Source organism: Pelagicoccus mobilis, from assembly GCF_016595505.1.
In the GTDB taxonomy this organism is placed as follows: domain Bacteria; phylum Verrucomicrobiota; class Verrucomicrobiia; order Opitutales; family Opitutaceae; genus Pelagicoccus; species Pelagicoccus mobilis.
Map to the genome: position 1 here is coordinate 1 of NZ_JAENIL010000001.1, position 115,343 is coordinate 115,343.

At 54.1% G+C, this 115,343-nt stretch carries 70 protein-coding genes (1 of these 70 running past the window's edge); 30 read left to right on the plus strand and 40 right to left on the minus strand.

The annotated features are described in order from the left end of the window. Nucleotides 1-291 precede the first annotated feature (291 nt). The 5 genes from JIN87_RS00005 to JIN87_RS00025 all read right to left on the minus strand — a co-directional run bounded on the left by JIN87_RS00005 (nucleotide 292) and on the right by JIN87_RS00025 (nucleotide 9,786). Entirely contained in the window at nucleotides 292-3,558 is a 3,267-nt protein-coding gene (locus JIN87_RS00005) for a TonB-dependent receptor plug domain-containing protein (RefSeq protein WP_200353439.1), read from the minus strand. 367 nt (nucleotides 3,559-3,925) lie between these two features. Continuing rightward, nucleotides 3,926-5,341: a Gfo/Idh/MocA family protein gene (locus JIN87_RS00010; protein ID WP_200353440.1), complete on the minus strand. Its 1,416-nt coding sequence runs from the start codon at nucleotides 5,339-5,341 to the stop codon at nucleotides 3,926-3,928. Between the two features lie 255 nt (nucleotides 5,342-5,596). Continuing rightward, nucleotides 5,597-6,229, minus strand: coding sequence for a response regulator transcription factor (locus JIN87_RS00015; protein ID WP_200353441.1), 633 nt, complete (start codon nucleotides 6,227-6,229; stop codon nucleotides 5,597-5,599). A gap of 1 nt (nucleotide 6,230) precedes the next feature. Beyond that, nucleotides 6,231-8,210, minus strand: a complete 1,980-nt coding sequence (locus JIN87_RS00020; protein WP_200353442.1) for a sensor histidine kinase — start codon at nucleotides 8,208-8,210, stop codon at nucleotides 6,231-6,233. 427 nt (nucleotides 8,211-8,637) lie between these two features. Continuing rightward, nucleotides 8,638-9,786 (minus strand): hypothetical protein, encoded by a 1,149-nt coding sequence (locus JIN87_RS00025; RefSeq protein WP_200353443.1) that lies wholly within the window; start codon nucleotides 9,784-9,786, stop codon nucleotides 8,638-8,640. A gap of 215 nt (nucleotides 9,787-10,001) precedes the next feature. Between JIN87_RS00025 and JIN87_RS00030 the strand changes: the two genes are divergently transcribed. Genes JIN87_RS00030 through JIN87_RS00055 form a run of 6 tightly spaced genes read left to right on the plus strand, consistent with a single transcriptional unit; the run spans nucleotide 10,002 to nucleotide 18,801 of the window. Continuing rightward, nucleotides 10,002-10,553, plus strand: a complete 552-nt coding sequence (locus JIN87_RS00030; RefSeq protein ID WP_200353444.1) for a sigma-70 family RNA polymerase sigma factor — start codon at nucleotides 10,002-10,004, stop codon at nucleotides 10,551-10,553. Then, complete coding sequence (locus JIN87_RS00035; protein ID WP_200353445.1) at nucleotides 10,543-11,997, plus strand: FecR domain-containing protein; 1,455 nt, start codon at nucleotides 10,543-10,545, stop codon at nucleotides 11,995-11,997. The genes JIN87_RS00030 and JIN87_RS00035 overlap by 11 nt, the downstream gene beginning before the upstream one ends. Nucleotides 11,998-12,016: 19 nt before the next feature. Then, nucleotides 12,017-13,186: a twin-arginine translocation signal domain-containing protein gene (locus JIN87_RS00040; protein WP_200353446.1), complete on the plus strand. Its 1,170-nt coding sequence runs from the start codon at nucleotides 12,017-12,019 to the stop codon at nucleotides 13,184-13,186. A gap of 25 nt (nucleotides 13,187-13,211) precedes the next feature. Then, nucleotides 13,212-16,199, plus strand: a complete 2,988-nt coding sequence (locus JIN87_RS00045; protein WP_200353447.1) for an endo-1,4-beta-xylanase — start codon at nucleotides 13,212-13,214, stop codon at nucleotides 16,197-16,199. A 1-nt stretch (nucleotide 16,200) separates the two neighbouring features. Then, nucleotides 16,201-17,367: a hypothetical protein gene (locus JIN87_RS00050; RefSeq protein WP_200353448.1), complete on the plus strand. Its 1,167-nt coding sequence runs from the start codon at nucleotides 16,201-16,203 to the stop codon at nucleotides 17,365-17,367. Nucleotides 17,368-17,418: 51 nt separating this feature from the next. Then, nucleotides 17,419-18,801, plus strand: coding sequence for a hypothetical protein (locus JIN87_RS00055; RefSeq protein ID WP_200353449.1), 1,383 nt, complete (start codon nucleotides 17,419-17,421; stop codon nucleotides 18,799-18,801). Nucleotides 18,802-18,898: 97 nt separating this feature from the next. Here the strand turns inward: JIN87_RS00055 and JIN87_RS00060 are convergent, their stop codons facing one another. The 7 genes from JIN87_RS00060 to JIN87_RS28065 all read right to left on the minus strand — a co-directional run bounded on the left by JIN87_RS00060 (nucleotide 18,899) and on the right by JIN87_RS28065 (nucleotide 25,248). Continuing rightward, nucleotides 18,899-19,777 (minus strand): sugar phosphate isomerase/epimerase family protein, encoded by an 879-nt coding sequence (locus tag JIN87_RS00060; RefSeq protein ID WP_200353450.1) that lies wholly within the window; start codon nucleotides 19,775-19,777, stop codon nucleotides 18,899-18,901. Between the two features lie 203 nt (nucleotides 19,778-19,980). Beyond that, a complete protein-coding gene (locus tag JIN87_RS00065) occupies nucleotides 19,981-21,543 on the minus strand; it encodes a sigma-54-dependent transcriptional regulator (RefSeq protein ID WP_200353451.1) in 1,563 nt (520 codons plus the stop codon). Between the two features lie 76 nt (nucleotides 21,544-21,619). Further along, a complete protein-coding gene (locus JIN87_RS00070; protein ID WP_200353452.1) occupies nucleotides 21,620-22,120 on the minus strand; it encodes a M50 family metallopeptidase in 501 nt (166 codons plus the stop codon). An 18-nt stretch (nucleotides 22,121-22,138) separates the two neighbouring features. After that, the gene (locus tag JIN87_RS00075; RefSeq protein WP_200353453.1) at nucleotides 22,139-22,912 is read right to left on the minus strand and encodes an alpha/beta fold hydrolase; all 774 of its coding nucleotides are present in this window, start codon (nucleotides 22,910-22,912) and stop codon (nucleotides 22,139-22,141) included. A 53-nt stretch (nucleotides 22,913-22,965) separates the two neighbouring features. Next, entirely contained in the window at nucleotides 22,966-24,351 is a 1,386-nt protein-coding gene (locus tag JIN87_RS00080; RefSeq protein ID WP_200353454.1) for a hypothetical protein, read from the minus strand. 115 nt (nucleotides 24,352-24,466) lie between these two features. After that, nucleotides 24,467-24,745 carry a type II toxin-antitoxin system RelE/ParE family toxin gene (locus tag JIN87_RS00085; RefSeq protein WP_200353455.1) on the minus strand — a complete coding sequence of 93 codons (279 nt, stop codon included), beginning with the start codon at nucleotides 24,743-24,745 and terminating at the stop codon, nucleotides 24,467-24,469. Then, on the minus strand, nucleotides 24,745-25,248 hold the full coding sequence (locus tag JIN87_RS28065; protein ID WP_234033156.1) for a HigA family addiction module antitoxin: 504 nt from the start codon (nucleotides 25,246-25,248) through the stop codon (nucleotides 24,745-24,747). The genes JIN87_RS00085 and JIN87_RS28065 overlap by 1 nt, the downstream gene beginning before the upstream one ends. Here JIN87_RS28065 and mutS point away from each other — a divergent pair. The 3 genes from mutS (at nucleotide 25,220) to JIN87_RS00105 (ending at nucleotide 31,430) form a co-directional block, all read left to right on the plus strand. Beyond that, nucleotides 25,220-27,799 carry a DNA mismatch repair protein MutS gene (gene mutS / locus JIN87_RS00095; RefSeq protein ID WP_200353456.1) on the plus strand — a complete coding sequence of 860 codons (2,580 nt, stop codon included), beginning with the start codon at nucleotides 25,220-25,222 and terminating at the stop codon, nucleotides 27,797-27,799. The two genes, JIN87_RS28065 and mutS, sit on opposite strands and share 29 nt — an antisense overlap. A gap of 127 nt (nucleotides 27,800-27,926) precedes the next feature. Beyond that, complete coding sequence (locus tag JIN87_RS00100; protein WP_200353457.1) at nucleotides 27,927-29,072, plus strand: glycoside hydrolase family 26 protein; 1,146 nt, start codon at nucleotides 27,927-27,929, stop codon at nucleotides 29,070-29,072. A gap of 426 nt (nucleotides 29,073-29,498) precedes the next feature. Further along, complete coding sequence (locus tag JIN87_RS00105) at nucleotides 29,499-31,430, plus strand: methyl-accepting chemotaxis protein (RefSeq protein WP_200353458.1); 1,932 nt, start codon at nucleotides 29,499-29,501, stop codon at nucleotides 31,428-31,430. 1 nt (nucleotide 31,431) lies between these two features. On the opposite strand, the gene JIN87_RS00110 is transcribed toward JIN87_RS00105, so the two are convergent. The 10 genes from JIN87_RS00110 to JIN87_RS00155 all read right to left on the minus strand — a co-directional run bounded on the left by JIN87_RS00110 (nucleotide 31,432) and on the right by JIN87_RS00155 (nucleotide 42,464). Beyond that, on the minus strand, nucleotides 31,432-32,388 hold the full coding sequence (locus JIN87_RS00110) for a type II secretion system F family protein (protein WP_200353459.1): 957 nt from the start codon (nucleotides 32,386-32,388) through the stop codon (nucleotides 31,432-31,434). 8 nt (nucleotides 32,389-32,396) lie between these two features. Then, on the minus strand, nucleotides 32,397-33,209 hold the full coding sequence (locus JIN87_RS00115; protein ID WP_200353460.1) for an NAD(+)/NADH kinase: 813 nt from the start codon (nucleotides 33,207-33,209) through the stop codon (nucleotides 32,397-32,399). 75 nt (nucleotides 33,210-33,284) lie between these two features. Next, entirely contained in the window at nucleotides 33,285-34,052 is a 768-nt protein-coding gene (locus tag JIN87_RS00120) for a TlyA family RNA methyltransferase (protein WP_200353461.1), read from the minus strand. Beyond that, complete coding sequence (gene ribF, locus JIN87_RS00125) at nucleotides 34,042-34,989, minus strand: riboflavin biosynthesis protein RibF (protein WP_200353462.1); 948 nt, start codon at nucleotides 34,987-34,989, stop codon at nucleotides 34,042-34,044. The genes JIN87_RS00120 and ribF overlap by 11 nt, the downstream gene beginning before the upstream one ends. Before the next feature lie 15 nt (nucleotides 34,990-35,004). Further along, complete coding sequence (truB, locus tag JIN87_RS00130; RefSeq protein WP_200353463.1) at nucleotides 35,005-35,727, minus strand: tRNA pseudouridine(55) synthase TruB; 723 nt, start codon at nucleotides 35,725-35,727, stop codon at nucleotides 35,005-35,007. Between the two features lie 19 nt (nucleotides 35,728-35,746). Further along, entirely contained in the window at nucleotides 35,747-36,733 is a 987-nt protein-coding gene (locus JIN87_RS00135) for a DHH family phosphoesterase (protein ID WP_200353464.1), read from the minus strand. Then, nucleotides 36,730-37,119: a 30S ribosome-binding factor RbfA gene (gene rbfA, locus JIN87_RS00140; protein WP_200353465.1), complete on the minus strand. Its 390-nt coding sequence runs from the start codon at nucleotides 37,117-37,119 to the stop codon at nucleotides 36,730-36,732. The genes JIN87_RS00135 and rbfA overlap by 4 nt, the downstream gene beginning before the upstream one ends. Nucleotides 37,120-37,217: 98 nt before the next feature. Further along, nucleotides 37,218-39,773 (minus strand): translation initiation factor IF-2, encoded by a 2,556-nt coding sequence (gene infB, locus JIN87_RS00145; RefSeq protein WP_200353466.1) that lies wholly within the window; start codon nucleotides 39,771-39,773, stop codon nucleotides 37,218-37,220. 72 nt (nucleotides 39,774-39,845) lie between these two features. Beyond that, nucleotides 39,846-41,105, minus strand: a complete 1,260-nt coding sequence (gene nusA, locus JIN87_RS00150; RefSeq protein ID WP_200353467.1) for a transcription termination factor NusA — start codon at nucleotides 41,103-41,105, stop codon at nucleotides 39,846-39,848. Between the two features lie 105 nt (nucleotides 41,106-41,210). After that, nucleotides 41,211-42,464 (minus strand): DUF2851 family protein, encoded by a 1,254-nt coding sequence (locus JIN87_RS00155; RefSeq protein ID WP_200353468.1) that lies wholly within the window; start codon nucleotides 42,462-42,464, stop codon nucleotides 41,211-41,213. 132 nt (nucleotides 42,465-42,596) lie between these two features. On the opposite strand from JIN87_RS00155, the gene JIN87_RS00160 reads away from it, so the two are divergent. Further along, complete coding sequence (locus JIN87_RS00160; RefSeq protein ID WP_200353469.1) at nucleotides 42,597-42,860, plus strand: hypothetical protein; 264 nt, start codon at nucleotides 42,597-42,599, stop codon at nucleotides 42,858-42,860. A gap of 3 nt (nucleotides 42,861-42,863) precedes the next feature. Here JIN87_RS00160 and JIN87_RS00165 read toward each other — a convergent pair whose 3' ends face one another. Then, the gene (locus JIN87_RS00165; protein WP_200353470.1) at nucleotides 42,864-43,577 is read right to left on the minus strand and encodes a helix-turn-helix domain-containing protein; all 714 of its coding nucleotides are present in this window, start codon (nucleotides 43,575-43,577) and stop codon (nucleotides 42,864-42,866) included. Between the two features lie 51 nt (nucleotides 43,578-43,628). On the opposite strand from JIN87_RS00165, the gene JIN87_RS00170 reads away from it, so the two are divergent. Together JIN87_RS00170 and JIN87_RS00175 are read left to right on the plus strand one after the other, a co-directional pair. After that, on the plus strand, nucleotides 43,629-44,279 hold the full coding sequence (locus tag JIN87_RS00170) for a bifunctional 4-hydroxy-2-oxoglutarate aldolase/2-dehydro-3-deoxy-phosphogluconate aldolase (RefSeq protein ID WP_200353471.1): 651 nt from the start codon (nucleotides 43,629-43,631) through the stop codon (nucleotides 44,277-44,279). Between the two features lie 5 nt (nucleotides 44,280-44,284). After that, complete coding sequence (locus JIN87_RS00175; RefSeq protein ID WP_200353472.1) at nucleotides 44,285-45,376, plus strand: sugar kinase; 1,092 nt, start codon at nucleotides 44,285-44,287, stop codon at nucleotides 45,374-45,376. Between the two features lie 309 nt (nucleotides 45,377-45,685). Here the strand turns inward: JIN87_RS00175 and JIN87_RS00180 are convergent, their stop codons facing one another. The 4 genes from JIN87_RS00180 to JIN87_RS00195 all read right to left on the minus strand — a co-directional run bounded on the left by JIN87_RS00180 (nucleotide 45,686) and on the right by JIN87_RS00195 (nucleotide 51,638). Next, complete coding sequence (locus JIN87_RS00180) at nucleotides 45,686-47,188, minus strand: DUF4955 domain-containing protein (protein ID WP_200353473.1); 1,503 nt, start codon at nucleotides 47,186-47,188, stop codon at nucleotides 45,686-45,688. Continuing rightward, entirely contained in the window at nucleotides 47,185-48,990 is a 1,806-nt protein-coding gene (locus JIN87_RS00185) for a sodium:solute symporter family transporter (RefSeq protein ID WP_200353474.1), read from the minus strand. Before JIN87_RS00185 ends, JIN87_RS00180 begins: the two co-directional genes overlap by 4 nt. Before the next feature lie 28 nt (nucleotides 48,991-49,018). Then, nucleotides 49,019-50,521 carry a sulfatase-like hydrolase/transferase gene (locus tag JIN87_RS00190; protein WP_200353475.1) on the minus strand — a complete coding sequence of 501 codons (1,503 nt, stop codon included), beginning with the start codon at nucleotides 50,519-50,521 and terminating at the stop codon, nucleotides 49,019-49,021. A gap of 61 nt (nucleotides 50,522-50,582) precedes the next feature. After that, nucleotides 50,583-51,638, minus strand: coding sequence for an NAD(P)-dependent oxidoreductase (locus JIN87_RS00195; RefSeq protein ID WP_200353476.1), 1,056 nt, complete (start codon nucleotides 51,636-51,638; stop codon nucleotides 50,583-50,585). Nucleotides 51,639-51,860: 222 nt separating this feature from the next. Between JIN87_RS00195 and JIN87_RS00200 the strand changes: the two genes are divergently transcribed. Continuing rightward, the gene (locus tag JIN87_RS00200; protein ID WP_200353477.1) at nucleotides 51,861-53,336 is read left to right on the plus strand and encodes a sulfatase; all 1,476 of its coding nucleotides are present in this window, start codon (nucleotides 51,861-51,863) and stop codon (nucleotides 53,334-53,336) included. 159 nt (nucleotides 53,337-53,495) lie between these two features. Here JIN87_RS00200 and JIN87_RS00205 read toward each other — a convergent pair whose 3' ends face one another. The 4 genes from JIN87_RS00205 to JIN87_RS00220 all read right to left on the minus strand — a co-directional run bounded on the left by JIN87_RS00205 (nucleotide 53,496) and on the right by JIN87_RS00220 (nucleotide 60,166). Continuing rightward, complete coding sequence (locus JIN87_RS00205) at nucleotides 53,496-55,085, minus strand: sulfatase (protein WP_200353478.1); 1,590 nt, start codon at nucleotides 55,083-55,085, stop codon at nucleotides 53,496-53,498. A 259-nt stretch (nucleotides 55,086-55,344) separates the two neighbouring features. Next, a complete protein-coding gene (galB, locus tag JIN87_RS00210; protein WP_200353479.1) occupies nucleotides 55,345-57,828 on the minus strand; it encodes a beta-galactosidase GalB in 2,484 nt (827 codons plus the stop codon). 147 nt (nucleotides 57,829-57,975) lie between these two features. Then, entirely contained in the window at nucleotides 57,976-59,025 is a 1,050-nt protein-coding gene (locus JIN87_RS00215; protein WP_200353480.1) for an aldose epimerase family protein, read from the minus strand. Between the two features lie 67 nt (nucleotides 59,026-59,092). After that, the gene (locus JIN87_RS00220) at nucleotides 59,093-60,166 is read right to left on the minus strand and encodes an L-rhamnose/proton symporter RhaT (RefSeq protein WP_200353481.1); all 1,074 of its coding nucleotides are present in this window, start codon (nucleotides 60,164-60,166) and stop codon (nucleotides 59,093-59,095) included. A gap of 308 nt (nucleotides 60,167-60,474) precedes the next feature. On the opposite strand from JIN87_RS00220, the gene JIN87_RS00225 reads away from it, so the two are divergent. Next, nucleotides 60,475-62,382, plus strand: coding sequence for an alpha/beta hydrolase family protein (locus tag JIN87_RS00225; protein WP_200353482.1), 1,908 nt, complete (start codon nucleotides 60,475-60,477; stop codon nucleotides 62,380-62,382). A 30-nt stretch (nucleotides 62,383-62,412) separates the two neighbouring features. Then, nucleotides 62,413-64,134 carry a sulfatase-like hydrolase/transferase gene (locus JIN87_RS00230; protein WP_325176355.1) on the plus strand — a complete coding sequence of 574 codons (1,722 nt, stop codon included), beginning with the start codon at nucleotides 62,413-62,415 and terminating at the stop codon, nucleotides 64,132-64,134. A 54-nt stretch (nucleotides 64,135-64,188) separates the two neighbouring features. On the opposite strand, the gene JIN87_RS00235 is transcribed toward JIN87_RS00230, so the two are convergent. Beyond that, nucleotides 64,189-65,031 carry a helix-turn-helix domain-containing protein gene (locus JIN87_RS00235; protein ID WP_200353483.1) on the minus strand — a complete coding sequence of 281 codons (843 nt, stop codon included), beginning with the start codon at nucleotides 65,029-65,031 and terminating at the stop codon, nucleotides 64,189-64,191. Between the two features lie 177 nt (nucleotides 65,032-65,208). Here JIN87_RS00235 and JIN87_RS00240 point away from each other — a divergent pair, with 177 nt between their 5' ends. The 4 genes from JIN87_RS00240 to JIN87_RS00255 all read left to right on the plus strand — a co-directional run bounded on the left by JIN87_RS00240 (nucleotide 65,209) and on the right by JIN87_RS00255 (nucleotide 68,827). Beyond that, nucleotides 65,209-65,523 (plus strand): 2Fe-2S iron-sulfur cluster-binding protein, encoded by a 315-nt coding sequence (locus JIN87_RS00240; RefSeq protein WP_200353484.1) that lies wholly within the window; start codon nucleotides 65,209-65,211, stop codon nucleotides 65,521-65,523. Nucleotides 65,524-65,592: 69 nt separating this feature from the next. Continuing rightward, a complete protein-coding gene (locus JIN87_RS00245; RefSeq protein ID WP_200353485.1) occupies nucleotides 65,593-66,744 on the plus strand; it encodes a cytochrome P450 in 1,152 nt (383 codons plus the stop codon). Nucleotides 66,745-66,865: 121 nt separating this feature from the next. Further along, nucleotides 66,866-67,978: a Zn-dependent alcohol dehydrogenase gene (locus JIN87_RS00250; protein WP_200353486.1), complete on the plus strand. Its 1,113-nt coding sequence runs from the start codon at nucleotides 66,866-66,868 to the stop codon at nucleotides 67,976-67,978. Between the two features lie 45 nt (nucleotides 67,979-68,023). Next, a complete protein-coding gene (locus JIN87_RS00255; protein WP_200353487.1) occupies nucleotides 68,024-68,827 on the plus strand; it encodes an alpha/beta hydrolase in 804 nt (267 codons plus the stop codon). Nucleotides 68,828-68,954: 127 nt separating this feature from the next. On the opposite strand, the gene JIN87_RS00260 is transcribed toward JIN87_RS00255, so the two are convergent. From JIN87_RS00260 to JIN87_RS00270, 3 genes are all read right to left on the minus strand, one after another. After that, entirely contained in the window at nucleotides 68,955-71,804 is a 2,850-nt protein-coding gene (locus tag JIN87_RS00260; protein ID WP_267909317.1) for a CHASE domain-containing protein, read from the minus strand. A 110-nt stretch (nucleotides 71,805-71,914) separates the two neighbouring features. After that, a complete protein-coding gene (locus tag JIN87_RS00265) occupies nucleotides 71,915-75,682 on the minus strand; it encodes a two-component regulator propeller domain-containing protein (protein ID WP_200353489.1) in 3,768 nt (1,255 codons plus the stop codon). 128 nt (nucleotides 75,683-75,810) lie between these two features. Further along, entirely contained in the window at nucleotides 75,811-77,919 is a 2,109-nt protein-coding gene (locus JIN87_RS00270; protein ID WP_200353490.1) for a hypothetical protein, read from the minus strand. A gap of 213 nt (nucleotides 77,920-78,132) precedes the next feature. Between JIN87_RS00270 and JIN87_RS00275 the strand changes: the two genes are divergently transcribed. Then, nucleotides 78,133-82,074, plus strand: a complete 3,942-nt coding sequence (locus tag JIN87_RS00275) for an ATP-binding protein (RefSeq protein WP_200353491.1) — start codon at nucleotides 78,133-78,135, stop codon at nucleotides 82,072-82,074. A 258-nt stretch (nucleotides 82,075-82,332) separates the two neighbouring features. Further along, nucleotides 82,333-83,598, plus strand: a complete 1,266-nt coding sequence (locus JIN87_RS00280) for a glycoside hydrolase family 2 protein (RefSeq protein WP_200353492.1) — start codon at nucleotides 82,333-82,335, stop codon at nucleotides 83,596-83,598. A gap of 450 nt (nucleotides 83,599-84,048) precedes the next feature. Here JIN87_RS00280 and JIN87_RS00285 read toward each other — a convergent pair whose 3' ends face one another. Then, the gene (locus JIN87_RS00285) at nucleotides 84,049-87,525 is read right to left on the minus strand and encodes a TonB-dependent receptor plug domain-containing protein (RefSeq protein ID WP_200353493.1); all 3,477 of its coding nucleotides are present in this window, start codon (nucleotides 87,523-87,525) and stop codon (nucleotides 84,049-84,051) included. Between the two features lie 502 nt (nucleotides 87,526-88,027). Next, nucleotides 88,028-89,053, minus strand: coding sequence for a LacI family DNA-binding transcriptional regulator (locus JIN87_RS00290; protein WP_200353494.1), 1,026 nt, complete (start codon nucleotides 89,051-89,053; stop codon nucleotides 88,028-88,030). 355 nt (nucleotides 89,054-89,408) lie between these two features. Between JIN87_RS00290 and JIN87_RS00295 the strand changes: the two genes are divergently transcribed. From JIN87_RS00295 to JIN87_RS28675, 4 genes are all read left to right on the plus strand, one after another. Continuing rightward, nucleotides 89,409-91,091 carry a sulfatase-like hydrolase/transferase gene (locus tag JIN87_RS00295; protein ID WP_200353495.1) on the plus strand — a complete coding sequence of 561 codons (1,683 nt, stop codon included), beginning with the start codon at nucleotides 89,409-89,411 and terminating at the stop codon, nucleotides 91,089-91,091. Between the two features lie 100 nt (nucleotides 91,092-91,191). Continuing rightward, complete coding sequence (locus tag JIN87_RS00300) at nucleotides 91,192-93,183, plus strand: sodium:solute symporter family protein (protein ID WP_200353496.1); 1,992 nt, start codon at nucleotides 91,192-91,194, stop codon at nucleotides 93,181-93,183. Nucleotides 93,184-93,203: 20 nt separating this feature from the next. Further along, the gene (locus JIN87_RS00305) at nucleotides 93,204-93,965 is read left to right on the plus strand and encodes a hypothetical protein (protein WP_200353497.1); all 762 of its coding nucleotides are present in this window, start codon (nucleotides 93,204-93,206) and stop codon (nucleotides 93,963-93,965) included. A 54-nt stretch (nucleotides 93,966-94,019) separates the two neighbouring features. Further along, a complete protein-coding gene (locus JIN87_RS28675) occupies nucleotides 94,020-96,254 on the plus strand; it encodes a tetratricopeptide repeat protein (protein ID WP_200353498.1) in 2,235 nt (744 codons plus the stop codon). Here JIN87_RS28675 and JIN87_RS00315 read toward each other — a convergent pair. The 3 genes from JIN87_RS00315 to JIN87_RS00325 all read right to left on the minus strand — a co-directional run bounded on the left by JIN87_RS00315 (nucleotide 96,251) and on the right by JIN87_RS00325 (nucleotide 105,357). Further along, nucleotides 96,251-97,042, minus strand: coding sequence for a 3-keto-disaccharide hydrolase (locus JIN87_RS00315; RefSeq protein ID WP_200353499.1), 792 nt, complete (start codon nucleotides 97,040-97,042; stop codon nucleotides 96,251-96,253). The two genes, JIN87_RS28675 and JIN87_RS00315, sit on opposite strands and share 4 nt — an antisense overlap. Nucleotides 97,043-97,207: 165 nt before the next feature. Beyond that, on the minus strand, nucleotides 97,208-101,173 hold the full coding sequence (locus JIN87_RS00320; protein ID WP_200353500.1) for a hybrid sensor histidine kinase/response regulator transcription factor: 3,966 nt from the start codon (nucleotides 101,171-101,173) through the stop codon (nucleotides 97,208-97,210). Between the two features lie 770 nt (nucleotides 101,174-101,943). Next, complete coding sequence (locus JIN87_RS00325; RefSeq protein WP_200353501.1) at nucleotides 101,944-105,357, minus strand: TonB-dependent receptor plug domain-containing protein; 3,414 nt, start codon at nucleotides 105,355-105,357, stop codon at nucleotides 101,944-101,946. Nucleotides 105,358-105,619: 262 nt separating this feature from the next. Here JIN87_RS00325 and JIN87_RS00330 point away from each other — a divergent pair, with 262 nt between their 5' ends. The 5 genes from JIN87_RS00330 to JIN87_RS00350 form a co-directional block, all read left to right on the plus strand. Further along, complete coding sequence (locus JIN87_RS00330) at nucleotides 105,620-109,540, plus strand: hybrid sensor histidine kinase/response regulator transcription factor (RefSeq protein WP_200353502.1); 3,921 nt, start codon at nucleotides 105,620-105,622, stop codon at nucleotides 109,538-109,540. A gap of 272 nt (nucleotides 109,541-109,812) precedes the next feature. Next, a complete protein-coding gene (gene galB, locus JIN87_RS00335; RefSeq protein WP_200353503.1) occupies nucleotides 109,813-112,311 on the plus strand; it encodes a beta-galactosidase GalB in 2,499 nt (832 codons plus the stop codon). Nucleotides 112,312-112,364: 53 nt separating this feature from the next. Next, nucleotides 112,365-113,258 (plus strand): AraC family transcriptional regulator, encoded by an 894-nt coding sequence (locus JIN87_RS00340; protein ID WP_200353504.1) that lies wholly within the window; start codon nucleotides 112,365-112,367, stop codon nucleotides 113,256-113,258. Between the two features lie 72 nt (nucleotides 113,259-113,330). Beyond that, nucleotides 113,331-114,491 carry a mandelate racemase/muconate lactonizing enzyme family protein gene (locus JIN87_RS00345; protein ID WP_200353505.1) on the plus strand — a complete coding sequence of 387 codons (1,161 nt, stop codon included), beginning with the start codon at nucleotides 113,331-113,333 and terminating at the stop codon, nucleotides 114,489-114,491. A gap of 193 nt (nucleotides 114,492-114,684) precedes the next feature. Continuing rightward, nucleotides 114,685-115,343: the 5' portion of a glycoside hydrolase family protein gene (locus JIN87_RS00350; RefSeq protein ID WP_234033160.1), read on the plus strand. 460 nt of this gene lie beyond the right edge of the window; only the first 659 of its 1,119 coding nucleotides appear in the window; the start codon lies at nucleotides 114,685-114,687; its stop codon lies beyond the right edge, outside the window.

Here is a 115,343-nt window from a genome sequence, read left to right on the forward strand (position 1 = left end):
AACATTTACACGCACCTCAAAGGCAACCCAATCCCTGTTTTCCCTATTCAGCAAGAGGGTTCAGATGGATATTGAGCCAAAAGCATGCACATTTCCGCCAAACCGTGTCCGTCATTTGACCGACGAAGTAAGCAACTATTCTTGTAGGGCTTCCGCTCGCGGAACGCCGCATTGCAGAATCCTCGGCTCGCGGCATGTCGCGAGCGACAGCCCTACACGCTCCCATTCTCTAACCTCGGACACAAAAACGGGCCCGCCTGTAGCGAGCCCGTTTGTCAGATAAAACAAGAACTAAAATTTAAACGTATTGGTCACTGCAATACGACGTGGGGATCGCAATGTATACTGGCGAACCGAGCCGTCGTAGTAGGAGGAACGAGCGAGCGGATCGTCGTCGTCCAAGAGATTGTAGATGTTCATTTGAATTCTCCAATCCATGTCACGCCCCGCGAAGCTGAACTTCTTGCGATAATTCATCCAAGCATCGATATCAACCAAGTCGTCTCCGTAGATCGGCTTCGTCACATCAGCAGTTAGGAAGACCTCTGGATCTACGATCTCCGCCAACTCTGGCTCGGACTCGGCCACCTCCAGCATAAGCGGATTGAGCTTACCCTCGTAACCGATAGCAGCCTTGGAACGATAGCGAACACCTGTACCAATTCCGAAGCCCTTCATCTTGCCGTCAGAGAAACGATAGTTGGCTATGAAGTTTGCCCGGTATTTGCGAGCACGAGCAGAGGTAGATCCCTCTTCCTGCTTAGCGAACTCCAAGCGAGAAAGCCCCGTATCCTTGATATACATGTTGTATCCAATCGAATTGGAGTGAGCGAGCTTCTCACCACGCGTCATGTCGTCAAAAAGCGCGTTGCCGTACTTGTCTTGAGACGGATCTGCGGGATCTGGGATGAACTTAGCAGAACCAGGATTGTTGGTCAGGGTCTCGTATTTTTCCCAAATCGGGAAGCGCTCGTTCACGTACGCCTGCAAGTTCGGCAAGGTCCGAGTATTGACCGATTCGTTCTTCGCGAAGGTCAGACGGAGATCCAAGTTGGAAATCGGCTTTGCGATCAGCTCCAACTCCATACCTTTCGATTCAAAGTCACGAATCGAACGCAGGTTGTCACCAATCTCAGGACGGAATACATCATCCACCGATAGTCCACGTTCGGCTGCCCATTCTTGACGCTCCGGGATAATCGCTGACCATTCCTCGATGTCGCGTTCCGTGTTGTTCACCAAACGCCATTTCATGATCTCGTAGGTCCAGTCGAGCTCGAGCGCACCGGTCGCAGTCTGATTGAACCAACTGGCACGGGCGAAGAATTTGCCATCCATAAGGTCGAGCATGAAACCGATGTCTTCACCTACGCCATCCGCGGGTGGGACCGGATTGTTGAAGTAGTCATGCAAGTTGCTTTGCGGCTGGAAGCTATCGGACTTGTTGTAGAAAATCCGCAACCAGTCGTTCGCCTTGTACACCGCACCTGTCGTTTGAGTTGTGCCATCAGCAACTGGATACGTCAGTTCATCGGGAACTTCAGGATAGCTGGTATCGAAAGGCAGCTCTCCAGACTTCTTACGGATATTCTGATACGTCTCTTCTTTGTCCTCTCTGAAACCGAAGGTCGTGATCAAGCGATTGTTCAGCCAGCGGCTTTGGAAAACAGCCATCTTACCTTCTAGCTTACGAAGAGTGGCAGTCCCCTCGCCTCGAGTGCCTACGGTAGTCGCCCATGTAGAAGCGTCCTCGGTAGTGAAACCGACAGGATAGGCCGAGCGTGTTGCTCCGTTTGTACCCACTACCGGAGGGTCTATGTAGTAACGTTGCAGCACATCGCTGTCATTGTGATCCGGGGCGCGAACATAAAAATCAGGTTCGTTGTAGTGACGGGTCTTATTGTAGAGGACCTCCTTGTCATCGGTTTGATAGAGCAATGCAAGGGCATGCTTACCGAAATGCGGGTTCCGCTCCGTGAAGTCCATTTCGTAAGACGCAGTGAATCGGAACGTATCGAAAGTCTGTTCCTGAGTGTAGCCAATTCCCCGCCCTTCGACATAGAAGTATCCAGCGTTTGGATTCGGTACCATGGCTGGGTTCCCGTCGCCATTAGTGATCAGAGTACCATTGTTCCGATTTGGTTCAGCAATGGACCCTTCGGCAGCTAGAGGGTGTACGATCGTAGGCAAGTAGTAGTTAACGTCCGCTCTCAACTCGTTCGCGCCACGAATCGGGTCGAACGAATGCTGCTTCCAGACTTCCTGGTTGTATGCCAATTCGAAGTAGAGATTCTCGTTCACTTTCTGCTCGAGGAAGACGCTGTGCGTATCGGAGCTCAAGTCGGCGAAGTTCGCCAGGCCTGAAATGCTGTAGTCACGCGGCAAAAGGCTATCTGTCGCCAAAGGATCCCTACGGTCTTCACTATTCGAGCGTCCAGTACTCAAAGCGGTACCGCGCCAACGCATAGCTTGGATACCGTTCTGGGCATACAGATCGCGCTCGATAGGGTCCTCAATCGCATTCCAAGCACTTGGGTCAATCTCGTCGCCACTGTTGATCTGCAGACGGAAGTAGGATCCCGCTCCACGATTGATGCCCATCGCGTACAAGGCATCGTTATCAACTACCGTGTTACCCTTTGAGTTAATCATAGTCGGGGCATCCTGCCATGTCGCACCATTGTCGTAGGTCAAACGGTCGTTTATGTGGTCGTACAACGGGCGCCCGTTATCTAGCCAAGTCTGCACACTCTGATTTGGCATCTGGGAGCGACCTTTGCGGCGCAGATTCTCCATGCTCTCGTAGGAGTATCGAAGCGTAGTCTTCTCAAACGGACGAGCCGTGAAGGTACCATAGAAGCGAGTCTCCTCATCCACATCAGGCTGCTTCCACGACTTCTTGGCCTGGTCCATCGCAGCGATTCGAATGGCAAACTTCTCTTCAGCGAGAACCTTGTTGTAGTCGAAGGTCACTCGGTGCCCATCTTCGGTATCGAATCGAAATCCAACTTCGCCGAAGTCCCGGGCAAAAGAACCACGTTTAGTCGAAGAATTAACGATACCAGCCGGACTCCCCAATCCATAAAGGATCGCGTTTGGTCCGTACGCCATGGTGAAACGCTCGATATTGTAGGAATCACCACGAACATTGGTGTCGAAAAAACCGCGTGAATAAGTACTGGAAGAGATCCCGCGTACCCGATTCGAGTTCGTAGTCGTAATACTGATACCTTCCGTATCATCAGATGCAAACTCGTCTTCGTTTTCCGTATTTGTCGAATACAGGAAAGCATCCGTAATATCGGTCGCACCAATATCTTCTAGAAGATCCTTGGTCATTACAGAAATCGAGGCGCCGACATCCGTCAGGCTCGACTTCAAGCGGGTTCCCGAGAGTGTATTCTGGGCACGATAACCCTGATCTTCCTCGGCGTTAACCGTAAACGGAGACAACTCGAAGAATTCATCTTCTTCTGCCCCGGACTGGGCGAAGGTCGGAACGGCTAGGGCAGAAGCGGTTCCAATGAGGCCTAGGCCTCGTAGGATTGAGGTATTCATTTCTACTATTCTGTTTGCACTGATTTCGATTGGCTCCCCCACCTGAAACGGCTCTCGAAGCGCCCAAATCACCGACAAGTATGCACAGGTTCAACGACACGTAGACTCAGCATTCGAGACACGCTTATCGTTGGGACACACAAACAACTGAGCCGGAAAAGGGTACTCTGGGGATATGAGCCAAGAGTAATAGAAAACCGTAAAAGAAACGAAACCCTAGCTCAGTTGAACAGTTCGACATCCGCAAACAGGTATCCCTATCACGATTGTAGTGCCGAAGAACCTACGCCCTCACGCTCGACACAAAAAAGCCCGCCCCAGAAAAGCTGGAGCGAGCTCTCATAAACCCAATTTTGAATAAATTCGATTAGTAGCGGGCGAACTTGGACTTCTTCTTCCAGAGATTCTGACCGTAGTCCCAGCCTTCGCGTACGTTGTCTGGACGTACATACTTGTTGAGCTCAGGGCGGTTGGTGATCCCCTTCTTCGGATCCCACTCTATTCGTCCACCAAAACGAGCTGCGAGAACACCGATCAGCATCATCTCCGTGTAAGGAGCAGAGAAGTCGAAGTTCGCGCCTGGTTCGGGACCTTCACCCTTGATCGCCTTGATCCACTCAACAAACGGACCTCCCTTGATACGTTCGTATTTCTCTGCTGGATACCCGTTCTTTTTAAACTCCTTCATATCCTCCTTGTTGCCGAGGCGAGGATTGTTCGAGCGACCATCCGTGTAGCCCAAGGCCTTGTCACCGAAGTAGAGCGTACCACGATTCGGCAGCTTGCCCCACGTCCAACCTTCTGGAGTTTTTGGCGCGTAGGACGAATCACCATTGTGCCAATAGAAAGTACAAGGAGCCTTGCTGCCGCGTTTCTTGAACTCCCAGCGAACACGGTTGCCATCTGGCACCACCCAATCATTGCCGCCCTCCTTCTCTTCAAGCTCAACCACAACTGGCTCGAACAGATCTAGAATCCAAACCGGAGCATCCGAAATGTGCGGCATCCAGTCACCGAAGAGTCCATTGCCAAAAGCGTTAAAGCCGCGCCAGCTCAGCGGATGATAAAGCTCGTGGAAAGGAGTCTCGCCAGCGTTAGGTCCAAGCCAAAGGTCCCAATTCAAACTGCTTGGAGGCAGGCTCTTCTTTGGCGGAAATGCCGATGGCTTGTGGAAGTACCAGTGCTTTCCATCAAACTGTCTCCACTTAGGCCCCTCTATCCAAGAGTGAGCTTCGCGAATCTGGCCAAATACATCCGCTTCGTACCACTCCTTCATTTGGCGAATGCCATCGAAGGTGTGTCCTTGAACCGCCATTTGAGTCGTTACCTTGTACTTCTTCTTCGCCTTCTGAAGAGTACGCGCCTGCCAGATATTGTGCGTAAGCGGTTTCTGGGTACAAACGTGCATTCCCATTTCCATGGCATGCATCGTTGCGGAGAAGTGTGTATGATCCGGCGTATTGATACAGACCGCATCGATTTCCTTGCCCATCTTGTCGAGCATCACACGGAAATCGGCAAAGGTCTTCGCCTTAAGAACTTCAGGATGATCCTCCTTCTTCTGGTGGAACATAGCCGAGTCAACATCAGCGAGAGCGACGATATTCTCTCCCTTACAACCGCCGTATGCCATTCCCGCAATGTTACCGGCGCCGATCATCGCGATATTGAGACGGCTATTGGCAGGAATCCCTGCCTTGCCAATCGCGAAGCGAGCTGGAGTAAAGGCAGCCGTTGCGAGAGCCGCTGTTTTGACGAAGTTCCTTCGATTGAGTTCTGGCATAACTAAAAATTGGGGTTAAAAATCGTGACGAGGTCCCTAGATACCAGGCATACCCTGGCTGCCGATGACTTTTGAACAGGGGTGGCAGCCAGAGCTATAGCTTAGGTATTCGATTAGGAATTCGAACGGTTCATAGCTTAACAATTTGAACCTTCGACGTCTACTAGCCGATTAGCTAGTTTTTGAGGTGGGAAGCGGCCTTGTGCCGCGATTAGTCCCCCAAAAATCGCGGCACAAGGCCGCTTTACAATCGATTCAAATCAGATCGCTGCGCAGCGCCTTAGCCACCGCGCCGCTTTGCGTCTGCACGTCGAGCTTCTGGTAGATCTTGCCCAAGTGAAATTTCACGGTCGCCACGCTGATGTGCATTTTTGATCCAATCTCTTTGGAGGAGAGGCCTTCGGCCAAATGGCTCAAAACCTCGATCTCTCGATCCGATAAATTGTACTCTACCTTCGCTGGTTTCTTCAGCTCTCCCAGCACGTGTTTCGCCACCCCCGCCCCGAGTGCCGCACCGCCCTGCATCACTTGCTCGAGAGCGTTTACGATTTCTTCGACGCTGGCAGTCTTGAGAAAATACCCCATAGCCCCCGCTTCTATCGCTTTGAGCACCTTTTCTTTTCGCTCTTCCACGGTCAAAACCACAGCCGCAACATCGGGGGCTATGTCCTTCAACCGACGAATGCCTTCCACCCCATCCATCTTCGGTAACCCGAGATCCATCAAGGCAACATCCGGGCGCTCACCCGCCTCAATTGCTTCGAGAAATTTCACACAAGATGGAAACGTTCGACTACAGGTCACTCGCTCCTCGCGCTGCAGAGACTTCTGCAAATTTCTCCGGTAACCGGAATCATCCTCAACGATCCAGATATTTATCGGTGTCATATTAGTTCGAGCTCTTGTATCCAGTTTTTGCACTCCGTGTCAAAGCGGCGATCGGCAATCGCAGACAGATCCGCGTCCCAACTCCCGGCTCACTCTGTAGGTCGAGTTTGCCTCCAAGTTCCGACGCCCGCTCTTGCATACTATCTATCCCCCACCCCTCACTGAGGCCCGCAAAGTCAAACCCAACTCCATCATCTTCCAGCTTCAAAACAAATGCGCTCTCTTCCATTGATACTGCAAGCAACACCTTTTTCGCACAAGAGTGCCGAGCGCAATTATGCACAGCTTCCTTAAAGATCATCATCAACTGCCGCCTCACAGGGAGCGGAATTACAGAATCCGGACCATCATATTCGTTTTCGAATGCGAGCTCCGCTCCGGCCAAGACTCGATGGGCACGTTTACGGAAGTTTTCGATGAGCTCCGATACATGTACATCCCGACGAGCCGTGACCCAAATAACATCGGTTAGCGATACAGACGCTTCCCTCGCAAACAAAACCAAATCATCGAGGTCCCCGAGAGCGGACGCATCCGGAATATCCTTCTGCAGGCGTTCGGCGACAAGTCGAACGCTGCCAAGATTACTGCCAACTTCATCATGCAAGTCCTTAGCGATCTGCTGACGCAAAGCCAGCAACCGTCGTTTTTGTATCAACACAGACAATACAACGGTGAACAGAAAAATCAATCCGCCACCCCAAAGGGCAACGGTCAAGCTCAGCTCCACCAAGTGGCTTTTGCGTGCCTTCAACTCAGATTGTGATGCAAGATTCGCATCCAGCTGAGCGACTAAGTCACGTCGGTCCGACAACCCGTCTAGCCAAGGCAACAAAGGCAACACCTCGTTTCCTCCCGACAAACCGTCAGTCAATCGCTGGAGAGCTTCCGACTCCGACTCGTGCAACGAGGGAGACGAAACCTTAGCGCCCAAGGACATCGATTCCCTCGCCTCAGTGAGTTCTATCTCCCCGAGTCCGAAGGTCGCGATTCCCTGGTATTCCGGAAAATCCTCGAAGGTTAACCTAAGCCAGCGCCCTTCACGCCCTCCGAGAATCTGGCGCATGATGTTGTTTCCACGATTTCCCAGAGGGAAAGCTAGGCCATCGATCAACTGGACGGGCGCGTCCTCTCCGACATCTCGAAACAGATCCACCGTCACTTTACCCGGATAACCGTATCCAGGAACGAATACACCCTCTGGAGGTTGAGCAGGATAGATTGTCAGTTCACCATTTCTTTTGTTTTCCCCAAGGTCCATCTCGATCACCACCGGATGCGGATAGCTTCCCTCGAAACGGTGCACAAAATCCAACTCCGGTCGTCGCCCTTCTTCACTCGGTTGTACCGGCAAACCCATACTCGTCTTCTGGTCATAGAGGTACTCCGTGCTCCAAAATGGATGCGCCTCGAAACTTCCACTCGCCTTCACCCTTCTCACTCGAGTCAGGTAAAAGCTCGGACGTAAGGCGACCTCATCCAGAGCGAAAAACTCCTTCCCCGATTCCACCTTCCCACGAAACACCTCAATCACGATTTGCTCATACGCATTGGGCTCAACCAGCAATCGCACCGGCAAACGCCCTGGATCCGGAAAGTCTCGATCACGCCAATCCACCAGGATGGTATCAACATCTTCGCCCGAGTGCCCAATCAAACGAAAGCGGACCGGAAAGCCATAGCCTGGAATTTCCGGACTTCTACGGTCAGCAGCGGGAATCAGATAAACCTCCTCTAGATATCCACCATGCGGAACATCAATGGTAACCGTCCACCTAGGTTCCTCAGGGACTGAATCGATGGCGGGCAAATAGTTACTATGGTACCCATAAGCATCCAGCTGCAGTGTATCCTCCAAGTGTGGCAAGTGATCCAGCTCGTCTTGGATATCCGCAGCTTCGCGTTCCAACTCAGCCAAGGATTCTGAGATTTTCCAAATAGGGACAGCGTCCTCCTCGCCCCAAAGTGTGGTTGAGTTCAAGAGCAGGCAAAGCAATCCAGCCAACAGTCTATTACACTGTCTCCTTCTAACTGCTCTGTAGGGGTCCCGATTCATCTACCAGATACTCAACAGATTTCTCACGGAAACTCACGTGGAAAACTTACTCATACCCCTACGAACCCCAAGAGGCCCTAGCTACCTTACGGTGGCCAGAGCTCAAACTAGGTTTCGACTAGGACTTAGAACAGCAACTACCCTATCACTTGAGACTCACAAAATCTACTAGCCGATCTGCTAGTTTTTTCGAAATCTCTAAAAAGAGAGACTAGGAGCCACACCTCTTCCCCATGTATTCGCCGATCCAGTACCCATAGCTCGAGTGGTGAGCGAGCGAGCGTTCTCGCGCGCTAGTCAAAGAAGTCCCGTTTCAAGGCTCTGCGATACGCAGAGTGTCCTGATGCGTTGGCTATTCTCCTCGGTAGGCTAGATCCAAGGCCTTCCTGTTGGCGGCAGTGACACCATCAAGAATGGGATACGGACTTTCGTTCATCTTGAGGACCCCTTGTTTGAGCATCTCTCCACCTGGCGTTATCTCATCCTGATACTGGCATTTGTTGTACCCGATAAGATACGGTAGTGAAAGAGCCGCAGTCACGTATCGTTCGTAGTACTCCATGTAGGACACTGGATCTTGCGTAGCCTGCCCCATCGTCACTGGATACTCTTGCGTGGCAAAGGAACTCACGTGATCAGCGATATAGATGGGCTTCCCGTACTTTTTGTAAACCTTGTCGAAGAAATCGTAGTTAAACTCACGACTCGTCGGCTGAATCGCTATGGCATCAATATACGGTAATGCCTCCTTCACTACATGTTCCGGCATATCGATCTCGTGGTAGCGATCTCCCATGATGATGTGATTCGGGTCGTATTTCCGAATCGTCGCATAAGCCTTTGAATACAGTTGCTTGGCGATCACAGCCAAGAACTGGTTTTCGTCCGATTTTGGATTCCGCTTTTTCCAGTCGCGCCAAACCTTTCCGCCAGCCGACGCTTTGGGAAGCGACTTATAGAAGCTAATCCAATCTTCACCGTTTCGACTGCGCTCCCAATTTGGGATATCGGTCCAGAAGTATCCGATTAAATACTCGTTGTCCTTCTGAGGTTCGACGATGCGACGTATATTCCGGTCTAGTTCCTCCAAAAAACTCGAATCAAAGACATCCCGGTAGCCGTAAGCCTTGTTCGGCATCCACTGGCAGATCGGCACCAAATTGATCCCCTTGGTGTACGGATACCTTTCCCACATCCAGCGTGGCCCTTGATAGCAGCCCGCATTGAATCCCCATGTCTTAATATTCTGGACCGCCCCATCGTAATCCTTGGAAGTCATTTTGTGGAAGTGATTAATTCCGAGAGCTCGATACCCATGACCTTGAGGAGTTACTAAGAAGTAGCGGTCGCCCATTTTATCTATGTGAAAGAAACCAGTCTCCTTCCCCTCCAGTGTCTTGATTCCACCGAAAGAGTCGTACTCAGCAGCATTTGAGAGTGTGGAGAAGATAAGCAGCACCATCAGGTGCAACCTGGCGAAAGAGCTAAGCCGGAACTTCATATTCAAGTTTAGAGGGGTATCTGATTGAGGAACTGAAAAAGTAGCTATTCGGCTACTCTCTTTGAGCTAATAGCCTCAACTGTACGCATCTAACAGGATTATTCGAGAAATCGGAATCCCAGAGAAAGACAGTACGCCTGATCCGACGCTTAAGTGAGCACTAACGAAAACTATTTTCGTTAGATTTCTTGGATGAATTCTATTACCTCCTTGGTATGCCCCTTCCCGAACACGAAAACCAACCGACCGATGCTGGCGACTTGGCGATGGAAATCACTTCCATCCAGCCTCGGTTGTACGGCTTCATCCTAAAGAGGATCGCCGACAGGGAGCTGACTCTAGAGGTGTTGCAGCGAACGAATCTAGTCCTCTGCCGCAAAGCCAACGAATTTCAGAAAGGCTCCAGTTTCACCGCCTGGGCATTCACAGTCGCAAAATTCCAGATCATGGCTTGGCGAAAGGATCAGGGGCGGAACCGTCTGGTGTTCACCGAAGACGTGCATGAGCTGCTCGACCGAACCACAGCGAGTGAAATTGAATCTGTCGACAGGCGGATCCCCATCCTGAAGAGCTGCATAAACAAACTACGGGACGAGGATCGAGAGCTCATCCAGCAACGCTATCGGGATGGCGAGAGCGTCGAAACGCTCGCTCAACGTCTTAAAAAATCGATAGACGCTATGGGAATGCGTCTCCTGCGAATCCGCAAACGACTCCGGGACTGCGTGCAAATCAACCTCAAACAGGAGGCCCGACATGAGCACTGAAAACGCTTCAATCAAAGAGGTTGAACGTCTAGTTTCGCAAATGCTCGACCGCCAGCTGTCGGAGGAGCAGGCAACACGCCTAAACGCTTTGCTGCGCGACTCAGAGGACGCCCGCCAATGCTATCTGGAGCTCCTCGATAATCACGAGGCTCTCTGCACCATTTACCCTGGCGAGGTCTTCGAAACAGGCCTAGATATCGACGAGCCAATCGACGATTCAAGCAATGAGGTCCCAGCAGCCTCAAAGTTCCCGTGGCTCCCATGGATCTCGGCAGCAGCGGCTATCCTCACTCTCATACTCGTTGTATCACTCAATTTCACCAACAACGCTGAGAAATCACTAGCGAACACTGGTACCCTATCTGCGGATACGGTAGCTCGACTGATAGCGGCGGTTGATGCCGACTGGAAAGACGCGAACCACGAGCCCGGCTCCTCGCTTTCGACTGGCGAATACTCACTCACTCAAGGGACTGCAGAACTCGAGTTTCATGACGGAGCTCGTGTGAGCCTCCGCGGTCCGGCTTCATTCGAATTGAGGAGCGAGGGCCATCTGCATGTCTATTCAGGCAAGCTTGTCGCCCGTATTCCCGAGGATGCACTAGGTTTTGCTGTGACAACACCGCAAAGCGAAGTCGTGGATCTTGGAACCGAGTTCGGATTGGATGTAGTTGAAAACGGACGTACAGATGTCCACGTCATCGACGGCTTGGTCGAGGTTTACGAACGAGTCAGCTCTCGATCTGCAGCCGGCAGCACGGATGGGGTTCAAATCGGCGAAGGCGAAGCTCGACGTTTCGAGTCCGAGGGAGGATTCCGTTGGGTGGATATCCCCTTCTTTTCCCGTCAGCAAATCTTGGAGGATCGTCACTACGGCGAACTTGGGCTAAGTCTCCTGAGAGGAAATGTCCGCCTGAACGATCATGTTGGGAAACGGCACCTTAAAACGACAACTGCAAATCAGTCCTATATCGAGGTCATTCCAGAAAAGGCAGCCACAGAGCTCGAAGCGGATACAGATGTGACCATCGCCAAGCCCGGCTTCTATAAACGCTTTGGTCCCTCTGGAGGAACCATTCCAGCTGGAACCAAAGTGGACAGTTTTTTGCTTCATTTCCGTTCGGTGGATGGTGAGCCTGTTCGCGGCGTCATCAAATTCGATCGCCCGATTCTGGGCCTGATCTGCGAGCAAAACGAACTGATGGTAACGGACGGACTTACAGGTCTCGAAGATGTGGTGTTTCCAAACCAAGCAGGTGGTTTCCGGGGACTCGAACCTCACTCTCGCCAGCAGATAGGAAAGGGATCCAACATCAAGAATGCAGGAATGTCTCCTGACGAAGTCACGCTTTCTCAAGATCTGACTACCATCAGAATGAGCGTAAACGTGGTTCCCGATCAAGGCGTCGACCAGATGAGAGTCCTCGTCCAAAGCAAAGACTAAACGCAACTCCCCTACCACATTGCCCCAGGAAAGCCGAAGACAGTTCATAAAAGGCAGCCTAGCTCTGAGCGCAGGCTTCGCCCTCTCCCCCATATCCCATCTCACCGCATCCGAAATGGCTCCGACAACGCAAACCAACTCCAGAGGCTTTTTCACCCTTGGAAAAAGGAAAGACCGCTGGTTCCTAATCACTCCCGGCGGCGAGCCTTTTTTCAGCACGGGACTCAACCACATTGATCCCGCGAGTCTTCGATATCCAGAAAACATTTGCATCTGGCGAGACACTTACGGAGGTAGCACACTCCGCTGGATCAAAGAATCCGTCGCTCCGAATCTCAAGGAATGGGGATTCAACACGGTCGGCTGGGTCCAAGAAGTATCCGTTCGCCAATGGCGCCACTCCCGAGCCTTCACTGTCGACGAGTATCGAGCCCTCGACATGCCCTACTGCCATTCGCTTCCCTTCACCGAATCTCATCAGTGGGAGAAACACACCGTGCACTACGACTTCCGCAGCAAAGACTGGCAGGACTGGTGCGAGTATGTGGCTCGTGACCAGTGTGCGGAGCTCGCCGACGATCCCAACCTAATCGGATACTTCTACAGCGACTGCCCGACCTGGGTACACAATCTCCCCGAAAACGAATGGCGCGGCCCGATCTTCGATCCAGAGATGCTCAAAACAGAGGCCGGAAAGAAGGAGCTCACTGAGATCGCCACCGCCTACTACAAAACGATCCACGACACGATTCGTCGCTACGACAAGCATCACCTTCTCTTGGGAGATCGTTACGAAAACTACCAGCCAATCTCCATGGAAGTAGTGAACGCAGCGCTCCCCTACGTCGACGTGCTTTCCTTTCAGGATTTCAACAATCCAATCAAGAACCTAGATGACTGGCACAAGAAAACCGGGAAACCCGTACTCCTCGCCGACTCTGCTAAGATCAAGTGGCACACGGAACCGGGAGAATTTACTCCCAACGACGGTACTTGGTATGCGGATACGCTTGAAGCACTTTTTCAAAACCCAGGCTGCATCGGCTTTCACCTCTGCGGTGCCTACCAAAGGAACAAAGCCCGCCGCTACGGCCTACTCGACGAACTCGAAAATCCCGACACTGAGCAAGTCGATCCCATGAAAGCTGCCAATCTCAAGATCGCTCAGCAGATCGAGAGTCAGTTCTAAAATCCCCCAAACAACAGACCACTAAATGTTCACCCTCCTCGTTTCAATCTTTGGAGGGACCGGCCCCCGTCGGTCCGCAACCTTGGCCACATCCTTGCTCGCTGTAGGATTCTTGCTATGTGCCACGCTTCTAAACGCTTCCCACACCCTCGACCAATACGGCGGCTGGAAAGCCAAACCCTTCGAAGCTACTGGCTTTTTCCAAACCCATCACGACGGAGAACGCTGGTGGCTCGTCACTCCTGAGGGTAATGCTTTCCTCTCCCTCGGCCTCAATCACTACCATCCCAACTGGTGGACACGTGAGGAAAACAAAGAGCATTGGAACAGCGTCTTCGGAGCACAATCGGAATGGGACGAGGACTGGAAGGAAGGCTTCAAAAACGAAGCCCAGACCGATTGTGAGCGTCTTGGAATCAACACCCTCGGCTACCACTGCGAAACGCCTATTTTGCAAGACGCTCCGTACGGCCCCTTCATGCCCTACATCCGGCAATACCGACCGATCGAGTTCTCGCTCCATCTGCGTGTGGGAGCGGAAGGCTATCCAGATTTTTTCAGTCCTGAGTTTGCCGACCATTGCGACAGTGTCGCCCAACAGCAAGTCGCCCCTCACGCCAACGATCCCTGGATACTCGGCTGGGCAATGGCGGACGTACCGACTATGCTCGACTCCGAATCCGCCTGGTCCGGTGTCCCTACATGGCCACGCGTTCTGAGAAATCTCGGAAACGCCGCACCCGGCAAACTCGCCTATGTCGATACCATGAAGGAACGCTATACCGGTATCGATACCTTCAATACGACTTACAGCACAACCTTCGCGAACTGGGAAGAACTCGAAACCGCGGTCAATTGGCGCCCCAATACAGATACCAACAACCGCGCCGAGGTCGCCGACAACAACGCTTTCCTCCGTAAATGCGTTGACGAGTATTACCGCCAAGCCAAGGAAGCGCTTCGCCGGTACGACACCAAGCACCTTTTCCTAGGTGACAAACTAAACGGCAACGGCGATGCCGTGGACGTCCTAGCCGATGTAATCGCCAAGCATGTAGATGTACTCCTGGTTCAATACTATGCGCTATGGGACGTGCAAGAGGCAGCCTACGACCGCTGGGCGGCGTTAACAGGGGGCCTCCCGCTTATCAACGGCGACTCAACTTATCGCGCGATCACTCCTGAAATGCCAAATCCTGGCATCACCATTGTCCCTGACCAGGAAGCCCGAGCCTTCCGCATGCTCGAGTTTGGCGAAGGAGCCTTCGCTCGCCCGGATTTCGTTGGTTGGCATATATGCACCATATTAGATCAGTGGCAATCGACGCCCGGTTACGAGAGTGTTCAAAAAGGCGGTTTGAAAACACCAACGGGAGACTTCTACCCAGAACCGGAAAACGCCATCACCTTCCTTTCTTCTCGCCTCTACGACATCGGCACCGGTCAGGTCGACTCTGCTGCACTGAAGCTATTTTCTGGATACAAAGAAGACACCATCCCGACCAACTTCACCTCTTGCTGCAATCCGATCCAATTGGCTGCATCAAATGAACACTCTGGTATCGATCTGCTTCTTGAACGCCGTTCTGACTACGATCTACAAGGCCTAGACTACCACTACCAACTCTCCTCTGACCTTGAGCAATGGCAAAACCTTGAGGTTGTGAACGAACACGTTGTTAGCGTTTCGCAAAGCAACAACATACAAATGGACATGGTCCGAACCGCGATCAGCAGCTCACAATTGGCAGGAGCCTCCAGTCTATTCGCTCGCCTAGGTGTCACCCAAGAAGCCCCCGAAGCTTGGCGGGTAAGAGCGAACCAACGCATCGATCAGATTCGCAAAAGCAATTTCAACATAACTGTCACCGACAAAGACGGAGCCCCGATCAAAGGCGCAAAAGTCCATGTAAAACTAGACCGACACAAATTCCTCTGGGGTGCGGTGATCAACGAGCTTTGGCCAGTGTCTCCCCACTTGGATACATACAAGGAAATCTTCCTGCGCTATTTCAACGCGTCCGGATTTCGCCTCGCCCTCAAACCCAAATGGGTCGGCCTCACCAACGAAAACAGAGCCGAGCAAATGTGGCCCTGGTTCATGGAGAACGATATTTACATGCGGGGACACCTCCTAGTCTGGGACGATCCCAAATGGTGGCCCCAAGACATGGTAGACGTGTACAACGATGATTCCCTTACCGACAAAGCCAAAGGCGATAAACTACTGGAAATGGCCGAGCGACACATCCACTACGCAATTCCGAAGTGGGATGTAGAATGCTGGGACGTAATGAACGAGCCACAAACCAACTTCGCCATCCACAATCTTGTCGAAGGACACAGCTTCACGCACTGGTTCAAACTCGCTGACGAGGTTCGCAAGCAGCATGGTCTCGAGGATGTGAAACTCTACATCAACGAGTTTCAGGTTCTGTCCGCCATTCTTCCCTACGCCCTGAATAGACCCGCGATTTACCGGGAGATCATCGATCAGATGTTAGCCGAAGGGGCACCTATCGAAGGCATCGGCTTCCAAGCCCGCATCCACTCAGGAATCCTGTCACCAGAAACTGTATACCAACGCCTGCGGGCCTTCGAGCGCTACAATCTCCCTCTACACATCACAGAGTTCGAAATCCGAAACAAGCCCGCCAAAACCTACACCGACGAAGAAAAGGTGAAAATGGTCAACGAAATGATGACCATCTACTTCAGTCACCCATCCGTCGAGGGTATGTGGCATTGGACCTTCTGTGACCTGCCAAATGGCAACGAGCCCTTCGCCCTCTTCAAATACGACGGCACCCCCTTCCCTTGCGGAGAGGAGTGGATGCGTACCATGGACGAAGAGTTCAATACCGACCTAATCGCCATCACCCAAGCCGACGGCACCACCCTCGCTCGCGGCTTCAAAGGCGACTACACGATTACCGCAAGTTACGGTTCAGACACGAGAGTCGTCTCGGCGACTCTCGACGACGACGAAAACGTAGTCATCAAATTCGAGTAATATGGCAAACGCATCCAGAAGAGATTTCATCAAGTGCGGGCTCTTGGCCGGAGCTGGTTTCTGTCTCGTGCCTCGCCTCACATACGGAGCGAGCAAACTCGAGAAGACCACTCAAACCGCCCCCGAGGGATACTTCACCCTTGGCAAGGTCAAGGGTCGTCACCTGCTCCTCACTCCCGACAGGGATCCATTCTTTTCGCTAGGAATCAACCACATCGACCCGGCAAGTCTTCGGTACCCGGAAAACCTAGACATTTGGAAAAGGAAGTATGGCGGCAGCACCATCCGTTGGATACAGGAATCCGTCGCACCGAACCTACAGTCGTGGGGCTTCAACACAGTCGGTTGGGTGCAAGAAGTCACGGTCAAACAATGGCAGCACTCCCGTCCCTTCACCGTAGACGAGTACCGGGCACTCAACATGCCCTACTGTCACTTACTGCCCTTCATCGAATCCCACCAATGGGAGAAGCACACCGTACACTTTGACTTCCGCAGCAAGGACTGGCAGGAATGGTGCGATTACGTGGCACGCTCGCACTGCGCTGCTCTTGCGGAGGAACCGAACCTGATCGGTTACTTTTACAGCGACTGCCCCGTTTGGGTACACGAGCGACCGCAAAACAAATGGCGCGGTCCAATCTTTGATTCCGAACGGTTGAAGTCTGAAGCGGGCAAAAAAGAACTCAAGGAGCTCGCCACCCTTTACTACAAAACCACCCACGACGCCATCCGGCGCTACGACAAGCATCACCTCATCCTCGGCGACCGCTACGAAGCCAATGCTCCGCTTCCCATGGAGGTCGTAAACGCCGCACTCCCCTACGTCGACGTCCTCTCCTTCCAAGATTTCAACGATCCTGTAAAGCACCTAGCAGAGTGGCACAAAAAGACGGGTAAACCTGTCCTCCTCGCCGATGCAGCAGGCGTCCGCGTCAAGAGCGACGGTTTCTACAAACCTAACAACGGCTCCTGGTATTCAGAAACCTTACACGCTCTTAGGAAAAATCCAGGCTGTGTTGGCTTCCACCTCTGCGGGGCTTACCAACGCAACAAAGCCCGCCGCCGTGGCCTCCTCGACGAACTCGAAAATCCAGACCAAGAACACGTCGAGCAAATGACCGCCGCCAACCAAGCAATAACCAACTGGATCAAAACCCAATTCTAAGACCAACAAAATCCATCGGTGTCTATCAGTGGTTAAAAAAACACATTTCGCATGAGACGACTAACAACTCTACTCACATTAATTCTCCTTTCGATATCCCCCTCCACACTACTCCGTAGTTCTTCCCCACCCGAGCTCGATCAATACGGCGGTCTAAAGTCCAAGCACTTCGACATCGAAAGCAATGGCTTCTTCCGCACTCATTACCAGGACGGTCAATGGTGGCTCGTAACTCCCGACAACAACGCCTTCCTCTCATTCGGGCTGAACCACTTCCACTCCAATCTATGGGTACAGGACTACAACAAGACTCACTGGGAAAATAAATTCGGCGGCACCGCGTGGTCTCCAAACTGGAAGGAATCCTTCCACGATCACGCCCGCCAACTCGTCACGGATTGCGGAGCGAACACCATGGGTTACCACAACGAGGAGGCCATTCTCTTATCGCGAAAACCACTTCTCCCTTACTTCAAACAGTACATCCCAGTAAAGATCTCGATGCACATGAAGAAGAAGGACTACGTCGATGTCTTCGCTCCATCCTTCAAAGAGATGTGTAACGCAGCTGCTCAAGAACAAGTCGCCCCTTATGTGAATGACAAGATGATCATCGGCTTCGCTATGGCCGACATCCCTGTCCTAACCGAAGGCTGGGCCAAAGCGGTCCAAAGACAAAAAATCCCAACCTGGGCCATGGTCCTCCGAAACCTTCCTGCCAAGGCACCGGGCAAGCAAGCTTACATGAAAGTCATCAAAGATCGGTATTCATCAATCAATGACTTCAATCAAACCTACGCTACAGAGTTCCCTTCATGGGCTGCCTTAGAAAAAGCAGAAAACTGGCGCGACTTCACTGATTTCAGTAACGAGACTGAAATCGCCGACAACAACTCGTTCAACGAGCTCTGCATGCGGAAATACTACGAGACCGCTTCCACTGCCTTCAGAGCAGTGAACAAGAACCACCTCTTTCTCGGCGACAAGCTAAACGCAAACATGCGGGTAATGCCCGAACTCGATCTTACCATCGACGTAGCGAAGGACTATGTAGACGTGATCCTTTTCCAATTCTACGGGGACGGGGCCTACCAAGACCGTATCCAAAACCGCATCGCCGAGGTCGCTCAAAAACCGATCATCAACGGTGACGGCGGATTCGGTGCTTTCGGCGACCCTAAGATGCCCAACCCGCAAACGCCAAAAGCCAAAGACCAAACACAGCGAGCAGAGTGGTTTTACAAATACGCGAAAACATCCTTCGCCCACCCAAACTTCGTCGGTTACCACGTCTGCGGCGTCATCGACTCCTGGAAAACCGCCCCCCACGGCACGCAAAAACCCGGAATCATAGACCCACTCGGAGAACGTCACGACGCAGTGATCGATATGTTCTCAAAAATAGCGGACGACCTATACTCTTTCCGCGACTGAGGTTCTCTCTCCTATCGCCGTATTGGACGGTCCAATCTCTCGCGAGATTGGCTACTGAAACGGCAATGCCAGAGCATTGCCCTCCTGTACGTCAACTCTACAACGACCCCAGATACTGGATACTCTGCTGGACGCTCTTGATTGGATCTGGTGATTGATCCTGCTCTACGTGACAGTGGGACACTCCTGCCTTTTCAGCCACTTTGATGATCGGCTCGATGTCGATCATTCCATTTCCGAGCTCCTTGAAAGCATCCTTCGGCAGCTGCCCGAACTCCGGCAGGGTCGTACCTTTTTTCAAATCCTTCAAATGAAGCTGAGAAACTCGGCCCTTTAGCTTTTTGATCAGCTTGACCGGATCCACTCCACCGACGACTACCCAAAAAACATCAATCTCGAACATCATGTCCGAATCGAACTCTTCTACGAAAACGTCATAGCCAGACTTGCCACCTTCCTTCGGCTCAAACTCGAACGCATGGTTGTGATACGCAAGCTGCACTCCCGCCTTCTTAGCCTCAACGGAGGCCTTATTGCAGTTTTCCGCGAGACGCTTGTAGTCGTCGAGCGTCTCCCGATTGTGGCCGTGAACGTAAGGAACAACCAAATGCGTCAGCCCTGCTTCATTCGCCTGATCCAGAATCTGCGCGAAAGGAGCGACTCCCTCTTTCTTCGGATCCGTCACCGACTCCCACGCAAAGTGCGAAGAGTTGACCGCAAGACCGTTGTCCTTGGCCACCTTGATCATCTCCTCCGCATCGGGAAAACCATAACACTCCACTTGCTTGTAGCCAGCTTCAGCCACGCTCTTCAGCGTTCCCGCCAAATCCGCCTTCAGTTGGTTGCGGAGGGTGTACAGCTGGATGCCGATATCGTTGCGGTAGCGGTTGTTCTTGCTCAAAGCCAACGCCTGAAAAGCAGCGGAAGAAGCAAGAGTGGATGCGAGAGCGGTTCGTAAAAATTGACGACGTTTCATATTAGGTATTGGGGTGATACGACAAGAATGCTCGCCGCCCCGTCTCTTGTACAGCCCCTTCTCCATTTCGACGATCGAGCCCATTTGCAGCTTTCGATCCAGACCTTTGGACGTGTCCTCCCACGACCTCCCTGGTCGCAGGAACACCATTTAAAAATGCAGGCCAAAATAGTGGAGGGCCCATTCAAGAGCCCTTCCTAGATTTACCCAGCCGAGTACTCGTCCAAGCGCTTCTTCAGCGTGTTTCGAGTAATACCCAAAATCTCCGCCGCTCGAGCTTGGTTACCCCCAGTCTCCGCTATCGCGCGCTCGATCATCTGGCGCTCGATCAAAGTCAAAATCCGCATCTCCTGACGCTCCCTCAACTCGTGGTAAAGCTTATCGTAAATCGCAGGAAGCGATATCGGCATCGGCTCGACAGCTCCCACAGTCGGCTCGATGGCCGCTGGGACCGCCGCTTCCACCTTGGGCTCCTCAACAACAGGAATCGCTTCCGGAACCGTCACGGGAGATTCACTTGCCTCCTCCACAGGAGCGGGCGTCGGACTCGAAACCGGGGGAGTTCCCTCTTCAAGTTCACCTCGAATCGTATCAGGCAGATCCTTCAGCAATATCGCGTCCCCTTGCGCAACCACCGCGCTACGGTAAACCACGTTGCCAAGCTCACGGACATTGCCCGGCCAAGCGTAAGCCACGATTGTCTTGAGAGCATCCGCCGAGACACGCGTCACACGCGCCTTTTTCTCCTTCACCAGATTCTGGAGCATAAAGTCCACGATATCAGGAATGTCCTCCTTACGCTCCTTCAATGCCGGCACCCGAATCCGAAATACGTTCAGTCGGTAGTAGAGGTCCTCGCGAAACTCCTTCTCCTCCACCATCGTTTCGAGATCCTTGTTGGTCGCCGCGATGACGCGCACGTCCACCTTGATGGTTTCCGTACTGCCGACACGCTGGATCTCCCCCTCTTGCAACACGCGCAAAATCTTGGTCTGCGTCGCCAAAGCCATGTCGCCGATCTCGTCGAGGAAGATCGTACCCCGGTCGCATTGCTCGAAACGTCCGATCCTCTGCGTCGTCGCGCCGGTGAAACTGCCTTTCTCGTGACCGAAGAGCTCGCTCTCGATCAGATTGTCCGGAATCGCCGCGCAATTCACCGCCACAAACGGTCCGCCGGAACGAAGGCTGTGCTGGTAGATGCACTTGGCGATCAACTCCTTGCCCGTACCGCTTTCACCCGTCACAAGCACCGTAGCGTCGCTTGCCGCCACTTGCCCGATCACCTTGAAAACTTCCTGCATCGCCGGAGAGTTCCCCACGATCCCTTCCTTGTAGTCCTCGTAGTTGACCTTCTTCTCGTACTGCTTGGCCGACTTCATGTCCTGCGACGAGCTGATCGCCTTGTCCGCGATCTCGATCACCTTGTCGACGTCGAAAGGCTTCATGATGTAGTCGTAAGCCCCAAACTTCATCGCCTCGATCGCCGTCTGAGCAGTGCCAAAGGCAGTCATCAAAACGATCTGTAAACTGGAATTCGCCGAACGCATGTGCTGCAGAGCCTCGATACCCGAGATCCCACCCATGCGCACGTCGCACATGATCAGGTCCGGCTTCAGCCCGGCCTTTACTTTCTCGATTCCCTCCTCGCCACTAGCGGCAGTCTCGATGTGGTAGCCGCGGCTTCCTAGAACGCGGCTAAGGGAGTAGCGAATCTCTTCGTCGTCATCGACTATTAAAATGGTGCTCATGTTTGTTTCAGCGGACATGCAGTCAGGGTTTTCTGGGAAAGGCACAAATCAGTGCAACCCATTAACGCTTTATCAGCAAATTCCATTCCCACCGCTAATCATGCTTAGAAGTAAGCAATCGCCAAAGATCCAGCCCGTCGCTCAGCCAAACCTCCCCTTCAGGGCCATCCGGGCGATACTCGATCGGCCAAACCGCCACGATCAAAATCCGAAAATTCGCCACCAGCAAGCCCAACCAAACGATCCAAACCCAATCTCCCACCACCGAGTTCACCAACAACCAAGCGAAAAGCAAAACAGCAAGCGAGCTCGCCAACGGTCCCCCAATCGCCACCACTGCCTGCACTCCGCGGGATTCGCTCTCACGGTCGTAGCGCGTCGCCCCGTACCGCAAGCCTCGCGAGCGTCCCACCAGCTCCAGCCTCCCCAGTCGAAGCTCCTTCCTCGCCCCAGCCGATCCCACTTCCAGCGCCACCTTCTGCCGAGTCGTTAGCAACGCCATCACGGAGTGACCAAGCTCATGTAGAAACACACCGCTAACGATCCCGCCTAAATAGCAGGCGATCAGGCAAACCAGCTTTCCGACCAAGAGCATTTCCCCAAAAAAGCCTATTTAGCCGACGAACTCAGCCAAAATCTCCACAAAACGCTCGCGGCACTCGAAATGCGGATTGTGCCCGCTCTCCGGGATCACCTCCAACGCGCTCGCCGGAAAATACTCCCGCAACTCCGGCACCTTATCCTTGATGAAGTAGCGGCTCTTCCCGCCCATGATAAACAGAGCATCCCCATCGTAGCGATCTCCCGGTTTCAACGGATTCGCTTCGATGTCACGTTGGCCGCCCACGATCGCGTCCAAATTCACCAGCCAGCGAAACTGCCCCGTCTCCCGATCCTTCTCCAGGTTGGTCAGAAGGAACTTACGCATCTTCCAGTTCGGAACGTGCGGGATCATATCCGTCTCCGCGTCAGTCCGAGACTCCAGCCCCTCCAGATCGACCGCACGCATCCCTTCGAAATCGTCGTCGTGATTATTCGGATACCGGTGAGGGTGAATATCCACCACCACCAGCTTGCGAATCGCCTTCGGGTACTCGCAGGCGATCTTCATCGCCAGCTTCCCTCCCATCGAGTGGCCGATCAACACCGGACGACCGTCCAGATTCTCGTCCATAAACTCAAGGATGTCCTCCATCATCGCGTCGTAAGTATGCGGTTCAGCCGCAGGCGAATCCCCGTGATTCCGCAAGTCCAAGCAAAACACGTGATGCTTCTTGGCTAAATCCTTAGCCGCCGCCTGCCAATTGCGCGAAGATCCCAACAAACCATGCATAATCACAATCTGCGGATTCCCGACCTCGCCATACTCTCTGAAAAACAACTCCATAAACCGCCCTCATAAACGAGAGCAGCTCAGCGATTCACAACCCAAAAAGAAAGTCACCCTTCCGGCGATGGAAGATTCTCCAGCAACTCCTGCCGGAACTCGTCACTCAGCTTATCCGAATTAGCGACGTAGTCCTCGATCGCCACAATGAGACTATCGGTTTGCTCGCCCAGATCCCGCACCCGCACGTATTCGCTCAAATTGATCAAAGCGATTTCGATGGACTTCGGGGTCTCCAATGAATCCGCATGGCTGAGGATACGCTCCGCGGAAGCTCCATATTTGATCGCTGGATTAAACAATCCCCAAATAGCGTAGTCCTTGGTTCTCCCCGCCGGCATCGACAAGAAATACTCCTCAGCCGCATCCAGATCCGATATGGCCCATTGCCTCATCGCATCCTGTGTATGCCAAGCGCGTGCGGACGCGTTTTCGAACCCGGCTACACTCTCGAGAGCCAACGCTGGATCCACTCGAGCGAGAGGACTTATCAGATTTTTCAATACAGCTTCATCCCCTTCCAAACTCGATATCAACTCCACGATACCCGGCAGCTCGTCCGCAGTCGAGTTACCCACCCACTCTTCCGCAACCGTAGATAAGGCGCTGCTGACGAGAGCTTCGTCTCCGCTTCGCAAGACATAATCGAACGCTCCCCTCCCATCCACCGAGGCCCACCCACTCAAAATCCCCAACATCGCCTTCTTCGCCAATGAAGCGTCACCCAAACGATCTAGAGCTCTGATCGGCGACTCCGAATCGTATCGCCCCCAATCACGAAACAACGACTCCACCATAAACTCTGTTCCATTCACTTCGCTGGAAACCAACACCTCCAAAACGCGGTTCCTGACTTCATCCGTCTTAAAACTCGAAACCACCCGACCAAACAACTCTTGCCTATTCAATTGGCTCTCCACCCCCAAGAGCAGTTCAGTCGCTAAACGAGGATCCGTATCCGCAATACTTTTCGCGACTTTCGCAAGCTGCGGCACCAACATCTTCCCGCCGTTGGACACCGCCATCATCGCCTCCCAAGCCGCATCGGGATCCGTCTCCGCCCAAGCCGCCGCCGCGCTCCCCATAAAGCTCAGCCGATCCCGCCCCTGTAATCCCAACGCAAACTCAAAGGCGGGTTCCCCTTCCTCAGCGGCCCACTCCGCGAACAACTCCTCAAGCTCCACCACTTTTCCTGGCCCATTCCGCAAAGCACTCAAAACGCGGTAACGCCCCTCGAAATCCACCTCGCTCCCCGAAGCACTTGAGGATACAAACTTCGAGCGAGGCGCATCTTCCGATCCGACCTGCGTCGCAGTCCTCGAAGTTTCGTTTGCTCCCTCCGCCTCCAAGCCCAAGCTTGACTCACGAAACACGGTGAAAAACAGAACAAGCGCAAGCAAGGAGCCAGTACCAAGGGTAAGCAAGAGAGGGATTTTCATGAGGGGCAACAGAGAGTTAAGGCCAAGGTAACAGAGCCCTAGGTCCCCGCTTTAACACTCGAGGTTCCCCAAAACTATTCTAAAGATCTCCTCCTCCCCCTAGCCTTCTAGGACCTCAATGATAGTCCACTATCTCAACCCCGGCAGGACCTTGGCTTGTCCAGACGAAACAAATACGGAACTGCCGGTTTATCCGGATGGAATGCTGCCCTTTGCGGTCGCCGACAAGGGCTTCCAGCTGATTACCGGGCGGGACTCGCAAATCATCCAAAGACTCAGCCGCATTGAGCTGAATAAGCCGTCGCAATGCGACTCGGGCGATCGACGCAAACCGTCGCGAGCGCTCCGTTTCCCAAAGCCTTTGCGTTTCCTTATCCGAAAAGGAACGGATCATTAGCGGCCATAGCCTGAAGGATCTTCAGCGACCGATCCGATTGGGCGTATGTGAGCCGTGAGTTTCTTCTCACTTCGCAAGGCCTCGCGGATATCACACTCGGTCTGGATATTGAGCCAAAAACGAGGCGACTGCCGAAAATATGCGCCCAAACGCACTGACATCTGAGCCGTGATCGATCGACGCCCGTGTACGATCTCATTGATCGCCCGCGGCGAAACACCAAGCGCTCTTCCCAAGGCATTTTGCGAAATCTTAAGCGGATCGAGATAGTCCTCTTTCAAAATCTCTCCCGGACAAATGGTACCCATTCCATAACGCATAACGTTATAGTACTCACCGTCAACTCCACTCTTCTCCCCCTCGCAATGCAATCTATCAACTTCGCCCTTTACCTCTTCCCTCCTCTTCCCAAATTTCCCTGCTCCCTCCACCATCAAGAACAAAGCACCCAAGACCCAGCACCCAGAAGAAATGGCTCGCGAAAAGAAGATCACCCCCATGATGCAGCAGTACTACGAGGTTCGCAAGACCCTCCCTGCCAACACCTTGCTGCTCTTTCGTCTAGGTGACTTCTATGAAATGTTTCACGAGGATGCCGAAGTGGGAGCCCAAGTTCTCGGCATCACGCTCACCAAACGCAGCGACTATAAGATGGCGGGCATCCCCTTCCATGCCGCCGAGCAATACATCGGCAAAGTCCTCAAAGTAGGCATGAAGGTCGCCATCTGCGAGCAAGTCGAAACGCCTCAGGCCGGCAAGCTCGTCAAACGCGCCCTCACCCGAATCCTGACTCCCGGCACCACCATCGAGGATAATCAACTCGACTCCCAGCGAAACCACTACCTAGCTGCCATCGAGTACGACAAAGCCGGATTCTCGCTCGCCTGGATCGACCTTTCAACCGGCGAATTCCGTATCGCCCACGATTCGAAGCCAGACGACCTCCTCCCTGTCCTGGTCTCAATCGACCCAGCAGAATTGCTTCTCATCGAAGGCACGCAGGAAAATTGGCAAAAGCACTCTCATAACAACCCAGTATTTGAGGAGCTGATACACTTCGCCAACTCAAGATCCACAAGCGAGCAACCTGCCTTCCAGTTCGATTGCGACTCCGGATCTCAAGCAGTCATGGAGATCCTCGGCGTGATCAATCTCGAGGGCTTTGGCATCGACAAGACACACGACGCCCTAGGCTGCGCAGGAGCTCTTCTCCACTACGCCCGAGAAACACTCCGCTCCGAACCAAAGAATCTGTCATCAATCAGCGAATACAGCTCCAAAGCCTCGCTGCTCATCGACCCTGCAACCCTACGCAACCTTGAGATTTTCAAGTCGACCCGCGGGCTACGCGAAGGCTCCCTCATCGAAGCCATCAATGGCTGCAAGACCGCCGCAGGCGCCCGACTTCTCGAGCAATGGCTCATCGCACCCGAACGTGACATACCAGAGCTCAACCGACGCCTCGATTCCGTAGAACAATTCTTCGGCAATCCGATGGCCGCCACCGAGCTGCAGAGCACCCTCAAATCAGTACGCGACATCCAACGCATCCTCTCCCGCATGCAAAACCGCTTGCGAAACCCACGAGAGCTAGGCGGCGTTCGCGATACCCTCGCCCAGATCCCCGAACTTAAAGCCAGCATCCAAGAAGTAGCCTCCGCAGATCCAGCGGACACCAACCCGCTCGACGGGCTCACCAATCGCCTCCACGAACTCCCAGCTCTTACCGAGCTTCTCGACCGCGCCCTCAAAGAGGAGCTTCCATCCAAGCTCGACGACGGTGGCTACATCGCCACCGGATACGACCCCGAGCTTGATCGTATGCTCTCGCTCACCACCGACAACAAAGTCTGGTTGGCCGACCTCGAGTCCGGCGAACGCGAGCGAACAGGAATCAAAAACCTAAAGGTCAAGTACAACGGAGCATTCGGCTACTTCATCGAAGTCACCAAATCGAACCTCTCTCTCGTACCCGAAAATTACATACGCAAGCAAACGACCGTAAACGCTGAACGCTTCATCACCGAGGACCTCAAGGTCAAGGAGAAGGAAATCTTCCATGCCGAGGAAAACTCGAAGCGTCGCGAAGAAGAGCTCTTCCTCGGCCTCATCGAGGCAGTCCTCGAAGAGTCCGCTGCACTTAAGGAAACCGCCGCCGCTCTCGCCGAGCTCGACGTCTTTTGCGGTTGGTCGGAAATCGCTCGCCGCTGGGACTACAGCAAACCGGAACTCAACGATACAGACCTTCTCGACATCGATCAAGGGCGCCACCCGGTCGTGGAGCAAATGCTCCGCAAAGACAGCCAAGGTCTCGCCGGCAGCCACGCGTTCGTGCCTAACGGAATCAACATCAGCGCATCCAACAACCAAATACACCTGATAACCGGGCCTAACATGGCTGGTAAGTCGACCTTCATCCGCCAGGTCGCCCTCATCACTCTCATGGCTCAAGTCGGCTGCTGGGTGCCGGCAGCATCCGCAAAGATAGGAGTCGTCGATCGCATCTTCTCCCGTGTCGGAGCTAGCGACGACCTCGCCCGAGGTAACTCGACCTTCATGGTGGAGATGAACGAGACCGCCAACATCCTCAACAACGCCACCGAGAGCAGCCTAATCATCCTCGACGAAATCGGCCGTGGCACCTCCACCTACGACGGTCTCTCCATCGCTTGGTCCGTCATCGAGCACTTGCACCGCGACACCGAAGCTGGCCCCAAAACCCTCTTCGCCACCCACTACCAAGAGCTGACTCAACTCGACAAACACCTAAACCGCCTCGAAAACTACAGCGTCGCAGTAAAGGAATGGAACGACGACATCGTGTTCGTCCGCCAAGTCGTCAAAGGAGCTGCCGACCGCAGCTACGGGATTCAAGTCGCCCGCTTAGCCGGCCTCCCTACCCCTGTCATCGACCGCGCGAAAGAAATCCTAGAGAAGCTCGAGTCGGACGACTCCACAGTCACCGTTTCCAGCCCCACGCCCACACCCGTCGCGAAGCCCCGGAAGAAAATCAAAGTCGCTAAAGACGAGAATCAGCTCGGACTCTTCTGAACGCCAAGCCTCAGGCGCCCCACGCGGGAGTCGCAACCACCGTAAACCAGACTCCAATAGATTCCGCTGAATCACCTACCAATTTCACATCAATTGGCCTATTTTCAGTGCCTCACCCCCACAGTGCATGTCAGTATCTCGAGCCTTCGCTTTTCTCACTCTCATTCTTCCAGTTGTCACCGCGACTGCGGAAAACTCACGCCCGCAGCCAATCGATTCAGGAGCAACCGAAGAAACCCAAAATCTGCTAGCCCATCTCCACCACATTGGCTGGCACACAGACTCCTTCATGTTCGGCCAAGAATTTCCGCTCAGCTACCAGAGGGAGATGAAAGGAATAAACGATCCAGCCACTTCTGATCTGAAAGAAGTCGTCGGCGACCACCCAGGCGTACACGGATCCGACTTCCATTTCATGATCGACAAGGATCCCCATGAAATCGTCGCTCACAAGGTCGCCGCCCTCACCGCTTACGAGTCAGGCTCTATGGTCACCTTCGATTTCCACTGGGTCGGGAAATACGGCGGGACCCACTCCTGGCACAAGGAAGACGCCAAAATCCTCTACAACGTCGTTAACGACAACGACAAGAGAGGCGACGTCACATGGTTCTACCAATCCCTCGACGAAGTGATTCGCATCGTCAACGAAGACCTGCAATTCCCCATCGTCTTCCGCCCCTTCCATGAGATGAACGGCAATTGGTTCTGGTGGGGCAGCAAGCTCAAAGGCGGCCCCGAAACCTACAAACAAGCTTACCGCATCCTCGTCGATTACATCAAAGAGCGAAGCGACTACTTCCTTTTCTGCTGGTCTCCAGACAAAGACCTCACCCTGGAATATTATCCAGGAAGCGAATACGTCGACATCATCGGCTTCGACGGCTACGGCCAAGGCAATCCGAAAGTCCACTGGTTCACCGTCAACGATATGATCGAGCAACTGGAAGCCGTCGTCGATTTCGCCGCCAAAGAAGACAAGGTCGCCGCCTTCACTGAAACTGGATACGACACCAAAAACAACGTCGACTACCACACCACTCGTCCCGACTGGTGGACTCAAAGCGTACTCGATCCCATTCTCGCAAGCGAGAAGGCAAGCCGTATCGCCTGGGTGCTTACATGGATAAACTCAGATTGGTCCGGCCCTTACACGCCGTACTCAGGATCTCCCGAGCCTTCCAAGGAAGCCTTCCAAAAATTCCACGCCCACGAAGCGACCCTTTTTCAAGAAGAGGTATCCTCTCGATCCATCTACGCCCCCTTGCGGTAGCAACGAAGCTCCCTGTTCAAAACAACGGGAGTTATTCTCTCTTCAGAAGGAGTCAGTTTCGGTCCAGCCACCTAGTCCGAAACTGCAAAGAAAAGGTCATACACTACGTATTCCCTCAGCAATCGCCATCTCCCGAGGCTAATGGCCGTCTCAAAAATCTGGTTTTACAGAATTTTGGCGAGAAACACCCAGAAAAACTCTCCTTACGTAAAATTAGGGTCTTTTTCACCCCTAAAACACCCCAATCCGTCTCCCATTTAGTCCTACAGTTCACTAGGCACCCCAAACGAAGCATTAGTGTTTTTATGCTTTTACCACGAAATAAGTAATGCAACTCCCCTCGCTACCTAATCCATAGAATTCAGCGCTCAAGGGGCAAGTAACACTACCGATAGCTAGAGCGAATAACGTAACCAACTATTCCCCGTGAACGCCTTACTCAATCGCCTTAGCTTTTCCAAACGAATCATCATCCTGATGATGATCCCACTTTGCGGTCTATCGATCTTCAGCATCGTCACTATCCTGGACCATATCCAAGCCACCAAACAGACTCAGCGAGAAATCGACTCGGTCACCGAGCTTACGGAACTGGGAACTGTAATCGCCGAAGCAATACACGAATGGCAAAAAGAGCGCGGTCGCTCAGCTGGCTATCTCGGCTCGGCAGGCAAAAAGTTCTCGAGCGAGATCAGAAGCCAACATCGCTCCAGCGACCAAACCATGGCAACCCTGCGTCAAGCGATCCAAGCAAACGACTACTCCCTTCAACCTCCAGAATTTCACGCGGCCTTGGACAAGAGCGTCTCACTGATGGAAAAAGTGCCAGGCCTCAGAAACGAAGTGCTTGCTCTAAAAATTAAAGGCGGCGACGCAGTCGGCCAATATACAAAGATGATCACCAGCTTCCTGAGCGTGATCGACACATCCGCCAAACTCACTCAGGAGTCCGATATTTCCCTGCTACTCGTTTCCTACAGCAACTTCCTCCGAGCCAAAGAAAACATGGGCATCGAGCGAGCGGTTTTGAGCAACGCCTTCGGAGCAGACGCCTTCAAAGCTGACTTCTACAAGCGCTATTGCACCGTGCTCGCCAATCAGGCCGCCTACCTTTCCAGCTTCCAAGCGTTCGCCCTCCCCGAACATATCCAATTCTACAAACGGACCGTACGCGGCCCCTCCGTCGACAAAGTGTCGGAGTGGGAAGCCCTTGCATTCGCCAAAGCGGATACAGGCGGATTCGGAGTCCGCCCTGAAGACTGGTTCACCGAAATCACCGCCAAGATCGACCTCATGAAGACAGTAGAGGATCACATCGCGAACTCGGTCCGGCAAAGCTCCGAGCAAATTGCCTCCGCCAATAGCTCGAAGTTCTACACCCTCGTCTCCACAGCAGCAGCTCTCATAACGCTCACCCTTGGACTCTCCTATTGGGTCGCCACCTTCACATCTCGCTCGCTTCGAGAAACCGTCTCTCGCCTTCATCAAGGAGTCGACGAAGTGGCAGCCGCTTCCGGACAAGTATCGCAAGCCTCCATCGCCATGGCCAATGCGGCCAACGAGCAATCCACAAGCCTCAACCACACCAGCGGCATTCTCAGCAACATCACCGACATTACCCGCAGCAACGGCGAACTGGCTGGCAACGCAAACGCTATCACCGCCGAAGCCCGCAAGATGGTCGACAACAGCCTAGAGGAAATGCGAACCCTCCAAAACGCGATGGATGAAATCCGCACTTCCAGCGACGAGATTTCAGCGATTATCAAGACCATCGACGAGATCGCCTTCCAAACAAACATCCTAGCCCTAAACGCCGCCGTCGAAGCCGCTCGCGCCGGACAAGCAGGCACCGGATTCGCTGTAGTTGCCGACGAAGTACGAAACCTCGCACAACGCTCTGCTCAAGCAGCCAACGATACCACCCAAAAGATCGAGGACTCCATCAAGCGAGCCCACAACGGGACCAGCATTTCCAGCAGCGTCGGATCCGTACTTGAGAACATCGTAGGCAAGGTACGTGAGGTCGATGACGTCGTAACTAAAATCGACGAAGCCTCCCAAAACCAACTCGCCGCAATCCTCGAAGTCCAATCCGCCGTACGCTCGCAAGAGGAAGTCGTTATGGGCGCCTCTACTTCTACCGAAGAAACAGCTTCCGCAGCAGAAGAGCTTCACAGCCAAGCTGGCAATATGCAGGCCTCGATTCGAGACCTCGCCCTGCAAGCAGGTATCGCCTACAGAGACGAAAACCTGATCTCAGCCACTCCAGCCCAAACTCAACCGGCCAGCCACTCGGCACAAAACGAATTCACTCCTTCCCGAGCAAAAAAAGAAGAGGAACTTCTCTGGAACTAGATTAAGCGCCTATTTCCATTAGCTGCTCATAATAGTCGCTTACAAGAACCACGATCTTGTAGGCGATGTATCCAAATATCCCGATCAAAACGATCTTTGGATAGAGCACTGAAGCGAGCAGCAGACGATTGCTAGCATCCTTCCGATAGCGACTCCCGGCAGCCTCCAAATTCTGGTCAAGCTTGCCGCTCTCCTCGCCGGAACGATACATCTCGCGAAACCCAGAAGGCACTCCCCTTAACTTAGAATCCATCGCTTCGCTCGCCTTTCGGCCTTGTGCAACCATTTCCAGCACTTGATCGCAAAGGCGATTATGCTTCGGACTCCCTGAGGCCATTGCAGCCGTACGCCAAGCGTCCTCCACTCCCAAGCCAGCAGAGAGGCAGCTGCCAAGAACATCGCACAAGACCCCAGACTCCCAATACATACGATACGAGGCAATCACCGGCACCCGCCTCGCGATCGACAAACAGACGCTCGGCAAATACACCGCTAAGCTCCACACAAAAAAAACGAACATCCATAGCGGTACAATCACCATACCCGCGGACACCAGAAAAGCTGTCACGTCGCCACTTACTAAATACGTTATGGAAAAGACAAGAGCAGCAAAATGCAGCAACAAGATCGGGTACGCCAAAGCGAGCGTGATCCGTCTTTTCACCTTCTGAGCTTCGCGACGTGACTCCGCTATCTTTCGCATCGCCTGCGGGATACGAGCCGAACGCTCCGAGGCAGCCAGAATAGCATGCTCAGCCTGCGAGAGCGAAAATACCGGATCCATAAATACCGTGGCCCAACTAGCTCCTTCGCGAAAAGAACCAATTAGGCCCTCGCTCCTATCGTTCGGCAAGGGTTTCGCCAATGCCACCGCGTTGCTAGCCTCCATCCCGGAGTCAACCCCATCAGCAACTTGCTCAAGCCAATCCGCCAGCTGCTTATCCGACAATCTAGCCATTGAAAAAGCTAAGCTTCGCCCGCGTATCCACCACTCCACTTCAGTTTATGGCGGACAACATTGAAGTGCGAATAATCGAGTTTCTGAGCAATCTGTAGTCGACTCTCTGAGACATGAATCCCCAAGGAACTTCCTTCGAGAATATTCAAGTTTCTCTGCCCATCGAGAGCGACAAGCAAACGCTGGCCTGGCTTGGCATTCTCGATCCGCAATTTAACCTTAGTCGGGAAAATAATGGAGCGATTGCTCAAGGTATGCGGGCAAATCGGAGTCAACGAAATCGATTCAGAATCCGGATGCATCATTGGACCGCCAGCCGACAAGTTGTACGCCGTCGAACCAGTGGGCGTACTAAAGATCAAACCATCACACACGTAGGTCGTGACAAACTCGTCATCCGCGAAAACATTGATATGGATGATCTGGCTCGAATCCGCCGCCTTCACCACCACATCATTCAAGGCTAGATCGATATGGTTTTCGTGAGCAGTGCACTCAAGCAAGGCTCTCCCCTGCACCTTAAACTCTCCTGCCAAGATCGAAGGAAACAAAGCCTCGACCTCTTCGGACGTGTAGGTCGTCAAAAAGCCAAGCGTCCCTCGGTTCACTCCGATCACCGGGATCTGCGCCGATGTCGCTTCTGCCGCCGCGCTCAGGAACGTTCCATCGCCGCCAACGACACAACAAGCATCCATGTTAGAGAAGCTCCCAGCAGGGACCGGAAAACCGGTGATCGCCTTCGTATCCACGCCCTTCTCACGGGCAATTTCGCCAAGTCTCTCAACCAGCTCTACCGAACCAGATTTGGTCCCGTTTATCACAAAGGCTAATCTCTTGATCGCATTCATCAGGCAAGTTCACAGACATAAAACTGACAAACCACTGATTTTCAATCACTAAAGACGACTGTCACCGGATCGTTTTACCAATCCCAATAGAAACTCCACGTTTCCATCGCCTCCCTTTATGGGCGATACCATCTCGCCAATATATCGAGCCCCCGGCAACTCTTCCAAAGCAAACTGCTTAACACCTTCCATTGCCTTCGATCTCGCCTTTTCGTCACGGATGACGCCCTTGAACTTGTCAGCGATCTCTTTCCCCACTTCAAACTGAGGCTTTACGAGAGCAACCAAAACGCCTTCCTCTTTCAAAAAAGGCCACACGCAGGGCAAAACCGTCTTCAGCGAAATAAAAGACAGATCCATCACCATCCGGTCGTATTCAGAATACGGAAGAAGATCAGCGCTCAGGTAGCGGGCGTTCGTCTTTTCCAGATTCGTCACGCGCTCATCGTTTCGCAACTTCATGTGTAGTTGCCCATAGCCTACATCCACACAAGTTGCTCCCGCCGCCCCGTGCTGCAAAGCACAGTCCGTGAATCCTCCAGTGCAAGCTCCTACATCGAGAACCTGCGTACCTTCAAAGCCGAGCTCAAAGTTCTCGATCCAGCCGAGAAGCTTCTCCCCTCCACGACCCACAAATCTCTGACCAGCTTCGACCTCGAGTTCGATATCCTCCTCGTACTTCGTACCGCCCTTGGTTAGTCGCTCTGTCCCGCGGCGAACCTTCCCCGTCATGATCAAGGCCTTCGCCTCGCTGCGGGAACTCGCATACCCACGTTCGAGCACGATCTCATCCAGTCTCTTCTTTTTACCTGCCATCGAAAAAGGCTCTCGCTTGATCAACGTCCTTAGCAATCTGGCGCTTCAGTTCGTCGATCCCATTAAACTTCTCCTCCTGGCGAAGAAAGCTGTGCCACACGACCTGCAAACGATGCCCGTAGTCAAACGGACACTCATCCAAAAGAAACGCCTCAAGCAGGGGTTTATCCGTCTGCTCAACAGTCGGTCGTATTCCGAAATTGGCGACAGCTCGGTACTGATGGTCCAACGACACGTCTGAAACACTCACCGCGTAAACGCCGTAAGCAGGCCTCAAATCCCCCTCAAACGGAAGGTTCAGAGTAGGAGCATCAATCGTACGCCCCATACGCTTCCCCTGAGTCACAGTACCAATGCTATAATAGTCATAGCCTAAGAGTTCATTTGCCTCCCCGATTTGTCCGAGTGTCAGTAAATTGCGTATCCGCGTGCTGCTTACGCGTTCGGCTCCGGAATCGAGACAAGGGACCGACTCTACGCCAACCCCTAGCAGATCTCCCTGCAGTTCAAGTTCGCCCATGTCACCAGTCCGACCTCGCCCGAATTGCCAATTCTCACCGGCATGCACCGATTGGATGGCAGGCAATTCGCTCTTGAGGTGAGCTAGGAACTCGGATGCTTCGATAGCGGCAAACTCACGCGTGAAAGGCTCTTCCACAATAAAGTCCAAGCCAAGCTTCGCGAGCTCAAGCCGCTTCAGCTCCGGACTCAGAATCATGCGAGCAGGGTCAGCCGGACGAAACAGGCGACTGGGGTGAGGCCAGAAGGTCAAGGTACCGCAAACGCCTCCACTTTCGCGGGCAGCCTCTTTTGCAGATTCAATCACCCGCTGATGCCCGCGGTGCAAACCGTCGAACATCCCTATCGCCAGATGCACGGGACAATCGGCAGCATAATCTACCGTTCGCAAACACTCGAATTGCTTTGTCCCGCTCATGTTAGCCTCTCTTCCTTAGAAAAAGTTGTCTGGAGTCGCCTCGTGCGCAGGGATCAGCTTCTTCTCGATCTCCGAGATTTCCATCTCCTTGAAGGCATCCAGCTCGACCGCCTGAGCCGTGCTGAAATCATCAGAAGCGTCACGGCGCAAAGCCGTGAGGTGCGCTCCGCATTCAAGCTTCTCTCCGAGATCGTTCGCCAAAGTTCGGACGTAAGTGCCCTTCGAGCAATCCAGAGTGAAATCAATCTCCGGCAAATCAAAACGCGTGATCTCAAATTTGGATACGCGAATAAAGCGCGGCTCTCTCTCTACTTCCTGTCCTTTGCGGGCCAGTTTGTAGAGGCGTTGTCCCTTGATTTTCACCGCCGAAAACATCGGAGGCGTTTGGTACTGGTCGCCAACAAAGTCACTCATCGCGAACTGAGCCTGCAGCTGACTCAACTCAGGGACCGGACGCGTTACCGTGATCTCACCATCGGCATCTTGCGTATTGGTCGATTCACCCAACTTGATCGTGCCTGAATAGGTCTTGTCCAAACTCGTCAGGTACTGGGAAAGCTTGGTTGCCTTTCCGACAAGAATGATGAGCAAACCGGTCGCCATCGGGTCGAGTGTCCCCGCATGCCCGACGCGCTTCATACGCAATTTTCGACGAACTTGATCCACCACATCGTGGGAAGTCATCCCACTGGGCTTGTCGATAAGCAAAACGCCTTCAAGATCTCTTTTCTGTTCCATTTTCTAAAACTTAAATACCTTACACCTCACCGAGCCGTCGCTCAACGGCAGCAAGCACTTTCGGCTCAATTTCGCTCAAAGACTCGCCCGAACTAAACGCGGCCGCACAGGCATGACCACCCCCGCCAAACTCTCGAGCCAGCGTATCGACACGGTAATCAGCATGCTCAGCCCGAAAACTCCCTTTCACCGTGGACTCTCTTTGCTCCAAATAAACGCCGATCTTCACACCCCGAATCGAGCGTGTATAGTCCACAAACCCTTCCGTGTGTTCGTAAGTTGCTCCCGTATCCAAAAAGTCCTGATACATCACTTTGCCCACACCCAACTGCCCATCGCACTTAGTTTGGAGCGTCGCTAGAAAACGCTGCAACAATTCCAGACGACACAGAGGCTCGTTCTCGTAGAGAGCTTGGGCCGTCGTCACAGGGCGAGCCCCACAATCAACAAGGCGACCGCTAAGTTCGAATACACGACGCGACGTAGCAGCATACGAGTACCGCCCTGTATCAGTCATAATACCTGTCAAAAGGCATTGTGCCGTCAGCGGATCGACATCCCAACCAAAATCAAACGCAAGGCCAGCGATCATTTCACAGGTCGCAGCCGCTTTCGAATCTACCAAATTGAAGTGAGCGTACTTCGTATTCGAAATGTGGTGATCGATATTTCCGAGAAAATTGTGATTCGCGATCGCCTTGCTAGACTTCGGCCCTACTCGCCCTTCGTCCGCGCAATCCACGAACAACAACGAACTCTCGTCGAGATTTTGCCTCAGGTTCAAAACGGGCGTTTCTTGGATTAGAAACGAAAGAGCGTCGGGCACCGGGTCCGCATTGAGCGCAACAGCATCGACACCTTCCGCTCTCAACAAACGGGTCAGCGCCAACTGCGAGCCGATACAATCGCCATCCGGGCGAGCGTGCCCAAGCACCAGAACTCGATCATTCGCGATGCTGGCGAAGAGTTCGCTAAATCCTTCAGCCAACTGCGGAAAGTAGCTCATGATTCTTCTTGTTCTTCCGCGCTCTGCAGATCGGTGAGCTCCTCATCTGGAATCTCGAGCTCGTCGATCAAGTCATGCACCTTGTTCGCCGCCTGGTTCTTTTCGTCGAACGCAAAAGTCAGATCCGGCAAGTACTTTAAGATGATCCGCTTCCCCAGCTCCCTTCTGAACATAGACTTGTTCTTCTGGAAAAACTGCTGAGCCATGCGGCGGCTATAGTCCTTTGTTTCAATAACTGAATACAAGACAAGAGCGTTCTTGTTGTCCGGAGACACGTCCACCTCCGTGATCGTGATCATCACAGCGTTCGTACGAAAACGCGTGTGCAAGATATCGCTTATCTCGCGCTTAACCAGCTCGCCAACTCTAACTTTTCGATTGCTCATAGGGCTAAAGAAGTAGGAGCGACCTCGGTGGCGAATCTGCTTTCTAGAAAAGAGTCATCGCGACCAAGGTCGCTCCTACGAAAGAAACTGTTTAAATCCTACAGGCTTGGACGGATCTCGTGTACTTCGTAGATTTCGATCGTATCGCCTGGCTTGTAGTCGTTGAACTTCTCGATCTGGATACCACACTCGGTACCAGCGCGAACCTCCTTCACGTCGTCCTTCACGCGGCGGAGCGTCTGTACCTTGCTGTCGTGCATAACCTTGTTGCGGCGCATGACACGCGCATTCGCGCCATGTGAAACGCGACCTTCGGTAACCAAACAGCCAGCAACAAAGCCCTTCGCGATCGGGAATACCGCACGAACCTCGGCCGCGCCGATCTTGTTTTCGCGATACTCTGGATCGAGCATTTCGATCATGTCATCACGGACGCGGTCAACGAGCTCGTAGATGATCTGGTAAGAGGAAATCTTAACCGCCTTGTTCTTGGCGACCGCCGCTACACCGTTGTCGGAACGAACGTTGAAACCAATCACTTCAGCTTCACCAGCATGCGCCTTTTCAACATCGCTCTTGCTGATAACGCCAACGCCCTTGCCAATGATTTCAAGAGCAACCTTTTCGCTCGTGATCGATGTGAGAGCTTCGCAGATCGCTTCGAGCGAACCGAACGCATCAGCCTTCACAATAAGGCGAAGCGTCTTTTTCTGAGTTTTAGCGATCGCAGCGAAGAGCTTTTCCTGCGGAGACATTCCTGCAGTAGCTTCGTCTTCCATCGCCGCCATTTCGGCCTTCATCTGGTGCTCGTTGTCAGCTGCTAGGCTCTTAGCAGTCTTCTCGTTCTTAACCGTCTCGTAAACCGCACCACAATCCGGAGTGGTCGACCAGCCGATAACACGAACAGGGGTCGCAGGCGGAGCCTTCTTCAATTGCTTGCCGTTTTCGTCGAGCATCGCCTTCACCTTGGTGGAAGCTGGACCGCAAACAAGCGCGTCACCCACCTTCAGCGTACCGGACTGTACGATTACGGTCGCGGTCGGACCACGGCCGACTTCAACAGAAGCTTCGATGACAACACCTGAAGACTTCTTCTTGGGATTCGCTTGAAGCTCGAGAACTTCGGCCTGGAGAAGAACCATGTCGAGCAGGTCTTCGATGCCAGTTCCCTTCAATGCGGAAACTTCGACACAGATCGTTTGACCACCCCAATCTTCGGAGGCGATACCACGCTCCTGCATCTGCTGCTTCACCTTGTCGACATTCGCTCCCTTGGTATCGATCTTGTTGATCGCTACGATCGGCTGAACACCTGACTTCTGGATGAACTTGAGAGCTTCGTCCGTCTGTGGCTTGAAACCGTCGTCCGCCGCAACCACCAGGATCGCGATATCAGTGACGTCCGCGCCACGAGCACGCATAGAGTTGAAGGCTTCGTGACCAGGCGTGTCGAGGAAAGTGATCTTGTGATCGTTATGCTCGATCTGGTAGGCGCCAATGTGCTGCGTGATGCCGCCCGCTTCGCCCTTGGTGACGTTCGCCTTGCGGATGTAGTCGAGCAAAGAGGTCTTACCATGGTCAACGTGGCCCATGATACAGACGCACGGAGGACGGTGCTCAAGATCGCCTGTTTCATCGATCTCTTCCTTCTTCTGCTGCTTCTTCTTGGCCTTGTTGCCTTCACCGCGATGGCGGATTTCGAGAAGGAATCCATGCTTAGCCGCAAGCTCGCTGGCCACATTCTCTTCCAAGCTTTGGTTGATGGAAGCGAAGATACCCATCTCCATCAACTCGGAGATCAACTTAAATGGCTTCACGCCAAGCTCGTTGGCGAAATCGCGCACCACGATTGGTGGCTTCAGGGAAATCTGCTTTATCTCGTCAGGATCGCCGCTCGCTGGAGCTGCCTTGGCTGCCGCCGGGGGAGCGACGCTACCAGGACCCGCCGGAGGCGGCGGTGGCGCTTTCGGAGCCCCCATCGCTGGAGGCGCTGGTGGAGCTGGTGGACCAGCGGGGGCCGGTGCGGCCGGTGCCTTGGCTACTGGCTTCGGCGCGACCGGTGGCGGCGCTGCCGGGGCTGGTGCTGCAGGTGCAGGAGCACCTGCAGCGGCACGAACGCCAGGATTCACGGAAGGAGGAGCAGCGGGCGCGGGCGCCGCAGGTGTCGGTTTTGCAGCCGGAGGAGCGACCTTTGCTGGTCCTGAAGGAGGAGCGACCGGAGGCGGAGCCATCGGCTTGGGAGCCGCTGGAGCTGGCGGAGCGACAGGTGCAGGAGCAGCCGGGGCCGGAGGTGGCGGAGGTGCTACGACCTTCGCCGCGGCAGCCGCCTTTCGGGCCTCTTCCTCTGCCTTCTTCGCGTCTTCCTTTTCCTGAGCGATCTGCTCTGGGCTCTTCACGAACTTAGACAAGTCTGGAGCTGTCGGAGGCGCCGGAGGCGCTTTCTCTTCAGCTTCTGGCTCTGCTGCGGCAGCCTCTTCTTCGCTTTCGCTGGCTGCGTTTTTCTGGGCGAATTCCTCACGGAGGGATTCGGCGGAAATGTTGTCGACGGTGCTGGACGCGCTTTTGACCTCGAAGCCGCGCTCACGCAACAACTCGATCAATGCGGCATTCTCCATACCGATTTCTTTAGACAACTGATAGATTCTAACGCTCATGCAGGAAAGTGGGTGTCGCTATATAAATAAAGGAGGGGATGATTTAGTACTCAGGTGTGGTTGTTGCCTGTATTAAGATGAGATGCCCTGCGACTGAAGGAACTGGTTCACCTTAGCGAGGATGTCAGCCGCCTCTTCAGCGGAGAATCCCATTTCAGCCAGATCGTCAACCTCGACATCGAGGAAGAGCTCTGGGCTGATCAAACCGTTGTTAACCAAACGCTCGGCAGTAGCAGCATCGATGCCTTCGATCTGGTTGAGGCCTTGAGCCGCTTCCGCTTGCTTGGTCTCCATGCTCACTTCTCTTACCTCTTCCTTCATGATGTCGATCTTCCAACCAACAAGCTTAGAGGTGAGACGAGCATTTTGCCCCTTGCGGCCGATCGCTACTGCGAGATCGTCTTCAGAGACTTCGATAGAGATTCGGCGGTTACGCTCGTCGACGATCACGTTACGCGGGATCGCTGGCTTGAGAGCTTCGAGCGCCATTTCCTTCGGGTCTTCGAAGTAGCGGATAATATCGATCTTCTCGCCACCGAGCTCGCGAACGATGCTCTTGACGCGGGCTCCACGAGCTCCGACGCAAGCGCCAACTGGGTCGACCTTCGGGTCTGTGGAAGTAACCGCGATCTTCGTGCGGTAACCTGGCTCGCGAGAGAAGGCTTCTATCTTCACCGTGCCATCCGCGATTTCAGTCACTTCCAGATCGAACAAACGAAGAACGAACTTCGCGTTGGAACGTGTAAGAATAAGCTCCGGACCACGGTTGGTCGCTTCGATTTTCAAAAGAAAACAGCGGATACGTTCACCAGGCGAATAGTCTTCGCCAGGGACTTGGTCACGCGAAGGCATCATGGCTTCCGCTTTGCCGAGATCGATGATCAGATCGCCACGCTCGCGACGTCTTACGATTCCGGATACAATATCGCCTACCTGATCCTTAAAGTCGTCGTAGATACGCTCCTTCTCGAACTGGCGGAGACGTTGCATGATCGCTTGGCGAGCTGTCTGCGCCGCGATACGCCCGAGATAGGCAGGATCGATCTCCTTTTCGTAGATGTCCCCGATGTTGAGTTCGGTGTCTACCTGGCGCGCTTTCTCGAGAGAGATTTCAGTTTTCGGATCACTTACAGAATCAACCACGTCGAGCAACGCCCAAGCGTTCATCTTTCCATTACGCGGATCGATGGTGATCTTCAGTTCCTGCCCCGCGTTTACGCCCTTGGCCGCGGCGTTCTTAATAGCCGTAATAATGGCGGAAATCATGTCTTCACGACCGATTCCCTTCTCTTTTTCCATGTACTCCAGGACTGAAAGAATTTCGCTGCTCATCTTAGTTGTTAGTGCCTATTTGAAAAAAAAAGCGGGTCACTGACCCACTTTCAAAAAATAATTGAAATTGTGAAGCGGGAACTAAATTTCCCGCGATTGAGAAAGTCAAGCGTGTGCTTGGACGCTCTCAACCCCTTGCGTTTCCTTATTAGATACGCTTTTGGCACCGAGCACTCCCTGCAGCCAACCGTTGCTCATAAGGACCTTCCTAGGCTCGAGCACCTGCAACAACTTCAGGGCCTCCACACAGGAATCCGGCCGATCTCCAGCCGGCCAATGAAACCAGAGAGCAAAGCAATCAACTCCAAGCCTTGCCGACACCAAGGGAAACAACGCATCGCAAATGAGCGTATCCAGTCGCGTACCCCCCAACTTGCCGCCTAAGACCAACGCAACCATCGACTTGCGTAACTTCTGAATCCCCAGATCCATACGAGCCTCGCTCGTCCCCCACTCCTCTTCTTTCAGCTTATGCCCTACTTCCTCGATAGCCTGCCCAAACAAAGCGAGATTCTCAGGCCAAGCTGGCACCACCGACACCAAATCCATATATTGCTGAAGACGCGTTCGCGGATGGTTCGCCGGGCGGCATCCATTCAGACGCCACCGATTGCCGGCCACTCCCATCAACAGGTCTACAGGCAGCTTCCCCCCGACGAAGGCGTCCATCCCGAACCGCTCCGCAATCATCAGCATCGGCACCCGGTTTCGGGCAAATCCCAACACTTCCAACGTACTCTGATGGCAAGCCCCCTCCCAACCGAGTCGCTCAAGCCTCAGCTTCGCGAAATGCCGCTTCATTCCCCACCGCCGTTCAGCCAAGTCCCTCAATCGTTTCTTTCGGTCGCTTAGATCGTGCTGCAACAACGATTCTACCTCCGGCCTCAAATCGACGCCAGTCGACGCCACCAAGGAATCGTCCCCCGCGTACTCCTCAAGCGAGTACCAAAGCAACGGCAAAAGACTCACCCGCGGCAACACGGTCCCACAACTCGTCCGGCACTCCGGAGCGCCCTCGCCAGGATCGTAATAGAGCACGTGCAACACTACGTTATCGTAGGCAGGATTTTCCTCGTGCCCATGCGCCTTCCAATCCGCTTGAGAGAAATGCACCTCCACGTCTCCACGCACGTCCAAACCGTCGACCCTCAACAAAGCTCCGCGAAAGTCGGGTCCCTCCAGCCGATTCCAGGTCCCAGGAAAAACGACCTGCACGCGACGCCCCTGCTCATCCCGCAATCGCCCCTCATCGAAGGCCTGTTCCAACCAAATCTTCTGCAAGACCAGTTCGCTGACATGGTAAGGACCATAAGGCCCGTGGAATTCCTCCACAGATTCGGGGCGGGTGTACGGGGACATACTAGAGGGGTAACAAAGGGTTGGACCACCAAACCAACAGAGAAACACGACACGACCAAGCGTTTTCTCAAAACTCAGTAGAGGCACGCAAACAGTTGACGCTCCGGCACAATTACATGCATACCCGTCCCCATGCCCTCAAAGCACGACTCAGATTGGGAACTCGTTGAGGAAATCCCTGGCGAGAAGAAGCCAAACGCCAAAAAAGGCGGCTTCATGTCCCTCCTAAAAAACAAGACACTCTGGATCGGCCTCATCGCCGGCGCCGCCCTTGTCATCGCGGTTCCCGTGCTTCGAGTCATGCTACAAAACGCCCTGAGAGCGTGGTGGATCTGGGTAGGCCTCGCCCTCTATTTCATCTGGGCCCGCCTAAAAAAAGCCGGAGCAACAAAGTAGCCTCTACTCAAAATAGGGAAACGGCCCAATCTTACGACTCTCCTCTCGAAGCAACTCGATCCCTCGCTCCAGCGAATCTTCCGAAAAACGAAAATCCGGCCACGTGATCGCAAACAACGGGGTCAAAGGCGACGGCTCGCCCAGCCAGGTTCCCCAAGCCACAATTGCCTCCTCCGACTCAGCGAGGTTCATGGCGCACTTCTGCGCCCTGATCACCTCCAGCTCCTCTAGGTAGCCCTCACCGACTCCCTCTGGAATCAGATCCGGCCGCACCGTAAGCACCATTTTTCCCATCGCCATCTTCTCGATCGCAAACTGGCGTCCCACCGGCGGCGTTACCCGCACGCGGCAATCCGGCTCCTCGCAATGAATATGGCGAATTCCGCGCCCTGACAGACGTCCCATGGTAGTCATTTCGCCTAGCTCTTCAGTGATCCGACGCATCATCGGAGCATAGCGATCCTTCAATCTCTGGTCCGGATCCTCCTTCCGCCATTCGTGGAACATATCGGTGGCGAAGTAACGTCGGGAGTCGTCCCGAGCAACCAGACCATAGTGGATCAGACTATCAAGCAACCGCAGCAAACTCGTGCGCGGCAATGACATGTCAGCCACCAACTCCTGAATCCCCACCCCATCCGGCTTGGATGAGATGAGCGTTAAGAGGTCGAGAGCCTTGAAAAGAGATGTAGCGAGCTGACGGGTTTCTTTTGACACGACCCCACTAGATGCGCATACCTGTCCACATTTCAATCACATTTGTCTACTATGCTGTCACAATCAATCGAAGAACAAGTCCGCAAAAGCGGCATCATCGCAGTAACAACCATTGAGGACGCCAAAAACGCCGTCCCCACTGCTCAAGCTCTCGTGCGCGGAGGCGTCACCTCCATCGAGCTCACACTCCGCACTCCAGCAGCGCTCGACGCGATCCGCGCGATCCGCGCCGAAGTCCCGGAAGTTCTCCTCGGAGCCGGCACCATCCTAACGCCAAAGCAAGTCGATGACGCCATGGAAGCGGGAGTCGCATTTGGCGTAGCGCCAGGCTTAAACCCTAAGGTTATCGAATACGCTGACAAAGTCGGTCTTCCCTTCGCTCCAGGCGTCATGACCCCAAGCGACATCGAGTGCGCCCTCGACCACGGCTGTAAAACCATGAAGCTCTTCCCAGCCGAGTCTATCGGCGGCATGAAGACGCTCAGCACCATGGCAGCTCCCTACAAGCACCTCGGCCTCGGCTTCATTCCCCTGGGCGGCCTAAACGAAGGCAACATGGCCTCATACCTTTCCTCACCTCTCATCGCAGCGATCGGCGGATCCTGGCTCGCAAAGCCAGACAAGATCGCTGCCCAAGACTGGGACGCCATCGAAGCTGCAGCCCGCAGCGCCGTTTCAATCGCAACTGAAGCAAAAAGCTAATTACAATGAGCACTATCGTAACTTTTGGTGAAGTGATGGGCCGCGTTTGCCCTCCAGGCTTCAAACGTTTCCGCCAGGCAATGCCGGGCGACCTCAACCTCACCTTCGCAGGCGCCGAAGCCAACGTCGCATCCTCAATCTCCATGCTCGGAGCCGAAGCGCGCTTCGTTACAGCCCTTCCTGTCAACGACATCACGACTGCCTGCAAAGGCACCCTCGAAGGGCTCGGGGTCGACACCAGCTACATCGTTGACAGCGACGAAGGACGCCTCGGTCTCTACTTCGTGGAAGCAGGAGCAAACCAACGCCCAAGCCGCGTCATCTACGATCGCGACCACTCTGCGGTCAGCATGACCGGACCAGACGCTTACGACTGGGACGGCATCCTCGACGGAGCAAAGTGGTTCCACACCACCGGCATCACTCCATCCCTTTCCGCGCAATCGGCCGAAACAACAATCGAAGCCGTCAAGCGAGCCAAGGCCGCTGGCCTACAAGTCTCCTGCGACCTCAACTTCCGCAACAAACTCTGGAAGTGGAAACCAGGCAGCTCGGCTAAGGAACTCGCCCAAGAAACCATGCGTCAGGTTCTCCCGTACGTCGACGTCGTCATCGGCAACGAAGAGGACGCGGCAGACGTACTCGGTATCCATGCTGAAAATACGGACATTCACGGTGGCAAGATCGACGCAGCCAAGTACACCGACGTGGCACGCAAGATCACCGAACAATTCCCGAACGTATCCAAAGTAGCCATAACTCTTCGCGAAAGCATCTCCGCCAGCCACAACAACTGGGGCGCAATGCTTTACATCAAGTCTGAAGACAAGGCTTACTTCGCTCCACTCGACGGACAAGAGTACTCACCCTACGAAATCCGCAACATCGTCGACCGCGTCGGCGGTGGAGACTCCTTCGGAGCCGGCCTCATCTTCGCATTGAATACACCAGAGCTCAGCGGAGCCCAGGACGCGATCGCCTTCGCAGTCGCCTCCTCTTGCCTCGCTCACTCCATCTACGGAGACTTCAATTTCACCACCCGCTCCGAAGTAGAAGCCCTTCTCAAGCAAGGCGGTTCCGGACGCGTGGTACGCTAAGCGCCAAATTTGTGATCTAAACCATCTATGACGTCGTCGCCCCTCGCGCAAGCGGGGGGCTTTTTCGTATACGACGAACGATATCTGAATCGTCGGATCAACGCCCCGACCTACAATGAGCTCAACTGTAGGTCGCCTCGCTGAGCATTGGCGTCAACTTAAGCGCTAAACGCTGTGCGCAGGAGGGCAATGCTCCGTCATTGCCGCGGAACCTACGGGGGAATAAACGATGTGGCAACGACAGAGCGTTGCCCTCCAGATGATGCTATTTTTGTCAAGTTGACGCCAATGCGCGCTGAGGCGACATTCTCAAGAATCCTTCCTCAGCTTAGCCAAGCGACGCTCCAATTGATACTTGTACAGCGACCCCTCCTCTACCGGAGCGCCATGCTCCACGACAACAGACTGCCCTTCCCTAAAAGAAATCTCGGTGCCATGCATCCCAACGATCGTCGGCTGCAACACCCTCCAGTAAAGCTCATCCAAAGGCTCAAACTGGAAGTCCTCCAAATCGGGATTGGTTTTCATAAAATTCCAAAGCACCAGTCCCTCCACATGCGTGGGCAAATTAAACGCAGCGCCCCCGCCATGCCCTTTCATAAATCCCCCTACGCACGAGTCGATCAACGTATAGCGTGGCTGCGAAGAGTGCGACTCGAAGCACGTATCCGATCCCCAATAACAATCAACAATCACATTACCGATCGCAGGCTTCGAAACGCCAAGACTGTGCCAATGGGCAGCCTCATCCACGACACCAGCCATCAAGCAGAACGAGCTACCATGAAAGCAAATCGCATTGTGCCCCTTCGTGCCAGTGAGCTTTGAGTCTACCACAGTCACGTGAGCCGAATTGTTAATCGAGGCGACACGATTCAAGTCGACAAACTCGCAATCCCGTATCCAGGAGTTCACCACGCCTACCATTTTCAACATGGAATACCCCCCGTCGTCCATCCATGAGCGGTGATGCACAAAACGATCCTTCCACTGCCCCTCAAAGCGAATCCCTTCAAAACCGACTTCCTCGATCGTCGACAAGGTCTCGACCTTCCAGTCGTAACTCGAATCGATCGGCTTCATAACAGGAACCTCAAGCACGAGACGATTGCCCTCCACTGCCCTCACTTGATGGCGCTCCTCAACATGGACACCTTTTTCGATTATTGCCGTCCAGCGCGGATCGATCTTCACAAATCCCTCCAGCTCCGACTCGACCAAACTCGCCGAGTTATCAAGCAACGACAAAGTCACCCAATCGCCCGCCTTAATCCCCTTCGAGCTTTCAACCAATACAGAGGCCCCTCCTTGCTCCACGTCTTGCACGATCGCCGTAGAACGCTCCTTCACCTTGGGAGCAGAGACATTGATAACATAGGGCGACATCCACAGCTTGCCTGGCGGAGGCGGAGCAAGCGCCTCCATCGCCGCCAACACCGTCCCACCGTCGCCACTACCACTTCCCCTCCAGACGATCCCACTGGCCGACACCCGAATCTGCTCCGTATCCGATTTGTCATTCAAAATGAATCGCCCCTTCGGAAACAGCACAACGCCACCTCCCGCCTTCTCTGCAGCGTCGACCGCCCTCTGGATCCAACTCCTATCGCAAACGCCGTCGTCTGCAATCGCGCCAAAATCGGTGACTCTAAAAACGGGCCCGCTAACCCGAGGAAGTTCCCTTTCGGACCTGTGGTAACCCGCATAAGAAAAGTCAGGCAACCCAAGCTCTCGCTCTAGCTGTTCGATCTCCTTCGCTAACGCCTGCAAAGAAAGACCCAGAATTATCGCGGATCCAATTAATCGTCTCATTTCGATACCGTTTCTACCAATTCCTCTTTACACTCTAAATGCTGCCTCTTGTGCCGCTTAGCTAGGCTCAGCATAACAAAACCAATCCCAACAATAAAACCTCCCACCGAGAGAATCCCAATTCGCCCTCCAATGGGATTGTCCAGAAAAAGCAACAAAAGTATCATCATTCCCAATACCATGGAAAACATCCCTATTTGCTTCAGCTGAAACCAGTCACTATTGTGGCCAACTTCCGTTTCGTAATCAATCGGCCTCTCAAGATTCTTATAAAACCGCTCCACTCGCTCCCTTTCCTCTTGCGAAACCATCCTGTAAAACAATGTGGAGAGCAAAAAGACCGATGTGCTCGATATCACGATCGCAAGCGACTTTTCCTGGTACGACCAGCCGAGATCAAGAACAAGGTCGAGAAACGACGGCAAGAACCCTGCCACCATCGAAGCAAGAGCCGCCCATGCCGGCACTTTCCGCACAACCAGAAACAGCACGAGCGGGATAAACTGCGGCAGCATCAGCATATTCCCAATACTGAGCATCAGATCAAACAGAGTCACCCCACGCATCTCCGAATAAAAGAGAGCGACCGCCATGATCAAACAGCCGAGGCCTACCGTCGCCACTTTCCCAGCGAAAACCTCTTTTCCCGCAGGGATCGCCTTCAGTCTCAAAGTTCGCAGCAAAGCCGGCAAAAGATCGCGTACAATCAAAGCTGAATTCCGATTCAAGCCGGTATCCAAAGAACTGATAGCAGCCGCCAGCATCGAAACGATCATCAGGCTGAACGCCCCCTTCGGAAGCAAATGCTGGCACGCCACCGCGAATGAATACTCCGGCGCCTTCGCCGGATCCGGATGCATAGCCATTACCTCCTCAAACAAAAAGAGGCGGCTAAAGATCGGCGGGATGAAGAAGACCAGACAGCCGACAATCATCAAGCCCGCAGCCAGCCAGGACGCCTTCGCCGCTTCCTTCCCATCCTTGGCCGAAAAGTAGCGCACCCCCTGAAACAAGCTAATCATATTGAAAAACTGCACCAAAAAAGTCACAACCAACCAAGAGAGCCCATAAGGAGCCTTCCAAAAACTCTCGCCCTCAGCAAGAGGCGTCACAAACGACAGCTCATCCGCCCCCTCGTTCGCCGCGATCGCGCTGAAAAACTCTCCCACTCCTCCAGCGTAGTTGAAACACAATACAGTGATCAGGACTGTCACCGACACCATGATCATCCCCTGCACGAAATCGTTGGCCATCACCGCCCAGTTTCCACCAATCGTACAGTAGCCGATCACAACAATCCCGACCGCGATGATCACAAACGTCTGCGACACGCCTGGCAGCAACAGCGTGAAAAAGACGGACAAGCCGTAGAGCACCGCTCCTGTCCAAACCAAACCGTTCACTACCATCAAAGTCGCCAGAACGATTTCCGACTTTTTCCCGAAGCGAGCCCGAATCGCTTCCGCCACGGTTACCACCCGCATCTGCCGATACCACGCGGCTACGAACAATCCGCACAGCACAAAGCCAGCGACATTAGCAGCGTAGATCGCCAGCGGACTCCAGCCCGACTTAAAGATTCCGGAAGCGTTGCCCACAAAGGTGTAGGTACTGATCCCGCTCATGAACATGCTCAAGCCCACCAGCCACCAACTCGCTTGCCCCCCAGCCTTGAAGTAGTCCTCGCTGTTGCGAACCAGGCGCCCAAACACGACGCCCACCACAATTAGAAAAACGAAATAAACGCCAATTACGATAAACTCGGTAGCGTTGCTTGATATCGACTCAGATAAATTGGTCACTCTCTATTCCCTTTTAAGCCATTCCACGTCACCCAGGAATCGTATCCAGATAGTCCCTCTTCGCTCGTTGGCTGAAAAACGTATCACCATACTCCTTCATCCAACGCTTTACCTCCGCGCCAAACTCCCGAGAACGAGACACCTTAGCAGCCCCCAAATTCTCCATCTGAAACGGATCGTTTCTCAAATCGAAGAGATAGTCGACATTCCGGCCTCGGCCATCACGGTAAAAATAGCAACCTTCGTCCTTCGTCCGAAGACCGCGGGCGTTCCAATAGTTGTAGTACCAAGCGAACTCCGGACGAACCGCGCCCGGCTTGTCCTCAAGAGCAGCGCTGTAGTCTCGCCCTTCCACCGTATCCGGAATCTTCTTATCGAGCCCCATCAATCCAAGCAAAGTCGGCATGATGTCTGGCGTCCCCAACAATAGCTCCTCATGGCGCGCCTCGAGATGATTCTTCCACGAAATCAAAAACGGCACACCAAAAGCTTCCTCCCAAACGTAGGGCTTACCCATCTCGCCATGACTTCCCATCATCTCGCCATGATCGGAAGTGAACACGATAATCGTATCCTCCTCCAAGCCAGCCTCCTCGATCGCATGAAGGATACGCCCAAACTGATCGTCCACACCCGTTACAGCCCCGAAGTAGCCCTGCACGTGCTCCAGAGCCTCCGCCCCCCGGTTCTCCTTTGAGACATTCGGCCGATTCAACAGCTCCCCCGGAGTCGCATCCTTATAAAGCTCCTTGTAGTTCTGCGGCACGCTGTCGTACGGATTGTGCGGCGGATTCCAGGAGACGAACAAAGCGAACGGCTTGTCCGCATCGCGCTCGCCATTGCGATTGCTGATGTAATCCGCCGCCACGTTCGTTTCGTAAATCGCCGACCAGATCGGCCCCGGGAAATGACGTTCCTCAGGCCCCGCATCATCCACCCAGTATCCAAAATGGAAATGGTCGGACTCCCAAGGAATTCGCTTCCCGTACTCATCTTGCAGCTGGTTGCACCAGGAGTGCCAAAAATCGATATTATGCCGACGCTCCTTCGCCACCCAAGGAGACGCATAGCCCTCCCCTGGCTCCCCCCGCTCCAAATGCCACTTGCCGATGTACCCCACGTGATACCCATTGTTGTGCAATACATCGGTAAAACACTCAGTCTCCGGATTCAGAAAAACATCCGGCCGATCTCCACGACAGTTCGAGTAAAAACCAGTCGTGATCGGATACTGCCCCGTCAGCAACGAAGCCCGGTGCGGACTACAGACAGGATAGGTGCTGCATGCGTTATCCAAAATAACACTACGCTTTGCAAACTTGTCCAAGTTAGGCGTCAGCACGGGATCCTGCTTCATAAAGCCCATCGCGTGCCGACGCATCTGGTCCGGAAAAACATAGACTAGATTCGGCTGCTTCTGCCGTTTGGACCTAGATTCCTCCGACTTCGCGCCGTGAGCTAAGCCAGTGGCAAGTCCCGCAGCGGAAAGTACGCTAGTTGTCTTAAGAAAATCTCTACGATTCTGATTCATTTTTTGGGGGCATTCCGAGCAATCGCTCGATCGGGATAAAGCGGTGGGAAACAGATAAAGTCTAAGCAATCAAATCAAACTGCTCCAGCGATTCGAGGTTATCGAGGGGATCCCCCTTCAACCACTTTCGAGACGACTCGATCGCCTCGTCGATCAACATATGAACCTCCCGTCCCACACAACCTGCAATGTGCGAACTCAGGAGTATATTTGACTGCGAGTACAATTTCGAATCAACCTCCGGCGGCTCCGGATCCGTGACATCCAACAACGCCACCAAATCTGCACGACGCTGCATCACTTCCAACAACTCGCTCTCCTGGATCTGAGCCCCACGCCCTGTATTCATAAATGTAGCGCCTTGTTTCATTCTCGAAAACAACTGTCCGTTCAACACCCCCTTCAAGTGAGGCAAGTTAGGTAGATGATTAGAGACGACATCGCACTCTTCAAAAAGCGTCTCCAAATTCACCTTACGAACCCCCAGCTTTTCGCTCTCCTCATCGGAAAGAAAAGGATCCATTACCGAGATCTCGAAATCGCGTTCCCCCAGATGCCCAATCAGAAAACGGCTTATCTTGCCACAGCCAATCAAGCCGATCCGGGAACCACAGTGCCCCGGAAAATCATGCAGCTTCTCTTTGAGTTCAACTCCAGCCTGATAGCTGTTATAGCCAGCCACATTCTGAAAGTAGCGCTTCGTCGCCAGTAGAATCTGCCCCAAGCAAAAATCTGCCACAATCCGAGCATTGGTCGCCTTCGAAGAGCTGATCGTCACCCCCGCTTCCAAAAACGGCAATCCGAAGTGCTTGATGGATCCGGCCCCAAAAAAGATGTGCTTCAACCTCGTGAACTTCGCGACTTGCCGACTATCCAAAACAGGAACGCCCCAAGTAGCAAACAGCACTTCAAACTCCCCTACGTCAATCAGGTCGCTTACCACGTCCTCTTCTGTAATACACTTTGGATACAAATCGAAAAGTTCCGAAATACGACGTCGCGCCGCCTCGCTGTACATAGCCCTTACGAACTTGTTCCCTCTCGTGCCGAGAATAGCCGCTCTCGGCTTTCTCGAGCCGTTCGCGTCAAAACCTTGGTTCAATCCATCCTTAACCATACCTGAAAACTAGAAATTCAAAACCGGGCGCACCCCTCGTAGCAAAAAATACTCCTCTCGCCCCGTTTTCGCAAGAGGCGCCTCTAACTGGACGCAGACTCCTTAAATCCCCCTCCCTACCCAAACCCATCCACGTCGAACAGTTCAATCGCCCCCTCCTCCTTGAACGTCTAAACACCCCTTTTCCTTGGCGCCGCCAGGCAACTCAACTAGCCCCCTCCCATGAACCTTTTTAAGGCTACCCCCCTCACGCTACTACTCACCCTAATCGCCGCCTTTCCGACCACTTCCATTGAAGCTGACGAGAAGCCGCTTAACATCATCCTCTTCCTCGTCGACGACTGGGGCTGGACCGACGGAGGCGTTTTCGGCAGCGACCTCTACCAAACGCCCAACATGGACAAACTCGCCCGCGAAGGTACGCTATTTAGCCAAGCCTACGCAGCCTGCACTGTCTGTTCACCAACCCGCTCAGCCGTCCTCACTGGCCTGTATCCAGCTCGCACCTACTTGACTGACTGGATCGGTGGCCACGCCCCGAACTACAGCAACTTGCCCCTGCAGGAACCGGAATGGACCAAAAAACTCGAGTTCAAGCACACCACCATCGCCGAGGTTCTCAAGCAAAACGGCTATCGCACCGCCAGTATCGGCAAGTGGCACCTCACGCCCAAAGGCAAACCAGGCAGCCCCGAAGTCGCTGCATATTGGCCCGAACACCACGGGTTCGACAAAAATATCGGCGGCAACCAGTTCGGCAGCCCCGGCAGCTACTTCGCTCCTTACGGCAAAGGCGACGGCATCCGGCTAAACATGCCCGAGTCCAAGAAAGGGGACTACATCACAGACCGCCTCGTCGACGAAGCCGTCGAGCTTATCGAAAATTGGAAGGACGATCCATTCTTCTTCTACTTCCCCCTCTACAACGTACACCTGCCCCTCCAAGCCAAGGACGAATACATCGCCCTCTACCAAGACAAGGTCAAACCAGGCATGCGGCACACCAACGCCAAATACGCCGCCATGGTACACGCCGTCGACGTGGCCATCGGCCGCGTTTCCGACGCTCTTGAAGCGGCGGGACTCTCGGAAAACACCATGATCATTCTAACCGGCGACAACGGCGGACTCATTCGCGGTGGACTCACCAGCAACGCTCCCCTTCGCGAAGGCAAAGGCTCCGTATACGAAGGCGGCGTGCGCGTCCCCTGCGTCGTGAAACTCCCCGGAGGAGCTCAAGGAGCCCGCAACGAGACGCCAATCATCTCAAACGACTTCTTCCCCACCATCCTCTCCGCCGCAGGCATCCAGAACATAGTCAACGATACTGACGGCCAGGACCTCACCCCCATACTATCCGGCGCCAGCGAAACCATCGCCGACCGTGACCTATTCTGGCACTACCCTCACTACCACACCCAAGGCTCCACCCCCTACAGCGCCATCCGCTCGGGAGACTACCGCCTCATCGAGTACCACCGCGACGGAAACGTTGAGCTCTACAATCTCGCCAACGACATCGGCGAATGCAACGACCTCTCCCGCCACCAGCCTCACATCGTCAACAAGCTGAAGCAAAAACTGCATGCCTGGCGCGACTCAGTTTCCGCCCAAATGCCAACCCCACACCCGGACTACGATCCCACGAAGCCAACCCTTAACCCCAGCCAAACAAAGAAGCTGAAAAGCAAAAAATAGGAGGGCAATGCTCCATCATTGCCTAGCCCCCCTCAAAAAAAGCAAGAAACAGGAGGGCAATGTGTCTTCGCTTCGCTCGAGTGTCGTCACATTCGTTCCTCGGTACCGTCATTGCCTAGCCCCCCCGGAATGGCTGCGACAAAACGCAGCCCTCCTTCCTCACTCCTCCGCAGCCGAACTGCCCCACCAATCGGCGTTCGGCTTGAAGTCCTTGTCCAAGAAACCGCGATGCTGCTTTTCCAGCTTCGCCTTGAACTCGCCTTCCAGATACGCCGCCCGCTCGTCACGAGTCACTTGCGAGAAATTCGGATCGACGCTAGGCATCCTCGCTCCAGTGCTCGCCAGCCACGTGTCGAGCTTCGCTCGCATCGACTTCACACGCTCCGGTTGACTCGCCGCCAGGTCGTTGGTTTCGCCAATGTCCTTGTCGATCTGATAAAGCTCGTCCCGGCCATCCTCGTGATAGTGAATCAGCTTCCAACCATTCTGGGTGATCACGGAAGACGGCTCTCCTCCTTGGTTCCCATAGTGCGGGTAATGCCAAAAAAGCGGGCGATCCTCCAAAGCGCCTCCCGTCAAGGCAGCCGTAAAATCGACTCCATCCACATCCTGCTCCTTCGGGACATCGATTCCTGCCAGACTCAACAAAGTGGGATACCAATCCGCCCCAGTCACAGGAACCGCGCTCACCGTGCCCTCATTCGCAACTCCTGGAGCCTTGATGTAAAACGGCACTCTCAAGCCCCCCTCCCACTGGCGGCCCTTTCCTCCGCGAAACGGCAAATTGCTCGTCGCATAAGCATCGCCTGACGAGACGCCGCCATGATCCGAGGTAAAACACACGATCGTATTCTCCGCCAAGCCAAGCTCATCGAGCTTATCGAGCACAATCCCCACCGCATCGTCCATCAACTCCATCATGCCCGCATAGATTGGACAATCCTGCACTTGCCGCACCGGCAAGTTGCGGTCCCAAACGAACCGGCTCTCCGCCAAGCCCATCTCCTCCGCCTTGTCACGATACTTTCTCCACAGCTTCTCCGATGTCTGAATCGGCCCGTGCACCGCATAAAAAGAGAGGTACGCAAAAAAAGGCTCATCCTGATTCTCCTCGATAAATTGAGCCGTCTCCTGCCCCAATCGAATCGAAAGCGACTCCCCGTCCGGACCTGACTCAAGCTTCGGATTTTCCCAAGGAGCAAAGTATCCACCGCGCGGGCTGCCGGACCAAAAGCCGCCTTTGTTCACATCAAACCCATTGCTCTCCGGACTCGCGATATCCTCTTTTCCCAAATGCCACTTTCCCGCGAACAAAGTCCGGTAGCCAGCCGCCTTGAAGACTTCGCCCAAAGTGATCTCCGAATCCCGCAAGCCCATTTCGTACTCCGGAGGAAGCACCCTCGTATACCGGTTGTTATTCTTCACCCGATCCTGCGTCGCCGCCCAAGCCTCGCCAGAGGGATCTCCTATCCAAGAGGTAATCCCGTGCTTGGTAGGATAAGTCCCCGTCAGGATACTCGCCCGTGACGGGCTGCAAACCTGACACGTAGCGTATCCACGGTTAAACTTCACCCCCTCGTAGGCGATCCGATCGATGTTTGGGCTCTCATGGTAAGTCGAGCCCTCGTTGCTCAGATCCATCACTCCAAGGTCGTCGGCGATGATAAAAACGACATTCGGTCGTTTGGTTTCAGCGGACACAAATCCGCTCAGGAGAAACAAGAAAAAGACAGGGATACATTTCTTCATAATCAGGGGGTACTCGTTTTAAAGGTGGTCCGGCCGCTCCACGGGCGGTCAATCCTCGAACTGATGACCACTCGCGGAACGAATGATCCACCTTCTCTTATGAAACTAAAAAGACATATGTCACCCTGAACACAAAAAAACGTCTGTTGAATCGTTCAATCCAACAGACGCTCAATGAATTGGTAGGGCGGTCTGGCCCAGACCGCCGCAACATCAAGCAGACAAAGATCGGCGGTCTCGGCGAGACCGCCCTACCTCGCTAATTTTCGAGACTGATCGAGATCCGAGACGAATCGAGCCCCTCGCCACTGGCAGTGATATCGATCAAACCACTCGCCCCCGGCTTGCCACGAACAACAAGCAGAGCCTTGCCGCTAAACGCTTTGCGCTTCGGCAAGCGGAACGACTCGAGCGAAGCCGGATTTCCGTTACCCACCGCTGCAAGCACGCCCCCACCTTGGATGTCGAAATGGATCTCGTTGTCAGCCGTCGGACAGGCGATGCCGTTTTCATCAACCACCTGAACAGTGATGAAAGAGAGATCCTTACCGTCCGCGGCGATCACGCTTCGATCCGCAGTCAAGCGAACACCGGCAGGCTTCCCAGCAGTCCGTACCGTCTTTCTGGATACCTCTTGCCCTGCCTTGTAGCCAACAATTGTCAACTCTCCCGGCTCATACGGAACCTCCCAGCTCAACCGATACTTCGAGTCAAGGTGGTCTGAGTCATAGCGCTTGAACTTCACGATAATACGAGTCGTGTCCACTCCCTTCACCTTTCTACCAAGCGAGCGACCATTGAGGAAGAGCTCCGCTTCATCACAGTTAGTGTATCCATACACAGGGATCGTCTCTCCTTCCATGCCCTCCCAATTCCAGTGAGGCAAGACATGCACCATCGGTTTGTCCGACCATTGGCTCTGGTAGAGGAAGAATCGATCCTTCGGAAAGCCACAGAGGTCGACCGCCCCAAAGAAACTGCTGTGCACCGGCCAGTCTCCATTCCAGTGCCCATTCGTGCTGTTGTCGCGACCACCATAAGGGGTTGGCTCGCCAAGGTAATCAAAACCAGTCCAGATAAACTCCCCCATGATCCGAGGATTCTGCTCCTGAAAGTGGAACTCTATGTCCGGAGGATAAGCCCAAACCGGTCCTATCAAGTCATAGCTCGTCACCTGCAACGATTCATGCTTTTCGTACTTTTCGATCGGCAAATGATAGACACCGCGGCTGCTCACGCAGGATGAAGTCTCTGAACCGTAGACAATGCGGTCCGGGTATTTTTCCAAAACCTCGGCATACATAGATGGCTTGTAGTTGATCCCCACGAGATCCAGCTCTTCAGCGAAGCCGTTGTCATGAGGCTGCGGGTAGTGATTGAGTCCTGCAGTCACAGGACGCGTATCATCCTCCTCCTTACAGATATCGACCAAGCGACGAGCAAGAGCGGCTCCTTCCCCATTCGTGTTTCGCTGCTCGAGAATCTCGTTTCCGATACTCCACATCACAATCGAAGGGTGATTACGGTCACGCTTGATCATGTCCCGCAGATCCGGCTCATGCCACTCATCCCAAAACTTGTTGTATCCATTTTCCACTTTCGCGATCTTCCACACGTCAAAAGACTCGTCCTGAACCAGCAAGCCCATCTTGTCGCAAAGCTCAAGCAACTCGATAGAAGGCGGGTTATGGCTGGTGCGGATCGCATTCACTCCCATATCCTTCATGATCTGCAACTGACGTTCCTTCGCACGGTAATTCACTGCGGCTCCCAGAGGCCCTTGGTCGTGGTGAAGACAGACTCCCTTGAATTTCGTCTGTTTCCCGTTGAGCAAGAATCCCTGCTCAGCCGTATACTCGATCGTTCGCACGCCAAACATCGTTTCGTAGAAATCGATCGTCTGCCCCTTGGCATTCCTCACTCGGCTAATCGCTCGGTAGCGATGCGGATCTTCCGTGTCCCAACGCCGCGGATTGCGGATCTTGGCCAATTGAGTGAGCGTCTTTTCATCCTCCGAAGTCGCAAAGTCGCTCGAAACAGAAGCCACTCGGCGACCATCCGCATCAAAGATCTCAGTCTCTAGACTTCCCTTGAACGTTCCCCTTCCCGCATGAGCGATGCGCGTGTCAATCTCAACCGTCGCTTCGTGATCGCTCACTTCAGGCGTCTTGATAAACGTCCCCCAATGAGCCACCCGTGTCGGCTCAGTCACCTGTAGCCAGACATTTCGGTAGAGACCCGCCCCCGAATACCAGCGAGTCGCGAGATCCTCCAGCACCAGACGCACCGCCACCACATTCTCCTTGTCGCCATAAATCAGATACTTGGAGATATCGTATTGAAAACCAATATAGCCATACGGCCGCTTTCCGACCAACTTACCATTCACATAAACTTCCGAACCGTACATCGCTCCGTCGAACTCGATGCTCACGACCTTCCCCTTCGCCGACTTAGGCATCTGGAAGCTTTTACGATACCAGCCTTCGCCAACCACGGGAAGCCCGCCCGTTCGAGCGTTATACTTGAAGTCATAAGGCCCCTCGATCGCCCAGTCGTGAGGCAGACGCAGTTCCCGCCAATCGCGATCGTCGAAGGAAGCCCCCGACGCCTGCTGATCACCCTTGGCGAAACGCCAGGAGTCGTTAAATGACACACGCTCGCGAGCCGAAGCGGCCAATACCGCGCCCAAGGCTAGAAAAGCGACGACTGTCGTCTTAAGAAAAGTTCCGATGTTGTTCATAGCAATTTTGAAGGCCGCAATCATACAGCGGGGGACAATGGACTTCCCTGCCGTGACGATGGATTCCCTGAACCCCCGCCCACAAAAAAACCGGAATTTCCACGAAGGAAATTCCGGTTAAACGATCAAACAAAGTGATTCTTCGTCCTACCAGCTGAACTTGTAGACGGTCGTATCGTCGTAGGTTTCACCCGGTTTCAGAATGCTATTTGGCGCGCCCTCGATATTCGGGCCATTCGGATACTTCGAGGTCTCCACGCAAAACGCCCGGAACTGCCCAAACTGCGCCCCGCTTTCACGACGAAGCTCGTCGGACGTGTAACGCCCCGTATAGAAAAGCGTGCCGGGCTCGGAAGAGAAGACCTCAAGAGTACGTCCACTCGTCGGCTCCGTCACAGTAGCCACCTTGGCAAGCTCGCCAACAGGCTTCTTAAAGACATAGTAGTGCTCGAAGCCCATCTCCAGCTCTTCGAAGGCATCGCCTACGCGCTTCGGCTCATTGAAGTCCGTCACCGTTCCCGCCACTTGCGCTTCCTCTCCGAGAGGAACTCCCGTGTCGTCACAAACCAAATACTTGTCGCTATCAAGCTGCAGAGTGTGATCGAGAACCTTGTCGCTGAAACCATTGAGGTTGAAGTAGGTATGGTTCGTCAAGGAAACAGGAGACGCCTTATCAGTCGTCGCGCTATAGTGGATACGCAACTCGTTCTCCGCATTAAGACGATACTCGACCTCGACTTTCAAGTTCCCAGGAAATCCTTCGTCCCCATCCGGACTATCGAGAGAAAGAGTCAAAACGGCCGCGTCCGCTTCCTCTACAGCGCAGACAACGTCCCACAAGCACTTGTCGAAGCCCTTAACGCCACCATGGATGTGATTCGCTCCATCGTTGGTAGCGAGCTGGTAATCCTGACCGTCAACCGTCACCTTGCCGTCTTTGACTCGTGCCGCGTAGCGTCCCACAAGACAACCGAAGTAAGGAGAATTCGCCTTGTAGGCGTCGGCGAAATAACCATCCAGAGTATCAAATCCACATGCGATATCGGAGCTTCCCCCCTTCGCATCGGGCACTACGATAGAGGTTACCGTGCCTCCATAAGTCGTGATCTTTACCACAACGCCATTGCCGTTTTCGAGCGTGAATAGATCAACCGGCTTTCCTTCAAATTCTCCGAAGTCGGACTTAGATATTTTCATGATAGGTATATAACTAGGGGTGAAAAAAATGGGTGGTTCAAAGAGCCACCCTGCGTGTAATCAGAAACTACTTTGAAAGTGTGGCGGCTTCATTCGCGGCGACTTCCGCATCCACCGGAGTGGAAGAAGCGAGCTTGTTGCCGAAAGCGATGATCAGGATACCAATCGTCATGAATGCCATGCCTCGGTAGAGGAAGCCCTTCGCCTTGCTAGAAGCGGCCTTCCATTCGCCAGTTGCGATACCGCTGACGATCGCAGTCAAAACACAAGACGTGTTGAAAATAGCGTATCCAACTGTGTTGCCCACTCCACCGAGCCTGAACGCCGCGTATGCAAAAACCGCGGACGCCGCATAGTGGAAAATTGCCATGATCAGAATCAGCACGAAATTCTTCGCGAGAGCAGACGTGCCAAACGAGGCCCAGCTCTTTTTGGCAGTGAGCTGCCAGCCAAAGTAACCGGCCATGATTACGCCACCACTGAGAAAAATCGGAAGCATCACCGCGAGCGCCGTGACCCACTCTGGATTGCCCTGAGAAATGCTCGCCTCGTGTAGTGCTGGACGCCCTACCGCATTCGCGAAACTGAACCCCGTCGCCAACAAACCACCGACGACCGCGATCGTGATACCAGCAGACATCGACTTAGCGCCCTCTTCACTCTTTTCGGACTCAGCTTCACGAGTGATACCCGCCTTGCCGTTAGAAAAGATTCCGGCCAATACAAAAAGAAGCCCAACTGCGATCGTCGCCAGCACCTTGCTCTCCGGCAAACCGTCCACGAAAAACGGCAAAAGCGACCCAACGAGAATCACGGTGCCGATGAATATCGAAAAGCCAAGCGATACGCCAATGTGATGGATCGCCTTGCCCCACATCATAACGCCAATCCCCCAGAGTACGCTGGAGATGACCATCTTTGGCAAAATCCCCTGCACTGCCTCGTCGGAGAATACCGCTCCCGGATTCGCCATAAGCGCAAGCGTAGCCACTATCGGTACCGCAAACATCGTCAGCATGAAAAACATGCCCCACGTGTTCTCTTCCTTGAAGTCCTTGGTGAACTTTCCAGGTACCGCATAAAGTCCGAGCATAAGGCCCGCGAAAATGGCAAAGAGAATGCCGGTGCTTAAATCACTCATGTGTAGATTGGGGTCGAATAGTGTAGATTAAGTAGAGGGGATCGGAAGCTGGCTGGGAACCCAGACTCCCGCAGCAAACGCTGCTATTGTTGCACGTTGCATACAATATCCATTTTCGTAAAGGCTTTTCCCTCCTGAGCCCACTTAAACGATTCACCTAGGACGGGCGCTGGGCCCGAGCCTCCAGAAATTTGACTTTACCGAGCATGTTTTGCATGCAATATACATTTCACCCGCAAATGGACTGAGCCCGAAACCAAGCTTTCGGCAGTAAAAGCCCCCCAGAAAACAAAGCACCCGATATCCGAATGATGAAGAGTCTCTTCACGCTTTTTGCCCTCCTCGCAGCGACGATCCCAGCCAGCCTAATCACAGCCTCGCCCAAGGAACTGCTAGAGGTCGACCGCTACACGGACCTGAAAGTTTCTCCCGACGGAAAACGCCTCGCCGGCAAGTTTCAACGCGACGACGGCCGAATCAAACTCGTAGTCCGCGACCTCGAAAAGCATCGCAGCATCTTCGTCGGCCCTGCCAATCCGGCCCAGGGCGAATGGGGCGAGAAAAGCGTCAGCGACTTCGAGTGGATCAACAACGACTACATCGCCCTCACCGCGAGCTGGGACGATGGAATCGTAGGCCTGCATCTAGCCAAAGTCCCCGGACTGAAAAACCAGGACGTCATCCAAAACATCGAGTTCCAAAGCGCCAACTCCCTCGTCGATCCCATCCCCGGCTCTACTCAATACATCGTTTCACGCTCACCCGCGGACCAGAAATTCGCAGAATGCAGCGTCGTCAAACTCGATGCCGCGGACCGCAAGTTCAAAGAGATCCTATATAGCTCGTCCTCCAAGGCCTTCGAAGCCATAACCGATCGCGACCACACGCTACGCCTCGTCAAAAAACAGGAAAGCCCAGACAGCGAAGCTGCATGGTACGCCCTCCCCCCCGGCGGCGACGCCTGGAAAAAACTAAAGCTGAATCAATGGCTTCCCGTGTTCGGTTTCGACACCGACCCAGACCGAATCCTAGTCGGCGGATCCTTCGGCAATCTCCCCGCAGGCATCTACTACTACAGCCTCTCCCAGGACAAAGTCGTCCGTAAGCTCATCAACCATGAGGAACTCCCCCTCAACCGCTTCGCCGAGCCCATCTTCGATCCCGCGAACGGACACCTCCTCGGCGTCCACATAAACAAGCAAAAGCCTGTCACTCAGTGGATCGACCCCTCGCTCAAGAATATTCAGGCCAACATCGATCGCGCCTCCCCCGACTCCATGAACCGAATCATCAGTTGGGATATGGCCCGCAAGCGCGTACTGGTCCGCAAAAGCTACGCCAGCCAGCCAAGCGTCACCTACGCGTTCGACTTCAACAAGGGCAAGATGGACCTCGTCTGTCGCAACGGCGGCAATCTCAAGAGCAAGGACCTCGCCACCACTCAGCACATCTCAATCACGAACCGGGACGGACTCAGCCTAGACGGCTTCCTTACCAAGTCCCCAAAGGCTAAAAAGAACTCCCCTATTCTCGTGATCGTCCGCAACGATCCCTTCGCCACCCTAGACACCATCGGTTGGAAAAACGAAGACCAGTTTTACGCTAAGGAAGGCTTCGCCGTCCTGCGACTCAACTTCAGCGGTTCCGGCGGACTCAACGGTCCACTCTCACTCAACTGGAACAATGAAAACGCCCCGATCAAACCCATTCAAGACCTCGAGGACGCCCTCAAATGGGCAAAGACCTCCGGTCACGGCGATCCCTCCAAAGCAGCAATCATTGGCTACGGAGCCGGCGGTTGGATCGCCGCCTATTCCACCATCGCCTCCCCCCATCTCTTCGATTGCGCAGTCAGCACCGGCGGAATCTACGATCTCGTCGAGTACCAAAACAAGGATACTTCCAGCCCCATATCCTCAGTCGCCCCCATCATCTTCGCAGAGTGTGGCTACAAGCTCAGCCACGAAGCCCTAAACCGCCTCTCCCCAATGCAAAACGCTTCCAAGATCACCTCCTCCCTCATGCTTTCGTACGGGCAGTGGGACCAGGATGGATACAAGGAGCACGTCAAAGCGTTCGCCAAGACGGCCAGCGACGCCGGCGTGAGCGTAGCCCCGCTCTACAAAGGAGGATGGTGGGGAACCAACATCACCAACAATTCAGACGTCTACGACTTCAACAAGAGGATAGCCGCCTTCCTAAAGAAAAATCTCTAGACAAGATAGAGACTTAATTTCCCAGTAAAAGTGAGCTTCCGCAAAGCAACCAAACTCCGTCAGGCAATTCAGCTGCTCGCCGGAATCTCCCTCCTATCCTCGATGTTCGCCGAGGCCAACCCGTCACGGCCAAACATCCTCATCATCATGTCAGATGATTCCGGATACGCGGACCTTGGCTGCTACGGTGGCGAAATCGACACGCCAAATATCGACTCGCTCGCCAGCTCCGGACTACGTCTCACAAACTTCTATACCAACGGCCGCTGCTCCCCGACTCGCGCCTCCCTCCTAAGCGGCCTCTACGGCGCTCGTGTCGGATTTGGAGGCGGCTCGCTTGGCGATTGGTGGCGCCAGTACGACAGCCCCGCCCATCGCGGACGCCTCCCTTACGACACTCCCCTCCTGCCAGAACTGCTCAATACAGCCGGATACCAAACAATGATGTCCGGCAAATGGCATCTCGGCGGCAGCCTAATAAAGCTACAACCCGAGCTCGCCACAGAATGGAAAACGCACCACCCCGGCTGGACGTTCGATGACGCTGAAGTCGAAGCCGAATTCAACGCCCTCCCTCCTCAACGTGGATTCGATCAATTCTTCGGCATGCACGGAGCTCAAGGCGACTTCTTCATAACGCCAAACGACCCGCACGAATACTACGAAGGCAACCAACTCGCCCAGCTCCCATTTAATCGAACGTATTCGATGCACTGCTACTACCCGCACGAAAACCACTACGCCTACACGCCCAACCACGGAAAAACCTCCCAAGCCTTCTACGACACAGATGGCATCACGGACAGAGCCATCGAGATGCTCAACTCCGCAAGCGACAACCAAAGCAACCCCTTCTTCGCCTACGTCGCCTACCGAGCGCCGCACACCCCTCTACAAGCCCCCGAGGAACTCGTGCAAAAGTACCTCCCTCGCTACCAAGACCTCGACCAGTTCCAAACCGATCGATACAATAACCTCGTAGACAAAAACCTAATACAAGACAAAGGGTACCAGAAAACGAATCTCGCCTCCTACCAAACACCCGAACAAGTCGAAGCCTTCAAACTTCGCATGGCGGTTCACGCCGCCATGATGGAAAAAGTCAATCAAAACGTAGGTCGTATCCTCGACGCCCTCGACCAGAAAGGACTCCGCGAAAACACCCTTATCCTCTATTTCTCAGACAACGGAGCAGCCTCCCATGTCGGAGCCATGATGAACAAACCCTACAATGGCAGCAAAGCCCTCGTCTGGGAAGGCGGCACCAAAACACACTTCATCGCGAATTGGCCTGGTCACGTTCCCGAAAACGAAACATCGCACTCCATGGTGTGGGTCGGCGACCTCCTCCCAACCCTGCTCAACCTCGCCGGAGTCGGCTACCCACAAACTTTCCGAGGCAAAGCGACTCAAAAGCTGGACGGCCGAGACGTATCCAAAGTCCTAGACGGAGAAGAGATCCCTCCACCAGAAACTCTATTCTTCAACGACAAGGGCCAGCAAAGCGTCATCTACCAAGGCCGCTGGAAACTGCTCATCGAACCCGGCTGGTATCTACAAACCTCAGCCAAGGAAGGCATCGCCTACGAGCTCTACGATCTTCACGCAGACCCGACCGAGACGAACAACCTCGCCAAACAAAAACCAGAGCTCGTACAAACGCTCGCCCGAATGTGCGAAAACTGGATACAGGAGACCGGCATCGTCGACTACGCCAAAATCGTCGAAGTCATGCCCAACGACCCCTTCTAAAACGGCAAACCTGTCCACTACCCATACCATCGTACCCAAAACCTGATACCCAAACTACAACCCCTTGCGATACGCGCTTGGGGTTTTCTTATACGCATTCTGGAAGTGCCGGTTGAAGTTCGCCAGATTGTTGAAGCCACAATGAAAGGCGATATCCACCACCGTCCTCTCCGTTTCCAACAGCAAACGCGCCGCACGCCCGATTCTCAACTGGATCAAGTAGTCCTGAAAACTCATCCCTAAGTGTTGCTGAAAAAAGCGGCTCATCGATTGCGGATGCAGCGCCGCAGCCTGGGCCGCTTCCTTGAGCGTCACCGTCTCCTGCCAATTCTGCTCCAAGTAGTTCAAAACACGCTGCAAGCGATCGATCTTCTTCAGCTTCACCGGTTCCGCGTAAACCACGCTCGCGATCTGACGCGGGGACTCCTCCTGGCTCAGAATCCGCAGCAACTCAAGCAACGCGATAATCGTACTCGGCCCTTCCTCCGCTTTGAACACACGCTGCATCTGCTGCAACGCAGCCTTCCTCACTTCATCAGAAAACCCCACTCCGCGGGCCGCCAAATCCAACAAATGCCGCACCCGCCCAAATTCCGCCAAATCCAGCACCCCAGGAGCCAGGATCTCCTGCCTGAACTGAATCACCCGAGAACGCGCCCGGCCGCTCTTCCAGTTGCAATACTGGTGCGGGACATTCCCGCCGATCAAGATCAGATCCCCAGGCTCAAACGCCTCCAACGCGTCCCCAACCAAACGCTGCCCCTCACTCTCCGCGATCCACGTGATTTCAACCTCCGGATGATAATGATAGTGCGTGTCGAACTGCGGCAGATCGAACTCAATCCGAGCAAACGAGTTGCCGCTGTGCGGCTGAATGTTTTCGCGCGATAGCTTCATAGCGTTTTCACACAGTAAGCCTCACCTCTAATTTCGTTTTTGTGAAGATAATACTACATATAGTGAAGCCCCTATTAGTAGCCACCCAAATGCTCCGCTATAGTTCCGCTTATGCCCAAACCCGTTCCGAGACCTACACGGAGCGGCAAACACTCACTCTAATTCAATAAAGACAACATGGCTAAAGTAACATTCATCACCGAAGACGGAAACTCCCACCTCATCGAAGACGCCGAGGGCTCTCTCATGGACATCGCCGTGGACAACGGCATCGAAGGCATCGAAGGCGACTGCGGCGGAGTCGGCTCCTGCGCGACCTGCCACGTGCGAGTGAAGCAAGAATGGATGGAAAAGGTCGGCAAGGCCGAAGAGCTCGAGCAAGACATCCTCGAGTTCGAAGATGGAACCTGCTCCCGCAGCCGACTGTGCTGCCAAATCGATGTAGACGAAGATCTCGACGGCCTAGTTGTAGAAGTCGCCAAACTCGGTTAATCTTCCCAAGACAACGGCCGGCAGCTCCGGCAGCACCCAGCACCTAAAACCCAGCACCCAGATTTCACCATGTCCAAGTGCCCCTATCACGACCCCTTCAAGGAAGCCCGCGAAAAAGGTCCCGTACTCGAGACCGAGTTCGACGGCGATCCCGTCGCCATGCTCGTCGACTTCAAAGCTGTGCGCAAAGCCTGTCGCGACCCGAAGACCTTCAGCTCCGACGCCCCCTTCCGCATCCCCATCCCCCGCGAAGAGGATGTACGCACCGTTCGCCAATACCCGTTCGAGGTAGACCCACCCGAGCACGCAGACTATCGCGCCATCGTCGAACCGCTCTTCCGTCGACCGACTACTCCCGAGTACATCGAAAAGATGGAAGACCTCGTCGACGAGCTCGTGCGCGACGCGGCCGGCCGCGACTCCATCGAAATCGTGCGCGAGTTCGCCATTCCGCTACAATCCAAAGGTCTCACCCTTCTCCTCAACATGCCAATGTCCGAAGCGGACATCTGGATCAAATGGGGCACGCACGTATTCCGTGACGAAAGTGGCGTATCCAAAGGGCACGAAATGGAGGCCTACACCAATTCCCTCTTCGACAAGGCAGAAGCAAATCCTGGCGAAGACTTCTTCTCACATCTCACCAAAGCAGAATACCGAGGCCGCAAGCTTACCCGTGAGGAGATGCAAGGCTACGCCAACATCGCCTTCGCCGGCGGACGCGACACTGTCATCAACGCCATCTCCATGGTCGTAGCCTACGTCGCCGAACACCCCGAAGCACTCGACGCCATGCGAGAGAACCCCAAGCTCATCATCTCCGGAACCGAAGAGCTCATGCGCTACGCCTCGCCCGTCACCCACCTAGGCCGTCACTGTCCCGTGGATACAGACGTTCATGGCACCAAGGTAAAGGCCGACCACCTGATCTCGCTCAATTGGGCCGCTGCCAACTTCGATCCAAAGATCTTCAAAGATCCGGAAGAAGTAAAACTCGACCGCAAACCCAATCCGCACGTCGCTTTCGGAAACGGTATCCACAATTGCCTCGGAGCCGCTCACGCCCGACTCACCATTCGCACGCTCCTCAAAAAGCTCTGCGAACTCACCTCCTCCATCGAGCTCGTCGATTTCCATCGCAAAAAGGAAGTGGAAGCCCACTACACCCGAGAAAACGCCTTCCACACCCTCAACGTGAAAATGGCCCCCGCCACCCCGTAGCGCGGTGCTTCAGCCCGCGTCATTCAGATCGCGGCCATCTCACACACACCGTAGGGCTTTCGCAAGCGACAGCCCTACTTTTCATTTTCAAGCCACACCCAAAAACCTGACACCTCTCAAAATGCCTTCCATCCAAGCAAAAGCCGCCATCGCCGACGCCAACGGTTCCTTCACCATAGAAACCGTAGAAGTCCACGAACCAGGTCCCGGCGAAGTCCGAGTCGCGATCAAAGCCTCCGGACTCTGCCACACCGACCACGACTCACTCAATTGGGGCTACAAATTCGTCCTCGGCCACGAGGGAGCCGGTATCGTCGAATCAGTCGGCGAAGGCGTCACCCACGTTAAAGCGGGCGACAAGGTCCTGCTCAACTGGGCTATCCCCTGCCACGAGTGCCACCAATGCCAGACCGGTCATCACAACATCTGTGAAGTCAACAACCAGGTTACCGCCAAAGACCCGCACGAAGGGGCTGCCCGCTTCGGCTCCACCACTTGGAATGGCGAAGGCATTCATCGCTCCTTCAATCTCGGCACCCTCAGCAACTACACGGTCGTCAAAAAAGAGGCCGTCGTCCCGATGACCGTAGAGATGCCCTTCACATCCGCCTGCATCGTCGGTTGCGGCGTCATGACTGGATACGGTTCAGTCGTCAACACGGCGAAACTTACCGCCGGCAGCAGCGCAGTCGTCCTCGGAACTGGAGGTGTAGGCCTAAACTCAATACAAGGCGCTCGCATTTCAGGCGCAGCAAAGATCATCGCCATCGACGTCAACCCAGAGCGTCTCGAAATGGCCAAGCAATTCGGAGCCACCCACACCATCCTCGCCTCGCGCGAAGACGTCGGTCTCGAAGAAGCGGCCAAGGAAGTCGAAAAGATCTGTGGTGGCCGTCGCGCCGACTACGCATTCGAGTGCACCGGCATCCCCGCCCTCGGAGCCGCGCCGCTCGCCATGGTTCGAAGCGCCGGAACGGCAGTTCAAGTATCCGGCATCGAGCAAGTCATCGAAATCGACATGAACCTCTTCGAGTGGGATAAGATCTACATCAACCCACTCTACGGCGGAGCAAACCCCGAGCTCGACTTCCCTAAAATGCTGGAACTCTATGAACGCGGTCTCCTCAAGCTCGACGAGCTGATCACCCGAACCTATCCGCTCGAAGAGCTGCAAAAAGGATTGGACGACATGATGGCCGGCCGAAACGCCAAGGGCGCAATCGTATTCGAATAACACCGACATTCCGTGGGAAGCGACCGTGTGTCGCGATAGAACCTGATGACCTCCTACTTCCGCACCACCGAAACCGGAGACTTCCCCTGCCCAAACGGCACGCTCCGCTTCCACACCGTAAAAAGCCCTGCCCTCAGAGCTCGGGCCGACGCCTCCCTCTACATCCCTAAACAAGCGGAGGGCAAAACAAACGTACCCGTCGTCACCCTGCTCCATGGCGTCTACGGAAGCCACTGGGTTTGGGCTTCCATGGGCAAAGCCCACATTGGCCTCCAGACGATGATCGATGCAGGCGAAATACCTCCTATGATTCTTGCCATGCCCTCGGACGGACTCTGGGGTTGCGGCAGCGGCTACTTCGAACACGGAGGCAAAGACTTCGAGAAGTGGATCACCGAAGACATCCGGCACCTCGTCTCAGAAAGCACCGGAAACTCCATCGAAGCGCCCCACTTTATTGCCGGACTCTCCATGGGCGGCTTTGGGGCAATGCGACTCGGAGCTCGCAACCCTGACCGGTATCTCGCCTTTTCCGGGCACTCCTCGGTCACCCGGCTCGAGGAACTCCCCAAACACTTCGTCGAAGAACCGCTCGAAGCCTACGGCCAATCTCCGAACACAGACATCAGTATCCAGAATTCCATTCTCGAGAACAAAGCAACGCTTCGCCCCTTCCGCTTCGACTGCGGAGTCGACGACGAACTGATCGAATACAACCGCACTCTCGCCGCAGCCCTAAAGGCCGAAAACATTGACTTTAGCTACGAAGAGTTCCCCGGCGGTCACGAATGGCCTTACTGGGAAGAGCACGTGCGCAAAACCTACGCCTTCTTCGCAAGCGTGCTCTAAGAGACTGTCCAATAATTGTGGGAGCGTGCTCGTCACGCGATTGCTGGCTATCTGACCCGATCGAATCGCGTGACAAACACGCTCCCACTTATTTCAATTCGGGAATTCTCACCTTATTGGACAGCCTCTAAGTCGCCGAAATACCAAACTTCTTCCACTTCGAAAGCACCGCTCGCAACGCATCAGGCTGCAAAGGCTTTGCGAGATAGTCAGACATTCCAACCTCCTCGCATCGTTTCCGAGCTGAAGCCATGGCGTCAGCTGTCAGAGCTACGATCGGAATGTCTCGATTCGAAACGCCCGCTTCCCCTTCTCTAATCTTTGAAGTCGCTTCATAGCCGCTCATCGTAGGCATCATACAGTCCATCAAAACAAGATCGTACTGCTTCTCAGCGAGTGCCTTGAGAGCTTGGGCACCATCAGAAACCGCATCTACCCGAGCTCTGAACATCGACTCGAGCATCATCGTCGTCACGTCGCGATTGGTCTCAATATCTTCCGCCAAGAGGATCTGCAAGTTTAGCGGTTCAGACGATTCCGCAGCCCTACGGTCATCACGCCCGACGGTTCGTTTCCCCATGACAAACGCATTTGGCTGAGGAATCGTAACCACGAACCGAGAGCCAGAATCCAACTGGCTATCGACAGTGATCGTTCCTCCCATTTCCTCAATTAGCTTCTTGGAAATCGTCAGCCCTAAGCCGGAGCCTCCATACTTACGCGTAATACTGGAGTCAGCCTGTTCAAAAGATTCAAACAAGCCCTCAAGCTGATCCTGACCAATCCCGATTCCCGTATCCCGTATTTCAATTACAACTACACGAGACTCGTCTGCCTTACAAACAGAAGTGGCATCCACTTCGATCGCGCCCCGATTCGTAAACTTCACCGCATTCGCAATGATATTCGATAGCACCTGGCGCAATCGATACGGATCGCCCAAGCACTCAAGCTCCGCCTCTTCTCGGATATGATACTGAAACTCCACGCCCTTGCTTCGTGCGTTCGGCAAGTGCAACTGGCACACTTCTAAAACGAGCTCAGGCAAACTAAACCGGATCTCCTCCAAGCTCAATTTTCCCGCCTCTATCTTTGACAGATCGAGAATCTCGTCGATCAGATGAAGCAAGTTGTCCGCACTGCGACGCCCCATCGAGACCAGACTATGCCTGTCCACATCTTCAACTTGCTCAAGCAGATTAAGCGCTCCCATGATCCCATTCATCGGAGTTCGAATTTCGTGGCTCATCGTCGCCAAGAAACGACTCTTCGCGATATTGCTCGCTTCCGCAGCAAGCGCCAGACGCTCCGCCTCCTTCGTCTTGGCCGCCAGCTCCGCGGTACGCAAATCAACCGTACGCTGAACGATAGCGGATTGTCCGCTTAGGGAGAAGAACAGCACGCCCAGCAAGGCCATGATGATGCAAGCCCCCGTCAAAACAGTCCAAATACGAACGCTCATGTTCTGACGCTTCAAGGCCCCGCTCTCTCGCACAACCAGCTCCCATCGACTGCCCCCAATCGAAACAGGCAACGCCTTCTCAAGCGACACATCAGAGCGGACATTCTCAGGGGCATCGCCCCTCTCCCTCCCTCTCGAATCGAAAAGGAACTCTTTTTCCCCACTAGCATCCACAGCACGCAGCTCCAAGTCCATGGAACGCTCCTCCGCCTCCTCAAGAGCGGCCCCCAAAAACTCGTCCAACCGAAAGATTCCTGAAACGTATCCAACAAGTTCAGACGCGTATCCCCCAAAATTCTCCCCTTCAGCACGCAGAAAAACCGGATGGTAGAGCAACATCCCGTTTGAAGCCTTCGACTGAACCAAGCGAACACGCCCAATCGCCATAGCCATCCCTAAACCTTCCGCTTCCCGCAGAACCTCCCGCCGTGAGGCATTCGAATAAATGTCGAAGCCAACAGGAGCATTCCCGCCGGAAGCGCTCACAGCATAGGTAACCGGAAAATACTTCTCCCTATTCCCAGCAGGGACCAACTCGCCCGATTTCGCACGGTCCTTCACGCCAAAATCAACGACTCCTTCCTCACGAACCGACCGCTCAAAAGTCTCCCTATCCCTACCTCTCACCAGCGGGTTCCAAGACAACGCCCGCACCCCCGTCTGCCACTGCAGCTGCGCTCCGGCAAAGCGCTCGAAACTCTCTTTCGTTAAGTCTTCCCCGGAATTGATAAACGAATCGATCGCCGTCAGCACGCCCACATGCGACTGCGCCGCACGCTCCACTTGAAAGCCAACCGCGCGAGCGTTGTTGCTGAACTCCAGCTCCAACCGTTCGTTTTCGCTCTTCTTCAAATAGCTAAGCCCCACTACCAGCAAGGCGAACATCGCCATCTGGGCGAGCGTCAGAGCCGTCTTTCGCCCAAATCGAACCACCTCCTTCGGCGAAAGCAACAAAAGGCCGATCGGGGCAAAAATCGCGACACCCAATGAATCCCCCACCCACCAGGTAAACCAGTTCTGTGCCCAGCTCGATCCCTCCAGCATTCCCGCCACAGCCAAGGCGCTGCTTCCTATCAAGGAATTGACAAGGCACCCCACCGGTCCCCCAAGCAAGAGCACAATCAAAATACTCCGAATCCCCTCCAACGCATTAGGAAAGCCAACCTGACGTCTGATCAGCCAAGCTCCCGCAAAGGCCTGAAGCGCAGCTCCACTCGCAATCGATCCCGCCAACACCACCGGCAACAAGACGTCCTCCGGAATCCCACCCTTCAAAGAACTATAGAGGTTGATCGCCAGAGAACCCAGGAAGACGCCCCCCAGATAGCGACTCCCATGCATCAAAATCACCGCCAGAGCAACCCCCGCCGACGGCCAGATCGGGGAAGCGAAACCGGGAGGAATCGCCATAAACAACGATAGCCATCCCACGATCGCGTAAACAAACGCTACGCCAAGACTTCGAAGAAAGAGGCCCTTCTTAACTGTAGAAAATAGATTAATAGCGAAACACAAATATACGGAGTGGCTCTGTCAATCGGACGACCACAAAGTGCCCTTCTTCAGAGAAGCTTAACCAACATTTGATAAATTCGCCTTCAAACCGGCCACTATTCCAAGCTTTCTCACACCCCGCTTCGGATCTCTTCAAAAAGCTTAGCCGGGTCGATCGGCTTAGCAACGTAGCCATCAAAGCCCTTAGACATCACCCTCTGCCGATCTTCCCTTTGGGCGAAAGCCGTCAAAGCAACAATCCGAGTCATCGGACGCATCCGCTTAATCGCTTCGCAAGCGTCAAAGCCATTCATCTTAGGCATCTTCAAGTCCATCAATATCAGGAGATCCTCAGGACATTCAGAGTCCTGAACAAACTCCACCGCCTCCAAGCCATTCTCCACGTGGTAAACCTTCGCCCCCGCCCGCTCGAGAATAGCCTCCGTAATCAAAAAATTAGTACGCTCATCCTCCACAACCAACACAGGCAGCTGATCCAGATCTATATCTCGAGCCATTGGCGTCGACTCCACTCTCTCGACCTCCCTCTTGCTTTTAGGTAATCGAAACCTAAATACAGACCCAACCCCAATCTCGGATTCCGCCCAAATCTCTCCCTCCAACAACTCCACCAACTCACTGCAAATCGCCAAGCCAAGCCCGGTGCCTCGGAACAAGGTCTCCGCGTCCTCTTCCACTTTGTAGAAGCGACCGAAAATATTATCCAGGTCCTTGCGAGCGATCCCCACTCCCGTATCCCGCACGTAGAACAAGACCGTATCCCCTTTGTCCTCAAAGCCAAAGCTGATCCCCCCTTGCAGAGTGAACTTGCAGGCGTTCCCGATCAAATTATCAAGAATCTGGCGAAAACGCGATGGGTCGGACTCGATCCAGAACGACTCCAATTCGCTTCCCTTCTCGAAAACGATGTCGAGCCCCTTCTCGTCCCTCAGACGATAAAAGCTCTCCACTCCCCTCAGGCACTCCACCAAATCGAAAGGCTCCTTGTGAATGACAACCTGTTCCGAATCGATCATGGAGAGATCCAAGATGTCATCGATAAGCACCAAAAGGCTTTGGCAATTCTCGTTGATGATTCGAATGTACGACTCGCTCTCCCCCTCCGGCTTGAACTCCTCCTTCAGCAAGCCCGAGAACCCGATAATCGCATTCATCGGCGTTCTCACTTCATGACTTAGGTTCGCCAAAAAAGAGGACTTCAGACGATCCGAGTCCTCCGCCTTCCGCTTCGCCGCTTCAAGCTCAAGCGTGCGCTCCGCCACCATATCTTCCAGTCCTAGCTTGTGCTGCTCCAGCTCCCGGTTGCTGTACTCGAGAGCTTCTTGCTTCTCCGCCAACAACTCGTTCGCCGATCGAAGCTCAAAGGTCCTCGCCTGCACCTCCTCGCTCAACTGCAACTCCCGCTTCCTAGAAGTATTAGACCGTATCCGAAATGCTCCGACAACGCTCAAAACCACCACCAACAACAAACTCCCACGCAACCAAACAGTCTCCCACCAAGGAGGAGACACGATAATCGCAAGACTCCTCGCCACTGGCGACCAGACTCCATCGTTGTTCGATCCGACAACCTCGAAGACATATCTGCCAGGATCTATACTCGTGTAATAGGCTGAGCTGACTTTCCCCGCATCAATCCAATCACTATCGTAACCAACCATCCGATACTTATAGTGATTCGACTCCGAATTCAGATAGCTCAAGCTAGAGAAGTGGATACGGATATCCGCCGCGTCATAATCCAAGCTCAAAACCCCATCACTATAACGGTTCTTCTCGATACTCACATAGGTCGACGCTCTATCCGGTAAGGTTTCCAGCTGACTCAATTCGCTGATCACGGCAGTCGGCACCTGGTCGTTAAACAGGATGTCCTCCGGCCGAAAGCCGAGAAAACCGGTCGAGGTTCCGAAATAGATCCCCCCCTCATTGTCCCCCACCGCGGACCTTCGCTTAAACTCCTTACCCGCAATTCCGTGCCCGTCCACAATACTCCGAAACGTCCCCCTCTCTGGAGCGTTCTCTTCCCTGATAAACTTGCTCAAACCGACGCTACACGCAATCCACAGGTTCCCCTCACCATCCTCCACGATACTCCGCACGCTATCGGTCACCAAGCCATCTTCAGACGTGTAATTAACAAACGTACCGCTCTCCCCGTCCAGCAACTCCAATCCGCCATCCGTGGCAACCCAAAGCAGGCCAAAACTATCCTCATAGATACCAAGCACATTCGTGCCATTGTTTCCGTTCGGGCGCTCCCTATCATGCGGAAACTCCACCGCTTTTTCAGTTTCTGGATCAAATCTCAATATCGCTCCATAGGTCGACACATAGAGCGAACCGTCACTCGCCTCCATGATGTCATTGATGGACGAATACTCCACTTCGGCCGATAACCCCATCTCCTCGCGCGTGTAGTTGTGGAACAAACCGGATTCACGATCCAGACGACTGAGCCCGCCATCGACGCTCCCGACCCATATCACACCTTCTCGATCCTCCTCGACCGCAAAGACAAACGGAGACCTCAAACTCCCCTCTCCTTCGTGAGGCAAATATCGAACGAACTCACCGCTATCGGGATCAAGCCGCACCAAGCCACCTCGCCACGTCCCCAGCCAAAGAAGGCCGGACGAGTCCAACTCTAAAGCGAGCACAGCATCCGCCCCCAGATATACCTCAGAGTCATCAGCGTCGTAGTAATGCTGATACGTCCCATCCCTCTTGTTCCTCCGGCTCAACCCACCTTCCGTGCCAACCCATAGCGATTCTCCGTCATCCAAGAGCTCGTTCACCAGAGGACTCTCTAGCGTTCCGTTCCCGAAAACTCTAAAAGGCATGGAACGTTTACTGGTATAGCTGACCCCGTTACCAAACGAGCCGATCCAAATATCTCCGCTCCGGTCCTGGAAGATATTGAAAAGAGAGTTATCCCCAATGCTGCTCGGATTGGCCCGATCACTAAAGAAACGCGGACCATCCACCTCCTCGCCCAAACGATAGCCTTCCAGATCGACGATCCTTAGCCCTCCCGCCGCAGCATGACCGACCCAAAGCAAGTCGTCACCGTCGACTGTCACATCAACCACGTCTCCGCCACCAACGCGATTCACGCTCAAGCGCTCAAGCGGCTGAGTCCCATCTATCACCTTTAAGCCGCCGGTCGCCGACCCAAGCCAGATCCTCCCCCAGCGATCCTCGTCGATAGAGAGAATGTCAGCTCGCCCCAACGCGCCCGGCTGCACCGGAGCCCTAAAAGTTCGAAACGAATCCTCGTCCTCCAGATACAAGGAAATCCCATTCTTCGTCCCGACCCACAACCGCTTTTTGGAGTCAATGAAAGAGACGTTCACATAATCGCTCGGCAAGCTCCCCTCATCCTCCTTCTTGTTATGATAGCGGGTCCATTGCCCGTCTTCCTCCAGTCGATACAAGCCCGTCCGGGTCGACACCCAAACCCGCTCCTTCAAGTCGCTCAGCACATGGAAAACAGGAACCTCTTTTCCAAAATGGAAATGCTCGATCCGATCCGTCTGATCGCTGTAGATGAACAACCCGATATCTGTGGCGACCCAAAGCTCGTGCTCCGACTTCCTAGCCACGTAGTTGACCGTAGTCGCGACCGATCTCCCGCTCCCTTCGACTGTTACATGAAACGCCTTAATCCTGTGTCCATCGTAACGGTTCAGCCCATTGCTAGTGCCGATCCACATGAAGCCTTCGTCATCCTGGTAGAAACAACGGACCCAATTGTTGGACAAGCCATCCGTAGCGTTAATCCGTTTGAAATCCAAATGCTCCGGCACCGCCGCCCACACGCCCGCCTGCAAGCACGCAACGACGAAGATAACGAGTGACTTAGAAACGATTGGCACAGTAAGCAGCTCTCCTAGATGCAGATTAGATCAGGCGCCAAACGAGTCAAACGAGCCACCCCGATATAGGGATACCACCGATCCCCAATTCGGGAGATCACGAATCAAATAAAACTCCCTCCTCCCAATTAAGGACTATCGGAACGAACCAGCTCCAGCATCGCCCAAGCCTCGATCTCCGCCACCTGCAAAACGAGATCACCGCCTTCCGTCATTTCCACAACAAGCTCCTCCGAATCCTCTCCCGGACGATGCAAGAGCACCTTCGAAATCGCCTCCGAAAACAGCCCGCCCCCAATTTCGACACGGACATTCTCATGGGACTCCACGCGGTTCTCCGCTGGTTCGAAAACCCGGTTCACCAGATGCACCACAAAAGGAGCCCCCGCCTCGTCAGAAACTCGCGGCAAGGCAGAAATCCAATCGTTAGCAGCAGCCCCGCCAACAAACACATCGACCTTGCTAGAAAGCTTCGAAACCAATTCGTCCCGGTCGCCAAAACGAACCATCTCCGGCCCGTTTTCCGCAAGCCAATGCTCTTGTCCATCGGTCAAATAACTCGCGTCACCATCCACAAACACAACTTCCAACCTCTCGAGCGTCTCAAGCGAAGGCGCTAGGTCGCTGTCACGATCACCAAAAACGATCATCTCGAAGGGAATGTTCTCCTCCACCAAAAACTCCATGCTAGCGTGAGCAGTATTCGTTCCATCGATACCCCAAGCGTCCATCGAAGCGAGCATAGGAAAAACATACCCAACCCGAGCATGCGGACGATATCCATCAAACAAGCGAGCATGGTCGCCAACAAACCGATACAAGTCGCTGTACAACTCCGAATCAGCATTCCAAACGCCCATCTCGCCACCTACCCATACCACCTTCGGAATCGTGAAGACCGCTCCCATCGCATGGGCTTGGGCGATCCAAAGCCTCGCTTGCCGCGTACGATTCTCATCCACCAAGCGAGCCCACTCGCCTGGATAGGGAAAGAAAATCAGATTCATCCCGATCGCCTCCGCAGCCCGATAGTGCAAAATCGGCCGCAACGGAGCTCCGTCCACCACGCTGCTCGCCTGCTGGAACAACTCCCCCGCAAGATAGGTCATCCGCTCGGAAAACAAAAAACCACGCGGCTCCATAAGCGAAGTCGTCGACCCGATCGGGATTCCAGGACTCTTCCCCTCTACATAATCGAAAACCTCATCCATCACCTCGTTTACCACCTTCCGGTTGAAGTAAACAAAATCCTCATACAAAGGGATGTTTCCCGTGATGCGACGCATCCGAGATTCATAGGTCGTTCTCGACATCCCTCTTGCCTTCAGAAACTCGCCGTAATCGAAGCTATCGATGTCAACGATACCCATCTCCGCCAATTCGCTGTCCCAATATCGCTCCTTCATGTATTCACGAAACCCCGACATCGCGTAAGGCGAAAAATCCCCGCCAAACATATGCACGGAACGCGTTCCAGAGGTCTGTGAATCAAACATCACATGCGTCACCGGCCCCTCAAAGAGCTTGTCTACCTGAAACTTCATGAAATCCAGAAAACGCGGACTGTGGTGACTCACCCAATAATTCCGAAGCCCCTTGTACTCCAGGTCCCCCATAAACTCGTACCGCACAAACTCCCCGTCCAAATCCCGCACCCAGTGATCCTCCGGCTCCGCCTCGAAATCAATGAACCAAGCCCACCCCCAATCGAACTCGCCCCTCCCGATAAAATCCAATCCTAAAGCGCGAAGCCCGTCCACCTTCTCCACCCACTCATCCATGTTCTCCTGAACATGCAGCTCCCGACTTGGCATATGCCCCCAAAACACGCCCGTAGCCCCAAAAGCCTCCACGTTTTGCTCGTTCGCATCCGGGACCTGCGTGAACAAAACCGACGATTTCTTGATCGGCCGACTCAGAAAATACCACCCCTCATCCGTACGGAGACGGTAAAACGTCCCTTCCCCGAGTCCCTCCAATGACAACTTCCCCGCCGCATCCGTTTGACGCGTGATCTCCAGCAACAAATCCCAATCCCCCAAATCTTGCGAAGACTCTAGATAGACCACCGTCTCCCAGTTCGACACATCCCATTGCAATTCAAGGCCTTCCTCGCTCTCGACTACCTCGAATCGAGGCGTTTCAGAAGACACTCCCCACGAGACTCCCCAAAAAAGAAACAAACAAAACCGCAAGCAGACACGCTGAAAACGACGAAACAGAACAAGACAATTCATAGGGCGAAGCAAACGGGGAGATAAAGGCGAGCATGCCTTTTTGCATACAATACACCATTTCGTCGCGTATTACTTCAACCAAAAACCGAGCGCCGTCCAACCAGCCCTGCTCCTAACTCAAAGAAAAAGCGCTGGATTCGCGCGCCTTTTGAAATCTTGAAACAACACGAAATCATCATTGAGCCAAGCGCAGTCCCCCTTACCCTTCTTCCAATGCCCCGATCCACCTTCTTGGCGCTGTTTCGATACAGCGTTACTCTTCTCACTACCCTCTTCCTCCTCGGCACCCCAAACGAGGCAAACGAGCCCTACACGCCCGAAACTCCGCTCGCCTTCGCGGACAGCTGGCGCTGGCACGAGCTCGAACCTCTCAACGAATACCAGCTCATGTATGGAGCTGAAACGCTCGAAGGCGACCTATGCTTTACCAGCACGAATGGCCTAGTCTTTTACGATGGCTACGATTGCACGCTCGCCCCCTATCCCTCTAAAGGCGAAGACTTCAGACCCTACCAAATTTTCTCCTCTCAAAACGGCCGCCTCTATCTCTACACATCCATCGGCCTCTACTCGTTCAAAGATGGAGATTGGATTCTCGAGAAAGCCTTCGAAGACAGCCCTTCCGGGATAAATCCCGTTATGGTCCGCAGCGCCCTTGGAGTCGAAGTGCTCTCTCTCCCCGACGGATTTTACAGGATTGTAGGACGCGACATAATCCTCATCCCAGAAATACAAGAGGCGGCGACCGAAATCACCTTCGACTCCCTCAACCGACTCTGGCTAAAGGTCCCCTACGAGAACAAATTCGTCCGCTATCAGTTCGATGCAAACAGCGTAAGCCGCCCCATCGAAAAGAAGAACACATTCATCTACACACACGAGGATGCCTTCCCCCACATAATCGGTTCCCCACTCGTAGATTCTCCGGTAGCGCTCAGCTGGAAGCACTCAGTAGACGCCTACCAATTCAATAACGAACTCGAAAAATGGAGCCCCGAGAACTTCAAGGATATCCCCGGAAACAAGCAACACACCACCGGGTTTCATATAAATTCGTCAGAAGTCGCCCTCCTCTCCAAGACCGGACTCGTCGTTATGAGAGGCAACGAATTCACCTCGATCGAGTATCCAGAATTCAATGTCCCCACCAACCTTCCATTCACTCTGGTTAGGCGTAACGGGAATATTGTGCTAGGTGGATACGGAGAAAAGATCTACGAGATAGAGTACGCCAACGCTGGATACGACTCCTACCAGGGGCTCCACTTCCAATGCGAAGACGCTGACGGAGCACTCTGGTTCGTATCGGTAGGAGGAGAAATCGTACAAAACAATCCACTAGAAGACCTTTGGACCAAACACACCCACAACGTCATCGACACCCCTCTCACAATCTTCAAATCCACCGATGGAACCATATGGGCGGCGGGGTCCCATCGAGGGATCGCAGCCGTTTGCTATTACGATGGAGAAAACTGGATTCGCAACCAGCACCCAGAACTGAGAAGCTTCATCAGCCACCTCTCCTGTATTCAAACAGCCTACGGTGATATTCTCTTTGGCTCCGGAGACGACGAAGCCTATGCAGATCCCAAAGGCCTCGTCCTGTATCGTAAAACTGGCGACATTTATGACTCTTCTATAATCTCGCCACCGACCGTCCCCTCTCGCCCTGTCGGCTTAGCCGAGATCGAACCCAATCGTTTCTGGGCCGGAGGCGTCGGATTAACCGAATTCCGACTCGACGAAAACTCGACCTCCAGCAGCGTTTCCCCATTTGGAAACGAGCTCTGGATAGACCACCTAACAAGCGACGGAAACGGAGGGCTCTGGCTCGCGATATGGGACCGAGGCTTTTTTCACTACGATGGTACGAACTTCAAAAACATCGAAGCCCCCTCAAGCATCTCGAGCAATCAGGTGATCTATGCTCACGCCGATCGCCTCAACTCAGGTAACGTATGGGTCGCGACCAACAAAGGAATTTCACATTTCAACGGTGAACACTGGTTCCCCGACGCTCTCCCCAAGGAGATTCGCTTTAGCCGTGAAGGCGGCACTATTCGCCAATCAAACGACGGAGCCCTCTGGATAAACATCGCCAGACGCGATTGGTATTTCCGCCGCACGCTCAAGTTTAACCTTACCAAAAAGATGCATGAGGGATTTCGGACCATCCGATACCTTCCAGATACGGAAGCTCCCATTGCCAGGATCCATCCGCAAGAAACCCAATCAACCTCCCCTGCGAACATCTTCATGCAATGGAGCGGAAGCGACAAATGGTCGAAAACTCGCTCTGAAGACCTAATGTATTCATTCCGTACCGACGGCGGCAAATGGTCTCCCTTCGGCACCTCCACCAACACCGTCGTCCTCGACGTTCCCGCGGGATCCCACACGTTCGAAGTTCGCAGTATGGATACTGACGGCAACATCAGCCACACGCCAGCCATCGCCACGTTTTCCGTAGTCCCACCGACCTGGCAAAGCCCTTGGTTTATCGCGATGATGATCGCTATCATAGTAACAATCATCCTGCTAATCGCTCTACTCGTCCGTCAACGTATCCAGCATATTATACAGATGGATGAGTTTAAGCTGCAATTCTTCACCAACATCTCCCATGAGCTTCGCACTCCACTCACCGTCATCCTCGGCCCGCTTGAAAGTCAACTTGCCAAACTTCCGAGACACTGGGACAAACGCCCGCTGGAACTGGCCTACCGGAACGCAAAAAAGACGCTCAATCTCATAAATCAGATTCTGGACTTCCGGCACGCAGAGACATCGACCCTCGAACTCTATCCGTCCCATTCGGATATCATCTACATAGCGAACGAGACGATCAACCTGATCCGGCCTCTGGCAGACGCGCAATCGCAAACCCTCGAGTTCGAGCATTCCGCCCAAGAACACTACACCTGGATCGATTCAGAGAAGTTCGAACGCGTCCTCAACAACCTAATCAGCAACGCCATAAAATACACTCCAGAAGCGGGGCGTATCCACATATCCCTTTCAATCACCGAGAAAGCAGCGGAGAATATCGCCACCATCGTGGTCAAGGACAATGGTTGCGGAATTCCCACCGGAAAAATCGACAGTATTTTCGAAGTCTTCTACCGAGCTGGGAACGGGCCTCGCAACAAGGTACGCGGATCAGGCATCGGACTCGCATACACAAAACACATCGTTGAAGCCTTTGGCGGCTCAATCTCAGTCGAGAGTCCGATTACGAAGATCGATGGCGAGGATCGCGGGGCGGCCTTCACAGTCCGGATACCGCTAAGATCCACTCCCCCAGATCACGCAAAGCGTGCCGTCCCAACTGAAATACCTGAGGAAGCAAGCGAGCCAGAAGCAAACGAACGCCCCCTCGTCCTATTGTCGGAAGACGACCAGGACATCCTCGAGTTCCTTGAGGGCGAACTATCAGAGGAATACGAAGTCATTACCACAAAAGATGGCGATGAAGCGCTCGCAGCCGCATCCGCAAGAATCCCCGATCTCATCGTTACGGATGTGATGATGCCTGGACTCGATGGACGTGAGCTCTGTCGCCAACTCAAAAGCAACTCGAGCACGAGCCACATCCCCATCATCATGCTCACCGCTCTGAAGTCAGACCGGCATGAGCTAGAAGGCCTCGACTCCGGAGCAGACGATTTCCTTTCAAAGCCCGTTCGCCCGCCAATCCTAAAAAAGCGAATACACAACCAACTCGAATCTAGGCAAAAACTACGCGAACTGTTTCAAAGCCAGAAGCAAGCGGCCAAAATCGAGCCCAAGACAGTCGCGACCAACGCGCTTGACGAGAAGTTTCTTTCCAAGGCGCTTCACACCGTCGAAGTACACCTCGAGAATCCGCTCTTCGATGTAGAGTTCTTTGCCTCAGAAATGAGCATGAGCCGCATGTCACTCTACCGAAAGTTCAAGGCAATCACTGGTGAATCGCCAAGCGCCTACATACGCTCTATCCGCATGAAGATCGCTTCAGAGCTTCTACTCGAAGGAGAGCATAACATAACTGAAATCGCTTTCAAAGTTGGCTTCAGCGACCTCAGCTATTTTAGCACCACATTTAAAAAGCACTTTAGTAAATCACCCCGAGAATTCGTAAAAGGCGCTAAAGCAGCCAGCAACTCAGGCTAATAAAGCGGGCGTGAATTAAGCTCAAAACCTTTGTTACGAGGATAAAAGAGACTGAATCGCTCAATTTGCTAAGATTGTCTCAAGCTTCCAACTACATCCACATTCACCTACTGCGAAGCAGCTTGGTGCTCGGATCAAGGAACGCGCCAAGACATTTTGCGAATGAGCCTACCCACCCCTAAAATAGCCCCTAAGCTATTACTCGTTTTCACTCTCCAGATATTCGTTTCCAGCTTAAAAGCTGAACCTCTCTCCTCCTTGAAAGACTTTAGCGACGGCTGGCTCTACCAAACCGGACAGAATCGAGACGCCCGCTTCCCCGACTACGTAGATCATAGCTGGGTAAAGCTGGACGCCACGGAAGCCGGAGATCAAACCGACATAAAAACAAGCACTCCACCACGGAGCAGCCAATCATGGTACAGGAAGCATTTTTCTCTTCCCGCCGACTTTCGACCTCACACGATCGCGCTCCTGCTCGGAGGAACTCGCTATCCGTGCAAAATCTACCTCAACGGCCACGACCTTGGCTACTATGCGAACGGAAACCTAAGACTAGAGTGCGACCTGACTCCTTACATTCGCTACGGGCAGGATGAGACGAATGTAATCGCGATCAACCTTATCCCGGACCACCCCTCCGAGATAAGCCCCAGCCATGTCAGTCTCAACCAGACTGCAAAGCTACGCATCCATCATCCTGTGCACATCCGCCCTTCCAGCGTACGGATAGAGACATTACGGGCGGAACCAGATGCCGCAGTCCTTTCACTAGAGGCAGCAATCGTCAACAACTCTCGCGAAGATCAATCTCTAACCCTCTACACCCAAATATTGAATACAACTGGAGAAATCGTCGCTGAACAAACCCAGGAGATAACTTCCCTCGCCCAAGCCCACTCCCTTTCAACAACTCAACTCGTAATCAGCCAGCCAAAGCTCTGGCAACCGAATAGCCCTGACCAATACCTTCTTGTATCGTCACTACTTCAAGGAGAACTCCTTTTAGAGCGCCACAAATCAAACTTCGGCATTCGCACTCTAAAAGCGGAGGCAGAGGAAAACCTCATCTACATCAACGATCAGCCAACCCCCATAAAAGGCGTGTCTCTATCCCCCTGCTCACAATCCACCTCATCTTGGGAAAAGCAACTGAGTCGCCTTCAATCGTCGGGAGTCAATATGGTTCGAACAACGGACGGTCTCCCCTCACTCGACTTCATAGAAACCTGCGACAAGCTTGGGATCCTCGTCCAAATAGACACCCACTCAATGCAGAGAACCGAAAACCATTCACACCAAAAGTCGTACGAATGGCAGGCCCGAAACTTAAGGCAACTGATAGGCTCCTACCGAAACAACCCCTCGGTTATTGCTTGGAATCTAGATAACGCCCCCCTCAAAGGAGTTCGCTATACACACTCTCGCCCTTTAGTTGAAATTTGCCTCGAAGAGGATGGGACAAGACCCATCAACCTAAAGTCCGACTTTCCCCCTTTCCCGGAAGATCAGTCAGCGAACTAAGCGACCACCGCCCCAACCGAAGGGCCGACGCTCGCGGCGAGCCGCATCAACCTCCCACGACTCCCCCCAAAAAAAACACTGATTTCGATCACTGATCAGCGTACCCACAAAGTCATGACTATCGAAAGTCATCACAGTCCTTTTTTTACAGCGAATGAACGCGAATGGTCGTGACGGAACGCAGTGTAGATGGCGTAGCAATGATGCTCAATCGCCGAAGATTGGCGTTCATTCGCGTCCATTCGCGGTTCCTCCGTTTCATCAATTTGTGAAACGTTTGGGTAAACCTATCGGTGCAGATCGTCTCAATCGGTGGTTCACTAAACTGGAATGTGCGGAAGGTAGGTGTTTGTAGGCGATTTCAGAGCCTTATCGGATAACCACAAAAAAAGGCCCGCAAGCGTTCGCTCGCGGGCCAATGATTTAAAACTATCAGATCAAATTTACTTACTAGAAAGTAAACGTGTTGGTCAGGAACCAAGAGGTCTCTGGGGCAACACGGTATATTCTCTTTCTTCCGTCAGGATTAGCGAATACCGGAATGGTTTCGTCACCACCGCCGATGACATTACGCACATTCAGCTGGATCTTCCAATTAATGTCGTCGGTGATCTTCTTGGAGTAAGCAGCCCACATATCAGCGCTCGTTTCGCTTGGCCCGTAGAAGATATTGTTAACATCAGGAATAGGCACTCCGTTTTGGTCAAATACAAGCCCGTTACCAATACCAACCTTGGAAGAATAACGAACTGCACCACCAATGGAACCTCCCTTGAGGCGACCATCTGTGAATACATAGTTCGAAACACCTCTTAGGCTCCACTCACGCAACTCCTGGGAGTTGGTGTCGTCACGAGCACGGATGCCCGCCACTGGAGTGGCAACAGAAGCGCCCCATCTTTCCTTAATGCCAACAATGCTCTGAGCACCTTCGAGGATAAGCGGATTATCCATTCCTAGGGCAGCCATGTTATCAAGGAGCATGTTGCTGTAATCCTGCAGAGCTTGAGCCGTATTGGTCGGCGTCGCTTCAACTTGTGTCGCATTTACGGATACACGCCAGTTTTCAGTCGGATTACCCACGAGCTCGAACTCCCAGCCTTCCGCTGAAATTTCACGAGTCGCAACCAAACCTTGGATACCTTCGCCTTGAGCAACCCATTCGTCACCATCATCGTTCAGAGCGTAGTCGTAGAGGCTTCTAGCAGGCTCTGGCTGCAACGATATGATATCCGAAATGATGTGATCGTAGCTTGTCCATCCAGCTTGAGCAGCCTGGCGGACCGCATCGTTCGGGCTGTCGGCGCTCCACTCGATTCCGTCATTTATACCTTGTTGCCAACGGTTGAGGAAGTTGCGGTGCCAGCTGATTGAACTGTTTTTAGGTCCATTCGCAGTTCTGGAATTGATCTGAGTGGTCTCGAAGTAATTAACACGAAGCAACCACTTGTCATCCGCAAAACCAACACTGAAGCCCAATTCTGTCGTTTCACCCTCAGGGTTACCAATCAGGTTGTTGAAGTTGTCACGACCTTGAGAAATAGCCTGGAAGTTTTCCGCCTCGCTCCAGTGCGCCGAAACGCTGGATACAGGAAGGTTTTCCACCCAGCCTCGGGGCGCGTGAGCAACAACACTGTACGTCCTCGTAGTCGCTTCCTGGGAAGGATTTGGCTCACCAAGAATGTGACGGGCATCGAGATTTACTTCGTTACCTGGGAATCTAGGCTCAATACCGAGCTCGCGGACCTCATTGTCTGACAGTCGTCCGGTAGTAGTTACCTCGTCATCTCTGATACCAAGCAAGCCAACGACATGACCGTCGAGGAAGTAAGACTGCCAAGCGAAAGCTTCACTATCAACTTCTAGCAAATCGGTTCCACCACCGCGAGCGCGGCGCACAATGCGGAAGTCACGATCCTCCCAACCTGGAATCACGTTTCCATCGCCATCTAGCATCGGGTTTCCGTTTTCATCCAAGTTGTGAGAGTTATTCGGATCCAATAGATAGCGGGCCGAGAAGCGGGTCACGTCTTGGATCGTATTTGATGGCAACGCCGACAGACGAACGTCTTCCTGTTCGACGCCACGAAGATCACCGCTAATGTAGTACAGAGGCGCGACCATACGGCCCCAGCCAACGTCATTACCTCCACGGCTGGTGAACCCGACGCCATCGACGAACTTACCCCAAGTGGAGTTAATGTTGTGACGCTCTTCGGTTTGAATGAGACCGGTAAAACGATGCTTACCAAGGTACTTGCCAAGGCCTTCATTCATATCGGAGAAGTCGTGCTCATAGTAAGCAGTCAGACGCTGGTTGTCACGCTTAGTGACACGTCTCTCATCCGAATCGAAGGTGTAATAGTTCGTGATGAACGCACGCCCAACATTCGGATTCGGCATTCCGCCAATCAAGTACTCACTGGTATCGATGTAGATACTGTGGGCACGGCCTCCGCCACCGAACGGCTGATAGTATTCGGTATTGTAGTGCTGACGGTCAAAGGCCAACTCGACACCGCCCTTACCGTTAAATAGCGATTGCTCCAAGAACACAGTCTGCGCATCGAAGTCGCGAGTGACGTTCTGCAGACCGCCGGTCAAGAGGTGGTTGCGATAGTCGAAGATGTCACGACTTGGTAGCGACGGAGCCTTGAAGGCGAGGCCTTGGTTACCTTCCTCATAAGCACGCGTGTTGACGAACAAGTCAGGTCGGTGAGAAGCTCCGTTGGGAGTCGGCTGCTTATTCGCCCAATTCGCGAAGCCACCGATGCCTGAACCGTCCTGAGCAATCGCCACTGACCCATCTTGCTGGAACATCGTGATGGGAGAAGTGAAGAAGAACGGAGTGGAATAGAGAGGGAATTCGCCAGGAACAGTCGAATTCTCGTTGTATCCAGGAGTTCCGTCCGGCTGTTCACGCGTATCGATAGTCCCCCACTTTTCCCAGCTCGCAGCGAATCCATCATAACCCAAACCTGGGTAGTCGACACCGTTGTAAGGGCGAAAATCCTGAGGCGGCACAAAGAAAGACTCCCAAGATACACCTGGAACCAAGGACGCAGGCGGAGTTCTCTTACCTTCACCTACTTCCGCGTTACCACGGAGAGTGGTAGCGCCCAGCCATTCTACGCCTTCATTCTTAAACAGCTTGGCAGTAAAAGCGAAGTAAGCACGCTTATCTCGATCGAACGCTGGCTCCTGCCGGTAGTTCGTTTGCTTATACAAGCCCGAAACCTTTACAGCCAAACGATCCTCGATAACCGTACGCACAATATCGAATGTCGCACGATTCGAACCATGGCTTCCGTAGCGGTAGGTAAGCTTATTGGATTCCTCACCAATGACCGGCATGCGAGCGCTGTTGTCAATGACACCACCCGCTGATCCAAGACCGAACAGCAGCGAGTTTGGTCCACGACTAATGGTGATCCCAGACGTGTTATACGAATCGATAGGGATGTTTGTTGAGAAGTAGTTACGCGTGTAGTTTGGCGCAGTCACACCGCGAACACGAGCACTTGCTTGCGGATTTCGTCTCGCCTCATCATCATTGAAGCGAGCGCCATCCCCTACGTTGGTTCCCGAGTAGTTTCCGTCCGGACCACCGATTTCGGTACCGGTTGTGTACAGAAGAATATCCTCCGCGCCTGTAGCTCCAGTATCTTCGAGGAACTCCTCGGTGACCACCTGAATGGCGGATCCCAAGTCCTTCATCTCCGTTTTGATACGCGTTCCTGCAAGGGTTGAAGTAGCACGATATCCGACATTTTCCTCCCCTGTAATCACGAAAGGACTCAATTCGAACACTTCGTCAGACTCGTCATCGTCTTGGGCAAGCGAGAGCGGAACCGACGACAAGGCTAGCCCTAACACAAAGGTTGGGATTCGCCCGATGGGTTTACTGAATATTATATTTCTATCCATTGTTGGCATTTGTTTACTAGTAGTTGTTTCACCCCTACCCCTTCGGTAAAACGCAACCAGCAAACCAGCCACACAATCCAAGCCTAGGTAAACACATCGAATCCTAAACGTGGATACAGATTAGCGTCTCTAATCGAGAAATGTCGAAGCGAGAAAACTCACCTGAGTTGGGGTTAGCCGATCTCGTAGATGTACGAGGGGGTAAAAGGCATTCTGATAATAGCCGAAAGCTTCCCTAATTTGCCTTAAATCTCGTAACAGCTCCCATTTTGTAACAAAAACTAAACAACTCAAAAAGGCTACTTACCCCTAATATCCAACAACTTATAAACGCTCCCCAAAAGTGGGAACTTCAAAAGCGAGGGGAAGCCCTAAGCGTACAAAAAAGCTCCTCTCAAGCACTTTGAGAGGAGCTAATCTACAATACTGACTGAACTATTATACCCTGAAAATCACTCGAAGACACCCCGACGAGAATGCGCCGAAGTATCGCCTAAAATACTTACACCGACACAACCGATCCCCGATCCACGAGCTGCGAACACAAGCGAACAGATTTCGGCATTTCATCCTCCTTATTTCGGATACGATTCAACATCGATTGAGCCGCCAATTGCCCAATCGCCCGCGTATCCAACCTCATAGTACTAAGGGCAAACGGGTCCCCTTCCTCCTGGCTCAATACATCGCCATGTGCGATCACTGACAAGTCTCTCGGGACCGATATCCCCTCCGCAGTCAAATACAACAAAAGGTTCCTCGCCGCATTGTCGCCTTGCATGAACAAGGCAGTCGGCGGGTTCGGCCCTTTCGAGATACGCTTTGCAAGTTTACTAAACTCCTGAGACCAAGGCCCCTCGAACGAAATATGCCAATGCGGCTGAAACTCGATACCCGATTCCGCAAGCGCTCGCCTGTATCCATGAAACCGATCTTCGGTACGCATCGGCGCGTTCGGCGAACTCTTCTCACCAATCCATATCGTCCGATGCCCTTTCTCGATAAGATGCTTGGTTCCTATATAGGCTGCCTGCATGTCGTCTTGGCAAACGGTGTGATACTCGCCTTCCAATCGATTGTCTAAAATCGCCACAACCTTGATGTTTTGCGCCTCCAGCTTGTCGATCAACTCCGGATCCGCGCACTCCAAGGTGAACACCATGCGACAATCGATCGCATGCAGTTGGCTCATCAATTCCTGAGCAACCATTTCCTGATTGTACGGAATAAGAACCGGCGTCCTCTTAAAGGAAGTAAACACCGATACGATTCCCTGAATAATCGGATCGAAGAACTCCCATGCCGGTCTCCGCACATCGGATACATCGATCAAAATCGCAAACGACTCCGCCCTGATGATCTCCTTCTGCTTTTGACGCGGCTGATAGCCTATCTCCTTAGCCGCCTGCAAAACGCGACTGCGGATCAAATTGGAAATACTCCCCCGTCCATTTAACACGAAGGACGCCGTCGTCATCGACACATCGGCCGCGTCGGCCACATCTCTAAGCGTCGTTCGACGTTTCATAATTAGGGAAGAAAAGCGAGTCGCCCACTCGGAGCGTTCAGGGGTAGATGGATTAGGGGTAAACGAAAGATCCAAAAGTTTAGGACGGATCCACTAAACACCTAAGAAAAGTTTACTGGTTCAGTTGTCAACTGGCTGGCCCGCCGAGATCGACTTTAGTAAACATACACCCCGTCCAACGTTTACTAGCGAACTCCAAAGTTCCTCCCTACAAAGCCGCCTTCCTTTCGTATCCAAATGGGCTTTTTGAACCTCTTAATAGAGATTATTCACCTTCGCCATATTCCCCTCGATCACGGGAAAAGTTTCACTAAAAGCGGGCTCATCTTAATCACTGCAAATCACCCCTGAGTTCATGAGAAAGTCATTCACACTCCCCCTTTTAGCCGCTCTGCTTTTCGCAAATTTCGCGTATTCAGCGAAAGACAAGCTATCCAGCGAAGGTTCCGGAATCCGCCCCAATATCATCTTCATCCTCTCCGACGACCAAAGAGCGGACTCGGTCGGATACATGGGAAACAAGATCGTCCAAACCCCAGAGCTCGACCGCCTCGCGACCGAAGGCCAGATATTTGACCAAGCCTTTGTCACCTCCGCCATCTGCACACCGAGCCGCGCCTGCTACATGCTCGGCCAGTACGAGCGCAAGCACGGCATCAACTTCAACTCCGGCACCTCCATGTCGGACGAAGCCTGGTCGAAGTCCTACCCCGTCATACTTCGCGAAAACGGCTACTTCACAGGCTACATCGGCAAGAACCACCTCCCCATCGGAAAGAAAGGCTACTTCACCGGGCTCATGGACAAGAGCTTCGACTACTGGTACGCCGGGCACCATCACATCAAGTTCTACTCCAAGGAAAGCCACGAGATCTTCGACAACGCAGAGAAAGACACTCAAATCGAGATCGTCACCGAAGGCGCTCTCGCCTTCCTCGATCCGGAGTCCAACGAAGCCTTCATGGAAAACGCGATCCAATTCCTAGGCTCGCGTCCCGACGATCAGCCGTTCTGCCTCTCCATCGCCCTCAACCTTCCGCACGGAGCTGGAGCGAGCAACATGCAACAGCGCGAGAGCGACGACGAACTCTACAAGACAGCGTATCGGGAATACCAGGACACGCTCCCTCTCCCTCCCCACTACGTTCCGCACAACGAGATAAAAGACCCCAAACTTCCAGCGGACGTCCATCTCGCCCAACTCCGGCAGGTCAACTACGACTACGTCAACGAGCCGGCCACCATTCGTGAGCGAAACATCCGCGAGATGCAGGCCATAACCGGAATCGACCGCATGATCGGAAAACTCCGCAAGCAACTGGAAGCGCTAGGAGTCGCCGACAACACCGTGATCATCTACGGGTCCGACCACGGCATCTTTAATGGAGAGCACGGCCTCGGCGGAAAGTCCTTCTGCTACGAGACAAACCTGCAAATACCTTTCATCGTGTACGACCCGCGCCTTCCTGCCCGCCACCAAGGCCAAAGGAACCAAGACCTCGTCCTTTCCGTCGACGTTGCCCCAACCATCCTCAGCATGGCAGGTATCGACATTCCAGATACCATGCAAGGGTCCGACCTATCTCCCCTCTTAAGAGGCAACAACGCCAGCTGGCGCCAATACGCCTACGGCGAGAACCTCTGGTCGAACATCTTCGGCAACCCTCGCTGCGAAACCGTCCGTTCTGCGGAATACCGCTACATCCGCTACTTCGCGAATGACAACTTGGAGATGCGCCAACGCACGCCCAAAAACATGTTCTACACGGTCACTGACGAGATGCGTCAAAAGTACAAGACGAGCCTGACTTCAACCATTACCGGTGAAGAAGTGGTCTACGAAGAGCTTTTCCACATAGCGTCTGACAGATACGAAGCGGTCAACCTAGCGACCGATCCCGCCTACGCGGACGTCCTCGAAACGATGCGTGCCAAGTGTGCGGAGCTCGTGGCCGAAGCCAAGGGCGACCTCAGCACTCCGCCTTCGACCTACGACGTCGACCACAAATGGACTAAGACAAACTATCGAAAACTTTAGTTAACGTATTCCCGACTTTCACGTGTCCCAGGCAACGCCCAGGGGCACGTTTTTGGTATCCCTGCCTCAAATCTAACCTAATCCTCCCAATACCCCGTATATGCACTTCATAGACTGGTTCATCATCGGCGCCTTTGTCCTCGCGTTGATCTACATCTCCATCAAGACGAACCGAGCGACCAAGTCGGTGGCTGGCTTTCTCTCCTCCGAGCGACTCGCCGGGCGCTACCTCCTCACCGTCGCCGGCTCCATGGCTTTCGCTTCCGCCATCGGCAACGTCGCCGACTGGGAAGGCTTCTACCAAAACGGGATCGCCGGGTACTGGTGGGACATGCTGCGTACCCCTGTCGTCACCTTACTAATGATGACTGGCTGGGTCATCTATCGCTACCGCCAGACACGCGTGCTCACCATGGCTCAATTCCTCGAGCAACGCTACAGCCGAAAGTTCCGTATCTTCGCCGGTTGCATGGCCTTCGTATCCGGTCTGCTCAACTGCGCGGTCTTCCCCATGGTCACGGCGAACTTCCTCATGTACTTTCTCGCCTTGCCGACGCACTTCGAGTTCATCGGCATCGGTTGGTCGACCTACCACCTTCTCATGCTGCTCATGATCGGCGGAGCAGTCACGCTAGCGATCGCGGGCGGCCAAATCACAATCATGGTCACCGACTTCCTCCAAGGTACAATCGGCAGCATCGCATGTATCTCCCTCATCGTCTTCGTTGCCTGGAAATTCGGCTGGACCCAGCTGATCGAAACCATGGCTAATTCGGAAAACATCGATCCCTCAGTCACTCCAGACATCTTAGAAAAGGTAAAACGCACCGAAGGGGCCTCGGTCATGAACCCTCTCAAACTCGAAGGGTTCTCCGACTTCGGCATCGCCTACTTCGCCATGCGCATCTTCCAGATGATCCTGCAAACCGGCACCTGGCAAGGCGGCGCCGGATACCTGACTGCCGCCAAGAGCCCGCACGAAAGCCGCATGGGCGGCATGCTCTACGGCTGGCGTTGGCTCGTCATCACCATGGGTACCATCGCCATCACCATGGGCACCTACACCATGTTGTGGAATCCTGAATACGCTGCCGACCAAGCGGTGATCGCCGAAACGATCAACTCGATCGACCAACAGTATCTACAATCTCAGATGCTGGTTCCAATCTCGCTCGCTCACATGCTTCCAGTCGGGCTAATCGGCATTTTCGCAGTCTATATGATCGGAGCGGCGGTCTCCACCGACGACTCCGCCTACCACTCCTGGGGATCCATCTTTCTGCAGGACGTCGTTATGCCGTTCCGCAAAAAACCTTTTACTAAACAACAGCACCTGAAGTACCTCCGCCTCAGCATCGTCGGCATCGGAGCCTTCGCTTTCCTCTTCAGTTCGATTTGGACCCTCAAAGACTACATCCACATGTGGTTTGCCGTCACCGGAGCCATCTATGTAGGCGGAGCCTCTTGCGCGATCATAGGCGGACTCTACTGGAAACGAGGCACCACCGCCGCCGCTTGGGCAGGCTTGATCACAGGAAGCACTCTCGCTGTCTCTGGAATATTCGTTAAACAGGCTCTCGGCGACGACTTCGCGATCGGCGATATCGTAATCCATGGCTACCACATCAGCGTCGGGGCTTCCGTGATCGCATTCACAGTCTACTTCGTTGTCTCCATGCTGACCTCAAAGGGCAAGACCTTCAACATGGACAAACTCCTGCACCGCGGGAAGTACGCCGTCGAGTCCGACCAAGTACAAGGCGACAACGTCAAGCGCTCCTTCTTCGCTCGCATTCTAGGCGTCAACCACGAGTTCAGCACTTGGGACAAGATCATCTACTACGGAGCCTATGGCTGGATCCTGCTAGGAGCTCTCGCCTTCTTTGTCGGAACGCTCTCAGGCATGACCACCGAACAATGGACCGTCTGGTGGAAATGGCACCTGGGCATTCAGGCTGGCGCTGCCATCATAATTGGTGTTTGGTTCTTCATCGGCGGACTTCGAGATGTCCGCTACCTCTTCCGGAAACTCAAAGAGGTTGAAGTCGACGAGTCGGACGACGGCTGGGTCGAAGATAAAGACAAAGATTAACCCAAGCCCCATTTCAGACAATGCCCCAACTCCGTGCTGTATGTGTTTTGATCGTATCCTCTTTGTTTATACATTCGAGCATTTCCGCTGAGGACAAGATAGACGCCTACCATTTCCTCGGCGGACAGCTGAATGTGTTTACGAAGAAGGGACGATTCCCTGTGACGAAAGTTACCCCCAAGCACATCCACTACGAAGACGGGGCAAAAACTGGAAAGACCAAGACAAGCGCCTCTTGCTCGCTAAGCTTCGCGCCATCCCTCACCACAGCGTTCATCGAAATCGAGGAAGCGAATTTAAACTTCGCTTCCTGGAAGCAACAGCTTCGCGCCTCACAGGCAATCCAAGATTCGCTCGACCCTCACGCAGGCATCGAAGCCCAGGTAAACGAGATGATCTCCACCGGTGAATACGACGATGACTCCGAGGCGGATACGATATTCGTAAGAGCTAAACTAAGCCCTAACCTGGATCTCAGCGATGTGTTCTGCGCAGTGATTCTCCACTACCCGGAACGTTACACAAAAAAGAGTAACAAAATCCCAGCAGGCGTTCTGGTACGAGCAGCACACATCGGCAACCTTCGCCACGGTACAATCGAAACAGTCCGCTTCAGCAAACGGGTTCCGACCTTCAAACCCAAAGGAGCGAAGTGCGACCTGTTCTTCTTTAGCAAATCGGGAAAACCCATCGCTACCAACCGATCCCCTTCCTTGAAGATTGTCGAAGTCGACAAGAACACAGCAAAAGAAACGCTCCCCAGCGGGGTCCTCACCAATTAGCCTACGGTGCCCAGATCCTTTCGCAGCTTTTCTAGAAACAAGAGCTCCCATTTTGTGAAACAAATCTTCGCATTGCTAGCGGTCAGTCTGCCCGCCCTACCAGCCCTTGCCAGCGACCTCGAGCCCACCTTCGCCAAGGACATCGCCCCTATCATCTACGAAAATTGCGTAGACTGCCACAATCCCAATGGCGTAGGCCCCTTTAGCTTCACGAGCTACGAGCAAGTTCGCCGCAGATCCCAACAGATTCTCGATGTGCTTGAAGACGGCTTTATGCCCCCTTGGATGCCCGCTCATGGATACGGGCCCAAGCTCAAAGATACCCGCTCCATCAGCGACGAGGAGATAGCCTTGCTCCGCCATTGGCACGGAGCCGGACGCCCCGCGGGCAATCTCGCCGAAGCCCCAGCCGTTCCCATCCAGAAAGACGGGTGGACCTACGGCGAACCCGATCTGGTCATTGAGATGCAAGAAGCCTACACGCTTTCCGCGGAAGGCATGGACCAGTTTCGCAACTTCGTCATGCCGATCCCAATCGGCGAAAAACGCTACCTTAAAGCCCTCGAGTTCCTCCCCGAGTCCCGTCTTGCAGTACACCACGCCGTGATCGCATTCGATCCCACCCCTGCCTCTCGTATGCAGGATGCCGCCGATCCACTTCCTGGATACGAGTCCATGGATCTCGGAGGTGCCCTTCGCCCATTCGGACACCTTATCGGCTGGACTCCCGGGCAAGTGCCCTACGAAACCTATCCCGGCACCTCCTTCCCGCTCACACCAGGAGTAGATCTCGTCGTTCAGCTCCACATGCTGCCGAGTGGAAAAGAAGAGCAAATCGCTCCTCGCATTGGTCTCTACTTCACCGATGAACCGCCTACCGAGATGAGTATGGTAATTCAATTACGAGCAAACGCGATCGATATTCCGCCGGGCGAAAAGAACTACGAAATCGAAGAACGCTTCACCCTTCCCATCACCACACACGCCCTTGGCATCTTCCCACACGCTCATTTCCTCGGCAAAGACATGCGCATCTGGATCGAGTCTCCTGAAGGAGAAAAGGATTGGCTGCTCAGAATCCCTGATTGGGATTTCAATTGGCAGAGCGACTACCGCTACCAAGAACCAGTCACCCTCCCCCAAGGCTCCGAGATCGTGATGCGCTACTCGTACGACAACTCCGCCGACAATATCCGCAACCCATCCTCTCCCCCGGTACGCGTGACAAACGGCTTCAACTCCTATGACGAGATGGGAGAAGTCGCCATCCAAGTACTCCTGGAAAAAAGGAGCGACTGGGCTATCCTCCAGGAATCCCAGGCTCGCTACGACCTTGTTTCCACAAAAAACAATCCAATTTTCAAATACAACCTCGCCCAAGCGCTCAACGCTCAAAAAAGAACCGAAGAAGCGATAGAAATCTACGAGGACCTCATCGAAGAAACGCCCAACTCAGTTCAGTCCATGCTGGACCTAAGCCAGATCTATCAACAGCAGGGTCGTGCCAACGAGGCCGTTGAGCTGTTAATCCAAGCGAGCGCCATCGCTCCCAACTTCCTCGAACCTCACCAACGCCTCGCTCAACACTACCGAAGCGCCAACCAATTCCAGCAAGCGGCTGCAGCACTAGAACACTGTCTAAGCCTGGATCCGAAACAGCAGTCACTACGCCTGCAACTTGCCAATATCTACTCGAAGCAAGAAGAGAACCCAGCAAAGGCGATCCAAGTCCTGCTAGCCGGCCTTTCCTACCACCGGGATTCAGCTTCATATCAATACCGAATCGCGAAGGAGTATCAAAAATTTGGCGACAACTCGACTGCGCTCACCTACTTCAAAAAAGCGGCAAACCTTTGGAAAAACCAAAAAAGTCCACAAGCAGCTGACGCTTACTATAATCTCGCCGTATCAGGATTGGGAAGACATCCGCTACCTACAATCATCACCTTTTTAGACCAAGCGATCGCCGCCGACCCCAAGCACGGCTTTTCCCACCTAATGGCCGCATCCATGAAGTTTAAAACAGGAGACAAAGCGGCTGCGAACAAACACATCAATACGCTAGCCCGCCTTTCCGGAGAGACCGTTCCCCCTGTCCTTCGTAGTGCCGAAATGCTGCCATTCCCAGCCGGCACCCTCGCCTTCGCTCAAGCCCTAGCCAACGCCAACAAAAACTCAGACGCGCTAAACGTCATCTCTTGGGCAAAACAGACCGCCCTCAGTCGCCAACAACGCGAACTCGCAGAACGTCTCTCCCAGATCGAAACCGCCTTTAGCCAGAGCAACTAAAGCTCACGAACCCGCACCACACGGTACTCGATCTCAGCCCATTCCGCCTGCAACGCGATGCGGCCTCCAGCCAGCGGAGCCCAAGCCCCGGACGAGACGCGCTTTCGCATGTTGCGCACCTCGTTCACCAACTTGCCGTTCAAGTAAAACTCCGCACGAGCGCTGCCGTAGACAATGATATCAGCCGTATTCCATTCGCCCAACGGCTTCTCCGAGCGCCTCCTCGTCAAATTAAAGCGACGCATCCCATGCCCTCTCGCCTCCGAAGGAGCGTCCGGATTGAAAAAGCCATCCCGACTACTCACATCAGCGAGCGTCTTCCCGCTCACCCACAAATCCCCCGCGACATTGCGCTCTCCAGGCTGGCCGTCACCCAACTGCATTTCGAGGCAGCTCGGCCAGATCTGATTATTTCGCGAGTGCACATGGAAGAGAATTCCCGCATCTCGCTTCGACTCGGACCTAGGAATATAACGTCCCTCACGCCAGCGGTACTCAACTTGCAAGTGGAAATTCCCGCTCAGCTGCTTCTCGTGCGTGATCAGAGCCTTGTACTGAACCGACCCATCGGGAGCCCCATGGTAGACCCGCATCGAGCCGTCGTGGACCGAATAGATGCTCTCCTCATCGAGCGAATTCTCGTCGAAGTACTTGCCGCCTTTCACCACAGTCCAGCCGCTCAAATCCTCTCCGTTAAACAGATTCTGCCACTCATCGCTCGCATACGCAGTGACAGACACGCTCCAGAGCGCGAATACAGCAGCTATGATTTTGCAGGTGGTTTTCATTCTAATTTGCAGTGAGCTCGAGCCTCCGATCGCGAAGCTTTCCATCAGGACCCGCCATCATAAAGGAAAGAGACGAGCCTGCGTTATCATCTTTGTAACAAACGCAGGCACAGAAACGCATTTCGTTTAGTTCAAGCAATCCCCTGTTACAATCGGTACAGTTCATTAGGCCTGAAGCGTGCGCTCCTTCTCGCATTCCTCGATATATTGCGTCGGGGTCCTCTTGAACTCCTTCTTGAAGCAAGCGCCAAAATAGCTCAGATCGTTAAAGCCCACCTGTACGATGACTTCGGATACCGTTATCCGCTTAGTCTTAAACAGTTGAGCCGCCCGCTTGAGACGCATCGAAGTGATGAACTTTTTCGGAGTCTGTCCTAGGATACCCTTAAACTTCCGAAACAAGGTCATACGCGGCACACGCATGATCCGAGCGAGCTCCTCCACCGTAAAATCACAATCAGACAAGTGATCCTCCACCACTTGCACCGCTCTTTCCAGGAACTGTTCGTCCAGGCTGCTAACCGTCACTTCCTTCGGCTTAACTAAAATCTGACGCCGGAAGTCCTGCCGCAACTTCTCGCGGCTACTCAAAAGATTCCGCACGCGAGCCTTCAGGATAGGTACCTCAATTGGCTTGGTCAGATAGTCGTCGGCCCCCGTTTCAAGAGCGTCCAGCTCATGCTCCTTCGAGCGTCGAGCCGTCAACATGATCACCGGCACGTGACTCGTGATTTGCTCGCTCTTCAACGCGCGGCAAAGCTCCGTGCCATCCATCTCAGGCATCATCACATCCGTGATCACCAAATCAGGATCCGACTCCTTGGCCAAGTCGAAGCCAACCCGCCCATTGTTCGCTTGCACAACCGTAAACTCCCCCTCCAGCTCCCGCTGCAAAAAGGCCCGCACATCGTCGTTGTCCTCCACCACCAGCACCGTCGCCTTCCCTTCTTCCGCCGATGGAGCAGAAGCCGACTCCACTTCCTCAGCTTCGCGACGCTCGGCCTCCACCTCCTCCGGCACAGGAGCCAAGTCGCTTTCCCCTGCCTCCTGATTCAATGGAAGAACCACCGTAAACACGGAACCAATCGACTCCCCGCTCGCCTCGTCGCGGTTATTCTTGACCGAGATCGTAGCTCCCATCGCTTCCACAAGCTCCCCCGTCAAAGCCAAACCGATTCCCGTACCTTGCACTCCCGTCTGCACCTTCCGCTTAACGCGGTAGAATGGCTTGAAGATCTGTTCCCGTTCCTCCTTCGGAATGCCCACACCCGTATCCTTTACTTCGATACAAACGCCGGCCTTATCCCCCAAATTCGCTTCCAGAGAAAGTTCGATCGCCCCACCTTCCGGCGTGTACTTGATCGCGTTGGACAAAAGGTTGTCGACGATCTTCTGCAGCTTGTCGTGGTCAAAAGACGCATCGTAGCTTTCAAGATCGCTCTTCAAGACAAACGACTGATCTCGCTCCTCCGCCAAAGGTCTGTGAGCCTCGAAAACTTCCCTGATAAACAAAGCGAGATCCGACCGGCTCAGGCGAAGGTGAGACTCGCCCATCTCCACCTTTCGAAACTCGAGGAGCTGATCCACCAAACGCAGCATTTTCTGAGCGTTCCGCTTCGCCATCCTCATATCTTCCTGTGTCCGATTGTCTTGGATACGCTCCAACACACTATCGATCGGCCCCAAAATAACCGAGAGCGGCGTACGCATCTCGTGCGAAATCTGAGTGAAGAACCACAGCTTAAACTCGCGAATCTCCAGCATATGCCGTACGCGGGCCCTCACCAGCAGCACGATCAGAAAGACGATCAAAGCGAAAAAGACCAAAACCAGGCCAAGGAACCAGAAACGCTTCCAGACCGGCGGCACGACCACAAAGCTAGCCACCGACTCCGCTTTACCGATATTCCAATTCAAATCCCGCACGCGCAGTTCCAGCGTGTACTCACCCGCTTCCAATCCGCGCAAAACCGCTCCTCCTCCTCGACGAAAACCGGACCAACGCCCGCCATTGACCCGGTACGAATACTCAAGCGACGCGGAAGGCGTGATCTCCCAAGGATCGCTCCCCTTCCAAAAAACGCGCACCACCGAATCCTCCAGAACACGTTCGCTCACGCTCTCGATCCGAGCGACGGGCGGCACCTTTTCGGCAACACGGCCAACCGTCATAAACTCGAAGTCCTCGACCACCTCTGCAGGCATCGAAAAGCTCGATCCCCTAAACAGCCAGTCGCGAGGCGTGCGATTGACCCAGATTTCCCCCTCTTGGGCGAGCTTGAGCGATCCCGACTCTCTCTCGAAATAAAGCCCCGTCGGCAAAGCGAAGTCCACCCAGTCTCGCCCGTCATAGCGACTGATCCCACTATCCGTCGCCACCCAAAGCCCCTTGTCGTCGCTCAGCAGATCAACGATTCCGTTACTATTGATTCCATCCTCCTGAGAGAAGCGACGCCACTTTCCATCCGCCAAGCGAAACAAACCTTCCGACCAGATCCCAACCCAAAGCCTCCCTTGGGAATCGGTGGCGACATCGTCGACCCACTTCTCGTCACCCGAGTCATCAGGCACCACCGTCTCAATCCAATCAGTCCCCTTCCGGTACAAACTAGAGCTGCCAAACCAAAGCGACTCTCCGTCGTGAGTCAGATTGGCGATCCGCCGCGGTGCCCGTGGCCAATCCCAGCGTGAAGCAAGGTAGCCTTCATCCGTCTTCTCAAACGCTACGAGCCCCGCATTCTTTTCCTCCGTATCAAACACCTCGTCGCCCGTTCCAAAAAGCATCGTGCCATCTTCCAGCTCCAAGACGGACAGGTGCCCGAAAAATCCCCCCATGTTCCTGAAGACCTCGCGCTTCCACCGTTTGCCCGGCTGATACGCAACTGCCGACTTTCCCCCATGGCCACCGGATACCCAAATCTGCCCATCCTTCGAGGCGTGCACCGCGGTCGGAGCATCGATCAAGCCGTCCTCCAGCCCGTAGCTCATCCACTTACCATTTCTGGCAAGCTGACGCACCACACGCCCCTCGCGTGACAAGAACCAGTTGTCCCCATTCGGAGCTCGAGCCTGGAAGCTCAGATCGAGGTAGCTCTTCCAGGCCGTATTCGCGCAATCAATGCTGTAAACAGGCGACCGCACCCCACCGAGCAGGATCGAACCATCCTGAAGCTGATGCGCGATGGCCGGACGATAAAGACCTCGGTTTCCGTGAAACCCGCCGAGACCGAGCTTATCCAACTCGCCGTCGATAAGTCTAAAAACACTCTTGCGATCCGCAAAAACCAGCTGGCCGGACTCGGTCTCCGCCGCGCTGCGAATCGGCCGGCGCACCCCGTCGAGCGAATGCCGTCGATTCAGGTCCTCCTCCAGACTCTTCGAAAAATAACTGACGCCAATCGGATTGCCAAAAACGAACATCCCCCCCGATCGGCTAGCGTGAAGCTGCGGAAAATCCCGCACCCTTTCATCCCCTTCGCGAACAACCTTTCGCGACGCCAGGTCGAGCTCTCCATTCTCCCGAAACGTGAACACCGAAATCTGCCCGTTCACTCGCTCGCCGATCCACAAGCGGTTGTCCCGATCGATCGCCAAGGAGCTCAGATTCAAACTGAGAGCAGAAATCCGCGTCACCGCATCGCCGCGTACGCGAAACAAGCCACTGCGCGAAGCCGCCCAAACTTCCCCGCTGTCGGCCAATGCCAGAAACGAGCCCTCCCACGAGTTGTTGAACATCCCCGTACGAATGGTCCGCCACTTCCCATTCTCGAAAAACCACAGCGTATCGATGGTCAGCGCATAGGCAGAGTCGTTCGAAACCGCCAAAATGTCCTTTATCCCGCTCGGTCCTTTCTGGCCGATCCAATCCTGCTCCTCGACAGCCAAACCATCGTAGCGGAAAATCCTCTGCGCGCTGCCGATCCACAACGCCCCGTCCGGAGCTTGCGATATGCAAGTAAGGTCCTCGTCCGCCAAAATCCCCAAATTCCGCCACCGCCATGGCTCCTGAAACGGATCCGGACTCGATGGCACATAGCCCGTCGCGGCCCAACTCCTCACTCCCAGAAACACGACGAGCAACACCAAGCAACATCTGCTTGCTCGATTCAGGAAATGAAAAGCGACTGCCATATATCAGAGTTCTAAGGGAGGTGTTTCGATCGTCAGAGGAAGTAAATAAGCCTCCATCACCAATCCCTTAAGTACAAGCGAAGAAAAGAGTAACGGCCCTCCCGTACGCCTTGCGGCGTCTGCCCCGGGAGGGCCGTTTGCGGTATACCCATATACCTATCTCCAGGAACCCATTCCTCGAATAATACCTTACGACAAAACGTTTAAACATACCCCGTTTTGACGTGGGATGCAGATTAACAAAAAAAGTCCTACAACGTTAGGAGCATTGTAACAAAGAGTCCCCGTACAGAGGGGAATTTCACTCTCACGGGAGTATCCGTTACAAATCTCATACTCCAAATGACGGTACCGCCCACTCCAGCCCCTCAAGCAGGCAAACGAAGTCCCCAAAATCGCCACGTCACCTACCACCACCGCCTCCAAAGGTAACGTCCATCGCCCCCGATGGACACCCAGCACCCCTCCCCCCAAGCTCCCCCGGGCTTGCGCAAAATAATGTCGAACGTTCGACATCATTCTGCGCAAACGCAGAAGGGCCAAGCCCCCACCCTCCTCAAAAAAAGTCACCACCAAATACAGCTGAAGAGAACCCAACCGTTGTCCCGCCTTTGGGCGGCAACCCTAAGCAACAGAAACCGATAAGCCCGCTGAAGCGGGAACACCAACAGTCTCGCCTCAAATAGCAATCCACTGGATTTGGCGATGAACCCCAAAAAAGCCCGCAGGCTGATAGGCCTGCGGGCTTCGTTCGAATAAATAACTACAACCTAGAAATCGATCGTGGTGGTCAGGAAGACACGCTTTTCAACTGGTGCGCGAACGATCGCGAGCACGCCATCCGGATTTGTCACGACTGGGATCGGATCGTCGTCGCCAATCAAGTTCTGGAAGTTGAGCTGCAACTTGAGCGGGAGACGATCGCCGCTGACCTTGGTCTTGTAGCTGAGCCAGAGATCGCCGTTGAAGCTGTCTCCACCGAAGTAAGCATTGTCCAGATCCGGTACGAGCACGTCCACTTCGTTGCGGATCAGAGGATAGCCCGTCGCTACATCATCTTGCCAACGAAGCGCGCCGCCGATGCCGAAGCCCTTGAACTTGCCGTCGTTGAACGTGTAGTTGGTCGCCGCATTCCAGCGCCACTTACGAAGCTCTTGAGCCACCGTGTTCTCCTTGGAGAGAGCCGAGTAGTAGGCCTGCACCGCATTGTTGGTCCAACGACCTTCAACCGTACCGCCTTCACCTGGCGTATCAGCGATTCCCCAGAGTCCGAGATCCTTCAGATTCTGAGTCACCTCAGCCACGAATGGACCTTCGAGCGCTAGACCGTTGCCGAAGACGCTCTCCGCCTTGGAAACGTTGAAGGACATACGCCAGTTTTTCTGGATGTTGTAGGTCAACTCCATTTCGAAGCCCTCGGAAATCGCGCTCGAAATGGTGCTCATGCCCTGAGGCGTATCCCAACGGAACTCCTGGTTGCCCTCTTCACCTTCCATGCGAGTGTTCCATTCCTCGTTGAGAGGCCAAGACTGCTGGAAGGCGTTGATCACTTCGTCGAAGGAGTTGAAGCTGCCCAAACGCTCTGGAATGTAAACCGCACCCTCCTTATCAGGACCCGCGCCGTTTGGACCGTACCAAGCGTAGTCTTCGAACTGGAGACCGCTTTCCTGGAAGGACTGGTTCTTCGCGTTGGTCCAGCGTTGAGCGAGAGCGATCGGCCAACGGAGCTTCCAGAGGTCGCCCTGCATGTTGCTGTTGGTGATATTGTCGATCGAAGTCTCGTACCAAGTGAAGCGAGCGAGCGCCTTGTCGTTGAACAAGCCAAGGGTGAATCCGTACTCCTCGGTCTGACCCGACTTGTGAGGGATCACGTCATCGTTGATGTCACGACGGAGATTGGCAGGATTGTAGTTCTCGGACTCCACGTAGTGAGCGCTGAGCGAGGAGACAACCTCCCCTGTCCAATCCAACCACGCGTCCGGCATGTGAGCCGCAAACTGAGTGGTAGTGGTGTCGCCAGTATCCTCCAAAACGGGATCCGCTTCGGAGAGCATGCCTGTAGTGCCATCAGCCTTGCGCCAACCATAAGTATAGGCGTCGTCGGTGTAAGCGAAGGTCACTGGATCACGGAAGTCGTTGTTCTTGATGTCGTACGTTGTCGAATCATCTTCACGCCAACCGTAGATCGCGGAAACATGGCCATCGAGGAACTTACCTTGAACCGTGTAAGCCTTGGACTCGAGCTCCTCGTGCTTACCACCTGGCCACTGCAAGAACTCCTGCACGCGAATGGTGCTGTAGTTGAGCGTCTTGGTAACCTTGTCGTAGTAGTAGTTCGTGTACTCGTCGCCGACCTTCGGCTTCTGCATATTCAAGTAACCTTGGTAGAGGCGAAGATCGTCAGGCGTCTCCGCATCGAACTGAGGATCGCCCACGTAGGTCATGAAGAACATGCTTCCGCCCCAGGAACCTGGCTTGTTCTGGTTCTGCACGAAACGTTGCTCCGGATCGTGGGAGTCATCCCACGAGAGACGCCATGAACCGTTTTCAGTGTGGCGCTCGTAGTCGTTGAGCAGTCCCATGAATGCGTACTTACCAAGGTGCTTGGTCCAGCCATCCTGCTCGGTGAAGTCCAAGTTGTAGTAAGCGGTCAACTGCATGGTGTCGCGCTCGTCGAAGTCGAACTTCTCCGGATCCCACATACCGGCGATCATCGGACGGCCGAGATTCGGATTCGGCTCGCCATTCGCCTTATACATGGCGGTGTCGATGAGGATGGAGTGGTAACCGGCACGTCCCAATGGGAAGTGACGCTCGGTGTCCTTGCGCTGACTATCGAAAGTCAGCTTCACACCGAGGTTGTTGTTCATCATGTTCTGCTCGAGAACGACGTTGTACACATCGTAGTCGTGATTCGCATACTGAGACTCGCCTGGTATATGGTAGTTCATCCAGTCGAAGACCTCACGATTCTGAATCGTCAGCTTCTTAAAACCTGGGTAGTCGCGCCAAGGATTGTTGCTGCTCGAACGAAGCGGCATAGTAGGCGTCTTGCGGGTGCCATCAGGGTAATCGTAATCGTAGCCACCGAGGTTACCGTCGATCACCTCAACGTCACGCATCAAACCAACGCCTGGCAGGCCTGTATCCGCATCCCCGTAAACGACCACGTAGGAATTCCAGATATTTGGCTGGCTCGCGTACTTGTTGCCCGGAGTCGTGTCCGTCTTGTAGAAATCGTCGAACACCCAACGGTCCGCGTAGTCCGCCGCGTAGTCAGGGCCACGGTCGACACCGACCATCGCATCCGCCGCTGGCGAACCAGGAGGCTGCCACCAAGTAGAGTATAGATCGCTCGGAGGCATGACGTTCGGAGGCGTGCCACGCACCTTCACGTCCTCGTAATTCGCGTAAATCATAGTCGGCTCGAAGAACTCGGACTCCTCGTTCTTGAGGACCTTCCAAGTCGCCGCGATGGTGAAACGCTCGTCCTTCTCGAAAGTCGGCTTCTGCTTGAAGTTGATCTCCTCCATCATCCCCATGAAGCGGATGGAGAGGCGATCTTCCAGAATGACCTTGTTGTAATCGAGAGTCGTGCGATAGGAGCCGCGATTGCCGATACGGAACTGAGCCCGACCATCATCGCTGTTCAATTGCGCCCGCTTGATCTTGTTTTCGATGATACCACCTGGCTCGCCGATACCAAAGAGAATGGAGTTCGGACCACGACTGATCGTAACACGCTCAGTATTGTAGCTATCGAAGCCCATCGGCGTCAGGAAATAGTCGCGCGTCGCCGCCGCAGTGGAAAGACCACGTACACGGTTGTTACTCTGTGGAGAAGAGCGAGCGTTACTGTTGCCGTCTTCATTGTCGGATGCGATGCCTGTACCTGCGAAGTTACCGACCGCGCCACCGATTTCGGTGCTTACAGTGTGAACCAGCAGATCCTCGACCGTCGTCGTTCCAGTGTCCTCCATGAATTCAGCCGTAATGACTGAAATCGCAGAGCCGACATCCTTCAGCTCGGTCTTGAGGCGGGTACCCGCGAGCGTAGAAGTCGCACGGTAGCCTTCATTGTCGTCGCTCGTTACCGTGAACGGGCTGAGTTCGAAGATTTCGTCTTCATCGTCCGACTCCTGTCCGTAAGACAATGGAGCCATCAACAGGGCAAGCGCTGCCATCGAGGCAGGAGCACGCCACAGGGTACTACTAGATATAGGTATCCTATTCATATATGGGTTAGCCGGGTTTGATTGGGGGGTTGTAGTTTTGACAGCCCGAGCTGAACTCGGGCCCAAAGGCACCCCTAATCTACCATTGGTTCGAGTTGCGAACAATCGAAGTCTTGAGCCGAAAGATAGACTTTCTGAACCGCAGCGATCGATAGCTCTTGCTTGCCATAAATCTCAAAGCGTGGATTTTACATTCTCCCTCATCAGACCCATGTCTCTAGCAAACACGATACGGACATTTTTCCTCCTCCCCATCCTGCTTCACCTAAACTGGAGCGCAGCCGCCCCCTACACGCCCACCAGAGCTCTCGCCATCGCCAATCCGACCCGCTGGATCGAGCTCGAACCTCTGAACCAGTTCAAACTGAATACAGGGACCGAAGCCTTGGACGGCACCCTCTTCTTCGCCACGGACCAAGAGCTTATCGAATACGACGGCTACCAGACCAAGGTCCACCCCCTTCCAGACCAATCCGAGTCCAATCTCATCCGCCAAATCTACGCTTCGCTGAACGGACGTATCTACATTCTCACGACAGCCGGGCTTTACTCATTCGAATCCGGCGAATGGAAAGTAGAACAAACCGCCGAACAGACGCTGCAAAGCACTCAGCGGCGTTTCGCGACCAGCCCGCATGGCCTCGAGTTCGTGATTGTCGAAAACCGGCTCTACCAGATTAAAGGATTCGAAATAGAGCTCTTCGACCAGATCCCAAACCAAATCGCAGAGATCGCCTTCGACCGAAAGAACCGACTTTGGATCTGCGACGTCGAAAGCGCCGAACTCGCAAGCTTCCAGTTCGACCACAACGACCTCAGCCTTCCGCTCGAGACCGAAGCCTACCGAATTTTCCCAGGCGAGCAATTTCTCCCGCGCATCGTAGCCTCCCCCGATTCAGAGACTGTCTGGGCAATCCACACAAGCACTGACGCTGCAGCGTATCGATTCTCCAATACATCCAAGCAGTGGATCGAAGAAACAAGCAACGAACTCAATAGCGACAGAGCCCACGTCACCGGGATCTCGCCCTCCACGCAAGAAGCCCTCATTTTCACTAAAGCGGCCCTTTTTTACTACGCCGAAAACGAATGGCGAGCCATCCGCTACCCAGAATTCAATCCCCCCAGCAACAACCAGTTCTTCTTCATCCGCCGCAACGGAAACATCGTCGTAGGCGGCTACGCCGAAAAGACGCACGAAATCCTGTATTCAACTGAAAAATACGAGAACTACACAGGCCTGCACTTTCAATGCGATGGCAACAACCAGTCGCGCTGGTTTCTCTCAGTCGAGGGCTGGATCATTGAAAACGATCCCCTCTATCGCACGTGGACACGTCACACCGGACAGATCATCGACACTCCCCTGTCCCTGTTCCGAGACCGCGATGGCGTAATCTGGGCATCCGGAGCCCACGAGGGCGAAGCCGCCGTCTGCTACTACGACGGAACAAGCTGGAAACTTCAAAAACACCCCAGCCTAGGCAACTTCATCTCCCATCTTTCAGCTTACCAACTCTCCGACGGCCGCGTCATCTTCGGCTCTGGCGACGAGATCCCTGCCTCTCGCGTGCACGGGGCAGTCGTGTACGAAAAATCTGGAGACAGCTACAAGACGAGCACTTACGGCCCCCCTTTCATTCGCACCCGTCCTGTCGGTTTCGCCGAAACGCCTGACGGCGGTCTTTGGTTCGGAGGCGTGGCTCTCGGTCGCACTCAAAGTTCCCTCAAGTCAGAAGCTACCGCACCGCCTCCCTTCGGCAGGGAACGCTGGATCGACCACCTGTCCCTCGATAGCGAAGGACGACTCTGGGCCGCCCTCTGGGAACGCGGACTCTACCGCTACGACGGGGAATCATGGATGCAAATAAGCGCCCCTGATCAAATCGCCAGCAACCAAGTAGCCTACATTCTAAACGACAAGATCCGCAAAGACTCTCTCTGGGTCGCCACCGACAAAGGCATCTCTCACTTCGACGGCACCGGATGGCATCCAGCCGCGCTCCCAAGCAACAACCGGTTCAGCCGCGAAGGCGGCACCCTGAAGCAATCCAGCGACGGAGCCGTTTGGGTCAACCTCGCCTCCCGAACTTGGTACTTCCGGCACACCCCCAACTTCCAAATCACCAAAGCCCTCTACAACAGCTTCGGAACCATTCGCCACAAGCTCGACGGCGAGCCTCCACGCGTACGCATCACCTCCCCCCTCATCGAGTCCACCTCGCCCGCCAACGTATTCGTACAATGGAGCGGCTCCGACCGCTGGTCCAACACCCCCGAGTCCGAACTTCGCTACTCGTACCGGATCGACGACAACGATTGGTCACCCTTCGACAAGCAAACCAACGCCGTCTTCCTGGACCTCACCAGCGGCGAACACCGAATCCAAGTACGAGCCATGGACCTCGACGGAAACATCAGCGAAGTCCCCGCTCAAACCACCGCCACCATTATACCACCCATCTGGCAACGCAGCTGGTTCATCGCCATCGCCTTTGTCATCCTCATCACCTTCATCGTCCTCATCGCCCTGCTCTACAAGCAGCGTATCCGCCACATCGTACAAATGGACGAGTTCAAGCTGCAGTTTTTCACCAACATCTCACACGAACTGCGCACACCGCTCACCGTCATCCTCGGCCCGCTCGAGAGTCACCTCGCCAAGATGTCAAAAGGCGAGGATCGCGGCCCTCTCGAGCTCGCCTACAAAAACGCCCGCAAAACCCTCCACCTCATCGACCAGCTGCTCGACTTCCGCCGAGCCCAGACCGACAAGATCACCCTCAACCTCGCCCACGCCGACCTGGTCTCCACCGTCCGTGAATCCGTAGAACTGATACGTCCGCTCGCCGACGACCAATCCCAGACTCTCGAACTTCGCTGCAACCAAGAGGCCAGCTTCGCCTGGTTCGATCCCGAAAAGATCGACCGTATCGTCAACAACCTCGTTTCCAACGCCATCAAGTATACCCAGAAAGATGGCATCATCTCCGTACGCCTCACTCTCGCCGAGGACGAGGAGGACGTATTCGCCGAGATCATCGTCGAGGACAACGGCAGCGGCATCCCAAGCCGTAAAATCGACAACATCTTCGAGGTCTTCTACCGAGCCGGCAACGCCCCCAGAAGGCGAGTCCGCGGCTCCGGCATCGGCCTCGCCTTCACCAAAACCATCGTCGAAGCCTGCAATGGCACCATCAACGTCGAAAGCCCCATCACTCGCGTCGACGGCAAACAGCAAGGCACCCGCTTTACCGTCTCCATCCCGCTGAAGACGCACAACCTCGACGCGCCCCCAAGCGCCGAGACCATCGAAAACGTCAACGAAGCCATCGACGAGATCGAATCCAGAGATCCCGCCACGCGGGAGAAGCCTTGTCTCCTCCTCGCCGAGGACGATTCGGACATCCGCAACTTCGTCTACGGAGAACTCAAGGACAGCTTCGACATCACCACCGCCCAGGACGGAGAGATCGCCTGGAACCTCGCCCAGAAGCTGATTCCAGATATCGTCGTGACCGACGTCATGATGCCCCAGATGGACGGCAAACAACTTTGCCGCACCCTGAAGTCCGAGCCCCTCACCTCGCATATCCCGGTAATCATGCTCACCGCCTTGAAGTCAGAGCACCACGAGCTCGAGGGACTTGAGCACGGCGCCGACGCCTATCTCACGAAGCCGATCCGGATCCCGCTGCTAAAGCAACGTATCCAGAATCAGCTAGAAACGCTCAAAGCCAACCAGCAACGCTTCAAGAGCGCCCCTCAGGAAGAGCCCATCAAACCGGCCGAACTGACGAGTAATCCACTGGACGAAAAGTTCCTGCAAAAGGCGATCGGCTTCGTGGAAAGCTGCATGGACGATCCCCTGCTCGACGTCGAATCGCTCGCTCGCGAAATGGGCATGAGCCGCATGACCCTCTACCGGAAAACCAAAGCGATCACCGGCGAGACCCCCAGCCAATTTATCCGCTCATTGCGAATGAAGCACGCCCTCACCCTCCTTCAAAGTCGCGAATTCACCGTTTCAGAGGTCGGATACCGAGTCGGATTCAGCGACCTCAGCTCCTTCAGCAGCACCTTCAAAAAGCACGTCGGACGCTCCCCCAGCGAGTTCCTGCAGGGACAGTAGATGTTACACACACCCTTCATGGCGTGTCGCATCAGGTAACGAAGACTGCAGCTCCAAAGGGAAGCCCAGAGGCTAAGACGTTAGCTATCTGACAGTTACAAAACCCGTAACATTTACTCAAACGAATGTGACGGACGCCTAAGCCATTTTCTCGGGTATTCATCTAAAATAAGGGCGAACTAGAAACTACGCCCCACCAACCCTTTGATTACCTGCACGTCTCGGCGACGCGAAACCTACCCCTTGTCTCGCCGGTTCATAGATTTCGATCGATGAGCACCCCTTTCCTCAAACTCCTCTGCGCGATTATGGCACTATCCAGCGTTGGAATCCCCTCAGCAGACGCCAACGGCGCAATTCGAACTCGCGACTCCTTCAACGAAGGCTGGCTCTTCCAAAAAGGCGATCTCCCCGACGCACGCTTCCCAGAGACCGACGATTCCTCCTGGCGCAAGCTCCGCCTCCCCCACGACTGGGCCATCGAAGGTCCCTTCGACGTAAAGTACAACGCACGCTCCGGCGGTCTGCCCTTTCATGGGAAAGCCTGGTACCGCAAGCACTTCTCCGTCCCCATGGACAAGAAAGGCAAAGTCGTGACCCTCGAGTTCGACGGGGCTATGAACAACTCCAAGGTCTGGGTCAACGGCCACTTCCTCGGCGAACGCCCCTTCGGCTACATCGGTTTCGCCTACGACATCACCAAGCACCTTCGCTGGGGAGACGACCAAACAAACGTCATCTCAGTAAGCCTATCGCCAGAAGATCTCTCCTCCCGCTGGTATCCTGGAGCCGGACTCTACCGCAACACTTGGATCAACTACACCAACCCCGTGCACGTAGCGCGTAACGGCACCTTTGTTACAACGCCCAAAGTCGATGATTCATCCGCTCAAGTGGATATCGCCATCGACGTGAACAACCAATCGGGAGCGCCCGCCAAGATCGAACTCCGCACCCGAATTCTAGACCCGGAACACCGCCCTGTCGTAAGCAAACGCACCGGTCCCTTCCAAATCACTGGCGAAACCGGCTCCTACGAGCAAACGCTCAGGGTGAAGAAACCCGCCCTCTGGGATCTCGACACTCCCCACCTCTACACCGCCGAAACCACCGTTTTTGTAGACGGCAAAAAGGCCGACCTCTATGAAACCACCTTCGGAATCCGCAGCATCGCCTTCGACAAAGACACCGGATTTTCCCTCAACGGCCGCAAGGTCGAACTCAAGGGCGTTTGCCTCCACCACGACCTCGGCCCGCTCGGAGCAGCCGTCAATTGGCGAGCCACCGAACGGCAGCTCCAAATCATGAAGGAGATGGGCGCCAACGCTATTCGCACCGCCCACAACCCTCCCTCACCCGAGCAACTTGAGCTTTGCGACAGGTTGGGTATCCTCGTACAAGTGGAAGCCTTTGACTGCTGGGAAGAGGCCAAAGTCGAAAATGGCTACAGCAAATTCTTCGACGAGTGGCATGAGAGAGATCTCCGCGATCTCATTCATCGGGATCGAAATCATCCCTCCGTCATCATGTGGAGCATCGGCAACGAAATCTTAGAGCAGTTCAAGGGCAACCGCGGGGCAACGATCGCCAAACGCCTCAACCATATCTGCCACGAAGAGGACGCAACACGTCCCACAACTGCCGGCTTCAATTACTACCCCAAGGCTATCGACAATGGCCTAGCTGCGGAAATCGACATTGTCGGCCTCAACTACAAGCCAACCAAGTACAAGGAAACACTCGACCAACACCCCGACTGGATCGTCTATGGCTCAGAGACCTGCTCGGTTGTCAGCTCCCGTGGCACCTACCATCTCCCCGTTGAAAAGTACGAGAAGCACGAGTCTCTCGAAGTCACCAGTTACGACATTGTCGGACCGAAGTGGGCTTATCCGCCCGATATCGAGTTTCACTACTTGTCCGAGCTTCCACAAGTGCTAGGCGAGTTCGTTTGGACAGGATTCGACTACCTCGGCGAACCGACTCCTTACGGCGGCCGCGACAACAGTACAAACGGTTACTGGAATGACGACTGGCCAGCTCGTAGCTCCTACTTCGGCATCGTCGACCTCTGCGGCTTTCCCAAAGACCGCTACTACATGTACCAAAGCCAATGGTCGGATGAACCGATGGTACACCTCCTTCCACATTGGAATTGGGAAGGCCACGAAGGCCAAACCATCCCCGTCTACAGCTACACGAATTGCGACGAGGCGGAACTCTTCCTCAACGGAAAATCACTCGGCCGCCGTATCAAAGGCGTAGATACCTCCGAAATCTTCGTTAAGTTCAACAGCTTCGATGGCCCAACCTTCAACTCCAAGTACCGACTCTCCTGGGAAGTCCCCTACCAGCCGGGCACCCTAAAAGTAGTCGGCTACAAAGACGGCAAAGCCATCTGCGAAAAATCAATTTCCACCGCCGCTACAGCAGCTCAAGTCTCCCTCTCCCCAGATAGAAAGGTGATCAAGAGCGACGGCTACGATATTTCATTCATCACGGTCCGTATCGAGGACCAAGACGGCAATCTCGTTCCCGAGAGCGACAACCTCGTAACCTTCGAGATCGAAGGCCCTGGGGAAATCGCCGCCGTCGGAAATGGAAATCCAGCTACTACAGAATCATTTCAGGCGAGCCATCGCAAAGCCTTCAACGGGCTCTGTATGCTCTTCCTGAAATCCAAGCCCGGAGAGTCCGGTTCCATCAAGGTGACCGCCCACTCCCAAGGTTTGACCTCAGCTTCGACCTCCATTTCGGCCGAGGCTCTTTGAAACATCACTAAATCAAGCTAGCACCCCAATCAAATTAACCAACGCCTAAGACTATGAATATGCCCCAATCTCAAGTCACAAAGCCTAGTTTTATCGCGCCGAAGATCGAAAAAGGAGAATACTACATTCTCGATCTGGACGCAGATAAGAAAGAATCGTTCACCATCGCATGCGGTGGCCTCGAACAGTGCTCTCTAGACTACCAAGTCGAACGCAACCACTTCAAGTATTTCGGAATTGAATACATCGTAGCAGGCACCTGCGAAATTACCCTTAACGGGGAGAAGTACGAACTCTCCGCCGGCAGCCTCTTCTCCTACACACCGAACTGCCAACTCAAGATCACCAACACCGGAGACACTACCCTCGTAAAGTACTTCGTCGATTTCTCTGGCGACGGCAGCGAGCGCATTGTTCAGAACCAGATTTTCCAACGCCCCGGAGTGCTAAAGCCCGAATGCACAAAATGGATAGCCCATGTGTTCCAAGAGCTCCAAGAGTGCGGCACCCTCGCCTACTCACAGTCACAAGAAATCTGCAGCCACTTGCTAAACTACCTCATCGTCCGTCTCGACTCGGTAGACGTGCAGGAGAAGCCACATTCCACCCCATCCTACGCGACCTTCGAGGCATGCAAGTCGTATCTGGAAAGCAATTACTCGAACATCTTCAGCGCTCATGAGGTCGCAGACATGTTCCACATCTCGCACCAGTATCTTTGCCGCCTCTTCAAACGCTTCTGCGATGAAACACCGTCACAGATGCTGATCCGCTTGAAACTCATCCGCTCCGCCCTGCTACTCGAGCAAGGAAATCTTTTAGTAAAAGAAATCGCGGAGAAGGTTGGCTTCGAGGATCAGTACTACTTTTCCAAGCGTTTTAAGAGCTATTTCGGCGTATCGCCACGTGGATACGCAGCTTCAAGCAAGGAGACGCTGATCGCTTAAGAGCGTCCACCGCCAAAAGTTTTGCTTGCCGAAAAAGACGGAGCATGTCCCCGTTCCGTTCATCCCCTACCTATGAAGCTCGCAAAAATCGAATGCTTCCCGGTCTTTATCGGGCACGGCAACCAACTGATCGTCAGACTTGAAACCAACACCGGCCTACACGGCTGGGGTTGTTCCGGACTCTCCTCCCGGGAACTCGCCGTCGTCGGAGCAATCGACCACTTTCGCGACTTCCTGATCGGCAAGGATCCGCGACGCATCGGAGCGATCTGGCAGGAATTGTATCGCGGTCAATATTTCGAGGGAGGCCGCGTGCTAGCCGCTGCCATCTCCGCCATCGATATCGCTCTGCATGACATCAAAGGCAAAGCTCTCGGCGTGCCCGTCTATGAATTGCTCGGAGGAAAACAAAGAGACTACGTCGACTGTTTCGCCTCGGTCGCGTTTACAACGCCCGAAGACCTCATCCAGAAAGCGAATACATTGCTAGATGCCGGCTGGAACACTTTCCGCCTCAACTCCGCAATCTACGATGAAAGCGGTGAAGAGAGCATCTTCGAACCCCGCGAATCCATTTACCACACCTCGGAAGCGATAAACACCCTCCGCAAAGCGGTCGGGTCCAGGCCTACGATCGGACTCGACTACCACCATCGACTTACCGTTCCCGAAACTGTCTCATTCATCCAACGACTTCAGCCTGCAGCGTTAGACTTCCTGGAAGAGCCCATTCGCGACGAAACGCCTGAGGCCTACAAAGCTCTCCGCTCCATGGTGGACGTCCCATTCGCCATCGGCGAGGAATTCGCCAGCAAATGGCAGTTCCGCCCCTACATCGAGGGCGGTCTCAGTCAGTTCGCCCGTGTCGACGTCTGCAATGTTGGCGGTCTCACCGAATCGATGAAAGTCGCTGCCCACGCCGAGACCCATTACATCGACCTCATGCCCCACAATCCACTCGGGCCCATTTGCACTGCGGCGACCATCCATCTCGCCGCCGCAGTTCCAAACTTCACTTGGCTTGAGGAACGTCATTCTCCAGTCGAAAACCTCAACGCCAACGACTCCGAATTCTACCCTGAACAACCCAAGCTCGAGGGGGCGCGCTACCCGCTGCCCACCAGCCCTGGTCTAGGAGTTGAGTTCAACGAAGAAATCGCCCGAAGCAAAGAGTTTCAGATGCGCGAAGTCCCGCGTCTCTGGCGTAGTGACGGATCCTATACCAACTGGTAATCAGGCCGAATCTCTCGCCCTAAATCGACGTTCATCCTCATTTCGTGTCACTTGTTACGCGGTTAATAGCCCGTGATACGAATCCGAAACGCATTCGGCCAAGGTCTCTGATATAACCTTCGTTGCACACGCGCGTACCGGCTAATAGCGGTCAGACCAGACTGCATGCGCGTTCCTCAACAACCCCATTTCAATGTCAGATTCCCAAACTGTGAACAAAGAAGGGATGGACGGCGGCAAGTTCGGCGACGTTCCACTCTTTAACCGTGAAAAGAAAATGTCCGCTCTCGCCGAGCGACTCCGTCCGGTAGGACGCATCCTGGAAGATCCAGACTATAACGTCTGGGGGTGCTCCCCAATCTATGACGAGCAAGGACGCGTCCACGTATTCTACTCAAAGTGGAAAAACGAGTACGGACACTATGGCTGGGTGGCAGCTTGCGAAATCGGGCACGCGGTAGCGGACTCCCCCGAAGGTCCCTATACCGATCTCGGCACAGTCCTCAAGGGACGCGGCGGCAACCATTGGGATTCTTGGTCAATCCACAACCCGACCATCCACAAGGTCGGCGACAAATATGCCCTATTTTACATGGGTTCCGACGGCTCGGATCTCGGAGTAACACTCGAGGACATCGGAAAGATGAGCACCGAAGAGTATCGCCCCTACTTCCACAAACTTGTAGGTTCTAAAGCGGTCGGCCTCGCTATCGCGGATGACCTGAACGGCCCTTGGACACGAGTTAGCGATGAAGGTCCGGTCGTTCCTAAAGGCCCAATCCCTTCCTGGGATGACTTCGTCACCTCCAATCCTGCATTTCTCCAACACCCAAATGGCCAATGCTGGCTTTA

Excerpts from the sequence above, each read along its gene's own strand:
- JIN87_RS00005 (WP_200353439.1), bottom strand. The coding sequence starts at position 3,558 with ATGAATACCTCAATCCTACGAGGCCTAGGCCTCATTGGAACCGCTTCT.
- JIN87_RS00010 (WP_200353440.1), bottom strand. The coding sequence starts at position 5,341 with ATGCCAGAACTCAATCGAAGGAACTTCGTCAAAACAGCGGCTCTCGCA.
- JIN87_RS00015 (WP_200353441.1), bottom strand. The coding sequence starts at position 6,229 with ATGACACCGATAAATATCTGGATCGTTGAGGATGATTCCGGTTACCGG.
- JIN87_RS00025 (WP_200353443.1), bottom strand. The coding sequence starts at position 9,786 with ATGAAGTTCCGGCTTAGCTCTTTCGCCAGGTTGCACCTGATGGTGCTG.
- JIN87_RS00030 (WP_200353444.1), top strand. The coding sequence starts at position 10,002 with ATGCCCCTTCCCGAACACGAAAACCAACCGACCGATGCTGGCGACTTG.
- JIN87_RS00035 (WP_200353445.1), top strand. The coding sequence starts at position 10,543 with ATGAGCACTGAAAACGCTTCAATCAAAGAGGTTGAACGTCTAGTTTCG.
- JIN87_RS00045 (WP_200353447.1), top strand. The coding sequence starts at position 13,212 with ATGTTCACCCTCCTCGTTTCAATCTTTGGAGGGACCGGCCCCCGTCGG.
- JIN87_RS00050 (WP_200353448.1), top strand. The coding sequence starts at position 16,201 with ATGGCAAACGCATCCAGAAGAGATTTCATCAAGTGCGGGCTCTTGGCC.
- JIN87_RS00055 (WP_200353449.1), top strand. The coding sequence starts at position 17,419 with ATGAGACGACTAACAACTCTACTCACATTAATTCTCCTTTCGATATCC.
- JIN87_RS00060 (WP_200353450.1), bottom strand. The coding sequence starts at position 19,777 with ATGAAACGTCGTCAATTTTTACGAACCGCTCTCGCATCCACTCTTGCT.
- JIN87_RS00065 (WP_200353451.1), bottom strand. The coding sequence starts at position 21,543 with ATGTCCGCTGAAACAAACATGAGCACCATTTTAATAGTCGATGACGAC.
- JIN87_RS00070 (WP_200353452.1), bottom strand. The coding sequence starts at position 22,120 with ATGCTCTTGGTCGGAAAGCTGGTTTGCCTGATCGCCTGCTATTTAGGC.
- JIN87_RS00075 (WP_200353453.1), bottom strand. The coding sequence starts at position 22,912 with ATGGAGTTGTTTTTCAGAGAGTATGGCGAGGTCGGGAATCCGCAGATT.
- JIN87_RS00080 (WP_200353454.1), bottom strand. The coding sequence starts at position 24,351 with ATGAAAATCCCTCTCTTGCTTACCCTTGGTACTGGCTCCTTGCTTGCG.
- JIN87_RS00085 (WP_200353455.1), bottom strand. The coding sequence starts at position 24,745 with ATGATCCGTTCCTTTTCGGATAAGGAAACGCAAAGGCTTTGGGAAACG.
- mutS (WP_200353456.1), top strand. The coding sequence starts at position 25,220 with ATGGCTCGCGAAAAGAAGATCACCCCCATGATGCAGCAGTACTACGAG.
- JIN87_RS28065 (WP_234033156.1), bottom strand. The coding sequence starts at position 25,248 with ATGGGGGTGATCTTCTTTTCGCGAGCCATTTCTTCTGGGTGCTGGGTC.
- JIN87_RS00100 (WP_200353457.1), top strand. The coding sequence starts at position 27,927 with ATGTCAGTATCTCGAGCCTTCGCTTTTCTCACTCTCATTCTTCCAGTT.
- JIN87_RS00110 (WP_200353459.1), bottom strand. The coding sequence starts at position 32,388 with ATGGCTAGATTGTCGGATAAGCAGCTGGCGGATTGGCTTGAGCAAGTT.
- JIN87_RS00120 (WP_200353461.1), bottom strand. The coding sequence starts at position 34,052 with ATGGCAGGTAAAAAGAAGAGACTGGATGAGATCGTGCTCGAACGTGGG.
- ribF (WP_200353462.1), bottom strand. The coding sequence starts at position 34,989 with ATGAGCGGGACAAAGCAATTCGAGTGTTTGCGAACGGTAGATTATGCT.
- truB (WP_200353463.1), bottom strand. The coding sequence starts at position 35,727 with ATGGAACAGAAAAGAGATCTTGAAGGCGTTTTGCTTATCGACAAGCCC.
- JIN87_RS00135 (WP_200353464.1), bottom strand. The coding sequence starts at position 36,733 with ATGAGCTACTTTCCGCAGTTGGCTGAAGGATTTAGCGAACTCTTCGCC.
- rbfA (WP_200353465.1), bottom strand. The coding sequence starts at position 37,119 with ATGAGCAATCGAAAAGTTAGAGTTGGCGAGCTGGTTAAGCGCGAGATA.
- infB (WP_200353466.1), bottom strand. The coding sequence starts at position 39,773 with ATGAGCGTTAGAATCTATCAGTTGTCTAAAGAAATCGGTATGGAGAAT.
- nusA (WP_200353467.1), bottom strand. The coding sequence starts at position 41,105 with ATGAGCAGCGAAATTCTTTCAGTCCTGGAGTACATGGAAAAAGAGAAG.
- JIN87_RS00155 (WP_200353468.1), bottom strand. The coding sequence starts at position 42,464 with ATGTCCCCGTACACCCGCCCCGAATCTGTGGAGGAATTCCACGGGCCT.
- JIN87_RS00160 (WP_200353469.1), top strand. The coding sequence starts at position 42,597 with ATGCCCTCAAAGCACGACTCAGATTGGGAACTCGTTGAGGAAATCCCT.
- JIN87_RS00170 (WP_200353471.1), top strand. The coding sequence starts at position 43,629 with ATGCTGTCACAATCAATCGAAGAACAAGTCCGCAAAAGCGGCATCATC.
- JIN87_RS00175 (WP_200353472.1), top strand. The coding sequence starts at position 44,285 with ATGAGCACTATCGTAACTTTTGGTGAAGTGATGGGCCGCGTTTGCCCT.
- JIN87_RS00180 (WP_200353473.1), bottom strand. The coding sequence starts at position 47,188 with ATGAGACGATTAATTGGATCCGCGATAATTCTGGGTCTTTCTTTGCAG.
- JIN87_RS00190 (WP_200353475.1), bottom strand. The coding sequence starts at position 50,521 with ATGAATCAGAATCGTAGAGATTTTCTTAAGACAACTAGCGTACTTTCC.
- JIN87_RS00195 (WP_200353476.1), bottom strand. The coding sequence starts at position 51,638 with ATGGTTAAGGATGGATTGAACCAAGGTTTTGACGCGAACGGCTCGAGA.
- JIN87_RS00200 (WP_200353477.1), top strand. The coding sequence starts at position 51,861 with ATGAACCTTTTTAAGGCTACCCCCCTCACGCTACTACTCACCCTAATC.
- JIN87_RS00205 (WP_200353478.1), bottom strand. The coding sequence starts at position 55,085 with ATGAAGAAATGTATCCCTGTCTTTTTCTTGTTTCTCCTGAGCGGATTT.
- galB (WP_200353479.1), bottom strand. The coding sequence starts at position 57,828 with ATGAACAACATCGGAACTTTTCTTAAGACGACAGTCGTCGCTTTTCTA.
- JIN87_RS00215 (WP_200353480.1), bottom strand. The coding sequence starts at position 59,025 with ATGAAAATATCTAAGTCCGACTTCGGAGAATTTGAAGGAAAGCCGGTT.
- JIN87_RS00220 (WP_200353481.1), bottom strand. The coding sequence starts at position 60,166 with ATGAGTGATTTAAGCACCGGCATTCTCTTTGCCATTTTCGCGGGCCTT.
- JIN87_RS00225 (WP_200353482.1), top strand. The coding sequence starts at position 60,475 with ATGATGAAGAGTCTCTTCACGCTTTTTGCCCTCCTCGCAGCGACGATC.
- JIN87_RS00235 (WP_200353483.1), bottom strand. The coding sequence starts at position 65,031 with ATGAAGCTATCGCGCGAAAACATTCAGCCGCACAGCGGCAACTCGTTT.
- JIN87_RS00240 (WP_200353484.1), top strand. The coding sequence starts at position 65,209 with ATGGCTAAAGTAACATTCATCACCGAAGACGGAAACTCCCACCTCATC.
- JIN87_RS00245 (WP_200353485.1), top strand. The coding sequence starts at position 65,593 with ATGTCCAAGTGCCCCTATCACGACCCCTTCAAGGAAGCCCGCGAAAAA.
- JIN87_RS00250 (WP_200353486.1), top strand. The coding sequence starts at position 66,866 with ATGCCTTCCATCCAAGCAAAAGCCGCCATCGCCGACGCCAACGGTTCC.
- JIN87_RS00255 (WP_200353487.1), top strand. The coding sequence starts at position 68,024 with ATGACCTCCTACTTCCGCACCACCGAAACCGGAGACTTCCCCTGCCCA.
- JIN87_RS00270 (WP_200353490.1), bottom strand. The coding sequence starts at position 77,919 with ATGAATTGTCTTGTTCTGTTTCGTCGTTTTCAGCGTGTCTGCTTGCGG.
- JIN87_RS00275 (WP_200353491.1), top strand. The coding sequence starts at position 78,133 with ATGCCCCGATCCACCTTCTTGGCGCTGTTTCGATACAGCGTTACTCTT.
- JIN87_RS00285 (WP_200353493.1), bottom strand. The coding sequence starts at position 87,525 with ATGGATAGAAATATAATATTCAGTAAACCCATCGGGCGAATCCCAACC.
- JIN87_RS00290 (WP_200353494.1), bottom strand. The coding sequence starts at position 89,053 with ATGAAACGTCGAACGACGCTTAGAGATGTGGCCGACGCGGCCGATGTG.
- JIN87_RS00295 (WP_200353495.1), top strand. The coding sequence starts at position 89,409 with ATGAGAAAGTCATTCACACTCCCCCTTTTAGCCGCTCTGCTTTTCGCA.
- JIN87_RS00300 (WP_200353496.1), top strand. The coding sequence starts at position 91,192 with ATGCACTTCATAGACTGGTTCATCATCGGCGCCTTTGTCCTCGCGTTG.
- JIN87_RS00305 (WP_200353497.1), top strand. The coding sequence starts at position 93,204 with ATGCCCCAACTCCGTGCTGTATGTGTTTTGATCGTATCCTCTTTGTTT.
- JIN87_RS00315 (WP_200353499.1), bottom strand. The coding sequence starts at position 97,042 with ATGAAAACCACCTGCAAAATCATAGCTGCTGTATTCGCGCTCTGGAGC.
- JIN87_RS00320 (WP_200353500.1), bottom strand. The coding sequence starts at position 101,173 with ATGGCAGTCGCTTTTCATTTCCTGAATCGAGCAAGCAGATGTTGCTTG.
- JIN87_RS00325 (WP_200353501.1), bottom strand. The coding sequence starts at position 105,357 with ATGGCAGCGCTTGCCCTGTTGATGGCTCCATTGTCTTACGGACAGGAG.
- JIN87_RS00330 (WP_200353502.1), top strand. The coding sequence starts at position 105,620 with ATGTCTCTAGCAAACACGATACGGACATTTTTCCTCCTCCCCATCCTG.
- galB (WP_200353503.1), top strand. The coding sequence starts at position 109,813 with ATGAGCACCCCTTTCCTCAAACTCCTCTGCGCGATTATGGCACTATCC.
- JIN87_RS00340 (WP_200353504.1), top strand. The coding sequence starts at position 112,365 with ATGAATATGCCCCAATCTCAAGTCACAAAGCCTAGTTTTATCGCGCCG.
- JIN87_RS00345 (WP_200353505.1), top strand. The coding sequence starts at position 113,331 with ATGAAGCTCGCAAAAATCGAATGCTTCCCGGTCTTTATCGGGCACGGC.